This is a genomic window from Maribacter arcticus (assembly GCF_900167935.1).
GTDB lineage: Bacteria > Bacteroidota > Bacteroidia > Flavobacteriales > Flavobacteriaceae > Maribacter > Maribacter arcticus.
Window position 1 is genome coordinate 115,344 of the sequence record NZ_FUYL01000006.1, and the last position, 115,343, is coordinate 230,686.

99 protein-coding genes, 2 tRNA genes, 1 other RNA gene and 1 pseudogene (2 of these 103 cut by a window edge) are annotated in these 115,343 nt (G+C 34.2%); 66 read left to right on the forward strand and 37 right to left on the reverse strand.

The features are described from left to right. A protein-coding gene (locus tag B5X55_RS10705) for an RNA polymerase sigma factor (protein WP_079512623.1) crosses the window boundary here: on the reverse strand, positions 1-141 show its beginning. Its footprint begins 414 nt before the window's first position; 141 of the gene's 555 nt are visible here — the first part of the coding sequence; it begins with the start codon at positions 139-141; its stop codon lies beyond the left edge, outside the window. A gap of 264 nt (positions 142-405) precedes the next feature. Between B5X55_RS10705 and lon the strand changes: the two genes are divergently transcribed. Both lon and cmk read left to right on the forward strand, forming a co-directional pair. Then, positions 406-2,856, forward strand: a complete 2,451-nt coding sequence (gene lon / locus B5X55_RS10710; protein ID WP_079512780.1) for an endopeptidase La — start codon at positions 406-408, stop codon at positions 2,854-2,856. A gap of 28 nt (positions 2,857-2,884) precedes the next feature. Then, entirely contained in the window at positions 2,885-3,574 is a 690-nt protein-coding gene (cmk, locus tag B5X55_RS10715; RefSeq protein WP_079512624.1) for a (d)CMP kinase, read from the forward strand. A 51-nt stretch (positions 3,575-3,625) separates the two neighbouring features. On the opposite strand, the gene B5X55_RS10720 is transcribed toward cmk, so the two are convergent. After that, complete coding sequence (locus B5X55_RS10720) at positions 3,626-4,006, reverse strand: LysM peptidoglycan-binding domain-containing protein (protein ID WP_079512625.1); 381 nt, start codon at positions 4,004-4,006, stop codon at positions 3,626-3,628. A gap of 261 nt (positions 4,007-4,267) precedes the next feature. On the opposite strand from B5X55_RS10720, the gene rpsA reads away from it, so the two are divergent. Then, positions 4,268-6,112: a 30S ribosomal protein S1 gene (gene rpsA / locus B5X55_RS10725; RefSeq protein WP_079512626.1), complete on the forward strand. Its 1,845-nt coding sequence runs from the start codon at positions 4,268-4,270 to the stop codon at positions 6,110-6,112. 166 nt (positions 6,113-6,278) lie between these two features. Here the strand turns inward: rpsA and B5X55_RS10730 are convergent, their stop codons facing one another. Continuing rightward, positions 6,279-7,532 (reverse strand): BamG family beta-barrel-assembly machinery protein, encoded by a 1,254-nt coding sequence (locus tag B5X55_RS10730; protein ID WP_234999715.1) that lies wholly within the window; start codon positions 7,530-7,532, stop codon positions 6,279-6,281. Beyond that, a complete protein-coding gene (locus B5X55_RS10735) occupies positions 7,522-8,862 on the reverse strand; it encodes a DUF4270 family protein (RefSeq protein WP_234999716.1) in 1,341 nt (446 codons plus the stop codon). Before B5X55_RS10735 ends, B5X55_RS10730 begins: the two co-directional genes overlap by 11 nt. 239 nt (positions 8,863-9,101) lie before the next feature. Between B5X55_RS10735 and B5X55_RS10740 the strand changes: the two genes are divergently transcribed. The 11 genes from B5X55_RS10740 (at position 9,102) to ppk1 (ending at position 18,520) form a co-directional block, all read left to right on the forward strand. Continuing rightward, on the forward strand, positions 9,102-10,094 hold the full coding sequence (locus tag B5X55_RS10740) for a Kelch repeat-containing protein (protein ID WP_079512627.1): 993 nt from the start codon (positions 9,102-9,104) through the stop codon (positions 10,092-10,094). 74 nt (positions 10,095-10,168) lie between these two features. Next, a complete protein-coding gene (locus B5X55_RS10745) occupies positions 10,169-10,510 on the forward strand; it encodes a DUF4907 domain-containing protein (protein ID WP_079512628.1) in 342 nt (113 codons plus the stop codon). Positions 10,511-10,517: 7 nt separating this feature from the next. After that, the gene (locus B5X55_RS10750; RefSeq protein WP_143814463.1) at positions 10,518-11,552 is read left to right on the forward strand and encodes a sensor histidine kinase; all 1,035 of its coding nucleotides are present in this window, start codon (positions 10,518-10,520) and stop codon (positions 11,550-11,552) included. Next, positions 11,549-12,277, forward strand: a complete 729-nt coding sequence (locus tag B5X55_RS10755; RefSeq protein ID WP_079512629.1) for a LytR/AlgR family response regulator transcription factor — start codon at positions 11,549-11,551, stop codon at positions 12,275-12,277. Before B5X55_RS10750 ends, B5X55_RS10755 begins: the two co-directional genes overlap by 4 nt. Before the next feature lie 113 nt (positions 12,278-12,390). Continuing rightward, complete coding sequence (gene pyrR / locus B5X55_RS10760) at positions 12,391-12,930, forward strand: bifunctional pyr operon transcriptional regulator/uracil phosphoribosyltransferase PyrR (RefSeq protein ID WP_079512630.1); 540 nt, start codon at positions 12,391-12,393, stop codon at positions 12,928-12,930. A gap of 6 nt (positions 12,931-12,936) precedes the next feature. After that, positions 12,937-13,863 (forward strand): aspartate carbamoyltransferase catalytic subunit, encoded by a 927-nt coding sequence (locus B5X55_RS10765; RefSeq protein WP_079512631.1) that lies wholly within the window; start codon positions 12,937-12,939, stop codon positions 13,861-13,863. Between the two features lies 1 nt (position 13,864). Continuing rightward, complete coding sequence (locus B5X55_RS10770) at positions 13,865-14,197, forward strand: ribonuclease Z (RefSeq protein ID WP_079512632.1); 333 nt, start codon at positions 13,865-13,867, stop codon at positions 14,195-14,197. Between the two features lie 120 nt (positions 14,198-14,317). After that, entirely contained in the window at positions 14,318-15,223 is a 906-nt protein-coding gene (locus B5X55_RS10775; RefSeq protein WP_079512633.1) for a ribonuclease Z, read from the forward strand. Positions 15,224-15,302: 79 nt separating this feature from the next. Continuing rightward, positions 15,303-15,950 carry a pyridoxamine 5'-phosphate oxidase gene (pdxH, locus tag B5X55_RS10780; protein WP_079512784.1) on the forward strand — a complete coding sequence of 216 codons (648 nt, stop codon included), beginning with the start codon at positions 15,303-15,305 and terminating at the stop codon, positions 15,948-15,950. A 15-nt stretch (positions 15,951-15,965) separates the two neighbouring features. Beyond that, positions 15,966-16,457 (forward strand): SixA phosphatase family protein, encoded by a 492-nt coding sequence (locus B5X55_RS10785; protein WP_079512634.1) that lies wholly within the window; start codon positions 15,966-15,968, stop codon positions 16,455-16,457. Next, positions 16,451-18,520 (forward strand): polyphosphate kinase 1, encoded by a 2,070-nt coding sequence (gene ppk1, locus B5X55_RS10790; RefSeq protein ID WP_079512635.1) that lies wholly within the window; start codon positions 16,451-16,453, stop codon positions 18,518-18,520. Before B5X55_RS10785 ends, ppk1 begins: the two co-directional genes overlap by 7 nt. 8 nt (positions 18,521-18,528) lie before the next feature. On the opposite strand, the gene miaE is transcribed toward ppk1, so the two are convergent. Then, positions 18,529-19,110 carry a MiaE family protein gene (gene miaE / locus B5X55_RS10795; protein WP_079512636.1) on the reverse strand — a complete coding sequence of 194 codons (582 nt, stop codon included), beginning with the start codon at positions 19,108-19,110 and terminating at the stop codon, positions 18,529-18,531. A 123-nt stretch (positions 19,111-19,233) separates the two neighbouring features. Between miaE and B5X55_RS10800 the strand changes: the two genes are divergently transcribed. From B5X55_RS10800 to B5X55_RS10830, 7 genes are read left to right on the forward strand one after another with little or no spacing between them, the layout of a single operon-like run. Beyond that, positions 19,234-20,082, forward strand: a complete 849-nt coding sequence (locus B5X55_RS10800; protein ID WP_143814464.1) for an EboA domain-containing protein — start codon at positions 19,234-19,236, stop codon at positions 20,080-20,082. Positions 20,083-20,086: 4 nt separating this feature from the next. Next, positions 20,087-20,995 carry a TatD family hydrolase gene (locus B5X55_RS10805; RefSeq protein ID WP_079512638.1) on the forward strand — a complete coding sequence of 303 codons (909 nt, stop codon included), beginning with the start codon at positions 20,087-20,089 and terminating at the stop codon, positions 20,993-20,995. Between the two features lies 1 nt (position 20,996). Continuing rightward, entirely contained in the window at positions 20,997-21,896 is a 900-nt protein-coding gene (gene eboC / locus B5X55_RS10810) for a UbiA-like protein EboC (RefSeq protein WP_079512639.1), read from the forward strand. A 7-nt stretch (positions 21,897-21,903) separates the two neighbouring features. Next, complete coding sequence (locus B5X55_RS10815; protein WP_079512640.1) at positions 21,904-23,064, forward strand: 3-dehydroquinate synthase; 1,161 nt, start codon at positions 21,904-21,906, stop codon at positions 23,062-23,064. A gap of 5 nt (positions 23,065-23,069) precedes the next feature. After that, positions 23,070-24,263: a metabolite traffic protein EboE gene (gene eboE / locus B5X55_RS10820; protein WP_079512641.1), complete on the forward strand. Its 1,194-nt coding sequence runs from the start codon at positions 23,070-23,072 to the stop codon at positions 24,261-24,263. 1 nt (position 24,264) lies between these two features. Then, the gene (locus tag B5X55_RS10825) at positions 24,265-25,638 is read left to right on the forward strand and encodes an alkaline phosphatase family protein (RefSeq protein WP_079512642.1); all 1,374 of its coding nucleotides are present in this window, start codon (positions 24,265-24,267) and stop codon (positions 25,636-25,638) included. Between the two features lie 6 nt (positions 25,639-25,644). Then, a complete protein-coding gene (locus B5X55_RS10830) occupies positions 25,645-25,992 on the forward strand; it encodes a transmembrane 220 family protein (protein WP_079512643.1) in 348 nt (115 codons plus the stop codon). Here the strand turns inward: B5X55_RS10830 and B5X55_RS10835 are convergent. Then, a complete protein-coding gene (locus B5X55_RS10835; RefSeq protein WP_079512644.1) occupies positions 25,987-27,807 on the reverse strand; it encodes a DNA polymerase III subunit gamma/tau in 1,821 nt (606 codons plus the stop codon). The genes B5X55_RS10830 and B5X55_RS10835 overlap by 6 nt on opposite strands. Positions 27,808-27,916: 109 nt before the next feature. On the opposite strand from B5X55_RS10835, the gene rnpB reads away from it, so the two are divergent. Further along, positions 27,917-28,238: RNase P RNA component class A (gene rnpB, locus B5X55_RS10840), an RNA gene on the forward strand. A gap of 23 nt (positions 28,239-28,261) precedes the next feature. Here the strand turns inward: rnpB and B5X55_RS10845 are convergent. The 3 genes from B5X55_RS10845 to B5X55_RS10855 are packed head-to-tail and all read right to left on the reverse strand — an operon-like array spanning position 28,262 to position 30,263. Beyond that, complete coding sequence (locus B5X55_RS10845; RefSeq protein ID WP_079512645.1) at positions 28,262-28,798, reverse strand: RsmD family RNA methyltransferase; 537 nt, start codon at positions 28,796-28,798, stop codon at positions 28,262-28,264. Continuing rightward, on the reverse strand, positions 28,799-29,635 hold the full coding sequence (locus B5X55_RS10850) for a DUF3822 family protein (protein ID WP_079512646.1): 837 nt from the start codon (positions 29,633-29,635) through the stop codon (positions 28,799-28,801). Further along, on the reverse strand, positions 29,613-30,263 hold the full coding sequence (locus B5X55_RS10855) for a hypothetical protein (protein WP_079512647.1): 651 nt from the start codon (positions 30,261-30,263) through the stop codon (positions 29,613-29,615). Before B5X55_RS10855 ends, B5X55_RS10850 begins: the two co-directional genes overlap by 23 nt. A 101-nt stretch (positions 30,264-30,364) precedes the next feature. Between B5X55_RS10855 and B5X55_RS10860 the strand changes: the two genes are divergently transcribed. The 7 genes from B5X55_RS10860 to B5X55_RS18675 all read left to right on the forward strand — a co-directional run bounded on the left by B5X55_RS10860 (position 30,365) and on the right by B5X55_RS18675 (position 36,058). Then, on the forward strand, positions 30,365-31,798 hold the full coding sequence (locus B5X55_RS10860) for an ATP-dependent DNA helicase (protein ID WP_079512648.1): 1,434 nt from the start codon (positions 30,365-30,367) through the stop codon (positions 31,796-31,798). Positions 31,799-31,859: 61 nt separating this feature from the next. Next, entirely contained in the window at positions 31,860-32,429 is a 570-nt protein-coding gene (locus B5X55_RS10865; protein ID WP_079512649.1) for a DUF4126 domain-containing protein, read from the forward strand. A 26-nt stretch (positions 32,430-32,455) separates the two neighbouring features. Further along, a complete protein-coding gene (kdsB, locus tag B5X55_RS10870) occupies positions 32,456-33,169 on the forward strand; it encodes a 3-deoxy-manno-octulosonate cytidylyltransferase (protein ID WP_200811609.1) in 714 nt (237 codons plus the stop codon). Further along, a complete protein-coding gene (locus B5X55_RS10875) occupies positions 33,160-33,858 on the forward strand; it encodes an HAD family hydrolase (protein ID WP_079512651.1) in 699 nt (232 codons plus the stop codon). The genes kdsB and B5X55_RS10875 overlap by 10 nt, the downstream gene beginning before the upstream one ends. A gap of 5 nt (positions 33,859-33,863) precedes the next feature. Next, positions 33,864-34,991, forward strand: a complete 1,128-nt coding sequence (locus tag B5X55_RS10880; RefSeq protein WP_079512652.1) for an iron-containing alcohol dehydrogenase family protein — start codon at positions 33,864-33,866, stop codon at positions 34,989-34,991. A gap of 68 nt (positions 34,992-35,059) precedes the next feature. After that, complete coding sequence (locus B5X55_RS10885; protein ID WP_079512653.1) at positions 35,060-35,590, forward strand: 1-acyl-sn-glycerol-3-phosphate acyltransferase; 531 nt, start codon at positions 35,060-35,062, stop codon at positions 35,588-35,590. Between the two features lie 300 nt (positions 35,591-35,890). Then, positions 35,891-36,058 carry a T9SS type A sorting domain-containing protein gene (locus B5X55_RS18675; RefSeq protein ID WP_143814465.1) on the forward strand — a complete coding sequence of 56 codons (168 nt, stop codon included), beginning with the start codon at positions 35,891-35,893 and terminating at the stop codon, positions 36,056-36,058. A gap of 162 nt (positions 36,059-36,220) precedes the next feature. Here B5X55_RS18675 and B5X55_RS10890 read toward each other — a convergent pair whose 3' ends face one another. From B5X55_RS10890 to thrA, 8 genes are all read right to left on the reverse strand, one after another. Further along, positions 36,221-36,931 carry a YebC/PmpR family DNA-binding transcriptional regulator gene (locus B5X55_RS10890; RefSeq protein ID WP_079512654.1) on the reverse strand — a complete coding sequence of 237 codons (711 nt, stop codon included), beginning with the start codon at positions 36,929-36,931 and terminating at the stop codon, positions 36,221-36,223. Positions 36,932-37,032: 101 nt separating this feature from the next. Beyond that, positions 37,033-37,329, reverse strand: coding sequence for a 4a-hydroxytetrahydrobiopterin dehydratase (locus B5X55_RS10895; protein ID WP_143814466.1), 297 nt, complete (start codon positions 37,327-37,329; stop codon positions 37,033-37,035). A gap of 7 nt (positions 37,330-37,336) precedes the next feature. Beyond that, on the reverse strand, positions 37,337-38,158 hold the full coding sequence (locus tag B5X55_RS10900) for a sugar nucleotide-binding protein (protein ID WP_079512655.1): 822 nt from the start codon (positions 38,156-38,158) through the stop codon (positions 37,337-37,339). 2 nt (positions 38,159-38,160) lie between these two features. Next, positions 38,161-39,075, reverse strand: coding sequence for a glutaminase (locus B5X55_RS10905; RefSeq protein ID WP_079512656.1), 915 nt, complete (start codon positions 39,073-39,075; stop codon positions 38,161-38,163). Next, positions 39,075-40,160 carry a glycine cleavage system aminomethyltransferase GcvT gene (gene gcvT / locus B5X55_RS10910; RefSeq protein ID WP_079512657.1) on the reverse strand — a complete coding sequence of 362 codons (1,086 nt, stop codon included), beginning with the start codon at positions 40,158-40,160 and terminating at the stop codon, positions 39,075-39,077. The genes B5X55_RS10905 and gcvT overlap by 1 nt, the downstream gene beginning before the upstream one ends. A gap of 98 nt (positions 40,161-40,258) precedes the next feature. After that, positions 40,259-41,554, reverse strand: a complete 1,296-nt coding sequence (gene thrC, locus B5X55_RS10915; protein ID WP_079512658.1) for a threonine synthase — start codon at positions 41,552-41,554, stop codon at positions 40,259-40,261. Positions 41,555-41,595: 41 nt separating this feature from the next. Next, the gene (locus B5X55_RS10920) at positions 41,596-42,522 is read right to left on the reverse strand and encodes a homoserine kinase (protein ID WP_079512659.1); all 927 of its coding nucleotides are present in this window, start codon (positions 42,520-42,522) and stop codon (positions 41,596-41,598) included. A 20-nt stretch (positions 42,523-42,542) separates the two neighbouring features. Then, positions 42,543-44,984 carry a bifunctional aspartate kinase/homoserine dehydrogenase I gene (thrA, locus tag B5X55_RS10925; protein WP_079512660.1) on the reverse strand — a complete coding sequence of 814 codons (2,442 nt, stop codon included), beginning with the start codon at positions 44,982-44,984 and terminating at the stop codon, positions 42,543-42,545. Positions 44,985-45,251: 267 nt separating this feature from the next. On the opposite strand from thrA, the gene B5X55_RS10930 reads away from it, so the two are divergent. Continuing rightward, complete coding sequence (locus B5X55_RS10930; RefSeq protein ID WP_079512661.1) at positions 45,252-46,793, forward strand: NAD(P)H-hydrate dehydratase; 1,542 nt, start codon at positions 45,252-45,254, stop codon at positions 46,791-46,793. A 35-nt stretch (positions 46,794-46,828) separates the two neighbouring features. Here the strand turns inward: B5X55_RS10930 and B5X55_RS10935 are convergent, their stop codons facing one another. Both B5X55_RS10935 and B5X55_RS10940 read right to left on the reverse strand, forming a co-directional pair. After that, positions 46,829-47,230: an STAS/SEC14 domain-containing protein gene (locus tag B5X55_RS10935; protein WP_079512662.1), complete on the reverse strand. Its 402-nt coding sequence runs from the start codon at positions 47,228-47,230 to the stop codon at positions 46,829-46,831. Between the two features lie 210 nt (positions 47,231-47,440). Then, complete coding sequence (locus tag B5X55_RS10940; protein WP_079512663.1) at positions 47,441-49,993, reverse strand: ATP-dependent Clp protease ATP-binding subunit; 2,553 nt, start codon at positions 49,991-49,993, stop codon at positions 47,441-47,443. A 259-nt stretch (positions 49,994-50,252) separates the two neighbouring features. Between B5X55_RS10940 and gyrA the strand changes: the two genes are divergently transcribed. Next, on the forward strand, positions 50,253-52,787 hold the full coding sequence (gene gyrA, locus B5X55_RS10945; RefSeq protein WP_079512664.1) for a DNA gyrase subunit A: 2,535 nt from the start codon (positions 50,253-50,255) through the stop codon (positions 52,785-52,787). Positions 52,788-52,826: 39 nt separating this feature from the next. Continuing rightward, positions 52,827-54,089 (forward strand): tetratricopeptide repeat protein, encoded by a 1,263-nt coding sequence (locus tag B5X55_RS10950; RefSeq protein WP_079512665.1) that lies wholly within the window; start codon positions 52,827-52,829, stop codon positions 54,087-54,089. Between the two features lie 46 nt (positions 54,090-54,135). Here B5X55_RS10950 and B5X55_RS10955 read toward each other — a convergent pair whose 3' ends face one another. Together B5X55_RS10955 and B5X55_RS10960 are read right to left on the reverse strand one after the other, a co-directional pair. Then, a complete protein-coding gene (locus B5X55_RS10955) occupies positions 54,136-54,888 on the reverse strand; it encodes a C40 family peptidase (protein ID WP_079512666.1) in 753 nt (250 codons plus the stop codon). Positions 54,889-54,905: 17 nt separating this feature from the next. Beyond that, positions 54,906-56,081, reverse strand: coding sequence for an acetyl-CoA C-acyltransferase (locus B5X55_RS10960; protein ID WP_079512667.1), 1,176 nt, complete (start codon positions 56,079-56,081; stop codon positions 54,906-54,908). A 121-nt stretch (positions 56,082-56,202) separates the two neighbouring features. Here B5X55_RS10960 and B5X55_RS10965 point away from each other — a divergent pair, with 121 nt between their 5' ends. From B5X55_RS10965 to B5X55_RS11010, 10 genes are all read left to right on the forward strand, one after another. Then, entirely contained in the window at positions 56,203-58,239 is a 2,037-nt protein-coding gene (locus tag B5X55_RS10965) for an HD family phosphohydrolase (RefSeq protein ID WP_079512668.1), read from the forward strand. Between the two features lie 110 nt (positions 58,240-58,349). Beyond that, positions 58,350-58,438 (forward strand) — tRNA-Ser (locus B5X55_RS10970). A 38-nt stretch (positions 58,439-58,476) separates the two neighbouring features. Beyond that, positions 58,477-58,554: transfer RNA gene (locus tag B5X55_RS10975), tRNA-Pro, on the forward strand. Between the two features lie 342 nt (positions 58,555-58,896). Then, positions 58,897-61,191: a PAS domain-containing hybrid sensor histidine kinase/response regulator gene (locus B5X55_RS10980; protein WP_079512669.1), complete on the forward strand. Its 2,295-nt coding sequence runs from the start codon at positions 58,897-58,899 to the stop codon at positions 61,189-61,191. Between the two features lie 3 nt (positions 61,192-61,194). Then, positions 61,195-64,278 carry a PAS domain S-box protein gene (locus B5X55_RS10985; protein ID WP_079512670.1) on the forward strand — a complete coding sequence of 1,028 codons (3,084 nt, stop codon included), beginning with the start codon at positions 61,195-61,197 and terminating at the stop codon, positions 64,276-64,278. A 78-nt stretch (positions 64,279-64,356) separates the two neighbouring features. Continuing rightward, a complete protein-coding gene (locus B5X55_RS10990) occupies positions 64,357-64,728 on the forward strand; it encodes a response regulator (protein ID WP_079512671.1) in 372 nt (123 codons plus the stop codon). Between the two features lie 3 nt (positions 64,729-64,731). After that, positions 64,732-68,082 carry a sigma 54-interacting transcriptional regulator gene (locus B5X55_RS10995; protein WP_079512672.1) on the forward strand — a complete coding sequence of 1,117 codons (3,351 nt, stop codon included), beginning with the start codon at positions 64,732-64,734 and terminating at the stop codon, positions 68,080-68,082. A gap of 187 nt (positions 68,083-68,269) precedes the next feature. Then, positions 68,270-68,668: a DUF7793 family protein gene (locus tag B5X55_RS11000; protein ID WP_143814467.1), complete on the forward strand. Its 399-nt coding sequence runs from the start codon at positions 68,270-68,272 to the stop codon at positions 68,666-68,668. Between the two features lie 3 nt (positions 68,669-68,671). Continuing rightward, on the forward strand, positions 68,672-70,159 hold the full coding sequence (locus tag B5X55_RS11005; RefSeq protein WP_079512674.1) for a PAS domain-containing sensor histidine kinase: 1,488 nt from the start codon (positions 68,672-68,674) through the stop codon (positions 70,157-70,159). Positions 70,160-70,174: 15 nt separating this feature from the next. Then, positions 70,175-70,588, forward strand: coding sequence for a response regulator (locus B5X55_RS11010; protein WP_079512675.1), 414 nt, complete (start codon positions 70,175-70,177; stop codon positions 70,586-70,588). A 434-nt stretch (positions 70,589-71,022) separates the two neighbouring features. Here B5X55_RS11010 and B5X55_RS11015 read toward each other — a convergent pair whose 3' ends face one another. From B5X55_RS11015 to B5X55_RS11025, 3 genes are read right to left on the reverse strand one after another with little or no spacing between them, the layout of a single operon-like run. After that, positions 71,023-71,322 (reverse strand): HPF/RaiA family ribosome-associated protein, encoded by a 300-nt coding sequence (locus tag B5X55_RS11015; RefSeq protein ID WP_079512676.1) that lies wholly within the window; start codon positions 71,320-71,322, stop codon positions 71,023-71,025. Between the two features lie 38 nt (positions 71,323-71,360). Continuing rightward, on the reverse strand, positions 71,361-71,762 hold the full coding sequence (locus B5X55_RS11020) for a DUF302 domain-containing protein (protein WP_079512677.1): 402 nt from the start codon (positions 71,760-71,762) through the stop codon (positions 71,361-71,363). Positions 71,763-71,780: 18 nt separating this feature from the next. Then, a complete protein-coding gene (locus B5X55_RS11025; protein ID WP_079512678.1) occupies positions 71,781-72,749 on the reverse strand; it encodes a 1-phosphofructokinase family hexose kinase in 969 nt (322 codons plus the stop codon). 114 nt (positions 72,750-72,863) lie between these two features. Here B5X55_RS11025 and B5X55_RS11030 point away from each other — a divergent pair, with 114 nt between their 5' ends. Further along, the gene (locus B5X55_RS11030; protein WP_079512786.1) at positions 72,864-73,949 is read left to right on the forward strand and encodes a site-2 protease family protein; all 1,086 of its coding nucleotides are present in this window, start codon (positions 72,864-72,866) and stop codon (positions 73,947-73,949) included. Between the two features lie 72 nt (positions 73,950-74,021). Here B5X55_RS11030 and B5X55_RS11035 read toward each other — a convergent pair whose 3' ends face one another. From B5X55_RS11035 to B5X55_RS11075, 8 genes are all read right to left on the reverse strand, one after another. Then, positions 74,022-74,840: a patatin-like phospholipase family protein gene (locus tag B5X55_RS11035; RefSeq protein ID WP_079512679.1), complete on the reverse strand. Its 819-nt coding sequence runs from the start codon at positions 74,838-74,840 to the stop codon at positions 74,022-74,024. Positions 74,841-74,961: 121 nt separating this feature from the next. Continuing rightward, entirely contained in the window at positions 74,962-75,219 is a 258-nt protein-coding gene (locus tag B5X55_RS19010) for a DUF6327 family protein (RefSeq protein WP_079512680.1), read from the reverse strand. Positions 75,220-75,571: 352 nt separating this feature from the next. Next, positions 75,572-75,901: a YtxH domain-containing protein gene (locus B5X55_RS11050; protein WP_079512682.1), complete on the reverse strand. Its 330-nt coding sequence runs from the start codon at positions 75,899-75,901 to the stop codon at positions 75,572-75,574. Positions 75,902-76,074: 173 nt separating this feature from the next. After that, positions 76,075-77,256, reverse strand: coding sequence for an acetate/propionate family kinase (locus tag B5X55_RS11055; RefSeq protein ID WP_079512683.1), 1,182 nt, complete (start codon positions 77,254-77,256; stop codon positions 76,075-76,077). 12 nt (positions 77,257-77,268) lie between these two features. Then, positions 77,269-79,362 (reverse strand): phosphate acetyltransferase, encoded by a 2,094-nt coding sequence (gene pta / locus B5X55_RS11060; protein WP_079512684.1) that lies wholly within the window; start codon positions 79,360-79,362, stop codon positions 77,269-77,271. A gap of 216 nt (positions 79,363-79,578) precedes the next feature. After that, positions 79,579-80,556, reverse strand: coding sequence for an MlaD family protein (locus tag B5X55_RS11065; RefSeq protein WP_079512685.1), 978 nt, complete (start codon positions 80,554-80,556; stop codon positions 79,579-79,581). A 4-nt stretch (positions 80,557-80,560) separates the two neighbouring features. Further along, a complete protein-coding gene (locus tag B5X55_RS11070) occupies positions 80,561-81,355 on the reverse strand; it encodes an ABC transporter ATP-binding protein (protein ID WP_079512686.1) in 795 nt (264 codons plus the stop codon). Between the two features lie 4 nt (positions 81,356-81,359). Continuing rightward, the gene (locus B5X55_RS11075) at positions 81,360-82,163 is read right to left on the reverse strand and encodes an MlaE family ABC transporter permease (protein ID WP_079512687.1); all 804 of its coding nucleotides are present in this window, start codon (positions 82,161-82,163) and stop codon (positions 81,360-81,362) included. 126 nt (positions 82,164-82,289) lie between these two features. Between B5X55_RS11075 and B5X55_RS11080 the strand changes: the two genes are divergently transcribed. The 11 genes and pseudogenes from B5X55_RS11080 (at position 82,290) to B5X55_RS11125 (ending at position 94,113) form a co-directional block, all read left to right on the forward strand. After that, positions 82,290-83,048: an LOG family protein gene (locus tag B5X55_RS11080; RefSeq protein WP_079512688.1), complete on the forward strand. Its 759-nt coding sequence runs from the start codon at positions 82,290-82,292 to the stop codon at positions 83,046-83,048. Between the two features lie 166 nt (positions 83,049-83,214). Next, positions 83,215-84,036 carry a L,D-transpeptidase gene (locus B5X55_RS11085; RefSeq protein WP_234999717.1) on the forward strand — a complete coding sequence of 274 codons (822 nt, stop codon included), beginning with the start codon at positions 83,215-83,217 and terminating at the stop codon, positions 84,034-84,036. Positions 84,037-84,146: 110 nt separating this feature from the next. Continuing rightward, on the forward strand, positions 84,147-84,506 hold the full coding sequence (locus B5X55_RS11090; protein WP_234999718.1) for a hypothetical protein: 360 nt from the start codon (positions 84,147-84,149) through the stop codon (positions 84,504-84,506). A gap of 77 nt (positions 84,507-84,583) precedes the next feature. Further along, complete coding sequence (locus B5X55_RS11095; RefSeq protein WP_079512691.1) at positions 84,584-88,921, forward strand: CusA/CzcA family heavy metal efflux RND transporter; 4,338 nt, start codon at positions 84,584-84,586, stop codon at positions 88,919-88,921. Between the two features lie 10 nt (positions 88,922-88,931). Then, a complete protein-coding gene (locus tag B5X55_RS11100) occupies positions 88,932-90,074 on the forward strand; it encodes an efflux RND transporter periplasmic adaptor subunit (RefSeq protein ID WP_079512692.1) in 1,143 nt (380 codons plus the stop codon). Between the two features lie 100 nt (positions 90,075-90,174). Beyond that, positions 90,175-90,615, forward strand: a complete 441-nt coding sequence (locus B5X55_RS11105) for a thioredoxin family protein (RefSeq protein WP_079512693.1) — start codon at positions 90,175-90,177, stop codon at positions 90,613-90,615. Position 90,616: 1 nt separating this feature from the next. Further along, positions 90,617-91,597 (forward strand): FAD:protein FMN transferase, encoded by a 981-nt coding sequence (locus B5X55_RS11110; RefSeq protein WP_079512694.1) that lies wholly within the window; start codon positions 90,617-90,619, stop codon positions 91,595-91,597. Further along, positions 91,594-91,806 (forward strand): DUF4266 domain-containing protein, encoded by a 213-nt coding sequence (locus B5X55_RS11115; RefSeq protein WP_079512695.1) that lies wholly within the window; start codon positions 91,594-91,596, stop codon positions 91,804-91,806. Before B5X55_RS11110 ends, B5X55_RS11115 begins: the two co-directional genes overlap by 4 nt. A 22-nt stretch (positions 91,807-91,828) precedes the next feature. Beyond that, on the forward strand, positions 91,829-93,154 hold the full coding sequence (locus tag B5X55_RS11120) for a DUF3570 domain-containing protein (RefSeq protein WP_079512696.1): 1,326 nt from the start codon (positions 91,829-91,831) through the stop codon (positions 93,152-93,154). A 144-nt stretch (positions 93,155-93,298) separates the two neighbouring features. Then, entirely contained in the window at positions 93,299-93,436 is a 138-nt protein-coding gene (locus B5X55_RS19140; RefSeq protein ID WP_262494157.1) for a malate:quinone oxidoreductase, read from the forward strand. Positions 93,437-93,522: 86 nt separating this feature from the next. Next, positions 93,523-94,113: pseudogene (locus tag B5X55_RS11125) on the forward strand (malate:quinone oxidoreductase). Between the two features lie 84 nt (positions 94,114-94,197). Here the strand turns inward: B5X55_RS11125 and B5X55_RS11130 are convergent. The 3 genes from B5X55_RS11130 to B5X55_RS11140 form a co-directional block, all read right to left on the reverse strand. After that, the gene (locus B5X55_RS11130; protein WP_079512697.1) at positions 94,198-96,402 is read right to left on the reverse strand and encodes a xanthine dehydrogenase family protein molybdopterin-binding subunit; all 2,205 of its coding nucleotides are present in this window, start codon (positions 96,400-96,402) and stop codon (positions 94,198-94,200) included. A 52-nt stretch (positions 96,403-96,454) separates the two neighbouring features. Next, the gene (locus B5X55_RS11135; RefSeq protein WP_079512698.1) at positions 96,455-96,919 is read right to left on the reverse strand and encodes a (2Fe-2S)-binding protein; all 465 of its coding nucleotides are present in this window, start codon (positions 96,917-96,919) and stop codon (positions 96,455-96,457) included. Positions 96,920-97,058: 139 nt separating this feature from the next. Further along, positions 97,059-97,511 carry a ferritin-like domain-containing protein gene (locus tag B5X55_RS11140; protein WP_079512699.1) on the reverse strand — a complete coding sequence of 151 codons (453 nt, stop codon included), beginning with the start codon at positions 97,509-97,511 and terminating at the stop codon, positions 97,059-97,061. Between the two features lie 241 nt (positions 97,512-97,752). On the opposite strand from B5X55_RS11140, the gene B5X55_RS18785 reads away from it, so the two are divergent. The 7 genes from B5X55_RS18785 (at position 97,753) to B5X55_RS11170 (ending at position 106,586) form a co-directional block, all read left to right on the forward strand. Then, positions 97,753-97,896, forward strand: a complete 144-nt coding sequence (locus B5X55_RS18785; protein ID WP_159447534.1) for a hypothetical protein — start codon at positions 97,753-97,755, stop codon at positions 97,894-97,896. 154 nt (positions 97,897-98,050) lie between these two features. Continuing rightward, entirely contained in the window at positions 98,051-99,277 is a 1,227-nt protein-coding gene (locus tag B5X55_RS11145) for a TolB family protein (RefSeq protein WP_079512700.1), read from the forward strand. Positions 99,278-99,344: 67 nt separating this feature from the next. Next, positions 99,345-101,042 (forward strand): PorP/SprF family type IX secretion system membrane protein, encoded by a 1,698-nt coding sequence (locus tag B5X55_RS11150; protein ID WP_079512701.1) that lies wholly within the window; start codon positions 99,345-99,347, stop codon positions 101,040-101,042. A gap of 673 nt (positions 101,043-101,715) precedes the next feature. Then, positions 101,716-102,357 carry a response regulator transcription factor gene (locus tag B5X55_RS11155; protein ID WP_079512702.1) on the forward strand — a complete coding sequence of 214 codons (642 nt, stop codon included), beginning with the start codon at positions 101,716-101,718 and terminating at the stop codon, positions 102,355-102,357. A gap of 238 nt (positions 102,358-102,595) precedes the next feature. Continuing rightward, positions 102,596-104,080: a xylulokinase gene (locus tag B5X55_RS11160; RefSeq protein ID WP_079512703.1), complete on the forward strand. Its 1,485-nt coding sequence runs from the start codon at positions 102,596-102,598 to the stop codon at positions 104,078-104,080. 13 nt (positions 104,081-104,093) lie between these two features. Continuing rightward, entirely contained in the window at positions 104,094-105,410 is a 1,317-nt protein-coding gene (xylA, locus tag B5X55_RS11165) for a xylose isomerase (RefSeq protein WP_079512704.1), read from the forward strand. A gap of 159 nt (positions 105,411-105,569) precedes the next feature. Continuing rightward, positions 105,570-106,586, forward strand: coding sequence for a LacI family DNA-binding transcriptional regulator (locus tag B5X55_RS11170; protein ID WP_079512705.1), 1,017 nt, complete (start codon positions 105,570-105,572; stop codon positions 106,584-106,586). Position 106,587: 1 nt separating this feature from the next. Here B5X55_RS11170 and B5X55_RS11175 read toward each other — a convergent pair whose 3' ends face one another. Next, the gene (locus tag B5X55_RS11175; protein WP_079512787.1) at positions 106,588-107,961 is read right to left on the reverse strand and encodes a Gfo/Idh/MocA family protein; all 1,374 of its coding nucleotides are present in this window, start codon (positions 107,959-107,961) and stop codon (positions 106,588-106,590) included. A 142-nt stretch (positions 107,962-108,103) separates the two neighbouring features. Here B5X55_RS11175 and B5X55_RS11180 point away from each other — a divergent pair, with 142 nt between their 5' ends. The 5 genes from B5X55_RS11180 to B5X55_RS11200 all read left to right on the forward strand — a co-directional run bounded on the left by B5X55_RS11180 (position 108,104) and on the right by B5X55_RS11200 (position 114,609). Next, a complete protein-coding gene (locus B5X55_RS11180) occupies positions 108,104-109,483 on the forward strand; it encodes a sialate O-acetylesterase (protein ID WP_079512706.1) in 1,380 nt (459 codons plus the stop codon). A 131-nt stretch (positions 109,484-109,614) separates the two neighbouring features. After that, positions 109,615-111,336 carry a GMC family oxidoreductase gene (locus B5X55_RS11185; protein WP_079512707.1) on the forward strand — a complete coding sequence of 574 codons (1,722 nt, stop codon included), beginning with the start codon at positions 109,615-109,617 and terminating at the stop codon, positions 111,334-111,336. Between the two features lie 3 nt (positions 111,337-111,339). Continuing rightward, positions 111,340-112,062 carry a gluconate 2-dehydrogenase subunit 3 family protein gene (locus B5X55_RS11190; RefSeq protein ID WP_079512708.1) on the forward strand — a complete coding sequence of 241 codons (723 nt, stop codon included), beginning with the start codon at positions 111,340-111,342 and terminating at the stop codon, positions 112,060-112,062. Between the two features lie 14 nt (positions 112,063-112,076). After that, positions 112,077-112,898, forward strand: coding sequence for a sugar phosphate isomerase/epimerase family protein (locus B5X55_RS11195; RefSeq protein WP_079512709.1), 822 nt, complete (start codon positions 112,077-112,079; stop codon positions 112,896-112,898). Positions 112,899-112,992: 94 nt separating this feature from the next. After that, the gene (locus B5X55_RS11200) at positions 112,993-114,609 is read left to right on the forward strand and encodes a sulfatase family protein (RefSeq protein WP_079512710.1); all 1,617 of its coding nucleotides are present in this window, start codon (positions 112,993-112,995) and stop codon (positions 114,607-114,609) included. A gap of 7 nt (positions 114,610-114,616) precedes the next feature. Here the strand turns inward: B5X55_RS11200 and B5X55_RS11205 are convergent, their stop codons facing one another. Continuing rightward, a protein-coding gene (locus B5X55_RS11205; RefSeq protein WP_079512711.1) for an arylsulfatase crosses the window boundary here: on the reverse strand, positions 114,617-115,343 show its 3' portion. It continues 1,061 nt past the right edge of the window; only the last 727 of its 1,788 coding nucleotides appear in the window; the start codon falls outside the window, past its right edge; its stop codon occupies positions 114,617-114,619.

Sequence of the window (115,343 nt, forward strand, 5' to 3'; positions counted from 1 at the left end):
TTGGGCAGTGTCTTTTACGATTCTTAATGCTGTATTGAACATGGCTTTGTAATACCTATTGTACACTTCTAGCTGTGCACTTTGTTTACCGGCCATGCAACATTGCAAAAGCTCATCAATATGTTCTCTTTTTTGGCTCAAAAAGTGATTGGTTTATGTAATGATGATTCAATTTACGGTTTGTTACAGTTTAGTTTAATTATTATATTAATATTCTTTTTTATAGAAAACTTCTTAATAATCAGAACTTAATATTTCAGTTGGCACAAGAATTGAAATAGTAATGTTTCAAAGAAAGCTTTAATTGCTGTATTTACTTTGTTCTCATTGCCTTTACAGCATTTATGTATAATTTATAAAAATAAAATTCTGTTAGCATGGTGACAGAATGACCGATATATGAGTATGAAAGATTCTAAATTTTCAAATTTTGACAATATGTCTTTACAGGGAATCGATCAGGATTCTGAGTTAATACCGTTATTGACCCCTGAAGATGAAGAGCAAATGAATAGTGAAACGTTGCCAGAAACGTTACCTATTTTGCCTCTAAGAAATACAGTGCTTTTTCCCGGTGTAGTAATACCTATAACCGCTGGGAGAGATAAGAGCATCCGATTAATTAAAGATGCAAATAATGGATCTAAGGTAATTGGTGTGGTTTCTCAGAAAGATGAAGAAACCGAAAATCCTGATGTTAAGGATATTAATACTTTAGGAACAGTAGCTAGAATATTGCGAGTACTTCAAATGCCAGACGGTAATACGACAGTTATAATACAAGGTAAAAAACGATTCGAAATTGCTGAAGTTTTAACTAAAAAGCCATATATAACTGCTACAGTTAGGGAGACTAAAGAAGTAAGACCAAAAAAGAATGATAAAGAATTTTCGGCTATCATAGAGTCTATAAAAGAATTGGCGCTTAAGATTATAAGGGATAACCCGAATATTCCTAGTGAAGCCTCTTTTGCTATAAAAAATATTCAAAGCGATTCATTTCTTATAAATTTTGTATCCTCTAATCTAAATTTAGATGTAAAGGCTAAACAAGAATTATTAGAAATAAGTAGTTTACAAGAAAGAGCATTAGCAACATTGAAATATATGAATGTTGAGATGCAGAAATTGGAGCTAAAGAATGACATCCAATCCAAAGTTAGAAATGATTTAGATCAGCAACAACGCGAATATTTTCTACACCAGCAGATGAAAACCATACAAGAAGAGTTGGGTGGTGTTTCTTATGATGAGGAGTTTGAGGAGATGAAAATCAGAGGCAAAAAGAAAAAATGGGGTAAAAAGGTTAAAGAGCATTTTACAAAAGAGCTGTCTAAGATGCAGCGAATGAATCCGCAAGTAGCTGAGTATTCTATTCAAAGGAATTATTTGGATTTGATGCTTGATTTGCCTTGGAAAGAATTTTCAAAAGATAAGTTTGATTTAAAACGTGCCCAACGAATTTTAGACCGTGACCATTATGGTCTTGAAGATGTTAAACGTAGAATTATCGAATATTTGGCCGTTTTGAAATTGAGAAATGATATGAAGTCACCGATTTTATGTCTTTATGGCCCACCGGGTGTAGGTAAAACATCCTTAGGTAAATCAGTTGCAGAGGCATTGGGTAGGGAGTATGTAAGAATATCATTGGGTGGTTTGCGTGATGAGGCTGAAATTAGAGGTCATAGAAAAACCTACATTGGGGCTATGCCAGGAAGGATAATTCAAAGCCTAAAAAAAGCAGGAACATCTAACCCTGTATTTATCCTTGATGAGATTGATAAATTATCGAACAGTAATCAAGGTGATCCTTCATCTGCGATGTTGGAAGTTTTAGATCCGGAGCAGAATAGTGATTTTCACGATAACTTTTTAGAGCTAGGTTATGACCTATCAAAAGTAATGTTTGTAGCCACGGCTAATAATTTAGGTAGTATACAACCTGCGCTTAGAGACCGTATGGAAATTATTCATGTAAGTGGATATACGATTGAAGAGAAAGTAGAAATTGCTAAGAAACATTTGCTGCCAAAACAATTGACTGAACATGGTTTGAATACAAGCCATTTGAAAATTGGTAAACCCCAATTAGAGAAAATAGTTGAAGGGTATACCCGCGAATCTGGGGTGCGTTCATTAGAGAAGCAAATAGCAAAAATGGTGCGTTACGCTGCTAAGTCAATTGCTACAGAAGAAGAATACGAGATTAAAGTTAACAATGATATTATTATCGAAGTATTGGGAGCTCCCAAAATGGAGCGTGATAAGTATGAGAATAATGAAGTTGCAGGTGTTGTTACTGGTTTAGCATGGACAAGTGTAGGGGGTGATATACTATTTATAGAATCTATCCTTTCAAAAGGTAAAGGTGCCATGACCATTACCGGTAACCTTGGTAAAGTCATGAAAGAGTCTGCTACTATTGCGATGGAGTATATAAAATCAAATGCAGAACGTTTTGGTATTGAGCCAGAAATATTTGAAAAGTATAATGTGCATATTCATGTTCCTGAAGGTGCAACGCCTAAGGATGGCCCAAGTGCAGGTATAACAATGTTGACATCTTTGGTTTCTTTATTCACTCAAAAGCGAATCAAAAAGAGTTTGGCAATGACAGGTGAAATTACGTTACGTGGAAAAGTATTGCCTGTAGGTGGAATTAAAGAAAAAATTCTTGCAGCCAAAAGGGCTCGAATTAAAGAAATCATTCTTTGTGCAGATAATGAACGTGATATTAAGGAAATAAAAGAATCCTATTTAAAAGGATTGACATTTCATTATGTAAAGGAAATGTCTGAGGTCATTGATATTGCTATAACCGACGATAACGTTAAAAACGCAAAAGAGCTATAACTGTTCTTTTATTTATACTTTTGGAATAATGAAAAAAATTACCATAGCTATTGATGGATTTTCTTCCACAGGTAAAAGTACTTTGGCTAAACAATTGGCAAAGAAGTTACATTACATCTATGTAGATACTGGTGCGATGTATCGTGCAGTGACATTATTTGCAATGAGGGCTGGTTTTGTTGAGAATAGTAAAATTGATAAGATTCCTTTAATTGATTCTTTGGATGCTATTGATTTGAAATTTGTTTTTAATGCCGATTTAGGCTTTGCCGAAATGTTTTTGAATGGTAAAAATGTAGAGAAGGAAATTCGAACAATGCCCGTTTCAAAGAATGTAAGTCAGGTTGCAGAGCTAGAACTAGTACGAAAAAAGCTTGTGGGCATGCAACAGATTATGGGAGCCGATAAAGGTATGGTTATGGATGGTAGAGATATTGGTACCGTTGTATTTCCTGATGCTGAACTTAAAATTTTCATGACAGCTTCACCAGAGAAAAGAGCGGTTAGGCGTTATAAAGAATTGTTGGATAGGGGAGAAGATGTAAAATATGCCGATATTTTGGAGAATGTTCAAAAGCGAGATTATATTGATAGTAATCGAGCAATTTCACCTTTGAAAAAGGCAGATGATGCTATCGAATTCGATAATAGCGATTTAGGATTAGAAGATCAGTTTCAAAGAATTTATGAGCATGCGCTTCGAATTATAAATAAGTAAGCATAAAAAAGGGGTTAGCATTGCTAACCCCTTTTTTTATTAATGTAATTTCTATTTGTTCGGTATAACCAAAACTTGATCAGGATGAATAACATCAGGATTTTTCAAAATGCTTGTATTGGCTTCGAAAATTGCTTTGTATTTCATAGCGTCACCATAATAATGTTTTGCTATTTTACTTAAAGACTCACCACCTTTAACAACGTGTCTGTGATAAACAGAATCGTCTTCAACTGTAATGTTAGCTTTTATGTCAGAAGGACTTTCACCGCCTAATTGCTTGATTTTGTCCCACATTAGGTCTTTTTCGTAAGGAGTTTTTGCTTCTCCTTTAACTTTAAGAATATCACCTTCAACGGTTACTTTTCCATCCTTTATTCCTAATTGCTCACCTAGGTCTAAAACACCTTGGTATTTTGCTTTAACACTCATAATAATACTTTTTTTAATGGTTAATATAATGCTTCTAATATACGCATATTTATAATATTTTATTCTAAAATCGTGCCATAATCAATAAATGAATGAAACATAGTAGGTTGAGTTGTCTGTTTTAAATAAAATGATTATTTTTGCACACCTTTTTTGCAAGGAAGTCAAGAGAAAAAGGATAAAAAAAAATCAATATAACTACTTTCATAGTCGTTGCCTAAGTCTTGATAAGGTTATGAAATACAAATTAATAATCAGCAAATGGCTGAAGAAAAAACAAACGCAGAGGTAGCTGAAACTACTGAAGCAACACAACAAACTGCTGTAAAGACTCCACAGCAAGATCCACAAGAATTTTTAGAGAATTTCAATTGGGAAAAATACGAACAAGGAATTGAGCGTGTTGATGATTCAAAATTGAAAGAATTTGAAAAATTAGTGGCTGAAAATTTCGTTGACACTGCAGATGCAGAAGTTGTTGAGGGAAAAGTGGTTTATATTACTGATAGAGAAGCTATTATTGATATCAACGCAAAATCTGAAGGTGTAATTTCGTTAAACGAATTTCGTTACAACCCAGGTTTAAAAGTTGGTGACAAGGTAGAGGTCTTGATTGATATCCGTGAGGATAAAAGTGGTCAATTAGTATTGTCTCACAGAAAAGCAAGAACTATCATGGCTTGGGATCGTGTTAACGCTGCTCATGACAAAGAAGAAATCGTTAGTGGTTTTGTTAAATGCAGAACTAAAGGTGGTATGATCGTTGATGTTTTTGGAATTGAGGCATTCTTGCCAGGTTCACAAATCGATGTGAAGCCTATTCGTGATTACGATCAGTATGTAAACAAAACAATGGAATTCAAAGTTGTGAAAATCAACCACGAATTTAAAAACGTTGTTGTTTCTCATAAAGCGCTTATTGAAGCTGATATTGAAGAACAGAAGAAAGAAATCATTAGCCAACTTGAAAAAGGGCAAGTATTAGAAGGTGTTGTTAAAAACATTACTTCTTACGGTGTCTTTATTGATCTTGGTGGTGTTGATGGTTTAGTTCACATTACTGACCTTTCTTGGAGTAGAATTAATCACCCGAACGAGGTTGTTGAATTAGATCAAAAATTAAATGTTGTAATTCTTGATTTTGATGAAAACAAATCTAGAATTCAATTAGGTCTTAAGCAATTAGAGAAGCATCCTTGGGAAGCTTTAAGTGATGAGATTAAAATTGGAGACAAAGTTAAAGGTAAAGTAGTCGTTATAGCTGATTACGGTGCATTTATCGAGGTTGTTGAAGGTGTTGAAGGTCTTATTCACGTATCTGAAATGTCATGGTCTACACATTTACGTTCCGCTCAGGATTTCGTAAAAGTAGGTGATGAGGTTGAAGCTATTGTATTGACATTGGATCGTGAAGATCGTAAAATGTCTCTTGGTATCAAGCAATTGACTCCAGATCCTTGGACTGATATTACAACTAAATATCCTGTAGGTTCTAAACATAAAGGTATCGTAAGAAACTTTACAAACTTTGGTGTTTTCGTTGAACTAGAAGAAGGTATTGACGGTTTAATTTATATCTCTGATCTTTCTTGGACTAAGAAAATTAAGCATCCATCTGAATTCACTAATGTAGGTGATACTTTAGAGGTTGAGGTGTTAGAATTAGATGTTGATGGTCGTAAGTTAAGCTTAGGTCATAAGCAAACTACTGAAAACCCTTGGGATAAATACGAAACTGAGTTTGCGTTAGGTACTGTTCATAAAGCAACAATATCTGATGTAGTTGATAAAGGTGCAACAATTGAATTTAACGAGGATATTACTGCATTTATACCACAACGTCACTTAGAAAAAGAAGATGGTAAAAAACTAGGTAAAGGCGATGAAGCAGAATTCAAGATTATTGAGTTCAATAAAGACTTCAAACGTGTAGTAGCTAGTCATACTGCTATTTTCCGTGAAGAAGAGCAACGTAATGTAAAAGCAGCTGTAAAAAGGCAAACTGCTAGTACAGAGGAAGCTAAAACCACTTTAGGGGATGCTAACGACGCGTTACAAGCATTGAAGGAGAAAATGGAAGCAGCTGATTCTAAAAAGAAGAAGTAATTTCATAATACAATCCTTAACAGGATTATAAGTAAAAGCCCGGATATATATCCGGGCTTTTTTAATTTTCATTTAATCAGTTCCTATTAGGGTTCTAACAAAATGAATTACTAGGGGAGATTTTAATATGAATAAAGTTTATATAGCTTCTGTTCATTACTTTATACTAATTGATTTTTCTCTTCACAAACCATAAGTCTTCTAAACTTAGATTCAAAGTAATAAGATGATAGTTTTCTTTGATCAAAACGTTTTGTAATATACCTTTAGATCCATAACTATATGAAAGGTTAATCATAGAATGTGTGCCTCTACTAGTTGGTATACCAACCCCTGCAGTAAAATTGTAACCTTCTACTTTGTTGTCACCTATGGCCAAATATCCATTATCATAATTATAACCCAATCTGTAGCTTATTCTTTGACCGTATTTATAACTAGTGGGGTCATGAATATATTCTAAGCCAAAAGCATAAATATTTTGGTCTTGATAACCGCCAATATTTTTGGATTGGTTGGTATCTGTCCAAAAGTTTTTCTTGTAATCTGCACTCAAGGTTATCTCATCTATAGGTTTTATGCTCATACCAAATCCAAGTTCTAACGGTAGCTTAAAATCTGAAACATAATCGGAGCTTTCATCTTCAACAGAAATTTCAATTCCCGATAGAGTTTTGGTTACGGACCTTTTAAGGTTACCGTTTAAATTTGTGGGTAATTGCACTGTGCTACCAATAGTAATTTTGTCATTGATATCATATTGAATTCCAAAGCCTAGTCTTGCACCACTATAATTAGTTTTTACTATAGATTCAAATGAGGTAGAACTATAAATAAAGGATTCAGTTTCTTCAATATTTCCAAATAAAAACGATGTACTTAAACCAAGTCTCAATTTAGGTGTAAGTGCATAACCTACATTAAGTTTAAGATCGTTTAGACCTCCCAAACCGGTAATGTTGCTCACAAAACTTTCTGTTGAACCTTCAATATTGCTACTGACACCTAGAATGGAATAACCAACGTCACTATAAGGTGTCATGGTAATACCTGCGCCTAAATTTTCCATTATTCTAAATCCGAAAGCTAAGTTGGAAAAATTTACATTTGATTTACCTTCAGTTGTTGAATGATTACTGTAATTATTAAACTCTCCAGTAACCCCAATATCATATAAAAAGGAGTTTTGGGGTGTTAACGCATAGGTAGACGGATTGAGATTATTAAGTTCGTAAATTGATTTAACGCCAATGCCACTATAACCCAAACTGTTGAATTTTCCTATACTTGTTTGATTGATAACACCTAAACCGTAAAGGGAATAAGGGGAACTGGTTAAAGCTTCCGACTGTGCCGAAAGTTGATGCATTACTAATAATAGAAATCCTAAAGCATTAAATATTAATTTATTAATCTTCATCGTAAATAGCGTATGTTAATTCTAGAATAGTTTGGTTTTCGCCATTTCCATTGGCATTCATAATAAATCGATCTACCGTAGAATTGTAGTTTAGAGGTAGTAGAATCAAAGCATCATCTATATCTCTAGTTTTGAGCTGTAATTCTTCTAAGTAAGTAGCGATAGGAATTTCGTAATAGATATCATTAAATTCTTCATTGTCCCTATTAAGAATTGCGTATGACGTTGTAGATAATAATCCACTTAGTGCATTATTTTGATCTACTACATAAACAGCGAGAGTGTCTCTTAATTTTAAATGATTATCATATGATTGAGGAGTGGGCGTAATTTTTAAAATACCATCTAAGATTGTTCCATTGCCTGGTATGTCATATAGAGAAGTAATTGAAGGGAATTGAATTCTCATAGCTACACCAACACCTGATTGAATATAACTTTGGCTGTTAGATGCCGAACTTGCTAGGTTTATTGTGCTATTGGTTAAAGTTTGAAGCGGCTCAATTGAATTTTCAGCGGTTATGCTATTAAAAAATGGTATTGGGCTGGTTAATGTATTTATTTGTATATCTATATATTCTTGAATAGATTCATCTGAAGTTGCTGTACGGAAATACATACGCATATAGGTTTTTTCTGAAGATTTAGAAAAACCTATTATAGATCCATCATCAGTTTCATCGGAGAGTATACCTAAACCTTTAAAGTAGTCGCTAAATTCATCAGTGTTAACAATCGATTTATCTTGTAGTTGAGTAAATAGTTCAGTACCTAAATCATCTAAGAGTTTAATGGTAATAGAATCTCCAGATAATGGTCTAGGATAGTATTCTAGCGAACTAAGTTCAGTTTCATCATAAGATATAGAACTGGTGTTATAGAAATAATCGTCATTCTTTGGTTTTAAATTTTCACTAATTCTTTTTATATGTAAGGTATTTCTCTGTAGTGTATCATTATAATAATAATTGTCATACCCTAATACCAAAACTATACTGTCGTATTCAGCTGAGGTATCTATAGTATATGAACTTGGTAAAAACTGCATATTACTTGAGGCTTTCACATTTCCGAAAACTGTATCGTTATACCGACCTACTAAAATTCTAGTAGATTCAGATGTAGGTATACTGTCGAATTTGATGGTCGATGTATTAACTGCTAATGTGTCTATTGAAAAAAGGCGAATATTACTTTCGGTAAATGTTTCGCCGGCGACAAATTCAGAATCGTTATAGTTTTCTTCACTACAAGATATTATGAGGGTAGATAATATAATAGCGAACAATACCATATAGGTTGGTCGTATTTTGGTTGAGAACACTTTCATTGAGAGTTTAATTTTTCTCAAATCTAAATGTCAAGTATGGTTGTAAAAATCGGAATAGACAAAACCGGAATGTTTTAAGATGAACGCTAACATTTAAACTACTAATGAAATGATTGTGTTGGTAGATTAAAATGCAGGTTTCGTATGTTAAAAACAAACCTTTATCTATTGTGTTTTTTGTACGCTAAGGTCTCTAGTAGATTTGAATTCGATAATAAAGAAACTTTAAACAAAAAATAATGAATAAAAGAAAATCGTATGTATACAAGATTACCGGAATGGCATTAATGGCCATGGTAATCTCTAGTTGTTCAAGTGATGATGATAATGACGATTTAGGTAACTGGATAGATAAATCTGTTTTCGACGGTAGTGCTCGTAGTAGTATTTCAGGTTTTACTATTGATAACATTGGGTACATGGGTGTTGGTTATGATGGTGATGATTACCTAAAATCTTTTTGGGCCTATGACATAGAGGGCGATTATTGGTCTCAAAAAGCTGATTTTCCTGGGGTGGCTCGTAATGCTGCTGTAGGTTTCGAAATCGACGGTATGGGTTATATAGGTTCGGGTTATGATGGCGTTGATGAATTGAACGATTTTTACACGTATAATACAGCGACGAATACATGGGCAGAAATTGCTTCTTTTCCAACTACAAGAAGAAATGCAGTGGCATTTGGTATTAATGGTTCTGGTTATGTAGGTACGGGGTATGATGGTGAAAATGACCGTAAAGATTTTTGGAAATACGATCCAGGAACAGATACTTGGCTAGAATTAGTAGGCTTTGGCGGTAACAAGCGAAGAGCAGCGACTACTTTTACGATTAACGGAATCGTGTATTTAGGTACTGGCGTTTCTAATGGTGTTTATTTAGATGATTTTTGGGCTTTTAATCCAACTACTGAAGTTTGGACCAAAAAACTAGATTTAGATGAGGAAGATGAATATGTGATAACTCGTAGTAATGCTGTTGGTTTTACCTTAAATGGATATGGTTATATAGCTTGTGGAGAATATGGAGGTACTACGAGTACGGTTTGGGAATATGATTCGTCTACAGATGAATGGGAACAGAAAACTAATTTTGAAGGTACTTCGCGACAAGATGCTATTGCTTTCTCAACCGGTACACGTGCTTTCATTGGTATGGGTAGAACGGGCAGTCTTTATTTAGATGATTTAGATGAGTTTTTTCCTCTTGATGAGTATGAAGAGGAAGATTAAGTTTTCATAATGAGTGGAGTTGTTAATTTTTTGGGTCAATCTAAGTGGATTGGCCCATTTTTAAACATTTATTTATGAGTTCTAGAGCAAAATTTAACATGGTGATAGCCCTATTTTTGGCGGTATGCTTTGTCTGTTTGTTTTTTTATCAAAAAGTAGTTTTAAATGACCTAGCAATACATTGCGAGGTTGTCAATTTGAAAGTTGGTTATGGGTACCAAATTTTGAGGGGAGAAAAAATATTGATTTTACAAGAATTTATTCCTGGTTTACCTGGTAAGCAGGTTTTTAAAACAAAGGACGAAGCACTTTCTGTGGCTAATTTGGTACTAGGTAAGATAGATAATGGAGAATCCCCAATTTTAATGCTATCGGATATCTCAAAATTAGATATTTCTACAATTAGCAATAACTGATTTGACTATGGATTTGATTATTAAAAATAGGATTCAGATTGTGGTTCATATTAGTATTTGGATATTATTATATGGACTTTCTTTTTATCCGATTTTGAATGATGCAAGACCAATTCCGTCTGACGTTTTTCCAAAGTTGATTGTAATTATAGTTTTATTTTATTTCAATTATTTTTATTTGGTACCAGCGTATTTGTTGCGTAAAAATGTGCTCATCTATCTTTTGGTTTCATTGGTTTTGTTAGTCGTTTCTGTACTGGTCCTAAATCATTTTTATCAACCGAAATTTCCTACTAATGATTTTATACACATGCAGCCTCCAACAGATTTTGGATATATGTGGGTATATAGGTCTTTTATTAGCCTTGGTATCCCATATGTAATAAGTGCAATTTTACGAATGTATGTAGAGTGGAAACACAATGAAAATCTACGACAATCTGTAGAAAAGGAGAATATAAAGTCAGAACTCCAATTCTTAAAAGCCCAACTGAACCCACATTTTTTATTTAATACTCTTAATACCATATATGCACTTTCTGTAAAAAAGTCTCCAGATACTTCTGAGGCTATAGTTGACCTTTCTGAGTTAATGAGGTATATGTTGTATGAGGCAGACAAAGATTTAGTGCCCTTGAATAAGGAGATAGATTATATTAAGAGTTACATACAATTACAGCGATTGCGATTAGCTGATAGTGAAAATGTTTCTTTGAAAATAACGGGCGAAGATAGGGGTAGAGCAGTACCTCCATTATTGTTTATTTCTTTTATTGAAAATGCATTTAAGTATGGTACAGATTACAAGGGTAAAACTTTTGTCAAGATCAATTTAGATGTTACTGATGAATCTGTCTTCTTAAACGTCAAAAATAAAATCGGGATTTTTAAAGAGCCAACTAGCAATTCTGGTATCGGTCTAGAAAACATCAGAAATCAATTAGAATTAATATATCCTGCGTTGCATAAACTTGAGGTTAAGAACGATGGTGAAAATTATGAAGTATCCTTAACTATTTATCAAAAAAAGCAGTCCCTATGAAATGTATTATTATAGATGATGAGCCCCTAGCTATCGAGATTTTATCTGGTTACTGCGAGAAATTGGATTTCTTAGAATTGGTGAATACCTATACTAATCCCTTAGATGCAATTACAGAGATTAAGGACAAGAAAATAGATTTGATATTCTGTGATATAGAAATGCCCCAGATTAACGGTATCGATTTTATGGGCACTTTAGATAATAGGCCATTGTTCATTTTTACAACAGCCTATTCGCAATATGCAGTCGACGGATTTGAATTGAACGCTGTTGACTATTTGGTAAAACCAATACCTTATCATCGTTTTATAAAGTCAGTGTCAAGAGTTCAAGATATAATTTCAAAAAAAGAAAAACCAACTATGATAGCAAATGTTTTTCCATCGAACGGAGATAATTCTATAGATAAAAAGTTCATTTTCGTAAAAGCGGAATATGAAAGTATAAAGATAGATTTAGACCAGATAGAATATGTTCAGGGCTTAAAAGATTACCTGAAAATTCATATTTGTAATACTAATAAGACCATTTTAACTTTAATGAGTTTTAAAGAGATTATGAACAAATTACCATCTAATCAATTTCTTAGGGTTCATAAATCATATATTGTTAATGTCAATTATATTAAAACCGTTCAACGAAACAGGATTGTTATAAGCGATATGCGTATACCAATAGGTGAAAGTCATAAAGAAGCTTTTTACTCCATATTAGGACTGTAATTTCTTCTGCTAGAATTTGATATTATTATTTTTGATTTTACTAACCACTATAAGCTACCAAAGTTTAGATAGAATTATCTATTTTTGTTTAGCTAAATGCATGGGTGTCTATTATGAGTCAAAAAGTTTTACTCTCTTCCAAAGAAATAAATATCATCCTGCATCGATTGGCTTGTCAGCTTCTTGAAAACCATTTAACTTTTGAAAACACAGTACTTATAGGCATTCAACCTAGAGGTAAATTTTTGGCAGAGCGGTTAACCAAGATTTTAAAGGAAGAGTATAAGGTGAAGCATATCGACTTAGGTTTTTTAGATATTACCTTTTATCGTGATGATTTTAGAAGAGGGGATAAAACTCTTGAAGCGACCAAAACCCATATAGATTTTTTAGTTGAGGATAAAAATGTAGTACTTATTGATGATGTGCTTTATACAGGTAGAAGTATTAATGCTGCTTTAACGGCTTTACAATCATTTGGGAGGCCTAAAGATGTTGAATTACTATGCTTAATTGACCGAAGATTTAGCAGGCATTTACCTATTCAGCCTAACTATAGAGGTCGTCAGGTAGATGCTATTAACGACGAAAAAGTAAAGGTGATGTGGGAAGAAAATGATGGAGAGGATATCATATATTTAGTAAATAGATAAAAAAAAATGAGCGAACTGAGTGTTAAACACTTACTGGGAATCAAATATCTTAAGGAAACTGATATTCAACTTATTTTTGAAACAGCCGATCATTTTAAAGAAGTAATTAATCGGTCAATTAAAAAGGTTCCTTCACTTCGTGATATTACCATAGCTAATATTTTTTTTGAGAATAGTACTAGAACTAAGTTATCTTTTGAACTAGCTGAAAAAAGACTGTCAGCGGATGTTCTTAATTTTTCTGCAAGTCAATCATCGGTTACGAAAGGGGAAACCCTCATAGACACTGTGAACAATATTTTATCTATGAAAGTAGATATGGTAGTGATGCGGCATCCTAATCCTGGGGCAGGCATATTTCTTTCGAAACATGTAAAAGCTTCTATAATTAATGCTGGTGATGGTGCACATGAGCATCCAACACAGGCGCTATTGGATTCATATTCAATACGTGAAAAATTAGGAGATGTAGCTGGTAAAAATGTGGTAATTGTTGGTGATATTCTTCATTCTAGAGTTGCCCTATCGAATATATTCGCCTTAAAATTACAAGGGGCAAATGTTAAAGTGTGTGGGCCTAAAACACTATTGCCAAAGTATATAGATTCTTTAGGTGTGGGCGTTGAAACTAATTTAAGAAAGGCTTTAGAGTGGTGCGATGTAGCTAATATGCTGCGCATACAGAACGAAAGGCTTGATATTAGTTATTTTCCGACAACAAGAGAATATACGCAGCAGTTTGGGGTCAACAAAAAACTATTAGATAGCTTAGATAAAGAAATTGTAATTATGCATCCAGGCCCTATCAATAGAGGTGTTGAGATTACGAGTGATGTTGCAGATTCAAAGCAGTCGATAATTTTGAATCAAGTTGAAAATGGTGTAGCTATACGTATGGCAGTTATTTATTTATTGGCATCTAAAATAAAGTGATATGGTTTTTAATAATGAAGAATCGTTGATTATTATATCTCAGGAGAAAATCTCCATTGATATCTTTTTTGAAAATTTAGAGAAAGCGTATCCCAAGTTAAAAAATGAGAATCTGGTTATAGATTTATTGGGATTTACCAAGCTTACACCTTATAATGTTCTGGCATTTTTAGAGATTTCTAAAAAGCATCGAAAGAACGGAAAATCATTTGTACTAGTTTCTGAGAAGGTTTCTTACAATGATGTGCCTGAAGAAATTAGTTTAGTGCCTACGCTTCAAGAAGCACGTGATATAGTCGAAATGGAGGAAATAGAGCGTGATTTGGGTATTTAATTACTAAAGTAGCTTTTTTCGACACCTAGTAGCTATCTAGTTCCATTTTATTAAAAAACAGATAGTACTGCAATGAAATAGGTTGTTGAGCGATTTAAAATTTATTAGTATCATATATTTATGCGTCTGACCATACTAGGCTGTTATGCTGCAACTCCCAGGACATTAACCAACCCAACTGCTCAAGTTTTAGAAATAAATGGTCATATTATTCTAATTGATTGTGGAGAAGGTACCCAGGTAGAGTTACGAAGGCGTAAAATAAAGTTTTCAAGAATTAATCATATTTTTATTTCTCACCTTCACGGAGATCATTTTTTCGGACTCCCAGGGTTGATATCAACCATGCGCTTGTTGGGGCGGGAAAAAGAATTACATGTTTATGGTCCAAAAGGCATTAAAGAAGCGATAACCCTTCTTTTGAAATTAGGAGATTCTTGGACCAATTATCCTTTATTATTTCATGAACTAGCAAGTAAAGAACCAGAACTAGTATTTGAGGACAAAAAAATTTCTGTAACGACTATTCCCTTAGATCATCGAATTTATACTAATGGTTTTTTGTTCAAGGAGAAAGAGGGTAAAAGAAAACTGAATATTGATGCTGCTCAGAACTACGGAATTGATAAAGCTTATTATCAAAATATTAAAAATGGAAAGGATATTACTTTAGACAACGGTGAAACGATACTGAACAAAGAATTGACTTTTGATCCTCCTAAACCAAAATCATATGCATTTTGTAGTGATACGGTATATGACACAAATTTATCAGAACAATTAAAAGGAGTAGATGTTCTTTATCATGAATCTACTTTTTTAGAATCAGAGGCAGAATTGGCTACGAAAACAAAGCATTCTACTGCATTACAAGCTGCTAAAATAGCTAAAGCTGCAAATGTAAAAACCTTAGTATTAGGTCATTACTCTACTCGCTATAAATCTATTGAGCTTTTCAAGGAAGAAGCCACCACTATTTTTTCTAACGTTTTGCTTGCTGACGATGGTCGTGCATTTGATTTTTAGTGCTTTTTAATCTGATTTAATGGCACATATTTTCCTTTCTTTTTAGAACTTTGTTTATCTTGTTTTTAACCTGAAAATGATGCAGAAAGATTTAAGTAATTATAGAAAATCGTACGAGAAAAGTGCTTTGATGGAAGATAGTATTTCTGACAATCCTCTACAGCTCTTTCAAACTTGGTTTTATGAAGTTGAAAAGTCAGATAGTGTTGATGAACCTAACGCTATGACAGTTTCAACAGTGGGTCTAGATGGTTTTCCTAAAAGTAGAGTAGTACTACTTAAAAAGTATACCTATGAAGGTTTTATCTTTTATACTAATTATAATAGTGAGAAGGGTTTGGCGATTGCAGAAAATCCAAAAATATGTATTTCCTTTTTTTGGCCATATTTAGAGCGACAGATTATTATTAAAGGAACAGCAGAGAAATTAGCGAAAAATCTTTCTGACGGCTATTTCGAATCACGGCCAGATGGTAGTAAATTAGGTGCTTTGGTGTCTGACCAAAGTACTGTAATTGAAAGTAGAACGGTATTGGACGCTAGACTAACTCAGCTAGAGAAAGAATATAGTGGCAAGGAAATAGAGCGACCAGAGCATTGGGGTGGTTACCTTGTTAGACCGGTGTCAATGGAGTTTTGGCAAGGAAGATCAAATAGGTTGCATGATCGTATTCGGTATACGTTAACAGATGATTTTGATTGGAAAATGGAGCGATTGGCACCTTAATTATACAAAGACTAAATGAAGAATTTGTTTTTAATGCGCCATGGTAAATCTTCTTGGGAACTAAATGTTAGTGATCAAGATAGGGCTTTGTTGCAGAAAGGTATTACAGATGCCCAATTAGTAGCTACAGAATTTGCAAGTAAAAATTTGAAAATAGACTATGTTTATTCTAGTCCTGCAAATAGGGCATTACATACAAGTATGATTTTTTTAAGAACATTAAATTATCCATTAAAACACTTTTCTGTTGTTTCAGATTTATATGATTTTTCAGGCGATAAGGTTATCGATTTTATAAAGAGCTTAGATGATTCATTAGATAATGTCCTCATTTTTGGGCATAATCACGCATTCACATATATTGTAAATGCATTTGGAAACAAGCATATTGACAATGTGCCTACTAGTGGGTTCGTTCAGTTACAGTTTAAAGAAAATTCATGGTCCAGTATTACACAGGGCTCAACAATAATAACCATTTTTCCAAAGCAATTAAAAGCATGGTAAAAAATAATAACCAGTACGTAAATAGAGAAATTAGTTGGCTTTGGTTCAACGAACGCGTATTGCAAGAAAGTGCTGATAAGAACGTGCCATTAATTGAAAGACTTCGATTTTTAGGAATTTTCTCCAATAATTTAGATGAATTCTTTAAAGTTCGATATGCCACTGTAAAACGTATTGTTGAAGCCGGAAGAAATGGTAAGAGTGCTTTAGGTGGAGAGAAAGCTAAAGATTTACTAGAGGAAATCACAAATATTGTAATTGATCAACAAACAAAGAGTTTAGTGATTCTTAAAAAAATAGAGCATGAACTAGAGGGTAAGAACATTTTTATTTTAAAGGAAACTGAATTAAACGAAAGTCAGAGAGAATTTGCGAAAGACTATTTCTTAAAAGAGGTAAGTCCGCAATTAATGACAATCATTTTAAATGAGCTAACGAGGTTTCCAACACTTAAAGATACTGCTGCCTACCTGGCAATTAAAATGGTTATAAAAAGTGACCATAGTAAAAAGGAAAAACGGTATGCATTAATTGAGATTCCTAAAGGTATTGACCGTTTTGTGGTACTACCAGATGAAGACGATAAAAGCTTTATCATTATTCTAGATGATTTAATTAGATATTGTTTAGATAACATTTTTACCATGTTCGAGTACGAATCGATTTCGGCTCATATGATTAAGATTACAAGAGATGCAGAACTTGACATGGATAATGATTTAAGTAAGAGTTTTATCGAGAAGATATCTTCTAGTGTAGAGGATAGAAAAATTGGTGATCCGGTTCGTTTTGTATATGATAAAAGTATAGGTGGAGATACTTTGACTTTTCTTAAGGAAAAAATGAACATCGAAGATACCGATAGTGTTATTCCAGGCGGTAGATATCATAATCGTAGAGATTACATGGGCTTTCCTAGTTTGGGTAGAAAAGATTTGTTGTATGAAAAAATCACTCCATTACCTGTAAAAGGGTTGAGTATTGAAGGTAGTATTTTAGAGAGTATCGCTAAAAAAGATTACTTGCAATACACACCGTACCATACATTCACGTATATCTTGAAATTTTTACGTGAGGCAGCGTTAGACCCAAAGGTTCGTTCGATTAAGATTACGGTTTATAGATTGGCAAGTAATTCTCAAGTAGCGGCCTCACTAATAAATGCGGTTAAAAACGGAAAACAAGTTACAGTGCAAATTGAGCTTCAAGCACGTTTCGATGAAGAGGCTAATATTGAATATGCCGAACAGCTTCAGGCCGAGGGGGTTAAGTTGATTTTTGGAGTTCCGGGTTTAAAAGTGCATAGTAAGATTTGCTTAATAGAACGAGAAGAAGGAGATGTAATAAAACGCTACGGATTCATAAGTACAGGTAATTTCAATGAATCAACAGCAAGAATTTATACTGATTATACCTTATTTACAGCCCATGATCCAATCTTAAAAGAGTTGAACAAGGTATTCGACTTTTTTGAAACCACTTATAAGATTAATAAATATAAACACCTTATCGTTTCACCGCATTACACTAAAAATGCATTTATGAAATTGATAGATGTAGAGATAGCAAATGCCATTTTAGGTAAAGAAGCTTATATTAAAATAAAGATGAACAGTTTTACGTCGTATAAGATGGTTGATAAACTGTATGAAGCGAGTAGAGCGGGGGTAAAAATCCAGTTAATTATAAGGGGTATATGTTGTTTAGTTCCAGGTATTAAGGGTATGAGCGAAAACATTGAGGCGATTAGTATTGTCGATAAGTTTTTGGAACACACTAGGATTTTTGCTTTTGCGAATGGAGGTAATTCTAAAGTTTATATATCTTCTGCCGATTGGATGACAAGAAATTTAGATTACAGAGTTGAAGTTGGATGTCCTATCTATGATGAGGATATCAAAAAAGAAGTGATGGATACTTTTGAGATATGTTGGAGTGATAATATGAAAGCTCGAGTGTTTACCGAAAAACAGGATAATGCCTACCGAAAAACGACACGGCCAAAGGTAAGGTCACAATTTGTAACCTATGATTATTACGCAAAGAATTTGAAAAAAGGCTGATTTAAAGGTTAACCGTGTATAGATTCTTTAGTGCCTAAATCTTTCATAATTTTTGCTTCGTATTCTAAGAGGTTATTCCATTTTTGGTTGACTTCTTCCAATTCTCCATATTTTCGAGCAAATTTTAAAAACATAGTATAATGGCCGGCTTCACTTATCATTAATTTATGATAAAAGTCGGCTAATTTTCTGTCTTCCAATTCTTCAGAGAGCAGTCTAAAACGTTCGCAGCTGCGCGCTTCAATTAGTCCGGCATATAATAATCTATGAACCAGCTGAGTGGTTCGACTACCACCTTTTGGGAAGAACTTAAGCAATTCGATTACGTAATCATCCTTACGATCTCTTCCTAAGGTATTTCCACGTTTTAGAATAAGGTCGTGTACCATTTTAAAATGACCCATTTCTTCCCGAGACAAAGCGACCATTTCCTCTACTAATTCAGTATATTCAGGAAAAGATACAATTAAAGATATAGCAGTACTTGCAGCTTTTTGCTCGCAATAGGCATGATCAGTTAATATCTCATCAATATTTTTTTGTACAATATTTACCCATCTTGGGTCAGTAGGAAGTTTTAAGCCTAGCATAGTATTCTTTTATTCAAAATTAGAAAGATTTTATAGACTTCACCAATTATAATCAACCTGCTTTGACAACTAACTAATTAATAATAATTATTTTTGAAGTAAAGTCAATCTTAGATAATAAAAATGCACAATCAAGAACAAATTCAAAATATCTTAATCAAATATGGAGCGCCAGAAAGTTTGGCTTGGTTAAAGGAGAAAATCAGTAAGATGGCAGAAAGTAAATCTTCTAAAGATTTATTTATGACCTATAGCCTCTTAAATGTGAAATTTGATTCTTTGAAGCCTATTTCTTTTGAAAATGTAGTTGATGATTGTTCCGTCTATTTCAAGGCACACAGTGCAAATTTGCTTCAAGTAGCTAGAATATATCTTTTGTCTGCAGTTATTGGTCAAGATGAGGAATTTTATTCACCTAAAGTTGCAAATATTATTCAAGTGGCCGATACAGGTGAGCTAGAAACTTTTTTAAAATACTTAGTTCTATTGCCCAACCCTGCGGCGTATAAGCAAACTGCTGTTGAAGCGCTACGAACTAATATTGCAATTATTTTTGATGCAATATCATTAAACAATCCGTATCCTGCAAAATACTTTAATGATCAGCAATGGAATCAAATGTATTTAAAGGCGGCATTTATGGAACGTGATCTTTTACTAATAGAGTCTGTAGATGAACGAGCCAACGCAGACCTCACAAGAATTATTTCAGATTATGCTCATGAACGTTGGGCGGCATCAAGAAAAATAGACCCTATTTTTTGGAGGCCCGTATCAAAATTTCTAAATAAAGAACTTTTGAAAGATATGAATAGGCTACTAAGTAGTGAAGATTCGATTGAAAATAAAGCAGGTGCGTTGTGTTGTTATCACTCAGGTAATGAAAAAGCAAATGCCCTTTTAAATAGTTTCCCAGAATTACGACATAGGGTTACTAATGGACAAATAAATTGGAATACGCTTAAACAATAATAGTATGGATGAAAAAATGATGATTATTGACCCGCATGTACACATGTCGTCAAGAACAACAGATGATTATGAAGCAATGGCTGCTGCGGGAGTGGTGGCAATTATAGAGCCTTCTTTTTGGTTAGGTCAACCTAGAACCCAAGTAGGTTCTTTTCAAGATTATTATAGCAGCCTTGTTGGTTGGGAGCCATTTAGAGCTAGCCAATTCGGCATTAAACATTATTGTACAATAGGTCTTAATTCAAAAGAGGCAAATAATGAAGCACTTGCAGAACAAGTAATTGAATTATTGCCATTGTATGTTCATAAGGAGAATGTAGTTGCTATAGGAGAGATAGGATATGACGATCAAACGCCAGCCGAAGACAAGTTCTTTAGAATGCAACTAGAAATGGCTAAAGAATTAGATATGACCGTTCAAGTTCATACACCGCACCGCGATAAAAGAGCAGGTACGATTAAGAGTATGGAGGTTTGTTTGGAACATGGCTTGGATCCAGCAAATGTAATTATTGATCATAACAATGAAGAAACGGTAAAGGATGTTCTTGATCGTGGTTTCATTGCCGCATTTACTATTTACCCTAAAACAAAAATGGGTAATGAACGAATGGTTGAGGTTGTTAGAAAATATGGTAGCTCAAATATCATTGTTGATAGTTCTGCAGACTGGGGTGTAAGTGATCCATTAGCAGTGCCTAAAACTGCTTCCTTAATGTTGAAAAGAGGTATTTCTATTGAAGATGTAAGAAAGACTTGCTACCAAAACGCTTTAGATGCCTTCAGTAAAAATGGTAAAATGAAAGAGGCACATTGGTTACAGCCAGATAGTATAAATCAATCGCAGCTATTTAATGACAATAGTGTTTTAAGAGGGCAAACTCCAAGAATCGACGAGGACCAAATTACTTAAAATGAAAGAAAAGTTAATGGGTTTTGCTCGTTTGGCAAGACCCGCAAATTTGCCAACTGCTGCTGCAGATATATTGGCTGGTGTTGCAATTACTCTTTTTCTTGAGCATATTGAGGTTCTTAGTTTTTTAAAGGGAAATTCAATTAGTGTTATAGTATTGGTTTTTTCATCAATAGCCTTATATGCTGGGGGGGTTGTTTTTAATGATGTTTTTGATGCAGAGTTAGATGCTATTGAACGTCCAGAGAGGGCAATACCAAGTGGTTTGATTCCTAAACGTGAAGCGGTATATTTTGGAATCATACTGATGGCGTTAGGAATTGGTTTGGCATTTTTTTGCAATATGTTAGCAGGTGTTATTTCTGTTTTACTAACTATTGCTATTTTGACTTATGATGCCTATTTTAAACAATTCGGGTTTTCGGGCCCCTTGAATATGGGTATCTGCAGAGGATTGAATCTGCTTTTGGGGATGTCGATAGTTTCAGAAATCTCAAATTGGTATATAGCGCTTGTACCAGTAATTTACATTTTTGCCATTACATTAATTAGCAGAGGGGAAGTACATGGTAACAATAAGAAACACATTGTTTGGGCTGGTGTTTTGTATGCAATAGTTATTGTAACATTAACGTTTATTGTAATACAACAGACAGATGAAGTTTTAGTGTTAACTCCATTTTTACTTTTGTTCAGCTTTTTAATTTTTTCACCCTTATTTAAAGCGTACAAAGAAAATTCGCCGAAAAATATTAAAAAAGCTGTTATTTCTGGCGTATTATCACTTGTGGTTATGAACGCTTGTTGGGTCGCCGGTTTTTCTAGTTGGTACCTAGCATTGGCAGTTCTTTTATTGTTACCAATATCTATGCTGTTGTCTAAATTATTTGCCGTAACCTAAATTTAATATGCAATTACAACCTATAAAACAGTCATTTAAAGTTCAATATGATTATCAATTGTATTTCACTTCAGGGCTTTTTGCTTTAGAGAATCCGCTATTCAAAAAATTAATTTCTGACTACAAAGAATTCGAAGCAGTGAAACTTCTGTTCGTTTTAGATGAAGGTGTAAAAAATCATCATCCGAAATTAATTCAACAAATAAAATCGTACTGTGAAAGTAATGAGGATAATTTAAAGTATACAGATACCATAGTTCTTCAGGGCGGTGAGCAAGTTAAAAATAGTGATTCGGCTATTGATTCGGTTTTAAAAGCTGTGAATGAGAATAAAATATGTAGACATTCATTTGTAGTTGTTATAGGTGGTGGCGCAGTAATAGATATGGTTGGCTATGCTGCCGCTATTGCACATAGAGGTGTTAAGCTAATACGAATTCCAACCACGGTTTTGTCGCAAAATGATTCGGCTGTTGGAGTCAAGAATAGTGTGAATGCGTTTAAGAAAAAGAATTTTTTAGGAACATTCGCTCCGCCATATGCTATAATTAATGATAGTGATTTTTTAGAAACCTTAGAGCAACGCGATTGGATTTCTGGTATTTCAGAAGCCATTAAAGTAGCCTTAATAAAGGATGAAGAGTTTTTTCAATATATCGCTGATCATTCCATTGCTTTAAAACAAAGGGAAATGAAGCCAATGCAGTATGTAATTTACAAATGTGCGGCAATGCATATGCATCATATTGCCCAAGGTGGTGACCCTTTCGAGTCAGGTTCATCTAGACCTTTAGACTTTGGTCATTGGGCGGCCCATAAAATGGAGTTCATAACTAACTATGAATTAAGACATGGTGAAGCGGTAGCGAAAGGTATTGCTCTTGATGTTACCTATGCTCAATTAATTGGTTTAATTACTGAAAGTGATTTGCAACATATCTTGGATGTAATGGTTGCAATTGGTTTTGATCTCTCACTACCAGTGAGTACAACTAATGAAATCGAATCATTGTTAAATGGAATAGAGGAGTTTAGAGAGCATTTGGGTGGCCAATTGACAATTACCCTTATTTCGGGTCTAGGAATCAAACATGACGTACATACAATTGATATAAAGGTTATGAAAGATGCCATTGCAAAGTTGAATCATCAATTCGCATTAAATTAAAACCAATGCAGCTTCAAGAAAAACTACACTTAACTTATTGCACCAATATTCATCCTGGTCAAGATTGGAAAAGTACATTTGAAAGTATTCAAAAACACGTTCCGGGTATAAAAAAAGAGGTTTCATCGAACCAGGCTTTTGGTCTAGGTCTTCGTTTGTCAAATAAGGCAAGCGAAGAATTAGAACATGGCTCGAACATGTCCGATTTTAAAAATTGGTTGGCAGATAATAATCTTTATGTGTTTACCATGAACGGATTTCCTTATGGAAATTTTCATAATGAACGAGTTAAGGATATGGTGCATGCGCCAGATTGGACTACTAATGATAGGCTTTCATATACCAAACGCTTATTTCGACAACTTTCAGAATTATTGCCAAAAGGATTAAATGGCGGTATTTCAACATCTCCTATTACGTATAAATATTGGCATAAAAGTAAAGAGGAAACTGAAAAAGCATTTGAAGTAGGTGCAAAGCATATGCTTCAAGTTGCTTATCAATTGTTCGAATTAGAAAATACTACCGGAAAATATATGCATTTGGATATTGAACCGGAACCAGATGGACTATTAGAGAATAGTGATGAGGTTTTATATTTTTATTCAAAATACTTAGTGCCGTTAGGGGTTAAATTTTTTGAGAATAAGTTGGGTTTAGGGGCATTAGAGGCTGAAGCGCTTGTTAAGAAATATATAACTGTTTGTTATGATATTTGCCACTTTTCACTGGCCTTTGAAGAACCTGTAGAGACGTTTGCAAAGTTTGAAGAGCAAAATATTCGAGTAGGAAAAATTCAAGTTAGTGCTGCATTAAAAATTGTATTCAATGGTACAAATGATGAACTAATATGGGGGGAGCTATCTCAATTTAATGAACCCACCTATCTGCATCAGGTTACCGAAAAGATTGACGGTGTGGTTAAAACGTTTAGTGATCTTCCTTTGGTTTTAAAAAACAAGGGGTCTCATCAAGAACTTCGTGCTCATTATCATGTACCCATTTTTTTAGAAAAGTATGGGGCTTTATTTTCCACCCAAGACCATATTTTAAAAACGATTGAGTATATAAAATCAAATCCTGTTTCTGAACATTTAGAAATTGAAACATATACGTGGGATGTGCTTCCGACAGATTTAAAACAAGATTTGTCTGTATCTATTATCCGCGAAATTGAATGGTTAAAATCACACTTGTAAAATGAGAAAGACAGTTGTTATTAATGTAGTAGGGTTGACCAAACGATTAATAGGAGAACATACTCCATTCATTAAGTCTTTTTTAGAGAAAGGTAGAACATCATATATAGAACCTATTTTACCTGCAGTTACATGCGCTGTCCAGTCTACTTATGTAACTGGTAAATGGCCTGCAGAACATGGTATTGTAGGTAATGGTTGGTATTTTAAAGATGAATGCGAAGTTAAATTTTGGCGGCAGTCTAACAAATTGGTGCAACAGCCAAAACTTTGGGATGATTTAAAAGAGAGATACCCGAATTTTACTTGTGCAAATCATTTTTGGTGGTATAATATGTATTCTAATGTTGATTACAGCATTACCCCAAGACCGAATTATTTGGCTGATGGGAGAAAAATTCCAGATGTTTATTCGTATCCGGCCAAGTTACGAGATGAAATGCAAGATGCTTTAGGTACTTTTCCATTGTTTGAATTTTGGGGACCTAAAACAACTATAAATTCTTCAAAATGGATTGCTGATGCAGCACTTTTGACTGATAAGAAACATAATCCTGATCTTACACTTATTTACTTACCACATTTAGATTATAATCTACAGCGTTATGGTCTTGACTTTAGTATTATTTCTAAAGACCTATCGGAAATAGATGAAGTTGTAAAAGATTTGGTGAACCATTATGAAGCTTTAGATGCTCGGATAATACTGCTTTCTGAATACGGAATTACAAATGTAAATAGGCCTATTCATTTGAACAGAATATTACGAAGAGAAGGTTATATCGCCATAAGGGAAGAACGTGGTCTAGAACTTTTAGATGCTGGAGAAAGTGATGCTTTTGCTGTAGCAGACCATCAAATCGCTCATATATATTGTAAAAATTCTAGTACTATAGGAAAACTTGTAAAGTTGCTTCAGTCGGTTGAAGGTGTAGAAAAAGTGCTATTTGGTGAAGACTTGAAAAAGTATCATATTAATCATGAGCGATGTGGTGATATTGTGGTAGTAGCTGATAAAGATTCGTGGTTCACGTATTACTTTTGGTTAGACGATGCCAAAGCGCCAGATTATGCTAGAATGGTTGATATTCATAAGAAACCAGGTTATGATCCTGTTGAAATGTTGACCGACCCAAAAGATAAATTGGTAATGGCTAAAGTCGTCGGTAAGTTATTGAAGAAGAAACTTGGCTTTAGAACGGTGATGAATATTATTCCGATTGATGCAACTTTAATTAAAGGTTCTCATGGCCGTTTGACAGAAGATAAAGAAGATTATCCTATTTTCATAAGTAACCGAGTTAGTAGTGAAAATGAAAATGTAATTAATGCAATACAAGTACGTGATCTTATAGAAGATCACCTGTTAAACTAATTCCTTATGAATCTATTATTTAAGACGCTAGGTTACCTATTTACGCTTTTATTTATTACGGGCGCAATCTTACAATATAATGACCCAGATGCTTTAGTGTGGGTTATTATTTATGCCATAGCGGCATTGGTTTCATTGGGTTTTGCTTTAAATAAAATTAGATTTGTAATACCGCTAGTTATAGGATTACTCGCGTTTGCTGGTTTTTTATATCAATATCCTTCCGATTTTCAAGGATTTGATTTAAATGATGGTGATATTACTACTGTAGAATTGGGTAGAGAGGCATTCGGTCTATTAATAATTTCAATAGTGATGCTCGTATTTAGTTTTCGTGTAAAAAGAAAGTTATAAGTCTAAATCGAATTCTGTTCTTAGCAAATCGATTACTGGATTTTTCTCCCTAAGTTTTTCGTATTTTTCTTCTGGGGTAAAAGCGAATTTTTTAGCTGTTGCTTCATTCACACTAATGATCAATTGAATGAAATGATTATTCAATTTAGCTCGTAAATACTCCATAAGCTCGAACTGTTCACGCTCAATTTCCTTTTTCATAGTTCCGTTAGGAAGCTCAATATGAATATTAAAATCTTCTTTTAATTTAGGAATGTCAGTATTTAAATTCGAAGCAAGAATTTTTTGACCTTTTTGGTCTATGCTTTCAACAAATTCGGCCCAATGTTTACGCAATTCTTCTTCAGTGAAAGAATTTTTTGGTAAGTTGTCTTCGTCAATAACAACTTCGATTTTATTTAACTCATGCTGTTTTTTCGCATTAAGACTAGAAATAGATAGTCCAGAAACACGTTTATGGGGTAAATTGATTTTAATTTTATTCTGAGCAAGTTCTTCAGTGATTTTTTTTGGTTTTTCTGCAGTCAGAGGTGTTTCTTCAGACTTAGCCTTATCTAAGGAAGGCTCTATGGTTGTAGTTGAGACAGGTTTAGAAATTTCTGCACTCTTTTTCTCAATAGGGGTAGGGGTCTGATTAGTAGTTTCGGCTACCAGATTTTTTTGTGGAGGCTTCGGTAATTGCTTGTAAAAAGCAGAGGGGGCAATAAAATCTATTGTTTTATTATGAAGAGCTACTGATTCAGGATTTTTTTTTTCTCCATCAAAATCGATAGAGGCAAGTTTCATAAGCGTTAGTTCAACTAACAGGCGTTGATTTTTACTTGTTTTGTATTTTAAATCACAATCATTGGCAATATCTAGACCGCTTAATAAGAAAGAGGTTGAGGTTTTTTTGCTTTGATCTCTGTATAACTGTTGGGCCGCTTCACCTACTTCTAATAAAGTTATCGTGTCAGGATGCTGGCATACCATTAAATCCCTAAAATGAGATGCTAGTCCAGATATGAAATGGTGTCCGTCAAACCCCAGCGCTAAAGTTTTATTAAAAAGCAAAAGTAAATTTGGAATGTTATGTTCCAGTATTAAATCTGTAGCTTCAAAATATGTATCATAGTCTAAAACATTAAGATTTTCGGTGACTGCTTTTCGTGTAAGTTCAGCCCCAGAAAAACTAACCACTCTATCGAAAATAGATAAGGCATCTCGCATTGCCCCATCAGCCTTTTGGGCTATAATGTGTAGAGCATCTTCTTCTGCATTAATACCTTGGTTTTCTGCAATATATTTTAAATATTCTGCAGCATCTTTAACTGTAATTCTCTTGAAATCAAATATTTGACATCTAGAAAGTATAGTGGGTATTATCTTATGCTTTTCTGTCGTGGCAAGTATAAAAATAGCGTGTTTAGGAGGTTCTTCTAATGTTTTAAGAAAAGCATTAAAAGCAGATTGAGATAACATATGCACCTCATCTATAATATAAACTTTGTATTTGCCTACTTGTGGTGGTATCCGTACTTGATCTATAAGATTTCGTATGTCGTCAACAGAGTTATTAGATGCGGCATCAAGTTCAAAAATGTTGAATGCAAAATCTTCGTCTTTCTGTTCGGTACCATCAGAATTTATCTGTTTTGCCAAAATACGGGCACAAGTAGTTTTACCTACACCTCTTGGGCCGCAGAAAAGTAGTGCTTGTGCTAAATGATTTTGGTCAATTGCATTTTGTAGTGTATTGGTAATAGCTTGTTGTCCCACAACATCCTTAAAGGTCTGTGGTCTATACTTACGTGCCGATACGATAAATGGTTCCAAAATACTACTACGTTTTATGCTTTTACAAATATAAATATAGCGGTGAATACTAAAGTGAATTAAGAATAGAGATCATCCTTAGTTATCAACAATTACAGTACATTTGCGCAAAGCAGGCCACCTTATCGCGGATTCTCCCGAAGCTTCGGGTAGAATACGAGGAAAGTCCGGACACCATAGTGCAGTATAGCGGGTAACGCCCGTCCGCTGAAAAGTGAGGACAAGTGCAACAGAAAGCAAGTACAGTTCGGCTGTAGTGAAACCAGGTAAACTCTATACGGTGAAACGTCATGTAAATCGGTGTTTAAGGGCTGCACGCTCAAGCCGAAGGGTAGGCGGTTAGAGCCTTGGGGTAACCCTTGGCCTAGATAAATGATAAGGAATTCTGAATTTTTCAGTATACAGAATCCGGCTTATGGCCTGCTTTTTTTAATTATCTGAGAGTTTTTGAAATTTATCTTTCAAAAAAGCTAAATACACTACCACCGTATTTTCGAGAGTTTTTGTAATGAGGTAAATCAGCTAAGCTGGTGCGATTAGAATGCTCAATAATTAGAACTCCGCCTTCTAATAAGAGTTCATTTTCAAAAACTAATTGCGGTAATTTTTCAAAATCGGAAAGTTCCATATCATAGAAAGGGTCAGCAAATATAATATCGAATTGTTCTTTATTACGTTGTAAAAAAGTAAAAACATCGCCTTTTAAAGTACGAATGTTCATATCTAAAAGCGACACTGTTTTATCGATGAATTCTATACAGCCTGAGTGAGCATCAATAGCAAGAACATTATTTACCCCTCTTGATGAGAATTCATAACTGATATTACCCGTACCTGCAAAAAGGTCTAAAACCTTTAAATCTGGAAAATAATAACTGTTATTCAATATGTTGAATAAGCTTTCTTTGGCCATATCTTTCGTGGGCCTAACAGGTAGTTTCTTTGGGGCCTGTAAATTTCGTCCTTTATGTTTTCCTGAAATGATGCGCATTTAAATGGTATTGATTAGAGTAAAGTCAACCGATGTAGTTTCAGGCTCACCTAATTTTATTAATTGGGGTGAAGACGGGGCAAATATGCTTATATTCTGAATATAGGAAAAGCATAACTGAAATATAGGGTCATCTTCCTCAATGGATCCAAAAAGTTTTACACTTGCAGTTTTAGGGTCTAATTCAAGCTGTTCCAAAACAAATAGCAGGTAATAAGCAAAGTCTTCCTTTGTTGAATAAAGAAAGCTATTGTAGAGTAGTAATTTACGTTGGTCAAGAACAGTTATGTCTAACTGACTCTTGCTAACATGAACATAGCATATAGTTTCTTGATTTTGCGTCTGGTTATTCATTAATGACTGCAAAAGAACTGTTCCGTTGTGCATATAAGTGAACTCCCCAAAAAGCTCATAAATGTAATTGTTGATATTCATGTATGGTACATACACATTAACCAATTCATGGTTTTCGACTATATCGTACGAAAGTACATCTGTACCTAAAACCTTGGTATTGAATTTAAGATATTCAAAAAGATGATCTGCGTTGAATAATGATTTTGGGACTAGACCAAATAAGGTATTTTGATGAACAACTACTACTTCATCAAATTCCATGTTATTAAGCTGATGCACTTGAAAAAGTTTTTTCAATTCATCTAAAACCAGCATAGGATTTTTTTCTTCCACAAAATCGACACTATCGGAAAGGAGTAATTTTTGTACAACAGTATCTGCTACACAAAAAGAAAGTCCATTCAAGCTAACCTGAATGGACAATTTCTTAAAATTTTTATCCGCTATATCTAAACGGTTATTGATCGTTTTTCTTGTCATAGATAGGAGGCCAGTTACCACTGGTACTTACTTCGTCTAAAGAACCAACTCTAATTGATGGTCCGTTAACTTCTTCAACACTTAAAGCAGAGTTTTCACGTGCCATTAAGTCTTTTGGTTGATCATAAAGAATTACATTTTTATCAACCTTAGCTTCAAATACAGGAGCTCTATATCCACTTTTCTCAACGAAAGCCGATTTCATAACGAACTTTTCGCCATTTGCTGCGGTAGGTACATCCATTAAAGTCTTGTATCTTGAATCTTTTTTGAAAAGAGAATCTTTTACAGAAACGAAACCTAATGTATCAATGATTTTTACTTCTTTTAATAAATCGATACCATATGCTTTATCGAACTCCATAAAAGATGAATCTCTTTGTTGAGTAATTACATATTTACCAGTATCTATAAAACTAATAAGACTATTAAAGTCATTCGCGTATTTTCCATTTACAGTTTTGTAGGCATCCTGAGAATTTCGAATGTCCTTTAATTTAGCTATAACTTGAGCATAACGCTCTTGTTTAACTTCTTTAAAATTAATTGGTCCAGTGATGGAGTTATAAATTAGGTATCCTAAAGCGATACACCCAACCCAAAGTACAATTTGTATAATGGTCTTCATTTTGTATGTGTTATTTTAATTTAGTGGTCTTCACAAATCTACAATTTTTTTTTAATCGTAAAAGTTTTTGGACTAAAAATCATCTTTATCTTTGAGGGCTCATGAAATCAATAACTCCCGCATCATTTTATAGTCTACTGGAAACTAAATTTCCACATACACCAACTGCCACACAATCAGTCGCTTTGCAAAAATTAGCAGCGTTTACATTGTCTTCAATAAAAGATGAAGTTTTTTTGTTAAAAGGTTATGCTGGTACAGGAAAAACTACTTTAATAGGCACTTTAGTGAACAGTCTTTGGAAAGTTCAGAAGAAAGCTGTGCTTATGGCGCCAACTGGTAGGGCTGCAAAAGTAATGTCGAATTACTCAAATACCCAGGCATTCACCATCCACCGAAAAATATATTTCCCAAAAAAACAAAGTGGGGGCGGAGTACAATTCGTATTAGCACCGAACAAGCATAGAGATACATTGTTTATAGTAGATGAGGCATCAATGATACCAGATACAGCAGCAGATTCTAAACTGTTTGAAAATGGTTCGTTATTAGATGACTTAATGATGTTCGTTTATTCTGGCCATAAGTGTAAGTTACTATTGATAGGAGATACAGCACAATTGCCTCCGGTACATTTAGTATTGAGTCCGGCGCTAGATGCTGATAAACTTTCATTGAATTATAACAAGGAAGTAATACAGTTAGAATTAGATGAAGTAGTAAGACAAGCTGGTGATTCGGGTATTTTAGCCAATGCAACCTTATTAAGGGAACAATTGCAAGGTAATTTCTTCGATGATTTTAAATTTGATGTAAACCCTTTTACAGATATAGTTAGATTAATTGATGGTAATGAAATACAAGAAGCCATCGATAGTTCTTATTCAGAGAACGGGAAAGAAGAAACAGCTTTTATAGTAAGGTCAAATAAAAGAGCGAATCTATACAATCAAAACATACGAGAAAGAATATTGTTCTTAGAAAATGATATAGCTGTTGGCGATTTCATGATGGTTGTCAAGAATAATTATTATTGGCTTAAACCAAGTTCTGAAGCTGGTTTTATTGCCAATGGGGATATCATTGAAATTTTAGAAATTTTTGATATTAAGGAAATCTACACCTTTAAATTCGCAGAGGTAAAAGTGAAAATGGTAGATTACCCAAATATGGCTCCTTTCGAAACAGTATTATTATTAGATACTATTGCGGCAGAGTCACCTTCATTATCGTATGAAGATGGTAATAGACTTTACCAAGAAGTTATGAAAGATTTTACTCATGAAACTTCTAAGTATAAAAAATTTTTAGGAGTAAAGAACAATAAATATTTTAACGGACTTCAAGTTAAATTTTCTTATGCTATAACCTGTCATAAATCGCAAGGGGGGCAATGGAATACGGTTTTCGTCGAGCAGCCCTACCTGCCAAATGGTATTGATAAAGAATATTTGCGATGGTTATATACAGCTGTAACAAGGGCAAAAAACAAATTGTACCTTATCGGCTTTAAAGACGATTTTTTTCTTGAATAAGAAAAGATTATTTTAGTGATTATGGATATGGGAAATTACTATATCCAATATAGAGGTAAGCATGACAACCGAAACAATTTTAAGTATATTTTTAGGAATAGGATTAGCCGCTTCAGTAGGTTTTAGGGTATTTTTACCCTTATTTGCATTGAGCTTAGCATCATATTTTGGAGTTTGGGACTTAAACGAAAACTGGCAGTGGATTGGTAGTTTGGTGGCAGTTCTTACTTTAGGCGTAGCCACGTTATTAGAAATATTCGCTTATTTTATTCCTTGGTTCGACAATTTGTTAGACAGTATTGCTGTACCCTTAGCGGCTATAGCAGGTACTGCAGTAATGGTCTCTACAGTTGCCGATTTAGATCCCGTAATAATATGGTCATTAGCAATAATTGCTGGTGGTGGAACAGCAACAGCAATTAAAGGAGCTGGAGCAACTGGTAGATTGGCATCAACTGCAACAACTGGTGGTTTGGCAAATCCTGTCTATGCATCAATCGAAACAGGAACTGCAGTGGTAGTAACAGCAGCATCTATTTTTGCGCCGATTTTAGCAGCTTTTCTCGTAATAATAATATTGGTAATAATTTTTAGGATTTATAGAAGCATACGTCCAAGAACAAAAACATAAAATAAATTTAGTTGAAAATAATAGCAATGATTCCTGCCCGGTATGCGGCATCGAGATTTCCTGCAAAATTAATGCAAGATTTGGCTGGTAAACCGGTCATTTTACGAACCTACCAAGCTGCAATACAAACCAAATTATTCGATGAGGTTTATGTAGTAACCGATAGTGATATTATATATGATACCATAGTTAAAGAAGGTGGTTTGGCTATAATGAGTAAAACAGAGCATGATTGCGGTAGTGATCGAATTGCCGAAGCAGTAATGCAAATGGATGTTGATATTATAGTAAATGTACAGGGTGATGAGCCTTTTACGGATCGTGAAAGTTTAGAAGGAGTATTAAAGGTATTTGAAAGTGATATTAACAAAGAAATCGATTTAGCCTCTCTAATGGTTAAGATAACTGATGAAGAGGAGATTAATAATCCAAATACGGTTAAGGTAATTGTTGATAATAGAAATTTCGCATTATATTTCTCAAGATCACCAATTCCTTATCCTAGAGCCAAAGACGCAAACACAACGTATTTTAAGCATAAGGGAATTTATGCATTTAGAAAAAGTGCTTTGATGGATTTTCAACGGTTACCAATGTTGCAATTAGAAGCAACCGAAAAAATTGAAGCTATACGTTATTTAGAATATGGGAAGAAGATTAAAATGGTAGAAACCCATGTTCAAGGAATTGAAATAGATACACCAGAAGATTTAAAGAAAGCACAGGCCGCATGGAAATAAATTTTGATGGAATTAATGTTATTGGGTTCGATGCCGATGATACGCTTTGGGTTAATGAAACTTATTTTAGGGACACCGAAAATAAGTTTGCAGATTTATTAGAAAAATACGAGACCAAGAATAAAATTGACCAAGAGCTATTTAGGACAGAGATAAAAAATCTCGACTTGTATGGCTATGGCATAAAAGGTTTTATGTTATCTATGATAGAATGCGCCTTAGATTTATCAAATAATGAGGTTTCCTCAAAAACCATAGGTGCCTTGTTAGATTTGGGAAAAGAGATGATTTCACAACCTGTAGAATTATTAAATGGCGTAGAAGAGGTTTTGAGGAGTTTGAAAGATAAGTATCGACTAATAGTTTTAACTAAAGGTGATCTCTTGGATCAAGAACGTAAATTGGAGAGATCCGGACTTTCTGAATATTTTCATCATGTTGAAGTGCTGAGTGATAAAAAGGAAAAAAATTATAGTGATTTGCTTGAGCATTTGCAAATAGCGCCGAGTGAGTTTTTAATGATAGGTAATTCTTTAAAATCTGATGTATTGCCTTTGGTGGAAATTGGAGCACGTGCCATACATGTGCCTTTTCATACTACTTGGGAGCATGAAGAGGTAAAAGATCCAATAGAGAATAACGGGTACATGACAATTTCTACCTTGACCGATATTCTTGAATATGTTTAATAAAAATGGAAGTAAAAAAAGAAATGGCATTGAAGAATATACCAACTAAAGTTTCACAGGAATATCGAAATTTTCCAATGGTACCTAGAGTAGTTTATGGTAAAGGAAGTTTTAATACTCTTGGTGATATTTTAATGCCAAAACGGAAGCATTCAGAAGCTCCAATGATATATTTGGTAGATGATGTTTTTGAAGGTAGTGAGCTTATTAATCGAATTCCAAGTATATTTTGTGATCAAATCATTTTAATTTCAGCGGAAGAAGAGCCCAAAACAAATCAGGTTGATGCTTTGGTTAGCATGATCAGAGAGAAGTTTACTGAATTACCTTCAGGTATTATTGGTATAGGTGGTGGTACTTTATTAGACCTAGCTAAGGCAGTTGCTATAATGCTAACTAATAAGGGAAGTGCTTCAGAATATCAAGGTTGGGACCTGGTACATAAGAAATCAATTTACCATGTCGGCATACCTACTATTAGTGGTACGGGTGCTGAAGTTTCTAGAACAACGGTACTTTTGGGACCAGAAAAAAAATTAGGAATCAATTCAGATTTTACCACATTCGACCAAGTTTTATTAGATCCAGAATTAACAAAGGGAGTGCCAAAAGAACAATGGTTTTATACAGGGATGGATTGTTTTATTCATTGTATAGAATCACTAAATGGAACATTTTTAAATGCCTTCAGTAAAAGTTATGGAGAGAAATCTTTAGAGCTTTGTAAAGAAGTATTTCTTGAGGATATATCAGGGTCTGAAAGTAGAGAAAAGCTTATGATGGCATCTTGGCATGGCGGCATGAGTATAGCCTATTCTCAAGTAGGAGTAGCCCATGCAATGAGTTATGGTTTAGGATATGTTTTAGGAATTAAACACGGTATAGGTAATTGCCTTGTTTTTCAATATCTCGAAGAATTTTACCCGCAGGGTGTAGTGTTATTTAATAAAATGCTTACAAAGCATGAAATTGTATTACCAACAGGTATTTGTTCTAAATTGTCTGAATCTGAAATGGATACAATGATTTGTGTAGCCATGGGTATGGAGCCATTATGGGAAAATGCCTTAGGAGAAAATTGGAGGTCTTTAATAACGGCCAAGAAACTAAAAGCTATTTACCAAAAGATATAATCACGTATAGACGTAGTCTTCAATAACTCTACAAAGGAATTCTAATAGTACATAGGTGCAATAACAATATGCAAAAATTAGCAAAATTTATTTATTTCAAAATTCTAGGATGGAAACTCAATGGAGAATTTCCTTCTCATTTAAATAAATTCGTAGCTATCGTGGTACCACATACAAGTTGGTGGGATTTTGTTTTAGGCCTATTAGTACGCAAAGTTTGGGATGAAGAAATCAATTATATAGGTAAGAAAAGCCTTTTTGATTCACCCTTTGGTTGGTTTTTTAAATGGACAGGTGGTGCCGCTATTGATCGCTCTAAAACTAATGATACGGTGAAAGCTACTGCACAAATTTTTAACGAACGAGAGAAGTTCAGATTGGCTTTATCTCCTGAAGGCACAAGAAAAAAAGTAGATAAATGGAAGACCGGATTTTATTTTATTGCAAAAACGGCAAATGTTCCCATTGTGATGGTGGCCTTTGATTATGGTAAAAAAGAAATTAAAATATCTGAACCGATAATACCTACAGAAAATCAAATAGCAGATTTTGAAAAGTACCATGCTTTTTATGATGGGGTAGAGGGTCTATACCGCTAGAATTCACTAGTTAACTTCAATAATAAATTTTACGATACCTCTAAACGTATATTATATTAAAAATCGATAAATAAGCGTTTTTTTTAACATTCATATTAAAACCAATAGTCAATCTTCTCATAAGTAGGGTAAATTATGGTCGATTAGTTTAGTTGTTGAATGCATTAAAGTTTAAAGAGAAATTTTTAAAAAAAAATAGAATTTTTATAATTGGGAGAAGATCCGATTTTGGGAAGCGGACCTTGATTATTTAAAAATGATTTATTTTACTATTCTTCGATAGAATTAAACCTTAAATAGGTGTCACCAAGAAAAATGAACGGAGAGTTGTCTATATATGACGGCATAGGACAGAAAGTACAGGACTTTGGAATGTTTAATCTTAAAGAAGGGGAAAATGAAATTAAGCTAAATGTAGTTGAATTACCCGTAGGTATGTATTTTATTCAAATAATCAGATTATGGTAACGAAATCTTGAAGGTACTAGGGGAATAAGGACTTATAAATGGTACGAATTGTTTATTTATGGTTTGTAGCGATTAATATGTCACGTAATTACTAACCGAATAATAAAAAAGGAGACCAATTTGGTCTCCTTTTTTTGTTTAAAATAGCTTTTTAAGCTAAGGTTATTCCTCCATAGAATGATACACGTTCTGCACATCGTCATCTTCTTCTAACTTTTCTAAAAGTTTTTCCACATCTGCAGCTTCTTCTTCCGATATGGCTTTAGTTACTTGCGGAATTCGTTCAAAACCTGAGGAAAGTATTTCAAGTCCTCTATTTTCTAATTCTTTTTGTATGGCTCCGAAACTTTCAAATGGGCCGTATATTAAAATACCATCATCATCCACAAAAACTTCTTCTGCACCAAAATCTATAAGTTCTAACTCTAATTCTTCTGGGTCGGTACCTTCTGTCGGGATTCGGAAATTACAGGTGTGGTCGAACATGAATTCTACAGATCCTGAGGTTCCCATATTTCCATTACACTTATTAAAATAACTTCTAACATTCGCAACGGTTCTGGTATTATTGTCCGTAGCGGTTTCAACAAGAATTGCAATGCCATGCGGAGCATATCCTTCAAAAAGGACTTCTTTATAATCTCCTAAGCTTTTGTCACTCGCTCTTTTAATAGCTCTTTCAACATTGTCTTTAGGCATGTTGACTGACTTGGCATTTTGTATAACTGCCCTAAGACGTGAATTGGAATCTGGGTCAGGCCCGCCTTCCTTTACAGCCATTACAATATCTTTGCCTATACGTGTAAAGGCTTTGGACATTGCAGACCATCTTTTCATTTTACGTGCTTTCCTAAATTCAAAAGCTCTTCCCATGGTAAATTATTTTAAACAAATGTACAAAAACAAGAGATGTTCAGAAATCATTGAAATTTCTTTTCTGAACACAATTATCTTATGATTTGACTTGGTTGTTATTATTCGCTTTCTACTATATCTTCAATAATTCGTGCAAGTACAAAATCTTTTTCGGTAACCCCATTTGCGTCATGGGTGCTTAAACGAATATTTACAGTTTTATATACATTGCTCCAATCTGGGTGGTGATTTTGAGCTTCACATTCAAAAGCAATTCGTGTCATAACAGAAAAAGCCTCTTTAAAATCTTTAAACTCGAACGTGGTTTCTATAGCTCCATCCACATATTCCCATCCATCTAATTGACCTAAGTAATCTGCTATTTGTTCATCGGTAAATTTTTCTATTTCTTTCATAATTTCACTAATTTAAAACATGGTGATCAATAATATCTTGAAAAGTAAATTGTAAATTTTTTGGTAATTGATTGGTTTTTGGTAATACTGCCAAATACCTATCCTCATTGGTTGTATAGACTCTTTTTATTATAGGGTTGAAATTACCTACCCGCTCCAAAACTTCTTTAATAAAATCTTCATGATGCGTAAGGTCATTACTTCCTAAATGATAAATTCCTGTTTTATTTCTATTAATAAGGTAATGAATTTGCTGTGTTACCTTGTCATCGTTGGTTACATTTAATATTAAATTTGGAAAAACTTCTATAGGCTCATTTTCAATTATTGCCTTTTTCATATCCCTTATTCTTGGAGAACTATTTCCAAATACCATAGGAATTCTTAAGATTGCCATTTTCTCTTTCGGTAATCTTAAAAGCATATTTTCAATTCTAATTTTCAGTCTACCATAAATACTTTCTGATAGCGTTTTATCCATTTCATAAGATGGATATTTACTATATGCATCAAAAACATTTGCTGATGATATAAAATATAATTGGCAGTTTTCTTTACGAACATATTCTAAAATATGTTCGTGAGCAATGATGAGAGCTGCAAAATTACCTCTTAATGCAGAAATTATAACTTGAGGTTTTACCAATTCCAAAACCTCAACTATATCATCTTCCTCTATATTATAATGCACAAATTGGTTATTCGTAGAATAAGAATTTGCGGCATGGCAATAGGTGCCAAAGGTGTCAAAATATTTACATAGCTCTTTATATATAGCATTGCCAATAAATCCACTACCACCAAGAATCAATATTTTTTTGTTATCCAAACTCAAAAAATAGAAAGTTCTGTTTGTGTCGTCAATCTTTCCAAAGCTAACATTCCCAATTTAGAGTTGCCTTTAGCATTTAGTCCTGGTGACCAAGTTGCCACACAAAATTTATTGGGTAATAACGCAACAATTCCACCTCCTACACCACTTTTACCCGGTAGACCAACTTCAAAAGCAAATTCACCTGCCTCATCATAAAAGCCACAGGTTAACATTAAGGAGTTTATTCGTTTTACCTGTCTGGTAGTAAGAAAAGTGTTGTTTTTTTTGCATTTACCATGGTTAATAAACATAAAAAATGCATTTGCAAGTTGTGCGCAGCTCATTGAAATTGAACATTGATGAAAATAAAAATCTAAAACGGTATCCACATCATTGACCAAATTTTTATAGGATTTTAAAAGATTCGCAGCAGCGTAATTCCTAAATCCTGTCATTTTTTCAGATCGAGCTACTTCTTCATCATAATTTATAGAATCATCATTAGCTAAATTTTTGACATATGCTAGAAAATCCTCTTTCGGATTTTCTAAAAGCGATACTAGGATATCTGCCACAACAATAGCTCCAGGATTAATTAAGGGATTTCTAGGTATGCCATTCTCCATTTCTAATAGAGATAGGTGGTTAAAAGGATCTCCAGAAGGTTCTACGTCTACACGCTGCCAAAGTTTTTCTCCAACTAAACCTAGTGCCATAGAAAGTGTAAAAACTTTTGATATACTCTGAATTGAAAATCGTTCATCTGAATCGCCGGATGAAAAACTTTGTTGCTGAATGTTGATTAAATGAATACCGAACTTAGCCAAATCTACTTTTGCCAATTCTGGAATATAAGTGGCACATAGCCCTCTATTATCTGTCTTGGCAGCAGTAGCATTAATCCCATTAATAATACCTTGAAAGTCTACCATTAAGCTTTGTAAAATGGTAATTTGACTACGGTAGCAGATACTGCATTCTTTCGAATTTGAATTTGAATTTTACTTCCTAGTTCTGAAAAAACAATAGGTACATACCCCAAGCCAATTCCAGTGCCCATTGAAGGTGACATAGTACCCGAAGTAACGACCCCTATGGTTTTTCCATTTCCATCAACTATATCATAACCATGTCTGGGAATGCCTCGGTCATCTAATTCGAAGGCAACCAATTTTCGTTCCAAGCCATGTTTTTTTTCCTTTTCAAGTGCTTCAGAATTAACGAAATCTTTGGTAAATTTTGTAATCCAACCTAATCCTGCTTCAAAAGGAGAGGTTGTATCATCTATATCATTTCCATAAAGGCAATATCCCATTTCTAGTCGTAAAGTATCCCTTGCTGCCAATCCGATTGGTTTTATTCCAAAATCTGCTCCGGCTTCAAATACCTTGTCCCAAATTTGTTTTACATCTTCATTCTTGCAATAAATTTCAAATCCGCCAGAACCCGTATATCCTGTTGCAGAAATAATAACATGTTCAATGCCGGCAAAATCTGCTACTTCGAAATGATAGAATTTTATAGCTGATAAATCTACTGAGGTCAACGACTGCATAGCTTCAACTGCTTTAGGGCCTTGAATGGCTAATAGGGAATAGCCTTCGGATATATTTTTCATATCCGCTTTAAACTTATTATTATAGCTTGAAATATGAGCCCAATCTTTATCAATATTAGAAGCATTCACCACTAATAAATATTGTTCATCTTTAATGCGATATACAATTAAATCGTCAACGATACCACCTGTTTCATTTGGTAAGCAGCTATATTGAGCTCTACCAATGGTCAATTTAGATGCATCGTTTGAAGTTACTTTTTGAATCAAGCCTAATGCATTTGGACCAGAAATTAAAAATTCTCCCATGTGAGACACATCAAAAACACCAACACCTGTACGTACAATTTCATGTTCAGCATTGACGCCTTCATAGGATACAGGCATATTATATCCAGCAAATGGAACCATTTTGGCGCCAAGTGCTTCATGTGTTGTGGTAAGCGCAGTATTTTTCATCTTCTTTAATTTATTGACGATGCAAATTTATCGAAAATAAATAGAAGCAATATTGGGATATAGGGTATTTGGGAAAATATTCTGACCTATTCTGGCAGCTAAGATTTTAAAAGAAAGTTTTTAAGGCCTTCGTAATTTGAAATTTGGATTGATTTCTTGGTTTTACCCATCACTTTTTTAATCTGTGCAGGAATTTCTAATTTCTCGGATAGGGTTTCTTCGACAATATCTAAGAATTTAACCGGGTGGGCGGTTTCTAAGAAAATACCGTATGTATTTGGATACTGTGTTTGATATTTTTTCAATCCAAGATAGCCCACTGCACCATGCGGATCTGCGATATATCCGTTTAAACTATAAATCTCTTTTAGCGCTTCTTTTGTTTGATTATCATCAAAAGAATAGGAGGATAAATTCTTTTCTAATTCCTCGAAATTATCTTTAAATAAATGTCTAATTCTTATGAAATTACTTGGGTCACCAACATCCATAGCATTAGAAATAGTAGCCTTAGATGGTTTTGGGCTATATTCTTTTGTCGACATAAATTGTGGTACCGTATCGTTAACATTAGTTGCCGCGATAAAATGGTTCACCGGCATTCCCAAACGTTGCGCAACGAGACCAGCACAGATATTCCCAAAATTACCAGAAGGCACTGAAAAAATAATTTCCTTTCCTTTTGATTTCGCTTGTTTATAGGCGAAAAGAAAGTAAAAAAGTTGAGGCAACCATCTTGCTACATTAATTGAGTTGGCAGATGTTAGTTTCATGTGTGCTAACAAATCTTTATCCAAGAAGGCATTTTTGACCATGGCCTGACAATCATCAAATGTGCCCTCTACTTCCAATGCTTTAATATTTTGACCTAATGTGGTCAATTGTCGTTCTTGTATATCGCTAACTTTACCGCTTGGGTAGAGAATAACCACGTTAACACCTTTAACGCCAAGAAACCCGTTAGCTACTGCGCCACCAGTATCGCCTGATGTTGCAACTAAAACCGTTATTTTATTTTTTGAAGACCTAGAAAAATACCCTAAACATTGAGCCATAAATCGAGCCCCAACATCTTTAAAAGCCATTGTAGGGCCGTGAAAAAGCTCTAGAGTGCCAATATTTGGTGTAATTTCAACGATAGGAAATTCAAAATCTAATACCTCTTTCAGTATATCTTTCAGCACATTATCAGGAACTAGACCAGATACAAATTGTTGAATAGCTGTAAATGCAATTTCTTCGTTAGATAGGGATTCTATTTTTTCGAAAAAAGAACTGGGTAATGGCTTAATTTCTTCAGGGAAGTACAATCCTTTATCTGGGGCAATTCCGTTAACTACGGCTATATCAAAAGAAACTTCGGGTGCTGTATTGTTTAAACTATAGAATTTCAAGTCGAATGTATTTATCAGTTGTTAATGTAATATTTCTAAAGTTATAAAAGTTTTACGCCTTCCGTATTAACTTTAGAAACATGTATTTCGTAGGCAATGCCAATTTTATCGTAAATCGATTTCATCACATTACCGACCTTTAAAGCAGTTTCTTTTCCTTTGCTAAAAGCAAAAATGGAAGGTCCTGATCCTGAGATACCTGAACCTAAAGCACCTGCTTCTAAGGATACTTTTTTAACTTCATCAAAACCTGGTATTAAGATGGAGCGAATAGGTTCTACAATATGGTCTTCTAATGAACGGCCAATTAATGCGTAATCTTCTTTAAACAAACCTGCTACAAGTCCGCCAACATTTCCCCATTGTTTTATTCCTATTTCCATTGAAATGGTGGTCTTCAATATTTTTCTAGAATCGGAAGTTTTTATTTCAATCTGCGGATGTATAATAGTAACATACAATTCAGATGGCGCCGGTATGGTTACAATATCCAATGGATTATAACTACGTACAAGAGTGAAGCCGCCAAATAGGGCAGGAGCTACATTGTCGGCATGGGCTACATCACTGGCCAGTCGTTCCCCTTCCATGGCAAATTTCACTAATTCGGTCTTATTGAATGGATTACCTAAAAGATGATTCATAGCCCAAACAGCACCAGCAGAGCTAGCTGCACTGCTACCAATACCGCTACCAGGCTTTATTTTTTTATTGATTTCAATTTCAAATCCACCATCATAATCAGAAGCCAATAGAAAAGCATTACCAGCAACACCAGCGACATTGTTCAATGTTTCTTTCGGTAAATCTTGTCCCGAAATTTTGGTGATTTGAATTCCTTTTTTTGAAACTTTCCGAACAATCATTTCATCACCGACCGAATCTAAGGCAACCCCAAGAACATCAAAGCCACATGAAATATTTGCTACTGTTGCAGGGCAAAAAACTTTTATTTCGTTTTGATTCATGTTATAAAGTGTTTTTTGTCTTAAAAGTTTCCTATTCTAATAATATCAGCAAATATTCCCGAAGCTGTTACAGCTGCCCCAGCACCAGCTCCTTTAATAATTAAGGGTTGGTTTGGGTATCGCTCTGTATAAAAAAGTACGATGTTATCACTACCTGCTAAATTATAGAAATCATGCCCTTTTGGTATTTCTTGCAAACCAACACTTGCTTCACCTTCATCGAACTGTGCAACGTATTTCAACCTGCTATTGGCATTTTTAGCACTTGAAAATAAAGATTGAAAATGTGATTCATGTTTTACCAAAGAGGCAAAAAAATCGTTGTTATTGTTGGTGTTTAAACTTTCATCTGGTAAGAATGATTCGTTTTTAATATCGCTAATCTCCAATATGTTGCCGCTTTCCCTTGCTAAAATCAAGATTTTTCGCATAACATCAACACCACTCAAATCTATTTTTGGGTCAGGTTCAGTATAGCCTTCTTCTTGGGCCTGTTTTACAACATCATGAAAGGTGTTCTTTTCGTTGAAGTTATTAAATACAAAATTTAAGCTTCCTGATAAAACGGCTTGAATCTTTAGAATTTTATCCCCGGATGCAATTAAATGTTTAAGAGTGTCAATAATTGGCAATCCAGCACCAACATTGGTTTCAAATAAGAAAGGAGCGTTATAGGTTCTAGCTAAAGATTTTAAATGTGAATAGTTTTCATAGGCAGAGGAACAGGCAATTTTATTACAAGTTACAACAGATATGCTGTTACTTAAATATTCACGGTACGAGCTTGAGACATCCTCACTGGCGGTATTGTCGACAAAAATACTGTTCCTTAAATTTAAGGAATTGACCAATTTTAAAAATTCTGCTTTATCTGCTTTTTGTCCTTGGGATAATTTCTCTTGCCAATCATTTAAATCTATTCCTTTTTCATCAAAATGCATGGTTCTTGAATTGGATATTCCTATTACTCGGATATTCAATTTTAAGTTCTCCTTTAAGAATTTTCGTTGAGACCTAATTTGTTCCAAAAATTTAGCGCCCACATTTCCTACACCCATCACAAATAGGTTTAGTTGCTTAATGTTCTCTTCAAAAAACTCTTCATGTAAAGCGTTTAATGCCTTTTTTACATCTTTTTCATCGATGATACAAGAAATATTTCTTTCTGAAGCTCCCTGTGCAATTACTCGAATATTCACATTGTTTTTTCCAAGAGTACTGAACATTTTACCACTTAATCCTTGGTGACTTTTCATATTGTCACCAACTAAGGCTACAATAGCCAAATCCTTTTCAGGAATAACTTGTTTTATACGACCCCTTTCAATTTCATATTCAAAAGCTTCGTTAACAATACTTACCGCTTTTTCAACATCATCTGCAGAGATACCTACACAAATAGAATGTTCAGAGGAAGCTTGAGTAATAAGTACAACACTAATATCTGCTTGTGATAATACTTCGAAAAAACGTTTAGATATACCTGGTATGCCAACCATGCCAGGTCCTTCTAGAGATAACAAGGCAATATTTCCTATATGGCTTATACCTCTTACGGTTTTACCTTTTTCGTTTTTAGATTTTGTGATTAATGTCCCAGCTTCATCAGGACTAAACGTATTCTTTATTACTATCGAAATTCCTTTTGATAATACTGGTTGAATGGTGGGTGGATAAAGCACTTTTGCTCCAAAATGAGACAATTCCATAGCTTCTTCATAAGATATATGAGGTATTGCTTTGGCTTGTTTTACCATTTTCGGATTGGCAGTATACATGCCGCTCACATCGGTCCAAATTTCTAAAATTTCAGCATCAATGGCAGCTGCGTAAATTGCTGCAGTATAATCTGAACCTCCTCTGCCTAAAGTAGTAGAAACACCTTCTTCTGATGTAGCTATAAAACCAGGGCAAACGATAATCTTCTTGTGTGATGAATTAAAATAGGTTACACAATTGGCATTGGTTTTGGTGAAATTCACCACATTCTTGCCGTTTAATTTGTGCGTGATAATAAGGTCTCTACTATCTTTAAATTTAGCATCTAAATTTTCAGTAATTAGGTATTCACTGATAATATAAGATGAAAGTAATTCTCCATAACTTACAATTTTATCAGAAAGTTTAGGTGTTATTTCACCAATGAAGTATGCGCCTTCTAATAATGTTTCTAAAACATTGAACTCACTTTTCACTTTGCTAAGCACCTTGCTTTGTGCTGTAACAGGTAGTAATTCTTTAACTGTTGCAAGATGCCTTTCCTCAATAGAGGTAAGTACATTTTTATAAGATTGATCTTGTGAAGAAGCCATTGTGCCGGCTTTCAATAATAAATCAGTTACTCCACCAAGAGCAGAGACCACCAATACTATTTGGTCTTGATAGGAAGAAATTATATTTTTAATCTTAACTATATTTTCAGGTTTGGCTACAGATGAACCACCAAATTTTAGAACTTTCATGCTATTGAAATATTGACTTTTAATTTAAGAAATGGTGTAATTAAACACAGAGACGGAGAAATATCGTTATGACCCCCAAGGGGTGAACCATGTGAATGTAGTACCATTAAATTTGGTAAGTGATGTAACATCGAAATTTATGCCTGTCTTATCGCAGTCCATAATACTAATGGTTGAGCGCCAAAAGTAGTACATTTGATATCCCTATCAAATGATTCCACAATTTTTTGTGGAATCGTTACTTTTTAGTAGTAAAATAAATTAAGAATGAAATTATATAGTACAAAACAGATTTATAAAGCAGATCAGATTTCTATTAAAAAAGAAAAAATAGTTAGTGATGAATTAATGGAACGTGCTGCCTTACAGTTGTTTAATTGGATTCATTTACGTATGCAAGGTGCTCCGGTAAAAATTCATTTATTCTGTGGTATAGGAAACAATGGGGGTGATGGAATAGCACTTGCTCGCCATCTATTTGATCATGGTTATAATATTTCAGTTTATGTTATTAATTATAATGAAAAACGTTCCAAAGATTTTTTAATTAATCTCGAAAGATTAAAAACAAGAAAATGTTGGCCAAGTTTCATGAGTTCAGAAGATGAGCTTCCTGAAATAGGGAAGGATGACATTATAGTTGATGGTATTTTTGGGATAGGATTGAATAGAACGCCAGATGTTTGGGTTGCTAAAATTATTCAACATTTAAATAAGTCTGAGGCTTTTATTTTATCTATTGATATTCCGTCAGGTTTATTTACCGACCAAGGTCCAGAAAATCTGGAGGCTATTATAAAATCCAATTTTGTGCTTAGTTTTCAAACCCCTAAATTGGTTTTCTTTCTACCTCAAACGGGTCCGTTTATAGAACAATGGGAGGTGCTGGACATCGGTTTGGATCCTGAATACTTAATGGCTACTGAAACTGACTATGAGTTAATCGGAAAAAATGAAGCCTTAAGTGTTTATAAACCACGTGAAAAGTATACACACAAAGGTACTTATGGGCATGCTCTAATAATTGGAGGCAGTTATGGTAAAATGGGTGCTGTTTGTTTAACAACAAATGCAGCACTTCATGCGGGTAGTGGTTTGGTGACCGCTTATGTGCCGAAAATAGGGTATTCTATTCTTCAGACTTCTCTTCCAGAAGTAATGGTGATAACAGATTCTAACGAGGATATGCTAGAAAGCATGGAGTTTGATTTGGAGCCTACTGTTGTCGGAATCGGAGTTGGAATGGGTACAAATGATAAAACCGTTGCGGGTTTTACTGATTTTTTGAATAAGAATAATTTGCCATTGGTTCTAGACGCGGATGCTCTTAATGTTCTTTCGAAAAACAAAACGCTGTTAAAAAAGATTCCTGAAAATACCATTTTAACTCCTCACCCCAAAGAGTTGGAAAGATTGATAGGAACTTGGAAGGATGATTTTGAAAAGTTAGGAAAGGTTAAGAAATTCACTAAGAAATATAAATGTATCGTAGTAATAAAAGGGGCGCATACAATAGTTGTGCAAAATGATAAAGGCTACCTGAATACCACAGGTAATCCTGGTATGGCAACTGCTGGTTCTGGTGATGTATTGACAGGAATTATAACTGGACTGCTAGCTCAAGGTTATTCAGCATTGAATGCTGCTATATTTGGTGTTTACCTACATGGTAAAGCGGGTGATATAGCCGTAGAAAGTACTGGTTACCAATCTTTAGTTGCGTCTAGCCTTATAAAAAGTATAGGAAGTGCTTATCTCGATCTATTTAAAATACCTGAACAACCTGTAGCAGAAGAACCGAAAGAATAATAATATTTTTCAATTCTAAGTAATTAATAAAGGGATTAAGAATTAACTCTTCTTTTGACCCACTTTAGAGCATTTTCATATTCTATAAAAAACTTCATTGGCTTTTTATAAAACAATTTTTCAATCTTAAAGTTATGCATGTCTATTTCTTTAACCGAAACGATAGCAAATGCTTTAAGGTTGTCTAGTTGTTTTAAGTAGTTATAGATGGTTGGGTCAATTGCGAATGAATTTTTACGAAGACTAATAAATCCGAAATTTTTATCCCTGAAATGAATTTCTGATATACCAATTATTTGATATGCCCTTTCAAGTGTTAGGGTAGCTCCTTCATCAAAGATGGATACCATGTAATTTTCAAATACTTGAATTTTACCAACTTCTAACTCGTACTCCCGTACGATTACCTTCTTCTTTTTGGAGGATTCAATTTTCATTCTGCTCGTATTAATATAGTGTGTCTGAAGCGAAAGTAAATTGAACTTTAATTTTTTGGATAAATTATTAGTTTAAACGCGTAAATATCGTTCGTACTGCGTATGGCGGGTATTGCCTGTATTTGATTTCTTACAATTAGAAATTCATTGTAAGAAAAAGGAGCCCGACTTGGGGGCTCCTTTTCAATATAACTTATATTCTGAATAACACTATGTCTTAGGCGTTTCTTCTTCAGCTTTTTCAATTTTAATAGTCAACTCTTCACTCTTTTCGTCAAGATCGATAAATATAGTATCTCCCTCTTTAAGTTTAGAATTCACAATTTCTTCTGCTAAAGCATCTTCGATATATTTCTGTATAGCTCTTTTAAGTGGCCTAGCACCGTATTGCTTATCGAAACCTTTCTCTGCGATATAATCTTTTGCTTTGTCTGAAAGATTTAAATGATAACCTATATCTTCTATTCTTCTAAACAATTTTGCAAGTTCAATATCAATAATTTGGTGAATATGTTCTCTTTCTAGAGCATTGAAAACAATTACGTCATCAATTCTATTCAAAAATTCAGGAGCAAATGCTTTTTTAAGTGCATTTTCAATAACTCCTTTTTGATGCGAATCTTCTTGAGATTTTTTGGCTGCTGTTCCAAAACCAACACCTTGGCCAAAGTCTTTCAATTGTCTAGCGCCAATATTCGATGTCATAATAATAATCGTATTTCTAAAATCGATTTTACGACCAAGACTATCTGTTAAATAACCATCGTCCAATACTTGTAAAAGCATATTGAACACATCTGGATGCGCTTTTTCAACTTCATCTAATAAGATTACTGAATATGGCTTTCTTCTAACCTTTTCAGTCAATTGACCACCTTCTTCGTAACCTACGTACCCCGGAGGTGCCCCAACCAATCTAGAAATGGCAAATTTCTCCATGTACTCACTCATATCTATACGAATAAGAGCATCTTCTGAATCAAAAAGTTCTTTAGCTAAAACTTTAGCCAACTGAGTTTTACCAACTCCTGTTTGTCCTAAAAATATAAATGAACCAATGGGCTTGTTTGGGTCTTTTAGTCCAGCTCTATTTCGTTGTATAGCTTTAGAAACTTTTGCAACGGCTTCGTCTTGACCTATAACGTTAGACTTAATAAGATCAGGTAAGCCAGCTAATTTGTTACTCTCAGTTTGAGCAATTCTGTTAACAGGTATGCCGCTCATCATAGAAACAACATCGGCGACATTATCCTCACTAACTGTTTCTTTATTCAGTTTGCTGTCATCTTCCCAACGCTCCTGAGCAATGGCCAGTTCTTTCTCTAAACTTTTTTCATCGTCGCGTAATTTTGCGGCCTCTTCATACTTTTGCTTTTTGACTACGCTATTTTTTAGCTCACGAACATCTTCCAATTTCTTTTCTAATTCAAGAATTTGTTTCGGAACGTCCATATTTACAATGTGTACACGAGATCCTGATTCATCTAAAGCATCAATGGCCTTGTCAGGTAAAAAACGATCTGTCATATACCTGCTAGTCAATTTCACGCAGGCTACAATTGCCTCGTCAGTATAAGTTACATTATGATGGTCTTCATATTTACCTTTTATATTATGTAAAATTTCAATAGTCTCATCAATAGTTGTCGGTTCAACGATTACTTTTTGAAAACGTCGTTCTAATGCACCATCTTTTTCGATATACTGTCTATACTCATCTAAGGTAGTTGCACCAATACATTGAATTTCACCTCTTGCCAATGCTGGTTTAAACATGTTTGAAGCATCTAAGCTTCCAGTTGCACCACCTGCACCAACTATAGTATGAATTTCATCGATGAACAAAATAACATCGTCATTTTTTTCAAGTTCATTCATAACCGCTTTCATGCGTTCTTCAAATTGGCCACGATATTTAGTGCCCGCAACTAAGGAAGCCAAATCAAGGGTTACAACACGTTTGTTATAAAGAATTCTTGAAACTTTTTTATTGATTATGCGTAGTGCAAGCCCTTCAGCTATGGCACTTTTGCCAACTCCGGGTTCACCTATCAATAACGGGTTGTTCTTTTTTCTTCGACTTAAAATCTGAGAAACTCGCTCAATTTCTTTCTCACGACCAACAACGGGATCTAATTTATTTTCTTCTGCCATTTGGGTAAGATCTCTTCCGAAATTATCCAGCACGGGAGTTTTAGATTTCTTAGTTCCTTTTTGGCCTGAAGTAGCGCCAAAGGTACTTTCCTTTCCTTCAGATGTATCATCAGAATCACTTGGAAAAGATTCGGCAGTTGGGCCATCTACCATATCGTCGTCACTTGTTATCATAAATTTGAACTGTTCTTTTACGCCGTCATAATCTACTTTCAACTTATGTAAAAGTTTTGTAGTAGGGTCGTTTTCGTTTCTTAGAATACAAAGTAAAAGGTGAGCTGTATTTATCGAAGAACTCTGAAAAAGTTTAGCTTCTAAAAAGGTTGTTTTTAGTGCACGTTCAGCTTGTCTTGTTAAATGTAAGTTCTTTTTGTCCTTTTGAACACCGTTAGCGTTTGGATTCGAAGGGCTGAGTATTTCAACCTTTCTTCGTAAGTGCTCAAGATCTACTTCTAAAGCATCTAAAATGCTAATAGCCTTCCCGTTTCCATCTCTAAGGAGCCCTAACATTAGGTGCTCAGTACCGATAAAATCGTGACCAAGTCGCAATGCTTCCTCCTTGCTATATGCAATTACATCCTTTACTCTTGGGGAAAAATTATCATCCATATACTGTTATTATCTACTATAAAATTACTAAATCTCATCCAATCAATGGCAAATACCATACCTATAATCGTTAAAGTTATTGTAAAACCTACAAAATTTGAGTCTCATCACATGAAAATGAGCATATATCTTTAAAATTAACATTTCAAAGTCAACTGTTAATAAAAATTCATATTATTAAATCCACTTATACTATAAACGCCTAGGATTTAAGTATATTGGCATGCTTTTTTACTAATTAAAAAACAGAAGATTTTAAATGGCTGACGGTGAAAAATTAATACCTATTAATATTGAAGATGAAATGAAATCTGCCTACATCGATTATTCGATGTCGGTCATTGTGTCACGAGCTCTGCCAGATGTCAGAGATGGTTTAAAACCAGTGCACAGAAGGGTTCTTTTTGGAATGCATGAATTAGGGGTTAGAAGTAATAGCTCACATAAAAAATCTGCCCGTATTGTCGGGGAGGTACTTGGTAAGTATCACCCACATGGTGATACCTCTGTTTATGATGCAATGGTACGTATGGCTCAAGAATGGAGTCTTCGTTATATGCTTGTAGACGGTCAAGGTAACTTTGGGTCTATAGATGGTGATAGTCCTGCAGCTATGCGTTATACGGAGGCCCGTATGCGTAAGATTGCAGATGATATGCTTATCGATATAGAGAAGGAGACGGTAGATTATCAATTGAATTTTGATGATTCGTTGAAAGAGCCTACCGTACTTCCTACAAGGGTACCAAATCTATTGGTAAATGGAGCTTCTGGAATTGCTGTAGGTATGGCGACCAACATGCCTCCCCATAATTTAGCAGAAGTTATTGATGGTACAGTTGCTTATATCGATAATAATGACATTACGATTGATGAGCTAATAACGCATATAAAAGCTCCTGATTTTCCAACGGGTGGTATTATTTATGGTTATGATGGTGTAAAGGAGGCCTTTCATACAGGTAGAGGACGTGTAATGATGCGCGCTAAAGCAACTTTTGAAGAGGTGCAGGGTAGAGAGTGCATTATAGTTCATGAGATTCCTTATCAAGTGAATAAGGCGGACATGATTAAGAAAACCGCCGACCTTGTCAATGATAAGAAAATTGAAGGTATTTCTAATATTAGGGACGAGTCTGACCGTAATGGTATGCGAATCGTTTACATCTTAAAAAGAGATGCAATACCTAACATTGTACTAAATATGCTGTATAAATATACGGCATTACAAACATCTTTTAGTGTCAATAATATAGCCCTGGTAAACGGAAGGCCACGATTGTTGAACGTAAAGGAAATGATTCATTATTTTGTTGAGCATCGCCATGAGGTTGTCGTTAGGCGTACTGAATTTGAATTGAAAAAGGCTGAAGATCGTGCTCATATTTTAGAGGGATTGATTATTGCTTCAGACAATATTGATGAGGTTATAGCAATTATTAGAGCTTCAAATAATGCAGATGAAGCTCGAGCAAACTTAATTGAACGCTTTAAACTAAGCGAAATTCAAGCCAAGGCAATTGTAGAGATGCGATTACGTCAACTTACTGGTCTTGAGCAAGATAAGCTTAGAACGGAATATGATGAGATAATGCTTCTGATTACCGACTTAAAAGATATTCTTGATAAAAAGGAACGCAGAATGCAGATCATTAAAGATGAGTTGCAAGAGATAAAGGATAAGTATGGTGATGAGAGAAGGTCTGAGATAAATCTTGCTGGCGGAGACCTTAGCATGGAAGATATGATACCTGATGAGCAAGTGGTTATTACTATTTCTCACGCGGGTTATATTAAAAGAACTCCATTATCAGAATATAAAACTCAACATAGAGGAGGAGTAGGTCAAAAAGCATCTTCAACAAGAAATGAAGATTTCTTAGAGCATCTTTTTGTAGGTACTAACCACCAATATATGTTGTTCTTTACGCAAAAAGGAAAATGTTTCTGGATGCGGGTTTTCGAAATACCAGAGGGTAGTAGAACTTCAAAAGGAAGAGCTATTCAAAACCTTATAAATATTGAACAAGATGATAGTGTGAAAGCTTTTATCTGTACTCAAGATTTAAAAGATGAGGAATATGTAAACGGTCACTTTGTTATCATGGCGACTAAAAAAGGTGTGGTCAAGAAAACATCTTTAGAGCAATATTCCAGACCGCGTCAAAATGGTATTAATGCAATTACTGTTCGTGATGGTGATGAGTTATTAGAAGCTAAATTGACAACAGGAACAAGTGAGATATTTTTAGGTCTTAAATCAGGTAAGGCAATACGCTTTGAAGAAAGTAAGACCAGGCCTATGGGTCGTAATGCATCTGGTGTACGTGGTATTACCTTAGCTAATGATGAAGATGAAGTAATCGGTATGGTTTCTGTTCATAATTTTGAAGATGAAATTTTAGTGGTTTCTGAAAAAGGATATGGTAAACGTTCAAGTATTGAAGATTATAGGGTAACTAATAGAGGAGGCAAGGGTGTTAAGACAATAAGCGTAACAGATAAAACTGGTGGTCTTGTTGCTATTAAAAACGTTACCGATTCAGATGACTTGATGATCATTAATAAATCTGGAATTGCAATTCGTATGAGCGTAGAAGATTTACGTGTAATGGGTAGAGCAACACAAGGTGTTAGATTGATAAACATTAAAGGAAATGATTCAATAGCCGCTGTTGCCAAGGTAATGAAAGATGAAGATGATTTGGAGGAACCTGAAATACTTGATATTGAGGTAGATACTGAAAACGGCACGGAGATTGATACTAATGAGCCAGATGATTCAGAAGAATAAACATCTAAATTTTAAACACTAATAATTAATATATTAAAAATGAAAAATAGGTTATTACTTGTAGCTGCATTGACATTTACAATGGTCGGTTTTGCACAAAAGAATGAAATAAAAGATGCTGAAAAAGCATTGAAAGATGGCGATACAGCAGCAGCTCAAACAGCTATAGAGGCAGCTTCTGGTACTATTGGTGCTGCAGACGAAAAAATACAGACGCAGTATTATTTTACTAAAGGTAAAATTTACAGTGATTTGGCTAAAAAAGGAAATAATGATGCATTTGAGAAATCTGCAACATCCTTTAAGAAAGTTATTGAGATTGAAGAAAAATCTGGTAAGCAAAAATATACTGGTGAAACTAAACAGTACATGGCTTCTTTAACTGCGGATCTAGTAAACTCTGCGGTTAGCGATAATGGAAATAATAAATTTAAGGAAGCAGCTGAGAAGTTGTACATGAGCTATACGCTTAGTCCTAGAGATACTTCTTATTTGTATTATGCAGCGGGTAGCGCTGTTAATGGCGGTCATTATGAAATGGCATTAGATTACTATAACGAACTACAAGAAGTTGGATATGATGGTGGAGGTGTTGTGTATAAGGCTACCAATGCAGCTACAGGTGAAGTAGAGGAGATGGATAAGTTTCAACGTGATCTTATGATTAAATCTGGAGGCTATACAGATCCTATAGATGAGAAGACTCCATCTAAAACAGCAGAAATTGTTAAAAATACAGCCTTAATTTATACTCAATTAGGCCAGGACGAGAAAGCTTTAGAAGCATACCAAGCAGCTAGAAAAAATGATCCTGAAGATGTAAATCTTATCCTAAATGAGGCAAATCTATACTTCAATCAAGGAAATAAAGATAAGTTTAAGGAATTAATGGCTGAAGCTATCGCATTGGCTCCTGATAATGCTGACCTTCATTACAATGTAGGGGTAATAAGTATGGAGCAAAATAATTATGAAGATGCTAGAAAATCATATAAGAAGGCCATCGAAATTGATCCAAAGTATACAAATGCTTATTTAAACCTTTCAACTACCTATGTAAACGAAGGTAATGAATTGATTGATGATATGAATTCTTTAGGTAACTCAAGAGCTGATATTGCTAAGTATGACGAATTAAAAAAGAAAAAGGATGATTTCTTTAGGCAAGGTGCAGATGTTTTGGAAGAAGCTTTAAAAAATAATCCTAAAAGTGAAAATATTATGATCCAGCTTAAGAATATTTACGGAGCTATGGGCGATAATGAAAACTTTTTAAAAATGAAGAAGATGTTAGGTGAATAATCTAATCTCTTTATTTAATTTAAAAGGCCCTTTTCAGGGCCTTTTTTTATATGATTTTTTTAATGACCCTAAGTTGATGGGTATATGTTCTAAGGTCGTTATTAAATATGCCTGCATGGTCTAATCGGTCAACCCTAACTTTACCATTTACATGAATAACGTAGTTGTTGCCCATTATTATTCCTACATGGTCTATTTCACCGCTAGCGTTGTCAAAAAACGCTAAATCACCTGCTTCACTTTCTTCTACAAAACTTAGTGCTACGCCTTGGGTAGATTGTTTGTCAGCAGTGCGTAATAAATTATAGCCATTTATTTTATAAACCATTTGAGTAAAGCCGGCACTGTCAATTCCAAAAGGAGATCTTCCTCCTTTTATTTCTGGAGAATTAAGGTAAAGTAATGAAGTCTCAACGAGTTTAACTTTCGGTTGTAATCCTTTAATCACATTTCCATCAAAACTGGCATGAAGTGATGGGGTTTCTGGTATGCTTGATCCAAGAAGTATTGGTGTTAAACTTTGATTTCTATCTTCTACGAAAGTAATAAGGTCAGCAACAAATTTAGAATCCTTGTTTTGTTGTAAGGCTATAAACTCCTCTTCTGGTATAAATGCCAATTGGCTGTTCATAATCCAACCTTCACATTTATCAAATATTGTTTTTATTCGAGACCAGTTTTTTCGCGACTCTAAAATTTTAAAATGTTCACCGAACAAAAGTTGGGTAATCATTTCCGAAACTTCATCGGGATTGCTCCTTACTGGAATTATACTTAAGTGACAAATACCGTATTGCATGTAGGTTTTCTATGCTCTTAGACTCTTTCAATAATTATTGCTGAAGCGCCACCGCCACCATTGCAAATTGCAGCAGCACCTAATCTAGCATTATTTTGTTCCAAAACGTTCATTAAAGTTATAAGTATTCGAGCACCTGAACATCCTAATGGATGACCTAAAGAAACCGCACCGCCGTTAACATTAACATTGCTATCATTTAAACCTAATAATTTCATATTAGCAAGACCAACAACAGAAAATGCTTCATTAAATTCAAAGAATTCAATCTCTTCAATTGATATATTAGATTTGGCTAAAGCCTTTGGAAGGGCTTTTGCTGGGGCAGTAGTAAACCATTCTGGTTCATGAGCTGCATCTGCATAACCTTTAATGACAGCTAATGGTTTTAAATTTAGTTCGTTGGCTTTTTCTCTACTCATTAAAACCAATGCAGCAGCTCCATCATTAATAGTTGAGGCATTTGCAGCCGTAACAGTACCATCTTTTGAAAACGCTGGTCTTAAATTCGGAATTTTATCAATGAATACATTGGTGAACTCCTCATCTTTAGCTATTATTTTAGGCTCTCCACGTCTTTGTGGTACGGCAACTGGAATTACCTCATTGTCGAATTTTCCAGCTTCCCATGCTTTAGATGATCTTGTGTAAGATTGAACCGCATATGCATCTTGATCTTCTCTACTAAAATCATATTTAGCAGCACAAGCATCAGCACAAACACCCATAGCATTCTCATCATATGCGTCTACCAAACCATCTTTCTGCATGCCATCGATTAAAGTTGATGGCCCAAATTTGGTGCCTGTTCTCATTTGAACATAATGAGGTATAAGGCTCATGTTTTCCATGCCGCCAGCGACTACAATATCTGCATCGCCTAACGCTATTGCTTGGGCGCCTTGCATTACTGCTTTCATACCAGATGCACATACCTTATTAATTGTTGTGCAGGGCACTGTATTTGGAATACCAGCGAATATGGCAGCTTGTCTTGCAGGAGCTTGACCTGTGCCTGCTTGAACAACATTGCCCATTAGAACTTCATTTACTAAGGCGGGGTCTAAATTTATTCTCTTTAATGCGCCTTCAATAGCGATAGCGCCCAATTTGGGAGCAGGCATTGTAGACAAACCGCCCATAAAGCTTCCGATAGGTGTTCTTACAGCTGAAACAATTACAACCTCTTTCATGTTTTAATTATTTTGATTTGACGAAATTACTAAATTCTATAGCAACCAAAGGGATATCATTTCATTTACTAGTTATCAGTTTATTATTTTCTATTTTTGATGAACATAATAATTTTTTCTTTTGGATAATCTCTATAAAAAGCAATCGCTAATTTTTAAGTATATACTATATATAGCGGCCGTTGCTTTTATAGTTTTTTTCTTGCCTAAGGGAGGTAAATTTAAATATGAATTTCAAAAAGGGAAGCCTTGGCAGTTTGAAAATCTATATGCGCCCTTCGATTTCTCGATTAAAAAGACTGATTCTGAAATAACAAAAGAAAAGCAGTCTATTGAAAGTGCCCAGCTTCCTTATTATAATTACGACGAAAAGATAGTTCAAGGTATTCGTGAGAAATTAGAAAAAGAATTTGATGATAAATGGAATAATACTGGATTAAGAAATAATCAAAAAAATCGGCTAGAGAACTCTTCAAAGGCAATTTTAGATTCAATCTACAGTAAAGGAATATTACAAAATAACGGAAAACAAGTACAGCGAAATTTTATCTACCTCGTTAAGGATAATGAAGCAAGGAAAGTTAGGGTTTCGGAGTTTTATAGAGTCAATGAGATTAATGACTTGGTGGCTCGAGTTTTAGAAGATAATAATCTATCAACCTTTACAAATGAAACGCAATCGCTCTTTTTTGATTTGATTGCTCCGAATGTAAGCTTCGATAATAATTTGACTCAAAAAGCAAGAGACGAAGCTTTGTCAAAATTATCATACACTAGAGGCACTGTTGATCAAGGCAGATTAATTATAGCAAAAGGTGAAGTTGTTGAGGCAGAAAATTTAAAGGTTTTAGAATCATTAAAGGCTGAATATGAGTCAGAATTATGGACCGCAAATAATTACTACTACATTTTAATTGGGTATACAGTATTGGTTGCACTCGTACTAATAATGCTTTTCTTATTTCTTAAAAAATATAGAAAAACGGTTTACGACAATAATGTAAAAGTGACCTTCATATTTTTCAATATACTATTGATGGTGTTTATAACCACAATGGTTATTAAGTATAATGATCAATTGGTCTTCGTAGTGCCATTGTGTATTCTACCATTAATCTTAAAAACTTTTTTTGATGCTAGATTAGGTCTTTTTGTGCACGTACTAGCGGTTTTGATTTTAGGTTTTGTCGTTCCTAATAGTTTTGAATATATTTTTCTTCAGATTATTACGGGTATAGTTACTATTCTAACAGTATCTGAACTTTATAAGAGAGCTAATTTATTTGTTAGTGTAGGTCAGATAACGTTGATTTATATTATTGGTTATTTGGCTTTCCATACTATTCATGAAGGTGACTTAAGTGATATTGAGTGGTACACTTTAGGTCTTTTTCTATTAAATGGTATGATAACGCTGTTCGTACAGCCATTAATCTATATTTATGAAAAGGTATTCGGACTTGTTTCTGATGTATCCTTGTTAGAGCTTTCAGATACTAATTCTAAGCTGTTGAAAGAACTTTCGAATAAAGCTCCAGGTACATTTCATCATTCTTTACAAGTGGCAAATTTAGCCGAAGCTGCAGCAAACGAGATTGGAGCAAATGCTATGTTGGTTAGGGTAGGGGCTTTGTATCATGATATTGGTAAAATGAACGATCCTACCTTCTTTACCGAGAATCAGATAACGAATGTGAATCCGCATGATGAATTAAGCCCTAGAGATAGTGCTAGAATTATAATTGACCATGTAATCAAAGGAATAGAAATCGCTAGAAAAAACAATATTCCTGATAGAATTATTGATTTCATTCGTTCGCATCATGGTACAACATTAGTTTATTACTTCTATAAAAAGCAAAAAGATTTAGAGGGTGAGTTGAACGAAGAAGATTTTAGATACCCAGGGCCATTACCATTTTCCAGAGAAACTGCAATTTTGATGATGGCAGATTCGGTAGAAGCAGCATCTAAAAGTTTAAAAGACCCAACATTTTTGATAATTGATGAATTCGTTGATAAGATAATTTCAGGTCAAATGAAAGCAAATCAATTTTTGAATGCAGATATAACTTTTAAGGAAATAGAAACAATCAAGAAAATATTCAAACAAAAGCTAATAAACATTTATCATTTGCGTGTGGAATATCCTGAGTAACAGTGGTCTAAATTTTTATTTAAAAAAAGATAAAAAATAGTTGTGTAAAACGAGTTATACTTATACATTTGCATCCGCTATTGAGAGCGAAAGTTCATTGAAGAATTACTGGAGAGGTGCCTGAGTGGCCGAAAGGAGCGGTTTGCTAAATCGTCGTACCCTAACAAGGGTACCCAGGGTTCGAATCCCTGTCTCTCCGCAACGATATGTTGAGAGACATAATTTAGATAACCATCTCGGGGTGTAGCGTAGCCCGGTTATCGCGCCGCGTTTGGGACGCGGAGGTCGCAGGTTCGAATCCTGCCACCCCGACCAATAAAAATCCAATCACGAAAGTGGTTGGATTTTTTGTTTTTAATACTTTTTCTGAATTGAACTAGGTTTTACTTTTAATACTTGCTACCTAATTCAAAAGGGTATAAAAACTTGAAATATAGATTGGTCATAGCCACTAAAAAATTCCCATATATATAAACCTTTGTGAAAATATTTCTAACTCCAAGTTGTTAAAAATCTGGTTTACTATTTTGTATTACTCTCGTGCATAGAATATTACATATATCATTGGTTTCTATTTTGTAATTGGTTCCAATTAATATATTTAGCTTATTATTAAGTTGTATTTAATTTTACAATAAAATAGTAACTTTAAAGTATATGAACTTATATACTACCATACTATTAGAGTTTTTACTTATATCTTCAAGTATACTTTTCTTGTTTAAGTATAGAACTAAACTTGGTTTAGCTCCACTTTACATTCTTTTGGGTTCTGTACAATATTTACAAGCCCTTTCAGGTTCCATGGTTAGTTTTAAAATATTTGAAGAATATCCTATCTACCCTGGTTCTGTAATTATCTTTAGCGCTGTATTATTTGCTATATTATTAATATATATAAAAGAAGGTGTTGCTAGTGCTAGAACGCTTATTATTGGCATTATTATTTCAAATGCTATTTTATCGGCGTTGTTTGGTATTACTTATGTTCAAGAGCATGCTACTCAAATCATTAGTCTTGAAGATCCATCGTCTATTTTTCAAATAAATTATAAATACTTTATTACAGGTACTATAATATTATTTATAGATTTTTTTTTACTGGTAATTATATATCAGTTTTTAATTTCAAAACTTAATAAATTATATTTTTTTTTAATTCTATTTATTTCATTATGTTTTGTATTACTTTTTGATTCACTTGCCTTTAATATACTTCTCAAGTACGGTACACCAATTTTCACAACTTCATTAATTGGTCATATAATAGGTAAATCGTTTTCAGCTGTTATATTTTCTTTGATACTTTATATTTATTTAAAGTTTATAGATAAAGAGGAAGATAATGCTGGTTTTATTGCTGCTCAAAACAGAGAGATTTTTTCAATACTCACCTACAGAAAAAAGTACTTTAATCTTAAGGAAGAGAAACAAAAAGTAGAGAAAAAATTTATTTCACAAATTGAATCTACGTTAAATCAAATTTCTGATGGTTTTGTGTCATTAGATAATGATTGGTGCTATACCTATGTAAATAAGAAAGCAGGTGAGTTTTTAGGTCGGTCTCCTGAAAGTTTAATTGGTAAGTATATTTGGACTGAATTCCCAAAAGGTGTTGATTTACCTTTTTATCATGCCTACCATAAGGCCGTTAAAACTCAACAGACGCAATACTTAACAGAGTATTATGAGGCTTTTGATAAATGGATTGAAAATAGAATTTATCCTACCCCTGATGGCTTATCTATTTATTTTACAGATTTTACTGAACGCAAAACAGCGGAAATCGCTTTAAAAGAAAGCGAAAAGTATCTTGATAACATTATAGATAATATTGGTGATCCCGTATTTGTAAAAGATAGCGAAAGTCAATTATTACTAGTAAATGATGCTTTTTGCAAAATTTTTAATGTTACAAGAAAAGATGTAATCGGTAAAACGTTAGCAGAAAACGTACCACCTGAAGAAAGAGAGAGTTTTCTACGAATAGATAAACAAGTTATTTTAACAGGCGTTGAAAACGTGAATGAAGAAACTTTAAGCCTAATTGGAAAAGAAACGCAAATAATTTCAACAAAAAAAACACGATTTGTAGATAGCAATGGCACTAAATTTTTAATTGGAGTTATAAGAGATATTACAGAACGTAAAAAAGCAGAGATTGAATTAGAAAAACATAGAAATAACTTAGAAGGGTTAGTTGAGCTCAGAACTAATGAATTAGAAAAAGAAAAAATAAAAGCGCAATCTGCCGATTTAATGAAGTCTGCGTTTTTAGCAACCATGTCACATGAATTAAGAACACCTATGAATTCTATTATTGGTTTTACAGGTATTCTACTAAATGAATTAGCTGGTCCTATAAATGATGAGCAAAAAAGGCAATTAGGTATGGTTAAAAACAGTGGGCAACATTTATTGGGCTTAATTAATGATGTTTTAGATATTTCTAAAATTGAAGCTGGCAAATTAAAAGTATCACTAGACCATTTTAATTATCTAACAACGTTAGAGAAAACAATCGATTTTTTATTGCCACAAGCATCTAAAAAAGAACTTCAAATACTTTTAGAAATTTCTGTACTGAATATAACTTTAAATAGTGATGAGCGAAGAGTAGAACAGGTTTTACTCAATTTGCTTTCAAATGCTATTAAGTTTTCTAACCAAGGTGCAATTACAGTTAAAGTAGATATTGTTGATGGGTTAGTTGTAACACAAGTAATTGACCAAGGCATTGGCATAAGTAAAAAAGACCTACATAAGTTATTTGAACCATTTATTCAATTAGAACATGGATTGAATAGAAGTCATGAAGGTACAGGGCTAGGGTTGGCAATTTGTAAAAGTTTAATAGAAAAATTAGGAGGTACCATAAACGTACAGAGTAAAAAAGGAGTGGGAAGTAATTTTACATTTACATTGCCTTTAGATAGTGCTATTAAGAATTAATAAATGAGAATTCGAACAAAACTTCAAATTGCCTTTATTACTACAGCTAGTATCGTTGCAGTAAGTATATTGAGTGTCTCTTACTTTTCTATGCTAACACATTTTGAGCAACAAGAAGGAAAACGACTCAAATTGAATGTGGTTCAAACGGCAAAAGCTATTGATTATTTTATGTTTAATAGAGTAGCAGACTTTAATGTTTTAAGCAATAACCCCTTATTTAGTACAAGTTCTAATGATATTATTTCTGATTATTTATTAAGAGTTGTAAATCAATATCCATTTTATGAAGACCTCTTTTTTGTAAATAAAAATGGAATCATCCTTTCTTCATCAAACAAGGAATTAATTGGAGCAAATATGTTACAATTAGAGCCAGATATAGAAGATGAATTCAATAAAACAATAAGCGGAGGACCTAACGATGTGTTTATTTCAGATGTATCTAATATTTCGCAAAAAGAAATTGAGGAAAACGCTGTTTTAGATCTCGAATTATTGAGTGATGTAATAGACTTAAATGAAAATGTAGTTGGCGTATTAGTAGGTTCCATCAATATTCAAATCCTAAGTGAATTGATTTTTGAAATTGATGACAAAATATTTGATAATGAAAATACATATTTAGTAAACGACAAGGGTATTGTACTAATATCTGGAAATAAGGAGGTCGAAATTTTACAGCAACATCCTGATTTATTTCTAAAAGAGTTACAACAGAAAATTGAAAACGGCGAAAACGGCTTTTACATATATAAAAATACAATAGACATAAAAATTATCTCAGGCTATGCAGATCTTTCAGAATATGGCGCTGAACGGGTTGGTAATTGGTCCTTGCTGTCAACAACGCCATATAATAAGGTAATGCAGCCAATTTATAACATGATTTATAAGGCCTTCTTTATTTTTCTATTTATAATTTTAGCCCTATTCGTATTACTAATTATTTTTTCTGGCACATTCTCGAAACCAATAGTTGAGCTAGAGAAAGCGGTATCTGATTTTGGTATTAGTGGCAAACCATTAAATTTAAAGAGTACTAATAAAGACGAAATAGGAAGCCTATACGAGTCATTTAATATAATGACAGAAAACTTGTATGAGTTATCAAAGAAAAGAGACAGCGCTGAACATAAATTAATTTTAGCCAAAGTAAAAGCAGAAGAGAGTGAAAATCATTTAAGAACAATTTTAGAAACTGAACCAGAATGTATAAAACAACTGGATGCAAAGGGGGAATTGATTTACATGAATCCTGCGGGTTTAGCAATGATAGAAGCCGATAATCTAGATATGGTAAAAGGCCAATCTATGATAGGCCTTATAACCCGTAACCACCAACGAGCTTTTAAGAAGCTTACAAATGAAGTTTTTAATGGTAATTCTGGACAACTTAAATTTGAAATAAAAGGACTTAAGGGCACCACCAGATGGCTTGAAACACTTGCTGTGCCATTTAAAGATGCAGAAGGAAACATTATTTCATTACTCGGGGTTACAAGAGATATAACAGAACATAAAAAAGCGGAAGAAACTATTAAGGAAAGCGAAGAAAGATTTGCTGCCATATTTAAAGCAGCACCTGGGTCAATTATATTAACGTCCTTATCAGATGAGAAAATCGTTGAGGTTAATGATAATTTTTCAATAATAACAGGTTATAGTCGCGAAGAAGCAATAGGAGAGACAATAAAAGATTTAAATATGTGGACAAACCCTGCATCAAGGGTGCGTTTTTTAGAATCGATAGAGAAAAATGGATTTGTACATGATTTAGAAGCAGATGTAAATCACAAATCTGGCATTATCTTAAATGGGTTAGTCTCAGCTCAAGTAATCACTATATCAGAAAAAAAATACCTGCTTGGTGTTTTCAATGATATAACTGAGCGAAAGAAAATAGAGGAAGAAATTAGGTCGGCACATCAACGACTAACTACGCATTTAAACAATTCTCCACTAGCCATAATTGAATGGGATAAAAATTTCATCATCCGCAATTGGTCGGTTCAAGCAAAAAATATATTCGGTTGGGAAGCATCTGAAGCGGTAGGAAAACATTTTAATGACCTGAATTTGATTTATGAAGAAGATGGTGCGATAACTGCAATTATTGCTGAAGATTTAATGCTTGGTAAGGTAAAAAGTAATAGAAATATTAACCGCAATTACACCAAAAGTAAAAAAGTGATTTATTGTGAATGGTATAATTCTGTTTTACAATCGGCAGATGCTGAAATAGAAACAATTTTTTCATTAGTACAAGATGTAACGGATCGTAAAAACGCAGAGATTGAATTAGCAAAACATAGAAATAACTTAGAAAGGTTGGTTGAGCTCAGAACAAATCAATTCGAAAAAGAAAAAATAAAAGCACAATCTGCCGATTTAATGAAGTCTGCATTTTTAGCAACCATGTCACATGAATTAAGAACACCTATGAACTCTATTATTGGTTTTACAGGTATTCTATTAAAAGAATTAGCTGGGCCTTTAAATAATGAGCAAAGAAGGCAATTAGGCATGGTTAAAAACAGTGGACAACATTTATTGGGCTTAATTAATGATGTTTTAGATATTTCTAAAATTGAAGCTGGCAAATTAAAAGTTTCTATTTATTATTTTAATTATTTAACAACGTTAGAAAAAACAATTGATTTCTTATTACCGCAAGCAGCTAAAAAAGAACTTCAAATACGTTCAGAAATTTCTGAACTTAATATAATTTTAAATAGTGATGAGCGAAGAGTAGAACAAGTATTACTCAATTTGCTCTCAAATGCTATTAAGTTTTCTAACCATGGTACAATTACAATAAAAGTAGATATTGTTGATGGGTTAGTCGTAACACAAGTAATCGACCAAGGCATTGGTATGAGTAAAAAGGATCTTAATAAATTATTTATGCCATTTATTCAACTCGATGGAGGGTTAAGTAGAACTCATGAAGGTACAGGGCTAGGTTTAGCAATTTGTAAAAGTTTAATAGAAAAATTAGGAGGTACAATACAAGTACAAAGTAAAGTAGGTAAAGGAAGCAATTTCACTTTTACATTACCACTAGAATATGTTAATCAAGTGTAATACATTAAAGGTGTAATGCAAAATTGTTTAGCCAAGTTTAGTATATTTAAGAAATAACATTCTGACAGTAAAATATTTATGAAAAAAACTATATTAATTATTGAAGATAACGAACAAAATATGTACATGTTATCTTATCTGTTAGAGCAAAGTAATTATACTATTATTAAGGCATATAATGGATTAGATGGCTTGAAGTTGGCACATGAAAACCATCCAGAAATTATTTTAATAGATATTCAATTGCCAGATATGGATGGTTATGAAATATGCAATAAATTAAGTCATAATGGGCTGCCTAAAAGTACCGTAATTATTGCGGTAACTTCTTACGCTATGGGTGGTGATAAAGAAAAAGCAATAGAAGCAGGTGCAGATGGCTATTTAGAGAAACCAATAAACCCAGACACTTTTGTAAAGCAAATGGAAAGTATTGTAAATGGAAAATAAGGCATGAATAGGAAGACTATTTTAATAGTAGACGATACTTATGAAAACCTTTACTTGTTAAGAGTTATTCTTGAAGAAGTTGGTTTTGAGGTTATTGAAGCCAAGGATGGAAGTGAAGGGCTTAAAAAACTATATGAAAATAGCGCTGTAGACCTTATTATTTCTGATATATTAATGCCTATAATGGATGGGTATTTATTTTGTCAAGCCTGCAAAAAAGAAAAATTATTTCAAAATATCCCATTCGTTTTTTATACATCGACCTACACTGAAAAATTAGATGAAGATTTTGCTTTAACACTGGGTGCAGCAAAATTTTTAAGAAAACCTATAGATCATGATGAAGTACTTTTTACGGTAAACGAAATTATTGGTTCCGTAAAATCTCAAGGAAAATCTCAAGCAGAAAACACTAAAAGTAAACCTATTTCTGATGGAGAGGTTTTAAGACTTTATAGCGAACGACTTATTCATAAATTAGAGCAAAAGAGCTTAGATCTAGGCATTGAAGTTATAGAACGTAAAAAGGCGGAGAAATTATTAATTCATAAAAATGAAATTTTAGATTTAATTGCAGTAAACACTCCATTAAACAAGATTTTCGACCAATTACTTTTAAATTATGAAGCTATACATCCAAGGTGTTTTGGCGCCATAAGTGTACTTAATGAAGATGGTATACACCTAAATTTAGCGGCTGCACCATCATTGCCAAAACCATATAATTTAGCGATGAAAGAAATTGCTATTGGTAAAAGTGTTGGCTCTTGTGGTACTGCAGCATATACAAAAAAACCCATTATTGTTTCAGATATTGAAAACGATAAGCGATGGGTGAATTGGAAAGATATTGCATTACAGCACAATTTAATGTCGTGTTGGTCCTTACCTATTCTATCAAAGGATAATGTTGTTTTAGGCACCTTTGCAATATATAGCGAAACAATAAATACACCTTCTTTAGAAGAAATTCGTGAGCTTAATTTTACAGTGAGTTTAGCAACTATCGCATTAGAAAAAACAAAAATAGTTGCCGAAATTAAAAAGAAAGATGAATCTTATAAAGCATTAGTCGACCAGGCAAGTGATGCTATTATGACGTATTCTTTAGATGGCACAATACATAATTATAATAAGGCCTCTTATACCAATTTAGGATATACCAAAAAAGAGTTTTCAAAATTCAAAATACAAGATTTTCTAGTTGGTGAAATAGTTATTAATCCAGACAATCTTAAAAAATTACTTAAAGGTCATGCTATAGTTTTTTTAAGAAAATTTGAATGCAAAGACAATTCTTTAATTGATGTAGAAATCTCTGCCAAACTTCAAAAAGATAATAAAATTTTAGGGATAGCACGCGATGTTACAGAACGTAATAAAGCAGAAATAGAGTTGAAACTTGCACAAGAATTTACAGACAAGCTTATTATGTCGATGCAAGAAGGATTATTGATTATCAATCTAGAAGGTAAAATTAGAATGGTTAATGATTCTACCTGTAGCATGCTTGGCTATTCTAAAGAAGAGCTTATAGGACTTAATCTTCCTTATCCATTTGCTAAAAAGGAAGATTTTGAGGAAATGTCAAAGACTAAAGATAGACTTGCAAGGGGAGAAGCACCATTTTTTAAATTTGAGTTTATTAGAAAAAGTGGTGAAAAGTTCTGGGCTTCATTTTTAGCAGGGAATATTAAAAATGATAAAGGAGAGGTTATTGCGATGTTTGGGACTATTAAAGATATTTCTGAAGAAGAAAAAGCGAAAAATTTACTAATAGAAAACGCAGCTAAATCTAATCAAAAGAAAAATGTAATATTAGAATTATCTGCTCTTGTTGGTAGTGATTATAAAGCTGCTTTAAGAAAAATAACCATGCTCTCAGCGAAGACATTAAATGTTGCGCGCGTTGGGGTGTGGGTATTCAACCAAAATAAAAATGAAATTGAATGTGAAAAATTATTTGATGTAAAAACTCAAAATTTTGAAAGTGGAGCAATACTTAGTGAAATTCAAAATCCAAAATATTTTGAGGCAATATTTAAAAACAAAATAATAAGCATTAATGATGCTTTAACAGATTCAGTCACAGAAAGCTTTACCGAAAAATATCTTTTGCCTATTGGCATTTCTTCTATGATGGACGTCATTATTCAAGTGTCAAATGATTTATATGGTGTTTTGTGTTTTGAACATGTTGGGCCCAAACGAATTTGGAATAGAGATGAAGAAGAGTTCGCAACCTCTATTGCTAATTTAGTGTCTTTAATGGTAGAGAGTACAGAACGTAAAGTGGCAGAGTCAGAAGCTTTTATGGCCAATGAGCAACTTACTATAGCGAATAAAGAACTTAATGTATTAAGAAAGCAATTAGAACAAGAAAATGTATACCTGCGTAACGAGTTAGATTTAGTTTTTAATTACGAAGAAATGGTGTACGGTAGCGCGGTGTTTAGCGATGTATTGACTGAGGTTGAAAAAGTTGCGCCAACTACAGCTACGGTATTATTATTAGGCGAATCAGGTACAGGTAAAGAACTATTAGCTAGAGCTGTTCATAATACGAGTTTGCGAAATAATAAACCATTAATTAAGGTGAATTGTTCGGCGATTCCACGAGAGCTTATAGAAAGTGAATTGTTTGGACATAAAAAAGGATCATTTACAGGGGCATTTAATGACAAAATAGGAAAATTTGAATTAGCGGATGGTGGCACCCTGTTTTTAGATGAAATAGGAGAGTTACCTTTAGATATGCAACCTAAACTATTACGTTTTTTACAAGAAGGAGAAATTGAAGTGGTTGGAGGTACAGAAATAAAAAAATTAGATGTAAGAGTAATAGCTGCAACAAACAAGAATCTTAAAAAAGAAATTGAAAAGAAGCAATTTAGAGAAGACTTATATTTTCGTCTTAATGTTTTTCCAATAGAGGTACCGCCCTTAAGAAAGCGAATAGATGATATTCCTTTATTGGTAGAGCATTTCGTAGATAAGTTTAATAAAGCCTATGGCAAAAGCATAAAATTCATAACCGATGAGGCGATGAGTAAATTGAAAGGCTATAATTGGCCAGGTAATATTAGAGAACTTGAGAATTTAATAGAACGAGCTGCAATTTTAGCTAATAATGATACATTAGTAATTCCGGGTTTTGAATCTACAAATCAAAACACAAAATCAATTAACCATAAAAATTTATCATTAAATGCTATTCAACGTGATCATATTATTCAAGTCTTAGAGAAATGTGATTGGAAAATTAGCGGGGTTAATGGAGCTTCTTCTATGCTTGAATTAAAACCTAGTACACTACGCGACAAAATGGCCAAATTAGGTATTAAAAAATTATAGCACATGCACGGTATACCGTGCATGTGAGAATTTACATCACAAAAATAACGGTATACCGTTATTTTTGTGATGTATGAAATTTCGTTTTAAATCTGTAAACGTCACATATACAGGTACTTGTAATTTTTAATTATGCCGTAATTTAATCTGGCATAGCTATTGGCTTATGTTTTTCAAAGGAAGTATAATGGAAAACATAATTACATATGAACATGCAACTTTATGGACGGATACTAATGGAATCCTTTTTTGTAAGATAAATAATTTAGATGCTCACAATAAATTAGATTTTAAAAGTGCACAACTTTACTTAGAGGCAATCATAAAATTAACGAACGGAGTGCCAATGCCTTTTCTTATAGATTTAAGAGATACTAAAGGTACCTTCTCAATTGCTGCTGCACAGTTATTATCAAAAAAATTTAATACCCTGCCACTTGTAGTTTCCACAGCATATGTAGTGAATTCTCTCTCTATAAATTTGTTGATTCAATCATATAAAAGAATATATGATACCAAGATACCTTTTGAAATATTTAAGGATATGACATCGGCTAAAAATTATTGTCTAAAATATATGAATTAATGTATGAAAGCATTAAAGCACTTTTGGTTGGATAAAACTAATGAGATAGTAGAGAGTAGTAAGAGTATTCTTAATACAAATTCTATATATACGATTACAGATTCAAAAGGTATCATCGAATATGCCAATGATAATTTTTGTAAAATTTTAGATTGTAATGTTAATACCATAATTGGTGAGAGACATGAATTAATGAATTCAGAATTTCAATCAATAGAGGAAAATGAAAATTTATGGAGTACCCTTAAAGAGGGAGAAGAATGGCGTGGAGTTTTAACGGATAAATTAAAAAACGGAGAATCGATTAGTTTAAAAACCACAATTTTTCCAATAAAATATGGGAATCAAAATAAATTCAAATTTCTAAGTATTTATGAAGACATATCTAAATGTATGACATTAAATCAAAAAATTGATAAGGATGAAGCCCTGTACAAATTTATTTATAAGTCCATTAAAATAGGAATCATTATAGTTACCGACGATAATGGATCTATTATAAAATGGAACGAAGGGGCTGAAAAAGCTTTTGGTTATTCTGAATTTGAAATTCTTGGTCAACATTTTTCAGTTTTAATGATTGAAAAACATAAAAACTCAAAAATTTCAGATCTTTTAGGATTATTGAAACGATATAAAACAGTTAAAAAAAGTGAGGTTCTTGAATTAAAATGTTTAAATAAACAAGGAGAGGAGTTTTCAGTTGAATTAATCGTTAATAAATGGGATATAGAAGGTAAGAGGTATACTATCTTAAAGATGTTAGATATAACCAAACGTGTTACATTTCAAAATAAATTAAAACAGAAAACCAAAGAATTAGAATTGTTTTTCTATCGTTCTGCACATGATCTAAATGCTCCATTCTCTTCAGCGCAAGGTTTAATTAATCTTATAAAAGAGGAGGAGTCTATTGAAAAAATACAGATTTTAATAGAAATGCTCGAGAAAACTATAAACCATGCAAAAGTATTTTCAGATGGTCTTTCAAATGCTTCTCTAATTTCTAAGTTATCTAATGAGCTTAAAATTATAGACTTTCCTACACTAGTTGATGACGTTTTGAAAATGCTTAAAAGGGAAAGCAAATTTGAAAACATAAAGTTCAATGTTGATATTGAAAACTGCCATAGTTTTAAGTCTAACCCTGATTTACTTTTAGTAGTATTTAAAAATTTAATACAAAATGCGATAAAATATTCCTATGTACAATCAGAATGTCATGCCCCATTTATAGATATAAAAGTAACATCATCAGATAATGAGGTAGTGATACTTATTGGTGATAATGGAAAAGGTATTGCTAAAAAAGAGCTAAATAAAATATTCAAATTATACTATAGAACTGAGGCGGAACATTGCCTAGGAACAAACGGGTTAGGGTTGTATATAGTTAAAAACATAGTAGAAAGTTTAAATGGAAAAATTAAAGTTGAAAGTGAAATTAATAAAGGAGCTTGTTTTGTAATTAAAATTCCTAGAACTATTTAAAAAAAAATATTACTGATGAAAATAAATTATATGTTAATCGATGACAGAGAAATTGATCTGTTTATCAATCAAAAAATCATAGAGAAATTCTCAACAGAGTCTAATTTTAAAACATTCACTAAGGCAAAATTAGCGCTTGAATATTTAGACTCTTTAGATAATCAAGCGAGTTTAGAATCAATGTTTTTTCCTGATATAATTTTGTTAGATATTAATATGCCTGAAATGAATGGGTTTCAATTTCTAAATAAATTTAGCGAACTAAATAGTGAGAAATTGAATACAATAAAAATCTACATGTTATCATCTACAACTAATTTAAAAGATATAATTGATGCTGAACAACATAGTGCATGCTCTGGTTTTATAGATAAGCCACTATCAGTTCGTAGAATTCAGCAAATAACACAAGAATTTGTGTTAGACTAATAATCTTTTTATAACCAAACACGATTCTATTCTAGATATTATTCCCCCACTCTAGGGTAGAGTCGTGTTTGTTATTTCCTTTTATAATCTACCTGAAAATAAAAAACAGAAACAAAAATGGTATATATATGATTACCAAAATTTACCATTAAAGAATATTGCGATTGAGAAATAGCCGAGATTCCCCCGATTTATTTTTAAAAACTGCTAATCATTTGATTAGCAGTTTTTTTTGATATTAAAACAACTTGTTTTTAGATTAAAATCATTTACACAAGAAACAAATCTTTGAACTAAGTGCTCAATAAATAACTTCTGAAATTATTATATCTTTTCGGTATTGACACCTAAAAAATAATGGAATCTAGTGAAGTACTGAATCCAGCCATTAAGAAGAGAAATAATTCATAATTTTCTTTTATTACAATTCGGTATCAATGATTTTCAAATTTCTCTTTTCTTTTTCTTAGCTGTCTCTCTAAATCATTTATAGTTTCTGCCGCAGACTTTTCAAAATTGTCAGTATTAGATTTAGCAAATATTCTTGGGCCTGGGGCACTTAGTTCTATTTCACAGATTTTATCGTTACCGTCGTGGGCGTTTCCTAATTTAATAGAGACATCACCCCTAATTATAAATGGGTATTTGTTTGCTAATTTCTTAAGGTTTTGAGTTATTATTTCACTCAACCATTCACTCGTTTGCATATGTAGATATTGAATATGTACAGTCATAGTTTCTTAAGTTTTAATTAATGTTCAATGCTATTACCTTAATCATTGTCTTGTATTTTTTGAATTACTTTTTTTAATTTTTCACTAACTGTGTAGGCTACGGAAATCAGTTTTTCATTGTCAACAGCTTGCATAGAAGCAGCAGGGTCTACTGCCGTAACTTCTATAATACCTTTTTCTTTTTCTTGAACAATTACATTACAAGGTAGCATTGTACCAATTTTATCCTCCTCTTGTAAAGCATTATAGGCTAATGAAGGATTACAAGCGCCTAAGATTTTGTAGTTATAAAAGTCAACATTAAGCTTATTTTTAAGTGTCGCTTTCATATCAATATCGGTCAGAACTCCAAACCCTTCAGATTTTAAAGCCTCTGTGGTTCTTACTATCGCATCTTTAAAAGTTAGATTCTTAAGTTTCGTTGAAAAATAGTAAGCCATAATATGTCCTATTTAAGATTAATATTTGTTTATCTTGAATTTCCTTGATGTTTCAGAGTTTTCTATGATCCATTTATTCAATTTGTCTACATCTTTCTTTTTACATAATTGTGTACCTTCTGTCATAGTTGCTGCTGTACCACAAGCAACGCCATATGAAGCCATATCACTTATAGATTTTTCTTGTGCTAGAGCTAGAACCATACCAGCCACCATACTATCGCCTGCACCGATAGTGCTTTTTTGAAATACAATAGGTGCCTTTATATAATTAACTTCATTATTTGAAACAATCATTGCGCCTTGTGGGCCCATCGAAATTACCAGTATCTCACAGGGGTTATTCTTTAGAAAATTTTTGGCGACAGATTCAAGTTCAACATATGATATTTCATTAATTCCGCAGAGTGTAGCTAACTCACCTAGATTAGGTTTTAATAAGTAGACTCCTTCATTAGCTCCCTTTATCAAGGCTTCACCTGAGGTATCCAAAATATATTTTGCTTTGTTTTTTTTAGCAATTTTAGAGACTTTCGCAAAAAAATCGACAGGCATTCCTGGGCATAGGCTTCCACTAACCACTAAGAAATCATTTTCAGATAGAACAGTATCCAATTGCATTAAAGCACTTTTCCATTCACTTTCCTCAACTATAGGCCCTGGCATTCCAAAACGATATTGCTCGTTGTTTTTAGTATCGGTTACCGCAAGATTCTCACGTACCCACCCTGAAATAGGGATGACCTGTTGCACAATATTTAATGCTGTTAATTGGTTTTGAAGATGAGTTCCTGTCGGCCCTCCCGCCATATACATACAAAGAGAAGTGCCGCCTAATTCTTGAATTACCCGCGAAACATTAATTCCGCCACCACCAGGTTCATATACTGGTATATTACACCTTAATTTACTGTTTGGTCGTATACCATCAACCGAGGTGCTTTTATCAATAGCTGGGTTTACAGTAAGTGTTATAATTTTGTTCATGGTGTTATAATTCATGATTTATATCAAATATAATTTGATGAATTAATAGTTGCTATGACCAATGTCATTGGTGTTAATCATGTTCTCAAATACCTTAGTTTAAAATTAATCTATATGAAAGGTGTATTGAAAATAGGAAGGGTTTCAGGGATAAAAATTGAAGTTCACTGGACATTTACATTACTACTCATTTGGGTTGCCTTTTTAGAAATACAGAAGGGTAGTGACCTTAATCGAATTCTTCTTAATGAAGCGCTTATTTTAGTCTTGTTCGTTTGTGTAATTCTTCATGAATTAGGGCATGCCCTGACTGCTAAAAAGTTTGGTGTAAAGACGAAGAATATTTTGTTATTACCGATTGGGGGAGTAGCGACTTTAGAAAAAATGCCAGAAAAACCGGCACAAGAATTATGGATAGCATTAGCAGGTCCGGCAGTGAATGTAGTTATAGCCATTCTACTTCTTTTGGTTGTGCCTGTACGAAGTTATTTTAATTTCGATTCCATAGTCTTAGAGGAAATGCTTTATGAGCCAACACTTCAAAACTTTTTGTTTTATCTTTTTATTGCAAATGTGATGTTAGTGGTTTTCAATTTAATACCCGCTTTTCCAATGGATGGAGGCCGCGTACTTCGTGCGCTTTTGTCTTTTAAACTTGGTCGTGTTTCTGCTACTAATATTGCAGCAAGTATTGGTCAAGGCTTAGCCATTATATTTTTTGTTCTCGGACTATTTTTTAATCCTTTTTTAATTTTAATTGCTCTTTTTATATTTCTTGGAGCCTATGGTGAGAATCAAATGGTGAAGCAAGGAGATTTACTAGAAGGTCATGTAGTGAAAGAGGCTACACTTACCAATATTACCAGATTGCGACCTAGCAATAACCTACAGGAGGTTATAGATATTCTGCTAGCAGGAACTGAGAAAGATTTTGTTGTTATCGAAAACGAGAAAATTTTAGGTATTCTAACGCAAAAAGATATTATAAAACATGCAAAGACGCCTTCTGTATTGGTTGGTGATATTATGCAGAGAAAATTTAAGACCGTTGATGTGACGACGGAAATCATGAAAGTATTACAGAGTATAAGAAAAGAAGAGAGTGATTTTTATCCAGTTGTTGAAAACGGACAGCTTGTGGGTGCTATTGATACAACAAATATCAGCGAATTTATTCTTTTAAAAACTGCTAGTAAATAATATGTCAAACGTTGTGTAATCAGAATCTTAGTTTAAAAAAGGAACTTGATGAATTGGAAGTGGATTTATATCTTAACTGTAATCTACTGAAAAACCGTTCATCAGCTCAAATTCTGCAGGAGACATAGATTTTTTTAAGGAATGGTTGGTTTCCAATGCCTCAATTGTAGATTCATAGCCTAATTGAAATATTGCATCTATGTTTTTCACTGAAAACAAACCAAAATTCTCTAATCCTTTAGGGCTTATGAGCAGATTACAATCCATAAATTTGGATAGCGATTCATTAGCAATTTTAATATGATAAGCTCGCTCTAGAATAGTATATGCATGTTTAAGGTCCTCTATTTTAACTTTCTCGAAAGGGTTTACATAAACGCCAACAATTTGGTCGCAATACATTTTAATTAAGTCTACGGGGAAAGTGTTTAATGTGCCACCATCTATATAATAACCATCTTTTATTTGAACAGGCGCAAAAAATCCAGGAACTGCTGCAGAAGCCAGCACTGGTTTAATCAGTTGTCCTTCATAAAATATTTTTAGGGTACCATCTAGTAGGTTGGTAGCTGTTATATAAAGTGGTGTCTTAAGCGCCGCAAAATTATCTTCTGGCAAGTACTCTTTCAGAAGGTCATAAAACTTAGAGGTATCTATAATGCCTGGTTTATTTCTAGCGTATTTATTTACAGAAAACAAGTCTACCGTTTTGAAGAAGTCTAGCATCTTTTCACACGTGCATCCTCCGGCATATAATGCACCCACAACAGCACCCGCGCTAGTTCCTGCTATATACGATGGGTAAATCTGATATTCTTCAAGGGCCTTGATAGCACCTATATGGGCCACACCACGCATTCCGCCACCAGAAAGAACTAATCCTGTTTTCATTTAAATCGCTTTTCTGCCTTAATTTGAAAGTGGTTAAAATCGTTTATTTCAAAATTTATTAGAGTAATTCTAATGTATAATTACACTCTTATATTAGAGGAAATTAAAGATTAAATTGCTGCTAATCTCGATTTCTCGACCTACGTTTACTGCGAATAAAATTTAATATTTTGGTTGAAATGAAAGTAATGAACAAGCTTTTTAAGGTATCGTTTTGAGTGAAATTTGTTCCTATGCTATTACGAAATAACCGGGGAACCAAATCTACCCTTGCGTTTTGAATATTAAGCTTTAGACTTTCTTGATTAATCTCACGTTGAAGCTCTAATATTTTCAAGCGTTTATCTATTTCTTCAAAAGATGTGTAACTTTTTACCATAATCAGACGAAATAATATTTAGATAATTTTTTAAGTACTGGTACGTTCAATTTTTCTCTAAAAAGATAGAGTAGTATTGTAACCAATAAATAAAAGCTAGCAACAACTATAAAACCGATAAAATAGCTGTTGAATACGTCAGATATGCCTAGGCAGGCTGCAAATGATAAGAATAGTAAAGCGAAAATTGAGCTTGTGCCTATCACTATAAACTTTAAAATGCCTGTAGCATGTTTCGATAAAATCTTAAAGATTTTAAGCCTATAGTATTCGTCGCTATGTTCTATATATGACCTCATTTCGGTTTTCAGCCCTATGAGGTCATTTTTTAATTCTTCAAAAGCCATACTGACTATTTTTGTAGTTGTGCGTTTTTCGCTTTAAGGTCTTCTAATTTTCGCTCTAATTTATCAATGATATCATCTGCCTTGTAGCTCATAGTAGAAATTGCCTCATCTAATTTTCTGTCAAATGCATCTTTCTTTTCGTTTGCTGTTTTGGTAAGCTCATCTTTTGCATGTGATACACGTTCCGCTAAATCGTGACTAGTATCTTCTACTTTTCTTTTGATTTTATGACGGGTTTCAATCCCTTTGTCCGGCGCATAGAGTATTCCTATTCCAGCTCCTATTGCAGCCCCTGTTAAAAGCGCTAATAATACATTTCCGCTATCGTTTTGCATAATATTGATTTTTAAGTTATTATGAAATTTATATTTGAACCTAAATTTAAATGCTTTTAAAGGTTTTGGAAATGACTTTCATCATACACTATAACTTATATTATTTGTAATTTTTTATATTAATAGGAAATTATGTGAAAAAGTTAGGGGAAATAAGACTTATGAAGGTGCATTTAAGATAGTAAGTCGAACACTTGTTTCGCAATCTCCAATTCCTCATTAGTTGGAATCACCAAAATTTTAATCTTAGAATCTATAGAGTTCACTTCTCGAAAAGTCGATGATCTTAAATCATTTTTAGCATCATCTAAATGAATATTAAAATAGTCCATATCCTTGCAAACTAGTTGGCGCATAAGACTTGAGTTTTCACCGATACCCGCTGTGAAAATGATTGCATCTACTCCGTTCATAGCTGCGATATACGCACCAATATATTTTTTAATACGGTAAGCGTTCATTTCCAAAGCTAAAATACAGCTGGCATTCCCTTTACTAGCTTCGCTTTCAATATCACGTAAATCATTAAAACCGGTAAGAGCAAGCATGCCACTCTCTTTGTTCAAGAGTTCATTTACTTCGCCTAAACTATAGCCTAACGTATTCACCATATAAAAAATAATAGCGTGGTCAATATCACCACTTCGTGTACCCATTACAAGTCCGTTTGATGGAGCAAAACCCATGCTGTGGTCTATGCTTTTTCCATCTTTAATTGCAGTTATGCTGCATCCATTTCCTAAATGAATAGAGATGAGCTTGGTGTTTTTTTTGTCTAAAAACGCATTAGCTTTTTCAGATACATATTTGTGACTGGTACCATGAAATCCATACGCCTGAATTCCCTTATTATATAATTCATTAGGTATGGCATATTTTTTAGCTTTAACAGGTATCGTGCCATGAAAGGCGGTGTCAAAAACAACAAATTGCTTTGCCGTATCAAAGATTTCTTCGGCCATAAGTATTCCTTCCAAATTGGCAGGGTTATGCAACGGTGCTAGAGGTGAAAGCGTTTTAATTTTGTTTTTAACCTCTTCATTTATTAAAGTGGTCTTTGTATAAGTACTACCACCATGTACCACTCGATGCCCAATAGCCTCAATATCATCTGTACTTTTAAGAACTCCCTTTTCATTATCGAGTAAAAGATCTGTAATTCTTTCTAGACCAGTTTTGTGATTATGGATTTCGCAGATTCTTTCAATTTTGTAGTCTTGAGATTTAAATGTTAAAATAGCCTCTTTACTACCAATACGTTCTATCATGCCAAGACAAATAACTTGAGTCGAAGGCATTTCTAAAAGTTGATATTTTATGGAAGAACTACCAGAATTGATAATTAATATATTCATGAAAGAGTAATTTTAAAAACCTTGTGCTTGAATTGCGGTTATAATTACGGTGTTGAAAATATCATCAACGGTACAGCCACGACTTAAGTCATTTACTGGTTTGTTAAGGCCTTGTAACATTGGTCCGATTGCCAAAGCTCCTGTTTCTCTTTGAACAGCTTTATAGGTATTATTTCCTGTATTTAAATCTGGAAATATAAAAACACTTGCTTGCCCTGCTACTTCAGAATCGGGCAATTTACTTAGCCCCACTTTAGCATCAACCGCAGCATCGTATTGAATAGGCCCTTCAACTTTAAGGTCAGGTCTTTTCTCCTTTATGATTTCGGTAGCCTTTCGTACTCTGTCTACATCTTCACCCACACCAGAGGCACCAGAGGAATAAGAAAGCATGGCTATTTTTGGTTCAATGCCAAAAGCAGCACTTGTAGCAGCCGAAGAAATAGCTATTTCAGATAATTGTTCTGCTGTTGGGTTAGGATTGATTGCACAATCTCCAAAAACGGTAACCCTGTTTGGTAAACACATAAAGAAAATAGAAGAAACAATAGAAACATCTGGCCTAGTTTTTATGAATTGTAACGCAGGACGAATAGTATGTTGTGTAGTATGTACGGCTCCTGAAACCATTCCATCGGCATGGCCTTTATACACCATCATAGTGCCATAATAAGATACATCTTCCATTAAATCTTTGGCCATAGCCAAATTCACATTCTTATGCTTTCGTAATTCATACAACGTAGTAGCATATTCAACAAAATGGGCGGATGTTGTAGGGTCAATGATATTGATTCTATTGAGGTCTAAATCGATATCTAATTCTGCGATTTTAGCTTTAATCTGTTCTCTATTTCCTAGTAGGGTTATGGATACAGCATCAGCATCGATAAGCTTTTTAGTGGCTAAAAGAATTCGCTCATCCAACCCTTCAGGTAATACAATATGTTTCTTAGTAGATTTAGCTTTTTGAAGTAAATTATATTGAAACATTCTTGGGGTAATTCCTTTTGCTTTAAATGTGATTAACCGTTCAGCCAATTCTTTTGTTGGAATATATTTTTCAAATTCCTGAATTGAGATAATTATTTTCTCAGTGTTATCTGCATAAATACGTGGTCTAATCGTACCAATTTTATTGGTCACCGAATAAGTTCCTCCAACTACCGTAAGAATTGGAATAATATCTGAAAGACCTTCTATTAATTTAATAATAGACTCTTCTGGAATAAGACCACCAGTTAGAACAATACCAGAAAGACTGGGGTAATTGGTAGAAATGTTGGCTTGTAAGGCGCCTAAAATTATATCTGCCCGATCACCTGGTGTAATCACTAAACTATCTTTTTTTAAGTGGGTTAGGTAATTACGTAACTGCATAGCACCGACACTAAAGCCCCCCACTTGATTATTTATATAGTTTTCACCAAACAGAATTTTAGCATCTAACTCTTGGGCAATTTCCTTTACTGTTGGGCTACCTAATATGTTGTTGATAGGAATGGTGCCGACCAACACATTGTTAGGTAGTTTTTCCTTGAGTCCATTTGTTACAACGTCTAAATTTTCTGGCTGTACCTTATTTGCTATAATTAGTAAAACTTCAACGCCCTTCTCCATAAATGAATCATAGGCCATGTAAAGGTTGCCTAAAAGTTCTTCTAAGGTCTTGTTTTTTCCGCTTGCCAGAATAATTGCAGGTATACCTAAATTTTTAGCTATAAGTACGTTAATGTCCCACTCTATGATTGCACCTTCTCCAGAGAAATCTGTGCCTTCTACTAGTACAAAATCGAAACGATTTTCAATGGTTTTATATTTATGAATGATATGGCCAACGATTTCATCGTCTTTGTCCTTGTTTTTCAATTGTACCACTTGACTACGCGTATAAGCATAGGCTTCATCAGGTTTCATGTCTACATTGAAGTAGCTCAAAATCGTATCAATATGATTATCTGTTTTCCCGTTAGAAACGTCATCTATAATAGGTCTAAAATAACCTACTTTGGCTGTTTTGCCTAGTAGAAGTTGCATGAGGCCCAAGGAAACAATTGATTTTCCACTATTGGGCTCAGTGGTGACAATATAAATAGCTTTACTCACGTGTTTAAAGTTATTGGTGTTTGATGAATAAATAGGATTTATTAGTGTTAAGACTTAATGTAGTCTTATTCAATCACGAAGATTTAAAGTTCGCGAAAATTTGGAAGTAACAGGAATTTAAACATATAATAATAAAAATTGGGGATGTTGTAATGGAGCTTAAGCCATTGTATAATATATAGTTGGTTTATTTATTTGGGTCAATTTGTATTTAATTTAATTCACATTTTTCTTCCCCTTTTTCTCTAACTTTCTAAAATATCCTCTTGTCAGAAAATTGTGTTTTAAAGCTTCCATGTTCTCATTGAAACGAGCCGTTCCTTCTTCTATATTTTGCATTGTCCGCTCTAATTGCAAGACCAAAGCGGTATCCTTAGAGACGTATTTGACGAAACCATCCTCATTATTTAAGCCATGTATTACGCTATTCAACTCCTTAGACATTTGTTCAAGTTCAATGCTGGTTTTTTCTAAATTACCAATGGTATGTCTCATTTGTTTTGCAGATACGGTATCTGTCAATAATACGCCTGCTGTGCTTTCATCCAAATTTATACTTGAAATCATTGTATTTAATTCGGCTATTGTAGTATTCGCAGTATGGCTGGTATATTTAAGATTGGTAATGGTTTGTTTTAAGTCTGCTGCCATTATGGTATCATTCAATAACTTTCCTAATGTGCCTTTTCCTTTAGTTAATGATTGAGTGACTTTTAATAAGTCTGCAGTCAGCAATGCGGCATTTTCATTGGTGACATTAAGGGTGCTTATCATGTCTTGGGTTGCTATTTTACTCACTGACTGTAGTTCGTCTCCTTCTTGAATTAAAGGAGAAGCCCCAGCACCAGGTACAATATTAATAAGCATACTACCTACAAGGCCATCTGATCCAATCATTGCGACAGCATCTTTTTTAATATGCTTTTGCATATCTTCATTAATATTCATGTAAACCCAAATGGTGGTATCGTTAATCATTTCGATTTTATTGACAGTACCTACATTAATACCTGAAAAACGTACATTATTTCCGTTTTGTAGTCCGTTTGCATTTTTAAAAACTGCAGTGATACCAAATGTACCGCCGAACATATTTTGCCTATTACCAATGAGGTAGGCGGCAAATAAAAGTAAGGCAGTGCCTAGTATAACGAATATTCCTAATTTCAAATTTTCTATTGACGTCTTTGCCATGGTGTTATTTTTTAAAAAATGCTTCTACTTTAGGATCTATCGATGCCGATAGTTGTGCATAAGAACCTTCAGCATAATTGATACCGTCTACCAACAATATCATACGTTCAGAAATTACTCTTGCGCAGTCTACATCATGTGTTATTATTATAGAAGAAGTACCATATTTTTTTTGGATACTTCTCATTAATTCTATTATTTCCTTAGCGGTAATAGGGTCTAATCCGCTAGTGGGTTCATCGTATAATATAATCTTAGGTTTTAGTATTAATGTTCTTGCTAAAGCAACTCTTCTTTTCATTCCTCCCGATAATTCGGTTGGCATCAAATCCATCGTGTGGCCAAGTCCTACATTTTCTAAAGCTTCTAATACTAAGGTGCTTGTATCTGATAAATTTCCTAGTTTCTTTTGGTGTCTTCGCAAAGGAAACTCTAAATTCTCTCTCACAGTCATGGAATCATAGAGTGCACTACCCTGAAAAAGAAACCCAATGTCAGAACGTAATTCATCAAGTGTTTGACGGTCTAAGGTTGAAATTTCTTTGCCCATTACTTCTATATAACCACTATCTGGCCATACAAGGCCAACCAAGCACTTTATCATTACAGATTTTCCAGAGCCAGATTTACCCATGACAACTACATTTTCACCTTCATAAAGATCCATGTTAAAACCGTTCAGTACATGGTTGTTCCCAAAGCTTTTACAAACATTTTTAATTCGTATTACTGCTTTTCTGTTCCTTTCGCTTTCCACGTTCTGAATGTTATTAGTTGCTATTGAATTCGTTTTATCCATTTATTTATAGTTCATAAAAAATATCTGTAACAAAAACAGCTATAAAATCAACGATAAATAGAAAGAGCGATGCCATTACTACAGCCGTATTCGCTGCAATACCTACACCTGCTGTACCTTTTGTACTATTGTATCCTTTATAGCAACCCACCAAACCGATTACAAAACCAAAAAAGAATGACTTTATAGTTGCGGGTATTAGATCTCCCCAATTTAAAGCATCGAAAACGGTATTAAAATATAACTGAAATGATACGTCACCTTTTATATTTTCAACTAAGGCTGATCCATATAGGGCAATCAAATCTCCAAAAACAACAAGTAATGGTAACATTAAGGTTGTTGCCAAAATTCGTGTAACGACTAAGTATTTAAACGGATTGGTTCCTGATACTTCCATGGCATCAATTTGTTCGGTAACACGCATAGAACCTAATTCGGCACCAATGCCAGAAGCGATGCGACCAGCACAGATAAGAGCTGTTATAACAGGGCCAATTTCTCTTACAATAGAGATTCCTACCATATTTGGCATCCACGATACAGCACCGAACTCGATTAAAGTAGGTCTTGATTGCAAAGTTAAAACTAAACCAATAATGAATCCTGTCAAGCCTACAAGAAAAAGAGACCGCACTCCCATTTGGTAGCACTGTCGCAAAAGCTCCCGAAACTCAAAAGGAAGGGAGAATACTTCTTTGAAAAAGCGGCCTGCAAAATAAGATAAATCCCCAATTTGAATAAAGAATTGCTTTATGCTTTTGGTCATTTTTGATTTTACCAGGGTGATTTGAGACGTATCTGACATAATCAAATATAGATAGGGTAGAACTAGTTAAAAATGACATTGCTCATATATATAGTATGAGCAATGTCATTTTTAACATAAATAGTTTAATCTACTTTCGATTAAGATTTTAATGAAGATTATCATATGCAAGAAAAGCTTAATAAGGATGCCAACCCTATGTTTCTAAGGGAAGAACGTGCTTTTCTTGATGGTCCAAGAAGTAGATTTGAAGAGCTGTGGTTTACGATTAAGGTTCAGTATCAGTTTATTAGAGCATTTAGAAAGCTACACTTTATAGGACCGTGCGTCACTGTTTTTGGATCGGCAAGGTTTAATAGTGACAATGTATATTATAAACAGGCAGAAGAAGTTGGTAAAGCATTATCTGAAATGGGATTTGCCGTTATGACCGGGGGTGGTCCTGGTATTATGGAAGCAGCCAACAAAGGAGCTTATCTTAACAATGGATACTCTATTGGTTGTAATATTATTCTTCCACACGAACAAGAACCAAATCCGTACTTACATAAATGGATTAATATTCCATACTTCTTTGTACGCAAATTTCTGTTATTGAAGTATTCTTTTGCTTTTGTTGTCTTGCCTGGGGGAATAGGAACGTTAGATGAGCTTTTTGAGGCTGTAACTTTAATTCAGACCAAAATGATTCACAATTTTCCTGTAGTTATTTTTGGTAAAGAATTTCATAAAGAATTATATCATCATATTAAAATAATGGCGGATAATGAAAGCATTTCAAAAGAAGATATGGATTTAATGTTTTTAACTGACTCTGTAGAAGAAATGAAAGCGCATCTTAAAGAACATGCAGTCAAAAGATTCGGACTCATTAAAAAACCTATGAGGACAAGATGGTGGTTTGGAGAAACCCAACCTAAATAGAAAATAATATATTGGTTTTGCCTAAAAATAATAAGTTATCATAATGAGATTCAGATATATAAATTTATTATACCTAATTTTTTCTTTGATTTTTTTCATCTCTTGTCTTTCTAAAAAGCAACCGAATTTAGAATCGGTGCAAATAGATAGTTCCGAAATTTCAAAGGTGTACAAGAAGAAAATAAAGGAACCAAGTCGTGTACAGGTTTTACAGAATATTAGAGTAGGAAAATATTTTGAATTTATGGATTCTTTAGTGAGCAAGTACGATTCGCTTGTGCCGTACTCTTTATCTGAGCACCTATTGGTTCGAAATAACCCGTGGATTATAGATACATTGGCAAGTACTGATTATTACAGAATGATGGCCCGTGACTCATTTGTTTATGATCAAAAGCAAATGATTGTTCTTCCAAAAGGAAGCCAATTAAATATTCCAGATTCTCTTAGTGCTTGTAAGTTACTAGACAACTTTTTTAACACCGAAATTGATATTAATATTCCAGAATATAAATTAAGGGTTTTTCAAGATTCAATATTGTTATATACTTTTCCGGTTAGAGTAGGGCAGTATAGGGAGCGCTATTTAAAATTTGGAGATCGAGTAACTGATTTAAGAACAAAAACAGGAAAAGGTAGTATAGTAAAACATGTAAAGCATCCAGATTTTTATAATCCTGTGGATGGAAAACGATTTTATGTAACTCGAAGAGATGATGGTAAAACAACTATGATGCCCCAAATTCCTTGGATAGAAACTGAAATTAATAATATCAGAAATGGTCAAATGATACACCCTACAACAAACCCCAAAACTCTAGGGAAGGCTTATTCTAATGGTTGTGTCGGAGTAGGTGAAGCTGATGCCTGGATAATTTATTACTATGCACCATTAGGTACTAAGCTTAAAATAAGATATGATTTAGAGACTTATGATGAGGGTATGGTAATTTCCGTACTTAGAGATGTTTATAATTTAATCGATTAGAATGAATATGAATTGTGTTTAAGATAGTGGTTTAAATAAGTCGTAATGATAATTTTATTAATTTTACTGAAGTGAACAAGTTGTTTTCCATATTATTATCTACGTTGATCATGCTACAGAGTTTTGGCGTGCACTATGATGATATTGTTCAATTAGATGACTTAATTGAACATGCAGAGTTTCACAAAGCTCAATATGGCGATAATATGATTGTTTTTCTTTCCAAGCATTACGGTGAGTTAAAGGCGCAACACCAGAGAGATCATCAAGAAGAAAAGAATGATCACGAAAAATTACCTTTTAATCATAGTAGCTCAATTTCTTCAGTTGCAGATATGGTTATAAATCCTTTTGGAACGGAATTAAATCAATTTGAAATAATTGATTTTAAAGTTTTAAATTTTCATTATCAGGCACCTACCTCTTCTTTGCATACAGAGGGTATTTTACAACCACCACGCATTTCATAATACAATCGATTTTTAAATTTTTTAGTTCAAATTCATCTTTATGATTTTGAGCGTCTAACATTGATTTATATGAAAAAATGCTTTCACATATTATTAATTTCAGTTTAAAGAATAAACTTATTATTCTATTATTTACCGTATTCATAATTGGCTACGGTCTATATGCACTTTCACAAATTCCCATTGGGGCAGTACCAGATGTGACGAATAACCAAGTTCAGGTAATTACCACGTCACGTAATCTATCTACTCAAGATATGGAGCAATTTATCACCTATCCTGTAGAGTTAGAAATGGCAAACTTGCCAGGGGTTAAGGAAATTCGTTCAGTATCAAAGTTTGGCCTATCGGTAGTAACCATAGTATTTGACGATGATTTAGGAACGTATTTGCCAAGACAACTCATAACGGAGAAAATTGCGTCAGCTTCCGAGAAAATACCTAAAGGATTCGGTACACCTCAAATGGGTCCAATTACGACCGGTTTAGGAGAAATCTACCAATATGTTCTGGAGGTTGAACCAGAATATAAAGATGAATACACCGTAACAGATTTAAGAACCATACAAGATTGGATCGTTAAACGGCAATTGTCTGGTATACCCGGTGTTGTAGAGGTGAATACGTGGGGTGGATTTTTAAAGCAATATGAGGTAGCCATAAATACTCAGAAGCTAAATGCCATGAATATTACTGCAAGCGATGTGTTTAAGGCATTGGAAAGCAATAATAGTGTTTCTGGCGGCGGCTATATAGAAAAGGTGAATCAAGCTTACTTTATTCGTGGAGAAGGATTGGTTTCATCGTTAGAAGACATACGAAATATCGTCATCGTGAATAAAGATGGTGTCCCTGTTTATATTAAGGATATAGCCAATGTTGATTTTGGCAGTGCTATACGTTTTGGCGCAATAACCGGTAATGGAGAGGGAGAAAAAGTATTGGGGCAAGTAATGATGCTTAAAGATGCGAACTCTAAAAAGGTTATAGAAGCTGTTAAAGAACGTGTTGCCAAAATCTCCAAGACCTTACCAAAAGGGGTGTACATTAATCCGTTTTTAGAGCGAAGTGAACTAATAGCTAAAACTACTTTTACCGTAACCGAAAACTTAATTTTAGGATGCTTGATTGTCATCTTCGTGGTCGTATTGCTATTGGGGAACTTCAGGTCTGGTTTAGTAGTAGCATCGGTAATTCCGTTGTGTTTGTTGTTCGCATTATCACTCATGTATATATTCGGAGTCGATGCCAATTTAATGAGTTTAGGAGCTATAGATTTCGGTATCATAATAGATGGTGCGGTAATTATTGTAGAGTTTATAGCCTTCGAAATAACCAGAAAACAGCAAGAGATAAATAGTCTGCAAAAATTGGAGAAGCAGCATCTAAAAGATGAAATTACTTTTAAAGGTGCTTCAAAAATGATGAATTCTGCCATTTTTGGGCAGCTGATTATTTTAATCGTATTTATACCTATTCTGTCATTAAGTGGTGTGGAAGGCAAAATGTTCAAGCCTATGGCATTGACATTTAGTTTTGCTTTAATTGGGGCAATGATTTTGTGTTTTACCTATGTACCAGTTGCAGCATCAATTTTCTTAAAACCATCGAAAGAGTCTGATAAAAATATTTCGGTTCGTTTAATGAAATGGTTGAACAATAAATATGAACCAATTATTCATTGGGCATTACAAAGTAAAAAACTGGTTCTGGGAATTGCGTCAATTTTACTTTTATGTTCTGTTTACCTATACACAACGATGGGCGGGGAGTTCGTACCCACATTGGATGAGGGAGATTTTGTGATACAGCCAGTTTTAAAAACAGGAACATCGTTGAGTAAAACGGTAGAAATAACAACCGAGATTGAAAAAATACTACTGAATAATTTTCCAGAAGTACAGCAGGTAGTTACCAGAATTGGTGCTGCAGAGGTGCCAACTGACCCTATGTCTATGGAAGAAAGTGATGTCATTATTAAACTGGCTCCGAAAGGGGAGTGGACAAGTGCTTCTAGCAAAGATGAGTTGGCAGATAAGTTCAAAGAGGCATTGTCGGTAATACCAGGTATGGAGGTGGAGTTTACGCAACCTATAGAAATGCGTTTTAATGAATTAATTACCGGTGTTCGTGCAGATATCGCCATTAAGATTTTTGGTCCTGATTTAGATGTTCTTGCCAAAAAAGGTAACGAAATTGGAGCGCTGATAAAGAATGTGGAAGGAGCTGCAGATATCAGTGTGGAGAAAATTGCGGGTTTACCTGAAATGAGCGTTAATTATGACCGTGCTAAAATTGCCAGATTCGGCTTGAATATTCAAGAATTGAACGATATGGTATCCATGAGTTTTGCCGGAAAAACAGCTGGTAGTGTTTTTGAGGGGGAAAAGCGTTTTGACCTCGTAGTTCGCTTAGATAAGGCTAAGCGACAAGATATCGATGACCTCAAAAATTTATATGTAGACCTGCCAACTAGTGGTAAGGTACCATTAAGTGAAGTGGCAGATATCACTTTTAAAAAAGGTGCTGCAAAAATATCTAGAGATGATACTAAAAGGCGAACAGTAGTGGGAGTAAATGTGCGTAATCGAGATTTACAATCAGTAGTAGATGATGTTCAAAAACTGATTAATGAAAATGTAAAGTTACCCACCGGATATACCATTACCTATGGCGGTCAATTTGAAAATCTACAAAGTGCTAGAGACAGACTTTTAATAGCCGTGCCTATTGCATTAGTACTCATTTTTATACTGTTATATTTTGCTTTCAAATCTGTAAAAGAGGCGCTTATGATCTATTCTGCTATTCCATTGGCAGCAGTTGGCGGTGTACTCTTATTATGGATGAGAGGATTACCATTTAGTATATCTGCCGGAGTCGGATTTATTGCCCTTTTCGGTATAGCGGTACTAAATGGCATTGTTTTGATAGAACATTTTAAGGAGCTTAAAAACCATTCATTCAATAGCATTGAAGATTTGATAAAACAAGGAACTAAAGACAGATTAAGAGCGGTATTGCTAACTGCTTCTGCAGCGGCACTTGGGTTTTTACCAATGGCCATTTCTACAAATGCAGGGGCAGAAGTTCAACGACCGTTGGCAACAGTGGTAATAGGAGGTCTATTTACCGCGACTATATTGACCTTGGTAGTTTTGCCCGTGCTGTATTCCATCTTTGAAAAACATGATAATTTTAAAAGCATTTCGTCTAAAACACCAATTAAAAAAGGTATTGCGTTTATAGCACTTCTTATCTCTGTGGGAGTTTCGGCACAAGAATCTAATAGTCAAAATCTTGACGAATTAATTCCTTTGGCCATTGAAAATAACTTGGGCTTAAAAGCAGGTAGGTTAAAAGTTGACGAATCTAAATCAATGATTAATAGTGCCTTTAATTTTAATAAAACCCATGTGTATTATGAATACGATGAAAATAATCTTGCCATAAACAATGTGCCATTAAAAGTATTTGGTGTGCAGCAAGATTTTCGTTTTCCAACAGCATATTTTTCTGAAAAGAGAGTGAATAAGGTTAAGAATAATTTGGCGCAGAGTGAGTATGATATTCAGAGCAAAGCGATAATAAAAGATGTTACTTCAGGGTATTATGAGTATCAAATTGCACGTGAAAAAGTTAGGGTGTATAAAAGGTTAGATAGTTTGTACGCTAATTTTTCATCTGTAGCAGCAAGAAAATTCGAATTGGGCGAAACCAATTATCTTGAGAAAATTACGGCAGCGTCAAAACAGCGAAAAATCAATTTAGATTATAAACAAGCCATTCAACATGTATCAATGTCATATGCTAATTTAATACGAATAATACAGGTAGAAGATAGTTTGGTTCTATCCGAAGAAATGAATCTTAAAATTAGTTTAAAGGATATAAATGTTGATGCTACTCCTGAGATTGAATATTATGAAAATAACATGCAATTAATGGCGGCAGCAAGTAATTTAGAAAAACAACAATTACTTCCAGATATCAGCTTAGCGTATTTTCAAGGTACAAATTCAGAATTGAACGATAATCTTTTAGGATATCAATTAGGTTTAAAAATTCCTTTACTGTTCAGCGGACAAGCCTCTAGAATTAAAGCATCGAAAATTGCTAAAGAAAGAGCCGTTACCGAGTCCATAGCATTTAAAGTTCAAATAAAGTCCAAACAAGAAATCTTACTACAACAGATAGCACAGATTCAAAATTCTTTGAATTATTATGAGAACGAAGGGGCTAAGCTATCCGATGAAATATTGAAAACGGCACAAATTAGTTTTAAAAATGGTGAAATTGATTTCTACCAATACATACAAAGTCTAGAGAGTGCCTATGACATTAAATTAGGATACTTAGACAAATTGAAAGAGTACAATGAAACCGCAACGGACATTAATTTCTTAACCTTATAAATACTGCATCATGCAAAAAAACATATATAGAATAGTAATCCTTTTCATCTTCGCCATAGTTTTAAGTTGTGGGGATAAAGAAAAGCAAGCAATAGAGAGTGGAGCGTCTGAAGCTAATACTGATAATCGTATTCAAGTTACTCAAGAACAATTTGAACAAAACAACATGAGTTTAGGGCAAATTAAAGAAAGTGAATTCCCTATAATGGTGACTACATCTGGTATGATAGATGTACCGCCAGAGAATAGGGCGGTCGTTAGTGCCACCATGGGTGGTTATATTAAAACCACACCTTTGTTAATAGGCGATAAAGTTCGGAAAGGTCAATTACTAGTTACTATAGAAAATCCGGAGTTCGTGGCTTTACAGCAAGAATATATGGAGGTCAATGGACAGTTAAGTTATTTGAAGGCAGAGTATGAACGCCAACAAACCATGGTTGCCGAGAATATTTCTTCTCAGAAAAGTTTTTTAAAAGCTGAGAGCGATTACAAAACGGGAGTGGCAAAGTACAACGGACTCAAAAAGCAATTGGGCATGTTGAATATTTCGGTAGAACAAGTTGAAAAAGGAATAATAAGTTCGGTGGCATCAATTTATGCGCCCATTGCTGGGAGTATAACCAGTGTAAATGTTTCAAAAGGGACTTTCGTTTCCCCAGCAACTTCTATCATGGAGATAATTAATAATGACCATATTCATTTAGAATTATCGGTTTTTGAAAAGGATATTATGAAAATAAAAAAAGGGCAGCTGGTAGAATTCCGTATTCCAGAAGCTTCTTCAGATATTTACAAGGCAGAAGTTCATTTGGTAGGTACCTCAATTGACGATAATAGAACAATTAAGGTTCATGCCCATTTAGAGGATGAAAAAGTAACTAATTTTCTCACAGGAATGTTTGTAGAGGCTAGTATAATAACAGATTCTTCAACTCAAATGTCACTGCCTACAGATGCAATCGGAGTTATAGATGACCAATCATATGTACTTCTTTTAGATGAAACAAAAGAGGGTAATTATTATTTTGCACAGGTGCCGGTAAAAACCCAAGGTAGTTATCAGAATATGACCGCATTAGATAAAACGACAATTTTTAAGCAAGGAGCACAATTTTTAACAAAAGGCGCGTTTAGCCTGATAGGAGAGTAGGTTAAAAAATGACTTTTTAATTTTAAGAAAATAATGTGATTTTCTTAGAAAGGTACTGGTATAATTATTGACTTAATCTAAGTCTATTTAATAAAAAGATATGAAAAAGTACATATTGTTAGTGTTGTTTATAGCTGCAGGAATGGGTTCATCGTTTGCACAAGAATGGCAAACCGATTTAAGTACAGCAAAAGAAATAGCGAAATCAAAAGACTTACCAATTGTTTTAGTATTTCAAGGTTCAGATTGGTGTGCACCTTGTATTAAATTAGATAGGGAAGTTTGGTCTACAGATGAATTTAAAACGTATGCTAAAAATCATTATGTAATGTTGCAGGCAGATTTTCCTAGAAGAAAAAATAATGCATTATCTCCAGAACAAAAAGATAAGAACAAAGCTTTAGCGGAAAAATATAACAAAAACGGTATTTTTCCTTTCGTGGTGGTCATGAACGGTGATGGTGAGGTTTTTGGGGAAACTAGTTATAAAAAACTATCTCCAAAAGAATACATAAATGAAATGAATTCATTCATAAAATAGGGTGAAGAACATAGTCCTCATATTAACGTTGTTTTCTGTAGGGTTACTCAGTGCTCAAGAGTCATATAAACGTACCTTAAAATTAATGGGGAGCCGTTTTGACATTACAGTGGTAGCTAAAAATCCCGTTGAAGCGAATGAATATATCGATTTGGCTGTCAATGAAATAACAAGAATTGAGAAGTTAATATCTTCTTGGGATTCAAACTCTCAAACATCAGAAATTAATAAAAATGCAGGTTTGAAACCAATAAAGGTCGATGTCGAATTATTCGATTTGATTCAAAGGTCAATCGGTATTTCTAAACTAACCGATGGTGCTTTTGATATTAGCTATGCTTCGATGGATAAAATTTGGAAGTTCGATGGTAGTATGAAAGAGATGCCTTCTGCAGATTCAATCAAAGCATCCGTTGAAAAAGTTGGTTTTCAAAATATAATGTTAGACAAAGAAAACAATACTGTTTTTTTGAAGCTAAAAGGTATGAAGATTGGTTTTGGTGCTATTGGTAAAGGCTATGCAGCAGATAAAGCAAAGGACTTATTAATATCAAAAGGTGTTGTTTCAGGAATCATTAATGCATCCGGTGACATGAATACTTGGGGTAAGCAACCAGATGGGAGCGAATGGAAAGTTGCCATTACGAATCCTATGGATAAGAATAAGGTTTTTGCCTTGTTGCCTATATCCAATGGGGCAGTAGTGACTTCAGGTAATTACGAGAAGTATGTGACCTTTAATAATATTCGATACACCCATATTATTGACCCGCGAAGTGGATATCCCGCAACGGGTATTATCAGTGTCACCGTTTTCGCCCCAAAAGCTGAATTGGCAGATGCTTTGGCAACATCGGTATTTGTGATGGGAAAAGAAGTCGGATTAAATCGTATCGAGCAGTTACCAAAAGTAGAATGTATAATAATTGATGATAAAGGAAATATTATCACATCGAAGAATATAGAAATAGAAAAATCATGATAAAGAATTTTTTAATTTTTGTCTTAATAGCGGGTTCCTTTAGTAGCTGCACAGTGTTAAAGGAGTATGAAAAGATTAATATAAATGATCCTGATATGGTTTTACAGGATAAGAAAGTTGATCGTAATGTAACTACCATGCACTCTTATAGAGAGGCTGCTGCTGGAGCAAATGGCGGAAAAACGGGTGGTGGCTGCGGCTGTAATTAATTAAAATAGAACTTCACAAAAAATGAAAATATTTAAAACTATAGGTTTTACAGTAACACTACTCTTGTTTGTGACATGTTATGCGCAACAGGAACAAGATTCAATTAAAACTTATAAGAAGCGTGTTCTAGAAACTACCGAAGTAGATTTTCTCACTAGTTATTACGGTCAAAGTGGTGACAATGCAGCAGTGAGTGGTGGTATAGGAACGGAAGAATTAACAGATGTCACAGGAACTTTTGTAGTTTCAATTCCGTTGAGCGATGATGATGTGCTAACAATTGATGCGGGTGTATCCGCTTATACTTCTGCATCATCTAGTAACGTTGACCCATTTGATGGCGGACAGCCAGCTGATCCTTTTGTAGCTAGTTCTGGTGCGTCTAGTTCAGATACTTGGGTAAATTTATCGGGCTCATATAGTCATAGTTCAGATGATAGAAATACCATTGTATCGGGTAAACTATCGGTGTCTTCAGAATATGATTATTTCTCTTTAGGTTTTGGCGGAGGTTTAACCAAATTATTCAATGAGAAAAATACAGAAGTTAGTGTAAATGCCAATGTGTATTTAGATAAGTGGAATTCTATATATCCGTCAGAGCTTAGACCTTTTGCCAGTGGAGCTAATGGTTTGGCTAATGGCTTCTTCTCAAATAAAACGATTACGGGTGATACTAACTACAGCCCCATTTTTGATAAATTTTCAGACGAAACAAGAAATTCCTATTCTGTAGGATTTGGTTTTTCGCAAATTCTAAGTAAAAATCTTCAGGGCTCATTGGCGTTAGATTTTGTACAGCAACAAGGGTTATTATCGACTCCGTTTCAACGTGTCTATTTTGCTGATGTAGCAGATTCTTTTATAGAGAACTTTCAACTGGCCGATGCCATTGAACAATTGCCTGATAGTCGGTTTAAAGTAGCCGTAGGGGGCCGTTTAAACTGGTATGTAAATGAGACCGTGGTGGTGCGAAGTTTTTATCGATATTATTATGATGATTGGGGTATTAGCTCGCACACGGCAAGTGTAGAAGTACCGATTAAGATTTCAGATAAGTTTACAATATATCCTTCCTATAGATATTATCAGCAGACAGCGGCAGATTACTTTTACGGATATGAAGAAGCCTTATCTACCGATACATATTATACTTCCGATTATGATTTATCGGAATATTCGGCAAATCAATTCGGAATGGGAGTTTCGTATACAGATATATTTACAAAAGCACATATTTGGAAACTTGGGCTTAAAAGTATTGATTTGAAGTTTTATAAATATGACAGAGATACCACTTTTAGTTCTAGTATAATAACAGCAGGATTTAAGTTTGTAATGGACTAAATCTCTAAATGAAATAAAACAAAAAAACAGGTCGCTAGACCTGTTTTTTTGTTTGTATCTAAATTGAGTTTAGGTTTATTCTGTAATAAAGGTTGAATGTTTTAAATTATATTTCAAATATCTTTAACAAGATTAAAATTGAAAATGATGGAATTGAGAAAGGAATATGACCTTATTTGTGTTGGTACAGGTATCATGAGTGCAACGTTAGCATTATTAGTAAAGCAGTTAAAGCCAGATCTTAATGTACTAATCGTTGAACGATTAAATCAGGTAGAGTAAGAAAGTTCTGCTGCTTGGAACAATGCAGGTTAGGGGGCACTCGGCCCTATGTGAACTTATATATACCAGAAGGTGAAGAGGGTCATGTGAACATAAAAAAGGCAATTGACATTTGTACGCAATTTAAAACCTCAAATCAGTTTTGGTCCTTTTTGGTAAATGAAGGCTTCATTAAAGACTCTAAATATTTCATTACTCTAGACCCACATCGTAGCTGGGTACAAGGTGAAGAAAATGTAGGCTATCTAGAAAAGCAGTACAAGGCCTTTAAAGAGCATTTTATGTTCGATAGTATAGAGTTTTCTAGGGAGGTAGGGAAAATGAAAGAATAGTTTCCGCTAATGATTCATGGGCGTACAGAAGATGAAATTATGGCCGCGTCAAGAATAGATAGGGGTACAGAAATGAATTATGGCTCATTAACAGAACAGTTGTATGATATTTTAGCTACGGAATATGATACCGAAGTATTGTTCAATACAGAAGTACTAGACATAGATTCTGACAAGAATGAAGATTGGTTTTTAAAGATGGAGAAAGCTTTTCCTAAAATGATTACATCTGAAGTTGGAAAACTGAAACTAAATAAAAAGGTACCCTTCTATAAAAAAGAAGTGACTCAAGACTTATTTGAAGAAGAACTTAAAAAATCTAGAATTGCTTTAAAATTAGCTTAGAAAATTGCTATTTAAAATGTTATATAAAATTAAAAACGCCGGAAGATATCTTCCGGCGTTTTCGTTTGCAATAGCATAAGGGCATTATCCAATTAATGGTTTTTCAGTAATAAACGGCTGATTATAATGTCTTTGCCCTGTTGCCCTGTATAATGCATTTGATAATGCACCTATAACTGGAGGAAGAGAAGGTTCTCCCAATCCTGTAGGATCAATGCCATTATCTACAAAATAGCTTTCAATTTCTTTCGGTGCCTCCTTATGGCGAATTAGTCGATAGGTATCAAAGTTAGATTGCTGAGGTTTACCATCCTCAAATGTCATTTGGCTATAAGTAGCATGACCAATTCCATCGATTATACCTCCTTCAATTTGATTTTTTGCTGCCATTGGGTTAATTATAATTCCGCAATCAACGGCACACCATACTTTATCTACTTTTGGTGGATTAGTATCTTTTGCAAGATCTAATACCTGAGCCACATATGAATTATGGCAGTAGTAAGCTGATACACCTCTAGCGGCTCCATTCTTTTGATTACCGTCCCAACCAGATTTTTCTTTTACTAATTTAAGAACACCAGCATAACGTTTTGGGTCATAATCATTATTTTCTGGATCACCCACTGGGCTTTTAATCACTCTGTCAAATAATTCAAGTCTAAATTCTATAGGGTCTTTACCGGCTGCTTCAGCAACTTCATCTATAAATGCTTGTTCGGCACCTGCAACAAAATTTGACCGTGGTGCGCGCCATGCTCCTGTAGTAACATTGGTATCTAATATGAATTTTTCAGCCAAATAATTATCAACTGCTCCTGCAGGGAATCTGTTTTCAAAAATTAAATCGTCATTTGATCCGGCACCTTTAACGTGCCAAGCGATTAAATTACCGTCTTTGTCTAAACCGGCCTTATATTTCACTTTATAGGTAGGTCGATACGTACCTTGGGTCATATCATCTTCACGTGAATAAACCAATTTTATCGGCGCCTGCATTTTTTGAGATATTACAGCCGCTTCAACCCCAAATGTTCCGTATAATCGCCTTCCAAAACCACCCCCCATACGGGTCATTTTTATATCTATTTTTTCAACGGGCATATCTAGTCTAGATGCCAAAGATTTTTCTAAAAATTCAGGAGTTTGAATTGGGCCGTTCAAAATTGCTCTTTCGGCAGTAACGTCCGCATAAAAGTTCATAGGCTCCATAGTATTGTGTGCTAAAAATGGAGCACTAAAAGTGCGTTCAATAATCTGTGATGCTGATTTGAATGCCTTTGCAACATCACCATCTTTACGTGCAGCTTCCTTTGCAGACGTATTTAATAATTTAGTTAAAGCCTCATCATGACCTGAAGTACTCTCTAAAGTAGAAGTTTTTTCCCATTCAACGTTCAAGGCTTTTTTGGCCATCATACATTGCCAGGTACTTTCACCAACAATAGCAACCATTTTTGCAATGCTACCTCCATCAGACCATTGTTTTTCCATTCCCTCTGGGTATACATCGATAGGAAATACATCTTTAATACCGGCCATTGATTTTACAGATTCGGTATCCATGGATTTATAACTAAATCCGAAAGCAGGTGGATGTACAATCATAGCAATCAACATGCCTTCTTCTTGAATATCGATTCCGAATAAAGATTTGCCGGTTACTATATTTGGTCCGTCAACGTTTCTTCTATCCGTTCCTATAATCACAAAATCTTTAATATCTTTTAGGGTAACTTCTTCAGGTACTGCCATGGTAGCTGCGGAAGATGCCATTTCTCCATAACCTGCAGATTTATTTGAAGCCTTATGGCTTATGATACCTGCAGCCGTTGTTATTTCTGATGCAGGAACTTGCCAAGCCTCTGCAGCAGCGGCAATTAGCATATGCCGAGCAGTGGCCCCAGCCATACGTAAACCTTGCCAACCGGCACGAATAGATTGGCTACCACCAGCGAGTTGTCTTTGAAATATATCGGTATTTAATGGAGCTTGCTCTACTATTACATTATCCCAATCTGTATCTAATTCCTCTGCAACGATCATTGGCATAGATGTTTTAACATTCTGGCCAATTTCAGGATTTGGTGACATGATAGTTACCATGCCATTATCACCAATTTTAAGGAAACCATTTATATCAAACCATTCTTTAGGCATATTATTTACTTGTTCCGGGGTTGGATTACAAGAAGCTAGCCAACTAAAACCTATTACCATGCCACCACCTGCAAGGGCAGAGCTTTTTATAAAGGAACGTCTATTATATGTTGTTTTTATGAGTGTCATCTGTTTGTTTTTTAATGAAGTTTAAAATCCCAAAATTGTGGGCCACTTGTTATTACGCATTTGAAGTATTAGCAGCGTTCTTAATCGCTTTCTTAATTCGCGTATATGTGCCACAACGACAGATATTACCGTTCATAGCATCCTCAATCTCTACATCTGATGGATTAGGATTTCTCTTTAAAAACGCACTTGCATTCATTATTTGCCCTGCTTGGCAATAACCACATTGGTATACATCTTCTTCTATCCAAGCTTTTTGTACCGGATGGTCGCCATTTTCAGAAAGACCTTCAATGGTAGTAATGGTTTGTTCCCCTACTGCTGATACAGGAAGTTGACAAGACCGTACTGCATTATCGCCAAGATGCACGGTACAAGCACCGCATTGAGCGATGCCACAACCAAATTTTGTTCCTACTAATTTTAAATGGTCTCTTAGTACCCAAAGCATTGGTGTAGCTGGATCTACATCTATCTGCTCTGTTTTTCCATTAACTTTTAAACTGAAATTCGCCATTAGTTTTTGATATTTAATTGAGTCCCTTGAAATTAGGTAAAATTTTATACTTATTAAGTATGTTTTTTATAAATTTTTATAAACTAAGCGAAGAAAAAAGCCCTTGCACTGCAAGGGCTTTTAAATTAATGTGGTTACACTATCTGTAATCTTCTAAGATTTCAGTTGTTTGTATATCATTGTGTAGTTTCTCACGCTGTGTTCTAATAATTTCTTTCAATCTTGGCGGCATCATCGTTTCTGTTAAGGCTTTGTCATAATCTTCAATGGCAGATTTATCTCCTCTTACAGCTTCCTCTAACATTGCCTCGTCATTATCTCCAGCAAAAAAAGCTTTTACATCCATCCATGTTCTATGCAAGGCACCAACAGCACTTCCATCTATAGCAACACTACCTAAATCTAAATCGGGTACAGCAGCTCTGATTTCTCTTAAAAACTGCATTCTTTCAATCACTTTCTTTTCAAAATAAGTCTTAATACCTACTTGTTCAGAATTTTTTGATGCTTTTTCAAAACCTTTTATAGCATCCTCATTTTTACTTACTAAATCTTTTAGTCTGTGTTCTATTTTCTCAATATCCTTGTTCATAATATTATATTTTATGTAGCTGCATATGTCTATCGTTAAAAATAATGATAGCTCTAAGTTAAGTTTATTTCATAACTATGGTTGACTATAATGAGTAGGATTTTTGCTGTATTGATGTTATTTTGATGTCAGTAATTACACCATGCTATTAGCTGGTTTTCTGTTTATATTTTCATCAGATTGAGTCAAGGTTACCAATGGTTAAATAGTATTTTCATGTAAATTTTAAAATTAAAATATTATGGGATTATCACCACTATTTGGGATAGCGAAGATATTGGTGCGAAGGCGAAAATTGAAAATGGCTACGGTTGGTTTGCAGCTTGCATATTTAGGGTATTCTTATATTTCTGATAAAAGAAAAAATAAACAGGTAGCTAAATAAGTCATATATTTTTGTTAAGTGCTGGTTTTTAGATATTTATATATCATTTTCGATATGTTAGTTTACACATTGCTGTAAAACCTATGAATTTTTATTAATAACAGAACGAATCGGTTATTAGAACTTTGTGGTATTAACCCCAAAATCTAGTAACATGAACAATTCATTAAAATGCACCCTTTTGTTTGCCTGTATGGCGACCATGGGCTTTGGCCAAGATTTGGCCTTCAATCATTCCTCTACTAATTTTCAAGAGAGGAAAATTACCGAAGTATCAAAACGAGCAGACAATTACGAGAAGTTAAAATCTCTTGGTTATGCCGATAAAGAGATTTTCGAAGACTTAGGCAATGCTAACTTTTTAACTAAGAAGTATGAAAACGCATTGTACTGGTATGGTAAATTAATAGAAATTTCAGAAGATGGATCTTTGTCAAAGAGTTATCAAAAGAGATTTGACCATGCAGTAACCAAATTAGGCAAGCAAGTTCAAAACGAAATTGCCGATGAAAACTGGACCGAGTTGGTGAAGGACGACTATAAAATGACGCAAACGGTTATACCTACTCGTATTACGTCTAACAATAGAAGTAAATTTTTACCTTGGGACAATGAAGAAGCTAGTGAAGAATTAGCCTCGAATCTTAAAAGTCCATCCAATACAATGGGAGGATATTCTCAACCAGTAGCACTTACAAACAACGGTAACACTGCATATTTCAGTAAAACTACCTACCGAAAACCTGTAACAGGTATTTTTTCGAAAAGAAAAGAAGTACATAAAATTTATAAGGCCGATAAAATAGCCGGAGAATGGAAGAAAATTACTGAGGTACCTATTTGCCCTGGCGATTACTCAGCAAAACACCCAGCAGTTTCACCAGATGGTAGCCGATTATTCTTTGCTTCAAACATGCCTGGTACTTTCGGCGAATACGATATTTATGTCGCCACAATTCAAAAAAACGGAGCATTGGGTACGGCTAAGAATCTTGGTGAAAAAGTAAACTCAGCCAAGAATGATTTACACCCAAACCCTGTAGCTAATGGTACGCTTGTTTTTGCTTCAGAGGGCAGAGAAGGTTTTGGTGGCCTAGACGTATTTATGGTAGAAGTAGGGCAGAGAAAAGTTGGCCTTGCAGTAAATATGGGAAATACAATTAATAGTTCTTTCGATGAATATTCAGTAAACCTTCTACAAGGTAATGGATTTGGCTATGTAGTATCGAATAGAATGGCCAAGGGTAAGAGTGCCCAAAATGTTGCATTTAATTTAAATGATAAGCCTATTAATGAGAAAGATAGGGATGACCGCTTTTTAGAAGCATTCAATAGTGAAAGACAGACGCAGTATTCTAGTTCTGTTTTTGAAGATGAATAACCACCCATTATTCATTTACCCCAATAAGTAAAAGACAATCGTTCACGAATCATAAAATTCAATCGTTATGGAAAGTCCGTTAAAAATCAATAGTTTAATTATTGCATTACTTTTATTGGCCCTTGTCCAAACAGTTAATGGTCAAGAAACCAATACAAATTTAGGTTCTAGTAGTACCTACCACAATCAATTATTCTTCAATCGTTTTTTCATCAATCCTACTTTTTCATTGGTGCGCGAAAACAAATCTTATTTGAACATATTACATAGAAATCAATATGCCACGTTCGATGACAATAGTCAAAACTACTTTTTAGGTTTTAGCAATAAATTAAATGATCATACAGCTGTCGGTATAGGAGTTTACAGTCAATGGTCTGGTGTTGTACAAGAATTTGGATTTAATGCCAATTATGCTTCTTCGGTACGTTTAGGTGAAAAATCTGTTTTAACCTTTGGTACGAACATTACATATTTCAATCAAGGATTAGATAAAAATAGAATTGTAACGAGTGTAGATGACCCAGAAATTGCAGATGCTAGAAAGGAAAGTAAAATTGCAGTTCAACCAGGTATTAATCTTTCATTAGGGAAATTTGATTTTGGGTTTTACGCTGAAGACCTTTTAAAGTATAACCAAACGACAAATGAATTTTTAACCGATTTATCTACAAAAAGTGTTAAAGCATCAGTACAGTATACACATTCGTTCGAAAATTCTAGGGGTCTTTTTGAAAATGCCCGATTAATGCCAATGGCGCAAGTTGGTCAAAACTTAGATGGTAGCTTGTACTATTTTGGGTCTTTATTATTAGACTTGCCAAACTACGGATGGCTACAGACTACAGTAGATGAACAGTACGGTGTAGCTGCTGGTGTAGGTTTTAATTTAAGCGAGAAAATGTCATTGGGTTATTTAATGGAAAAAGATTTGTCTAGTAGTGAAGCCAACTTAGGATGGAACCATGAAATAACTTTGGCATATAAATTTAAAGATGATGATTTGAATATAACAGTAGCAGACAATTCATCAGATAATCAAATAGACAATATTGTAAGAAATTATGAAGAGCAGATTGCTCATTTGATAGAGGAACGTGATAATGCGAGAAAATCAAATCAGAAAAGAAAACATACCGATATAGCTGAAAATGATTTGGCTTACGAGAACAAAATTATACTAGACGAATTAATTCTTCGTCAAGATTCCATAGAAAATGAAAGAATTGCGGCTTTTGAAGAGCGTTTTGAGCTAATCGTTAGAATGTTACGTAATGATATTGATACCACAATTAAAAGTTCATTACAAGACTTTAGTGTAGAAGAAAACACGTCGTATGTATCTAATGATATGGATTTTGTAACAGAACCTGCAGATGCGTTCGCAACAGCAAAAGTAGCATCTACATCATCAAGAAGAGCAAATTTTAAAGAGTTACCGGTTAAAATGCTAGTAGATTCTGATGTGATTGATATGAATTCTGGTTACTATGTAATTGCAAATGTATACAGTAAAACAAAATACATGAATGCTTTCATGACCGAGCTTAGAGAAAAAGGATTAGATCCAAAACAGTTCTACAATAAAGAAAACGGGCTGTACTATGTGTACTTAGCAGACTACGATTATAAGAATGATGCACAAATGGCTGCAAGTACAGATTTAGACGGAAAATACAATCAAGAAAAGTGGATTATGCAAGTAAATGAAACTACAGCTACTGCATCAAATACTTTTGAGGATGATGATATAAGTAGAGAATAGGGTAAAGATTGAACCATTATTTTCTACGATTTTATGGTTGATTTGAATTGTCAATAAAGGAGGGGCGTTATCCGGGGGGATGACTGGGTTCCCTCCTTTTTTTTATTTTTTTTAGAAGGTAGTTCTCGATTTAACATTAGGTTAACAATCGATGAACTACCTTTTTCTTTGGCAAAAAACTGCATTTTAACGAAAAATCTCATGTTTTTGACGGGTATGTGGCATTAATATATATATTTCTCGAACCAAATTTATTGTAAAACAATGTTTAACCCCAAATCCCCCCATTATTATGACAAAATTTTACCTACTAAATTTTTGTATCAATTTACATCTCACTTCTAAGGAGATTTCTGTTTTTTTAACAAAACGAAATTTCATAATTCCAAAGTTTAGCGATCGTTTCGGTATACTAAATTTAAATCATTAGCGAATAAGCCTTTTTGATTTAAAAATTATAACTGAACTAGGACAAAGAATAATCTAAATACATTGATTAATCTTCGAAGTACCCCCATTTGGTATGCTTTAATGAACCGATAGTTTAATCTATAGGCTCATAAATACTGTCCTATTGTTTAGTTATTCAAGGGCCAATAGGTTTTTGAAAATACTCAAACTAACATTTGATATTCTTCCGTTTTGGGAAGAGTATCGCTAAACTTTGGAAATTATGAAAAATTCTATTACTCGAATTATCGTATTGGAAAGTGATAAATCATTACATACGGTTTATAAGAATCACTTTGACGAAATAGCAGATTATGAATTAGTTGGCAGTTATACTTCTGCTAAAGAGGCACTAAAAGATTTTAGTTTTACAAAACCACACATTGTATTGTCTGAAATAGAATTAAATGGAACTAATGGTATTGATGCTATTAAACTATTCAGGAAAAAGGAGTGGGGTATTAAAATTATAATGTTCAGTGAAATAAATGATTTCGATGTCATTAAAAATGCTTTTAAAAAAGGTGCAAATGGCTATTTGACTAAGCCGTTAACATTAGATAAACTAGAGCATGCATTACGTAGTATGGAAAAAGAAGGTGCTGCAATGAGTAATGATATTGTAAAGAAAATCATTCATAATTTTCACAAGAAAACCTTTGCATTTTTCTCTGAAAGAGAGAATCAGATTGTAGATTTTTTATGCCAAGGAGCTACCTATAAGATGATTGCTCAAAAGCTTTTTGTAACCCCAAGTGCAGTAAATTTTCATATTCAAAATATCTATTTAAAGCTAGATGTAAACTCGAAATCTGAAGCACTTTCTAAACTTGAACAGTTACAAAATCAACTCGAAGAATATTAAACTTGTCATTTTTAAATATGGAAATAAATGGTATTACGAAAACCTTTTCGAAAATTATAGGTAATATATTATTTACGTAAATAATTCATTTACAGGTATTTAATCTAAAGATTATTTGCTCTTAATTTTCAATCATATAAAGGTTACTATAAATTTTCGTTGAGGAAATAAAGAAAAGGGCACATTGTAGTTATTTTTGGTTTAACTTATTACAGCTATAAATCAATTCACACTATTTATGTACCATTTAGGATTAGACATAGGAAGCTCATCTATAAAAATTGCCCTGGTAAATGCTTCGACAGGAAAAAGTATAGGAGTAGTAACAGAGCCAGAGACAGAAATGTCTATGGAGGCTGTGAAAAATGGCTGGGCAGAGCAAAGTCCTGAAGATTGGTGGCGTTATGTTTGTAGCGGTATCGAAAAGTTAATTTTAGAGTATAAAATAAAAACTACCGATATTATAGGTATTGGTATTTCATATCAGATGCACGGTTTAGTGTTGATTGATAAAGAGGGTAACGCATTAAGAAAGTCTATTATATGGTGCGATAGTAGGGCAGTTACTATCGGTCAAAATGCTTACGACGAAATAGGTGCAGAACGCTGTAATACTCATTTGTTGAACTCACCAGCAAATTTCACTGCCTCAAAATTAAAATGGGTAAAAGAGAACGAACCCGAAATCTACGCGCAGATATATAAAATGATGCTGCCTGGTGATTATATCGCATATAAATTATCAGGAGTTGTGAATACAACGGTATCCGGACTTTCAGAAGGTATTTTCTGGGATTTTAAGAAGGATGAAATCGCAGATATTTTAATAGAACATTACGGCTTGGAAAAAGATATGATCCCAGATATAGTCGATACATTCTCAATACAATCCAACGTAAATAAAAAAGGCGCATTGGATAGCGGGCTTAATGTTGGAACACCTATTCTGTATAGAGCTGGGGATCAACCCAATAATGCCTTAACCTTAAACGTGTTTAATCCAGGTGAAGTTGCTGCGACAGGGGGTACTTCAGGCGTGGTATATGCTGTAACTGATAATTTGTCGGTAAAAGAAAGCTCTCGCGTTAACAACTTTGCACATGTAAATTATACTCCTGGTAAACCTACAAGAATCGGTAAATTGTTATGTATAAATGGGGCAGGTATTCAATATAGATGGTTGTTAAATAATCTTGATGTTGACTCGTACGATGAAATGAACACCTTGGCAAATAAAGTGCCCATTGGTTCAGATGGTATTGCACTTATTCCTTTTGGTAATGGTGCAGAACGAATGCTTAAAAACAAGGAAGTTGGTACGCGTATAGTTAACCTTAATTTGAACAATCATGGTAAGGGACATTTATGTAGGGCAGCATTAGAAGGTATCGCATTCTCCTTTGTATATGGCATGGAAATAATGGAATCTGATGGAATAAAAGTCAATGTAATGAGAGCAGGTAACGATAATCTTTTTCGTTCTGAAATTTTCTCAACGACTGTTGCTACGTTAATAGGCTACGATATAGAAATCTACAATACCACAGGTGCAATTGGTGCAGCCAGAGCAGCGAATTTGCATAAAGGTGATTTTGAGGCATTCGGTAAAACAATCTTAGATAATGATTATGTAATGACGTTTAGTCCGAAAGCAGATAAGACAGCATACCAAGAAGCTTATACCACTTGGAAAAATGAATTGGAATTAATTTTGAACAAATAATAAAATCAACAAAATGGCAAACAAGGTGTATTTTAAAGGGATAGATAAAATTAAATTTGAGGGAAAGGAATCTGATAATCCTATGGCCTTTAAATATTATAATCCTGATCAGGTTGTGGCGGGTAAGACCATGAGAGATCATTTTAAATTTTCAACAGCATATTGGCATACCTTCTGTGGGCAAGGTTCTGATCCGTTCGGTCCTGGCACACAAAATTTTGAGTGGGATAAATCTTCAGATGCTGTACAAGCAGCTAAAGATAAAGCAGATGCGGCTTTTGAATTTTTTGATAAAATAGGATTTGATTATTTCTGTTTTCATGATTTTGATTTAATTCAAGAGGGGTCAACTTTTGCAGAATCTGAAAAAAGACTATCTACAATTACCGATTATATAAAGGAGAAGCAAAAGGAAACAGGAAAGAAATTACTTTGGGGTACAGCCAACTGTTTTTCTAATCCAAGGTACATGAATGGCGCGGCTACCAATCCTGATTTTAATGTATTGGCAAGAGCAGGTGGTCAAATTAAATTGGCTTTAGATGCGACTATCGCTTTAGGTGGTGAAAATTATGTGTTCTGGGGTGGTAGAGAAGGTTATATGTCTCTTTTAAATACTGACTTAGGTCGCGAATTAGACCACATGGGTCAATTTTTGACAATGGCAAGAGATTATGCTCGTAGCCAAGGTTTTAAAGGTAATTTCTTTATTGAGCCAAAACCTATGGAGCCAATGAAGCACCAGTACGATTTCGATTGTGCAACCGCAATTGGTTTCCTAAAAGAATACGGTTTAGAGAATGATTTTAAAATGAATATCGAGGTGAATCACGCTACTTTGGCACAGCACACTTTTCAACATGAAATAGCTGTTGCGGCTAAAGCAGGTATGTTAGGTAGTATGGATGCTAATAGAGGCGATTACCAAAACGGATGGGATACGGATCAGTTCCCGAACAACATTCAAGAAACAACAGAAGCGATGTTGGTATTTTTAGCAGCTGGCGGATTGCAAGGTGGCGGGGTAAATTTTGATGCTAAAATTAGAAGAAACAGTACAGATTTAGATGATGTATTTCATGCACATATTGGTGGGGCAGATACCTTCGCAAGAGCTTTGTTGACAGCAGATAAAATTATTACATCTTCATCGTATAACAAGTTACGTGAAAAAAGGTATAGTTCTTTTGACGCAGGTAAAGGGAAAGATTTTGAAAATGGTAAATTAGACTTGAAAGATCTTTACACTATCGCAAAAGAGAATGGTGAATTAGAATTACAGAGTGGCAAACAAGAGTTGTTTGAGAATATCATCAATCAATACATATAATTGATTAAGCTCTAACTGTATCAGTAAAATACGTTAGTAGTTTTATCATCAAAAATGATAAAGTAATCTGTCCCTTGGTTTTCCATTAGGGACAGTTTGCTTTAGTATGAATACAAGGTAGAAGTAGGCATATACCTATTTCCTTTTAAGAAATGACATATGAAAAAAGTAACCTTAAAAGATATTGCCGGGCATTTTAATGTTTCTATTTCTACGGTATCAAAAGCTGTAAATGACAGTCATGAAATAAGTTCTCAATTAAAATTAAAGATTCAAGAATACGCGAAAGAAAAGCATTATAAGCCTAATAGACTTGCGCTTAATTTATTGAATAGAAGTACTAATACCATTGGTGTGGTTGTACCTAATATTTTAAATTACTTCTTTGTTCAAGTATTGTATGGCATTGAAAAAGTAGCAAATGAGAATGGGTATAATATCATTAGTTGCATTAGTGATGAATCTAGCTCAAAGGAAAGTAAGACCTTAGAATTTTTTGATTCGGGAACTGTAGACGGACTTATTATTTCGTTGGCGGAAGAAACCCAGAATGATAATAAACATGAAGCTTTGAAAGATATCATTAACAATGATATACCAGTAGTGCTTTTTGATAGGGTTACAGATTCCTTAGAATGCGACAAAGTGGTAGTTGATGATTTTGAGGCAGGATATAAAACTACGAAGCACTTAATTAATATTGGCTGTAGTAATATAGCCGTAGTCAACCCTACTGGTAGCTCAAGTGTTGGTAAATTAAGGCTTTTAGGATATAAAAAGGCCCTTGAAGAATTCGAAATACTCTTTGATCCTAAATTGATAATCAACCTTTCACCAAAAGACGATTTAGATATGTTAATGTCATTTTTACTCAATTATAAAGCAATAGGAGGCATAATCGGTTTAGACGAAATTACAGCTGTAAAAGTATTAGAAGTTGTAAAAGCTAGAGGCTATAATGTCCCCAATGATATTTCTATAATAGGCTTCACAAATGGTCAGTTATCTAAATATGTAACACCATCATTAACAATGGTTAGTCAGCATGGGAAATACATAGGTGAGCTCACTGCTACACTATTGATAAATAGAATAAAAAATCCCGGGCAGCCTTATGAAACCAAAACGGTAAAGACTAGCCTATTAGTTAGAGATTCTACAAAAAAGCTTCAGTAAGTTAAACAGTATCTGGTTGTGGATGCTCCCAATCACCCCTATATTCTCTTTGTAATAATGCAGTTGCTTCAGGGTCGTTTAATACTGATCTGCTTTTTGGGTCATATACCAATGGTCTTTTTAAGTCCATAGATAAGTTAGCCAAAATACAGCTAGCTGTTGAAATGTGTCCTTCCTCAATATCAGCAATAGGTTTATTTCCTTTTTCAATAGCGTTCAAAAAATCAATCATATGCCCACGTGTTGCTGGTGCAGCATGTAATTCAATATCTTTTTCAGTTAAATCTTCGGGATATTTCTCACGCTCATATAGTACATCAAAGCGAATTGTTTCACTGCCATCAAGAGGTATAAATTCCGCCTTCATAACATCTCCTTTTAAAACTCCTTTAGTTCCATAAATTTTAAACGACCAAGGGTAATCTGGGTCGTCTGGGTTTCCCCATGTTCTATGTTGCCAATTGCAATTAAGGTCATCATATTCAAATACTGCCGATTGAGTATCTGATATATTTGATTTTCCATCTTTCTGAACAAAAATGCCACCTTCAGAACTTATCCGTTTTGGCCAGCCTAAATCTAGCATCCAACGAACGGTATCTAGCATATGAACACACATATCACCGGTTATTCCGTTTCCATACTCTCTAAAAGTTCGCCACCATCTTCGGTGTGGTATTCCATCATATGGTCTCATTGGGGCTGGACCTGTCCACATTTCATAATCCAAAAAATCAGGAACTTCTTGTAACGGAGGATTTCCATTTGCACGCATATGATAATAGCAAGCCATATCAACATGACCAATAGTACCTAACAACCCAGTATCTATAATTTGTTTTTTCACATCAATTAAATGTGGTGTGCTTTTGCGTTGGGTGCCTACTTGAACCGTTCTATTATATTTGCGGGCTGCAGCGACCATAGCCTCTCCTTCAATGATATCTACACTTATCGGTTTTTGTACATAAACATGTGCTCCAGATTTTAGAGCTGCAATACATGTTAAAGCATGCCAGTGGTCAGGAGTGCCGATTAAAACAATATCTAAATTATCATTTTTCAACATTTCTCTGTAATCAGAAAATAACTTTGGTTTCTTACCATTTTTTTGACGTTGTGAAACTAGAAGAGCCGTTTCATTCAAGAAATTTGAATCTACATCACAAAGAGAAACAACTTCAACATTAGCCACCTGTATCAATCGCATTAAATCACTTGTGCCATACCAGCCAGTACCTATGAGTCCAACTTTTTTAGGTTTTTCATTTTCGAAAAATTCAAAACCATAAGAACTTAACGATGTTAATAATAATGATGCTGATGCAGCTTTAATAAAATTCCGTCTTTTAATAGGCGCAGACAAATTTGACATGGTATTGGTTGTTAATTGATTATGTATTTCATAATTGGAAGAGTTAAGATAGGTAATCATTTAAAATTAACAGTAAATGTTTATGAAATTGTTAAAATGAATCATATTTCGGTATATTTAAATCAATTTTATTGATAATTCTATGAAATTACGTTTAAGCTTATTTTTCTTGTGCCTATTCGCAGTTACTATTGTTAAGGCAGAAATTACATTACCTAATATCTTTTCGAATGAAATGGTCTTGCAAAGGGAATCGGATGTTTCTCTTTACGGATGGGCAGGACCGAGTGAGGAATTTTCAATTTACACAAGTTGGAATGATGCGACGGTACAAGTGAAAACTGGTAATGATGCGAAATGGAATATTCAAGTAGCCACACCAAAAGCAGGCGGGCCTTATACCATCCGATTTATTGGAAAGGAAAATGAAATCGTTTTGAGCGATGTTTTAATTGGTGAGGTATGGCTTTGTTCTGGGCAGAGTAATATGGAATGGAGCGCAAATAGCAAAATTGATAATAAGGATTATGAAATTGAAAATGCAAACTATCCTACTATTCGGTTGTTCACCGTTGAGAAAAGAACAGCAGATTATCCGTTGGATAATGTTATAGGAACTTGGGAAACTTGCTCTACTAAAACTATGCCTAATTTTAGCGCTGTTGCTTATTTTTTTGCCAGAAAAGTTCAGTCAGAATTGAATATACCTATTGGGTTAATCGATTCTTCTTGGGGTGCTTCTTGTGCTGAAGTATGGACACCAGAATCTGTTTTCGAAGCACACCCAGAATTGGTTACTTCGCATGAGCTTATTCAACCCAATCAATGGGTGACGATAGAGAAGTCTACTATATATAATGCCATGATTGCACCATTGACCAATTTTAAAATTGGAGGAGTTTTGTGGTATCAAGGAGAATCGAATACGGCTAACGCAGAATCTTACCAACAGATTTTCACTGAAATGATTACCTCTTGGCGCGCTGATTGGAATAATGATTTTCCATTTTACTACGTGCAAATTGCGCCTTTTAAATATGGTGGAGAGTTCGAAGGTGGTATAGTTCGTGATCAGCAACGCAGAACTTTAGCGTTAAAAAATACAGGAATGGCAATGACCAGTGATATTTGTACGGTTGAAGACATACATCCACAAAACAAACAAGACGTTGGTTTGCGACTGGCAAATATTGCACTGAAACAACATTATAATAACTTACAAGATCAAGAGGTTTATGGTCCGTTGTTTGAAGCTGCCGAAATAATAGGGAATCAAATTCAAATTAAATTTAGTCACGATAAGGGATTAAAAAGTGATAGAAAAAAAATAGAGTTATTTGAGATATCGAATGAAAAAGGGGAGTGGTTTACAGCAAAAGCAAAACTGAAAAATGGTATGGTTATAGTCAGTTCAAAGGAAGTGAAAAGCCCTAAAGCTGTTCGATATGCATGGAAAAGTACTGATATTGGTAATTTATATAATGAGGTAGGTTTGCCTGCATCTACATTTAAAAGTGAGTAAAAAATTGGGGTAAAGTGTACGAATGACTCTTAAAACCTTACGTCCATCCAATGATCAAGGTCATTCAGCTAAAAACAAGTATTATTTTTTGATAAAATATCTAAATTGTATTCAATAACTAATTCAAAATTATGCAGATAAAAGAATCCTCAGAAATATATGATGTCATCATTATTGGTTCTGGCGCTGGTGGTGGTATGGCTACCAAGCAGTTGGCAGATGCCGGTTTAAATGTTGCCGTTGTAGAGGCTGGTCCTTATTTTGATCCAGCTGACCCCAAAACGATGACTCAATTAAAGCAGCCATATGATTCTCCTCGTAGAGGGGCAGGAACGGATCGTGCTTTTGGTGAATGGGATATGTCTTGGGGTGACTGGGAAGTTGAAGGCGAGCCATACACACATGAAGAAGGTACCGAGTTTAAATGGTGGAGAGCAAGAATGTTGGGTGGACGAACCAACCACTGGGGTCGAATTTCTTTACGATTTGGACCGAAAGATTTTAAAGGTAAAACTCGTGATGGTCATGGTGATGATTGGCCTATCGGATACGAGGATGTTAAACCTTACTATGATAAATTAGATAAGCTTATTGGTGTTTTTGGTACCAATGAAGGTCGTGAGAATGATCCTGACGGATTTTTTCTACCTCCCCCGAAACCGAGACTGCATGAATTATTTTATATCAATGGTGCAAAGAAATCTAATATCCCTGTAATACCGGGTAGACTTTCAATGTTGACCAAAAGAATTAATAATGATCGTGGAGTTTGTTTTTACTGTGGACAATGTTCCCGTTCATGCTCTGTGTATGCAGATTTTTCTGCGGGAAGTTGCTTAATATTCCCAGCACAAAAAAGTGGTGGTAAAGTAAAGATATTCGTTAATTCAATGGTTCGTGAAATAACGACTAATGAAGAAGGTAAAGCAACAGGAGTTTCCTACATCAGTAAAGACGATAGAAAAGAATATAAGCTTAAAGCTAAAGTTGTTGTGTTAGCGGCATCCGCTTGTAGTTCAGCACGAATTCTACTAAATTCAAAAAGCAAGCAACATCCAAACGGATTAGGGAATAGTAGTAATATCGTTGGTAAATATCTTCATGATTCTACGGGTGCAAGTGCAGCAGGCATAATTCCCGATTTAATGAATAGAAAGACATCTTATAATGAAGATGGCACAGGTGGTATGCATGTATATTCACCATGGTGGGGAGACAATTCTAAACTCAATTTCCCAAGAGGATATCACATCGAAGTTTGGGGCGGTATGGGTCAACCCAATTATGGTTTCGGCTTTGACCCTAACGGAATGAACAAATACTTCGGTCTTAAATCTGGAGGTTATGGAGAAGGTCTACGTGACGATGTTAAAAAGTACTATGGCTCTGTGATTGGTTTTGGAGGTCGTGGGGAGGCGATTGCCTTTAAAGAAAACTATTGTGAAATTGACCCTACAACAGTTGATCAATTTGGTATTCCTGTTTTAAAATTCAATTATAAGCATTCTGAATTTGAGATAAACCAGGCGAAACATATGCAAGATACTTTTGAAGAACTGATTCATAATATGGGCGGTATACCTTTAAATGAAAAGCCTGGAAAAGATAAAGATTATGGTCTTTTAGCCCCAGGTCAAATTATTCATGAAGTTGGTACTACACGAATGGGTAATGATCCAAAAACGTCTGTGACCAATAAGTTTCAGCAGTTACACGATGTAGATAATGTTTTCATTGTAGATGCAGGTGTTTTTGTTTCTCAGGCAGATAAGAATTGTACATGGACCATTATGGCACTTTCATGGAGAGCATCTGATTATATTATCGAACAACTTAAGGCACAAAATATTTAGAAGATGGATAGAAGAAAGAGTTTACAAACTTTAATACTTGGTGGAGCAGCTGCTGGTACAGGTCTAGTATTCAACTCCTGTAAAACAGAAAATGCTGATACTATTGATGAGGCTATTGCAACAGGTAGTGAGAAATATTTTGGAAGAACGCCAGAAGAATTGGAACGCATAGAAAAGTTAAATGCAGAACAATTATTCAATGAACATGAGATGGAGACTATTGCAGAATTAGCTGTGGTTATTCTTCCAGCTAAAGAACCACATGGTGGACCCATTGAGGCGGGTGTTCCCGACCTTGTCGAGTTCATGGGAAAAGATATTCCAGAAATGGCACCGACGCTTTTAGGTGGCTTAATGTGGTTGGATCATAAAAGTAATACAGAATTCGGTACAGAGTTCAAGTCGGCAACCTTAGAACAGAAAAAACAAATCTGTGATGAAATTTGCTGGCATGACACAGAAGTTCCTTTAGAGAAACAACCATTAGAAATACAGTTTTTCTACATGATGAGAGGGCTAACGGTTACAGGTTATTATACCTCTAAAGTCGGAATAGCAGATTTAGGTTATAAAGGAAATTCACCCAATGTATGGGATGGTGTACCACAAGATGTATTAGACCAGCACGGAGTAGCATATGATCCAGCTTGGATTGCAAAATGTGTAGACCAGAGTCAAAGAAACGTCATAGCAGAATGGGATGAAAACGGTAATTTACTTACATAGATAATAGAAATAAAATGAAAAATATTATCATAACCGCTATTCTTTTCGGAAGTGGTTTTTTATCACAGGCACAAGAAGTTGGCTTGCAGTTATATAGTTTGCGAGATCAATTTAAAGTTGATGTATCAAATACATTAGGTTTAATTGAAGAATGGGGAATTACGAATATAGAAGGTGGTGGCACCTATGATATGCCCATGGAAGATTTTAAAACTTTACTGGCAGAACATAATCTAAACATGGTAAGTGTTGGTGCTCAATTTGGCGATTTAGAGAATGATATTGATAAGGTCGTTAAAAATGCCAAAGCCTTTGGGGCCACATATGTAATGTGCGCCTGGGTACCACATGATGATAATAAATGGGATTTAGAAGAAACCCAACATGCCACCGATGTTTTTAACAAAGCAGGAAAAATTCTTAAAAAGAATGGACTTACGCTAGCTTATCATGCGCATGGGTATGAATTTAGACCTTATAAGAATGCTACTTTGTTCGACTATATGGCTGAACACGCGAAGGATTTCTCTTTTGAATTAGATGTTTTTTGGGCTCAGCACGGCGGTGCGGATCCGCTGGCATTAATGAAAAAATATCCTAAGAAGTTTGTCTTGCTACATTTAAAAGATATGCAAAAGGGTATTGTAGGTAATAACACAGGGCACGAAGAAGATGATACCAATGTTGTATTAGGTACAGGCCAAGTTGATATTTCAGGTATTGTTGCCGAAGCTAAAAAGCTAGGTATAAAATATATGTTCATTGAAGATGAATCTTCTGATGTTGTTTCACAAGTACCTAAAAGCTTAGAATATCTGAGTCAATTAGAAAAATAAAACCAATTACCAACCATTAGCCCCTATTTCATGTTTGAAGTAGGGGCTTTTTTATTATTTGGCTAATCAGATTTTATTCTATAATTTATAGTTTATGAAATTGATTTTACTTTCAATCCTTTTAACACTTTCCTTCTCTTGTAAGGATAAGGCAGAGAATATTAATCAAAACATTCAATCCCTACCGAACATTATTTGGTTGGTGGCCGAGGATCAATCACCAGACTGGTTCCCTATGTATGGCGACTCAATACAGTCTCTTCCTAACTTAGAGTCTCTTTCACATGATGGCGTTGTTTTTACAAACGCTGTTGCTCCTGTACCAGTCTGTGCTCCGGCACGAAGTGCAATTATCACCGGTATGTATCCTACAACATTGGGCACGCATAATATGCGTACATATAACGCGTATGCTAAAGGGCAAAATGAACCATCAATTGGTATTCCTAGTTATTCTCCATTAGTACCAGATGGTGTGAAAATGTTTACCGAGTATTTGCGAATAAATGGATATTATACTTCTAATGGACCAAAGGAGGATTACAACTTTGAAAAATCGGAAGCGGCATGGAGTGATTCAAGTAAAGAGCACCACTGGCGTAATAGAGAATCTGGACAACCATTTTTTAGTGTATTTAATTTTTCGGTTTGTCATGAATCGCAGGTTTGGGCACGAACAAATGATACCCTCTATGTAAATCCGGAAGAAATTAAAGTTCCACCTTATTTTCCGGATACTGATGTAGTACGACATGATATGGCTGTCAATTACAGTAATTTAAAACGGTTGGATAATCAAATCGGAAAAATTTTAAATCAATTGAAATCCGATGGACTTTATGAAAATAGTTATATCTTTTTTTATGGCGATCACGGCGGACCCTTTCCAAGGTATAAAAGAGCATTGTATGATACGGGGTTAAAAGTGCCAATGGTTATTAAGTTTCCTGCAAATAAAGGTGCAGGTACTGTCGATGACCGTATGTTTAGTTTTATTGATTTAGCGCCCACAGTACTTTCATTAGCTGGTATAGAACCTCCTAGAGTTATACAAGGTGTTGCACAATTTGGTGCGTTTGAGACCAAGAACAAACCAAAAGTAACATTTCATTCTTCAGATAGGTTTGATGCGGTATATGACCGATTAAGAGCAGTGCGTTCTTCCCGATTTAAGTATATAAAAAATTTTAATACCAATTTAAGTAGAGCTTTACCTATAGCTTACAGGGAACAAATGGGCATAATGAAAGAATTGAGAAGCTTGGATAGTGCAAATCAATTAAATAAAATTTCATCCACCTGGATGCAACCTGATAAACCAAATGAGGAATTTTATGATTTAGAAAAAGACCCTGAAGAGCTACATAATCTTTCAAAGGTTCCAGAGTATAAGGATTCAATTGATTACTATCGTGATATTCTAAATCAATGGATTCAGGAAACTAAAGATCTCGGAGAAGTAGAAGAAAAAGTACTATTACATAATTGGTTGGTAGATGGTAAACAGCCAAAATTAAATGGATTACAGTTACAGGAAAAAGATAATATTATTAAGCTTTTACATTCAAAAGCAGATGCTACCATAGTTTGGAGAAAATTAAAAGATTCAGTTTGGAATGTTTATTATGAACCTTTGAGCAAAGACATTTCATTTGAGGCCAAGGCAGAACGTATAGGGTATCACGATAGCGATGTTATAATTTGGCAATAACTTCCGATTAATCTAACCTCTTAAACTGTAATAGCCTAAAGTCACCAACTTGTTTTCCTTTCAGTTCTAAAGCTTTTAGAGTGAGTATACCACTTCCTTTGGTAAGGGTAATAACGCCTAAATTAAGTGGTTTAAAATCTTTCACATAAGATTCCATTCTTGGAACTCTATCTTCGTTCTTGCCAATTAATTCAGGGTCATGTGGTACTATTATTTTTTTAGCTATTTTACTATTGTTAAAGCTTAGTTCGACAATTGAGCCTAAGTCTTTTTCTGGGCATGTGTAATATAAATCGACTTCAAAGCGGCCATCTTCGAGCACATCAACATTCCAAGAAATAGAATCTTTGACAGATTTCCAATTTGTAAAAAATGAATCATTAGGCCATTGATTACTTCGTTTAATATTTCCATGGGCTTCACCATCTCTAGCTGGAAGCTGAGTATATAATGCTTTTGAATAACCCAATGTGAAAGCGCGTTCATCGTTTGCTTTGGTTATTTGAATCGTCTCCTTTTTCCAGTTGGTCTTTGCTGTAATTAATGAATCGGTGATTTGCGGATGTTTATTCGAAACATCAAATTTTTGACCACGATCAGTACTAATATCGTAAAGTCTATTTTCTTCATCTAATCTAAATTGCTGACTTCTTACACTTGTTTTACCGTTCCAATGATTATAGATAAAACGGTCTTTAATAGTTACAGCATTTCCTAATAGTAATGCGCTTAAA

Excerpts from the sequence above, each read along its gene's own strand:
- lon (WP_079512780.1), top strand. The coding sequence starts at position 406 with ATGAAAGATTCTAAATTTTCAAATTTTGACAATATGTCTTTACAGGGA.
- cmk (WP_079512624.1), top strand. The coding sequence starts at position 2,885 with ATGAAAAAAATTACCATAGCTATTGATGGATTTTCTTCCACAGGTAAA.
- B5X55_RS10720 (WP_079512625.1), bottom strand. The coding sequence starts at position 4,006 with ATGAGTGTTAAAGCAAAATACCAAGGTGTTTTAGACCTAGGTGAGCAA.
- rpsA (WP_079512626.1), top strand. The coding sequence starts at position 4,268 with ATGGCTGAAGAAAAAACAAACGCAGAGGTAGCTGAAACTACTGAAGCA.
- B5X55_RS10730 (WP_234999715.1), bottom strand. The coding sequence starts at position 7,532 with ATGAAGATTAATAAATTAATATTTAATGCTTTAGGATTTCTATTATTA.
- B5X55_RS10735 (WP_234999716.1), bottom strand. The coding sequence starts at position 8,862 with ATGAAAGTGTTCTCAACCAAAATACGACCAACCTATATGGTATTGTTC.
- B5X55_RS10740 (WP_079512627.1), top strand. The coding sequence starts at position 9,102 with ATGAATAAAAGAAAATCGTATGTATACAAGATTACCGGAATGGCATTA.
- B5X55_RS10745 (WP_079512628.1), top strand. The coding sequence starts at position 10,169 with ATGAGTTCTAGAGCAAAATTTAACATGGTGATAGCCCTATTTTTGGCG.
- B5X55_RS10750 (WP_143814463.1), top strand. The coding sequence starts at position 10,518 with ATGGATTTGATTATTAAAAATAGGATTCAGATTGTGGTTCATATTAGT.
- B5X55_RS10755 (WP_079512629.1), top strand. The coding sequence starts at position 11,549 with ATGAAATGTATTATTATAGATGATGAGCCCCTAGCTATCGAGATTTTA.
- pyrR (WP_079512630.1), top strand. The coding sequence starts at position 12,391 with ATGAGTCAAAAAGTTTTACTCTCTTCCAAAGAAATAAATATCATCCTG.
- B5X55_RS10765 (WP_079512631.1), top strand. The coding sequence starts at position 12,937 with ATGAGCGAACTGAGTGTTAAACACTTACTGGGAATCAAATATCTTAAG.
- B5X55_RS10770 (WP_079512632.1), top strand. The coding sequence starts at position 13,865 with ATGGTTTTTAATAATGAAGAATCGTTGATTATTATATCTCAGGAGAAA.
- B5X55_RS10775 (WP_079512633.1), top strand. The coding sequence starts at position 14,318 with ATGCGTCTGACCATACTAGGCTGTTATGCTGCAACTCCCAGGACATTA.
- pdxH (WP_079512784.1), top strand. The coding sequence starts at position 15,303 with ATGCAGAAAGATTTAAGTAATTATAGAAAATCGTACGAGAAAAGTGCT.
- B5X55_RS10785 (WP_079512634.1), top strand. The coding sequence starts at position 15,966 with ATGAAGAATTTGTTTTTAATGCGCCATGGTAAATCTTCTTGGGAACTA.
- ppk1 (WP_079512635.1), top strand. The coding sequence starts at position 16,451 with ATGGTAAAAAATAATAACCAGTACGTAAATAGAGAAATTAGTTGGCTT.
- miaE (WP_079512636.1), bottom strand. The coding sequence starts at position 19,110 with ATGCTAGGCTTAAAACTTCCTACTGACCCAAGATGGGTAAATATTGTA.
- B5X55_RS10800 (WP_143814464.1), top strand. The coding sequence starts at position 19,234 with ATGCACAATCAAGAACAAATTCAAAATATCTTAATCAAATATGGAGCG.
- B5X55_RS10805 (WP_079512638.1), top strand. The coding sequence starts at position 20,087 with ATGGATGAAAAAATGATGATTATTGACCCGCATGTACACATGTCGTCA.
- eboC (WP_079512639.1), top strand. The coding sequence starts at position 20,997 with ATGAAAGAAAAGTTAATGGGTTTTGCTCGTTTGGCAAGACCCGCAAAT.
- B5X55_RS10815 (WP_079512640.1), top strand. The coding sequence starts at position 21,904 with ATGCAATTACAACCTATAAAACAGTCATTTAAAGTTCAATATGATTAT.
- eboE (WP_079512641.1), top strand. The coding sequence starts at position 23,070 with ATGCAGCTTCAAGAAAAACTACACTTAACTTATTGCACCAATATTCAT.
- B5X55_RS10825 (WP_079512642.1), top strand. The coding sequence starts at position 24,265 with ATGAGAAAGACAGTTGTTATTAATGTAGTAGGGTTGACCAAACGATTA.
- B5X55_RS10830 (WP_079512643.1), top strand. The coding sequence starts at position 25,645 with ATGAATCTATTATTTAAGACGCTAGGTTACCTATTTACGCTTTTATTT.
- B5X55_RS10845 (WP_079512645.1), bottom strand. The coding sequence starts at position 28,798 with ATGCGCATCATTTCAGGAAAACATAAAGGACGAAATTTACAGGCCCCA.
- B5X55_RS10850 (WP_079512646.1), bottom strand. The coding sequence starts at position 29,635 with ATGACAAGAAAAACGATCAATAACCGTTTAGATATAGCGGATAAAAAT.
- B5X55_RS10855 (WP_079512647.1), bottom strand. The coding sequence starts at position 30,263 with ATGAAGACCATTATACAAATTGTACTTTGGGTTGGGTGTATCGCTTTA.
- B5X55_RS10860 (WP_079512648.1), top strand. The coding sequence starts at position 30,365 with ATGAAATCAATAACTCCCGCATCATTTTATAGTCTACTGGAAACTAAA.
- B5X55_RS10865 (WP_079512649.1), top strand. The coding sequence starts at position 31,860 with ATGACAACCGAAACAATTTTAAGTATATTTTTAGGAATAGGATTAGCC.
- kdsB (WP_200811609.1), top strand. The coding sequence starts at position 32,456 with ATGATTCCTGCCCGGTATGCGGCATCGAGATTTCCTGCAAAATTAATG.
- B5X55_RS10875 (WP_079512651.1), top strand. The coding sequence starts at position 33,160 with ATGGAAATAAATTTTGATGGAATTAATGTTATTGGGTTCGATGCCGAT.
- B5X55_RS10880 (WP_079512652.1), top strand. The coding sequence starts at position 33,864 with ATGGAAGTAAAAAAAGAAATGGCATTGAAGAATATACCAACTAAAGTT.
- B5X55_RS10885 (WP_079512653.1), top strand. The coding sequence starts at position 35,060 with ATGCAAAAATTAGCAAAATTTATTTATTTCAAAATTCTAGGATGGAAA.
- B5X55_RS10890 (WP_079512654.1), bottom strand. The coding sequence starts at position 36,931 with ATGGGAAGAGCTTTTGAATTTAGGAAAGCACGTAAAATGAAAAGATGG.
- B5X55_RS10895 (WP_143814466.1), bottom strand. The coding sequence starts at position 37,329 with ATGAAAGAAATAGAAAAATTTACCGATGAACAAATAGCAGATTACTTA.
- B5X55_RS10905 (WP_079512656.1), bottom strand. The coding sequence starts at position 39,075 with ATGGTAGACTTTCAAGGTATTATTAATGGGATTAATGCTACTGCTGCC.
- gcvT (WP_079512657.1), bottom strand. The coding sequence starts at position 40,160 with ATGAAAAATACTGCGCTTACCACAACACATGAAGCACTTGGCGCCAAA.
- B5X55_RS10920 (WP_079512659.1), bottom strand. The coding sequence starts at position 42,522 with ATGAATCAAAACGAAATAAAAGTTTTTTGCCCTGCAACAGTAGCAAAT.
- thrA (WP_079512660.1), bottom strand. The coding sequence starts at position 44,984 with ATGAAAGTTCTAAAATTTGGTGGTTCATCTGTAGCCAAACCTGAAAAT.
- B5X55_RS10930 (WP_079512661.1), top strand. The coding sequence starts at position 45,252 with ATGAAATTATATAGTACAAAACAGATTTATAAAGCAGATCAGATTTCT.
- B5X55_RS10935 (WP_079512662.1), bottom strand. The coding sequence starts at position 47,230 with ATGAAAATTGAATCCTCCAAAAAGAAGAAGGTAATCGTACGGGAGTAC.
- B5X55_RS10940 (WP_079512663.1), bottom strand. The coding sequence starts at position 49,993 with ATGGATGATAATTTTTCCCCAAGAGTAAAGGATGTAATTGCATATAGC.
- gyrA (WP_079512664.1), top strand. The coding sequence starts at position 50,253 with ATGGCTGACGGTGAAAAATTAATACCTATTAATATTGAAGATGAAATG.
- B5X55_RS10950 (WP_079512665.1), top strand. The coding sequence starts at position 52,827 with ATGAAAAATAGGTTATTACTTGTAGCTGCATTGACATTTACAATGGTC.
- B5X55_RS10955 (WP_079512666.1), bottom strand. The coding sequence starts at position 54,888 with ATGCAATACGGTATTTGTCACTTAAGTATAATTCCAGTAAGGAGCAAT.
- B5X55_RS10960 (WP_079512667.1), bottom strand. The coding sequence starts at position 56,081 with ATGAAAGAGGTTGTAATTGTTTCAGCTGTAAGAACACCTATCGGAAGC.
- B5X55_RS10980 (WP_079512669.1), top strand. The coding sequence starts at position 58,897 with ATGAACTTATATACTACCATACTATTAGAGTTTTTACTTATATCTTCA.
- B5X55_RS10985 (WP_079512670.1), top strand. The coding sequence starts at position 61,195 with ATGAGAATTCGAACAAAACTTCAAATTGCCTTTATTACTACAGCTAGT.
- B5X55_RS10990 (WP_079512671.1), top strand. The coding sequence starts at position 64,357 with ATGAAAAAAACTATATTAATTATTGAAGATAACGAACAAAATATGTAC.
- B5X55_RS10995 (WP_079512672.1), top strand. The coding sequence starts at position 64,732 with ATGAATAGGAAGACTATTTTAATAGTAGACGATACTTATGAAAACCTT.
- B5X55_RS11000 (WP_143814467.1), top strand. The coding sequence starts at position 68,270 with ATGGAAAACATAATTACATATGAACATGCAACTTTATGGACGGATACT.
- B5X55_RS11005 (WP_079512674.1), top strand. The coding sequence starts at position 68,672 with ATGAAAGCATTAAAGCACTTTTGGTTGGATAAAACTAATGAGATAGTA.
- B5X55_RS11010 (WP_079512675.1), top strand. The coding sequence starts at position 70,175 with ATGAAAATAAATTATATGTTAATCGATGACAGAGAAATTGATCTGTTT.
- B5X55_RS11015 (WP_079512676.1), bottom strand. The coding sequence starts at position 71,322 with ATGACTGTACATATTCAATATCTACATATGCAAACGAGTGAATGGTTG.
- B5X55_RS11020 (WP_079512677.1), bottom strand. The coding sequence starts at position 71,762 with ATGGCTTACTATTTTTCAACGAAACTTAAGAATCTAACTTTTAAAGAT.
- B5X55_RS11025 (WP_079512678.1), bottom strand. The coding sequence starts at position 72,749 with ATGAACAAAATTATAACACTTACTGTAAACCCAGCTATTGATAAAAGC.
- B5X55_RS11030 (WP_079512786.1), top strand. The coding sequence starts at position 72,864 with ATGAAAGGTGTATTGAAAATAGGAAGGGTTTCAGGGATAAAAATTGAA.
- B5X55_RS11035 (WP_079512679.1), bottom strand. The coding sequence starts at position 74,840 with ATGAAAACAGGATTAGTTCTTTCTGGTGGCGGAATGCGTGGTGTGGCC.
- B5X55_RS19010 (WP_079512680.1), bottom strand. The coding sequence starts at position 75,219 with ATGGTAAAAAGTTACACATCTTTTGAAGAAATAGATAAACGCTTGAAA.
- B5X55_RS11050 (WP_079512682.1), bottom strand. The coding sequence starts at position 75,901 with ATGCAAAACGATAGCGGAAATGTATTATTAGCGCTTTTAACAGGGGCT.
- B5X55_RS11055 (WP_079512683.1), bottom strand. The coding sequence starts at position 77,256 with ATGAATATATTAATTATCAATTCTGGTAGTTCTTCCATAAAATATCAA.
- B5X55_RS11065 (WP_079512685.1), bottom strand. The coding sequence starts at position 80,556 with ATGGCAAAGACGTCAATAGAAAATTTGAAATTAGGAATATTCGTTATA.
- B5X55_RS11070 (WP_079512686.1), bottom strand. The coding sequence starts at position 81,355 with ATGGATAAAACGAATTCAATAGCAACTAATAACATTCAGAACGTGGAA.
- B5X55_RS11075 (WP_079512687.1), bottom strand. The coding sequence starts at position 82,163 with ATGTCAGATACGTCTCAAATCACCCTGGTAAAATCAAAAATGACCAAA.
- B5X55_RS11080 (WP_079512688.1), top strand. The coding sequence starts at position 82,290 with ATGCAAGAAAAGCTTAATAAGGATGCCAACCCTATGTTTCTAAGGGAA.
- B5X55_RS11090 (WP_234999718.1), top strand. The coding sequence starts at position 84,147 with ATGCTACAGAGTTTTGGCGTGCACTATGATGATATTGTTCAATTAGAT.
- B5X55_RS11095 (WP_079512691.1), top strand. The coding sequence starts at position 84,584 with ATGCTTTCACATATTATTAATTTCAGTTTAAAGAATAAACTTATTATT.
- B5X55_RS11100 (WP_079512692.1), top strand. The coding sequence starts at position 88,932 with ATGCAAAAAAACATATATAGAATAGTAATCCTTTTCATCTTCGCCATA.
- B5X55_RS11105 (WP_079512693.1), top strand. The coding sequence starts at position 90,175 with ATGAAAAAGTACATATTGTTAGTGTTGTTTATAGCTGCAGGAATGGGT.
- B5X55_RS11115 (WP_079512695.1), top strand. The coding sequence starts at position 91,594 with ATGATAAAGAATTTTTTAATTTTTGTCTTAATAGCGGGTTCCTTTAGT.
- B5X55_RS11120 (WP_079512696.1), top strand. The coding sequence starts at position 91,829 with ATGAAAATATTTAAAACTATAGGTTTTACAGTAACACTACTCTTGTTT.
- B5X55_RS19140 (WP_262494157.1), top strand. The coding sequence starts at position 93,299 with ATGATGGAATTGAGAAAGGAATATGACCTTATTTGTGTTGGTACAGGT.
- B5X55_RS11130 (WP_079512697.1), bottom strand. The coding sequence starts at position 96,402 with ATGACACTCATAAAAACAACATATAATAGACGTTCCTTTATAAAAAGC.
- B5X55_RS11135 (WP_079512698.1), bottom strand. The coding sequence starts at position 96,919 with ATGGCGAATTTCAGTTTAAAAGTTAATGGAAAAACAGAGCAGATAGAT.
- B5X55_RS11140 (WP_079512699.1), bottom strand. The coding sequence starts at position 97,511 with ATGAACAAGGATATTGAGAAAATAGAACACAGACTAAAAGATTTAGTA.
- B5X55_RS18785 (WP_159447534.1), top strand. The coding sequence starts at position 97,753 with ATGGGATTATCACCACTATTTGGGATAGCGAAGATATTGGTGCGAAGG.
- B5X55_RS11145 (WP_079512700.1), top strand. The coding sequence starts at position 98,051 with ATGAACAATTCATTAAAATGCACCCTTTTGTTTGCCTGTATGGCGACC.
- B5X55_RS11150 (WP_079512701.1), top strand. The coding sequence starts at position 99,345 with ATGGAAAGTCCGTTAAAAATCAATAGTTTAATTATTGCATTACTTTTA.
- B5X55_RS11155 (WP_079512702.1), top strand. The coding sequence starts at position 101,716 with ATGAAAAATTCTATTACTCGAATTATCGTATTGGAAAGTGATAAATCA.
- B5X55_RS11160 (WP_079512703.1), top strand. The coding sequence starts at position 102,596 with ATGTACCATTTAGGATTAGACATAGGAAGCTCATCTATAAAAATTGCC.
- xylA (WP_079512704.1), top strand. The coding sequence starts at position 104,094 with ATGGCAAACAAGGTGTATTTTAAAGGGATAGATAAAATTAAATTTGAG.
- B5X55_RS11170 (WP_079512705.1), top strand. The coding sequence starts at position 105,570 with ATGAAAAAAGTAACCTTAAAAGATATTGCCGGGCATTTTAATGTTTCT.
- B5X55_RS11175 (WP_079512787.1), bottom strand. The coding sequence starts at position 107,961 with ATGTCAAATTTGTCTGCGCCTATTAAAAGACGGAATTTTATTAAAGCT.
- B5X55_RS11180 (WP_079512706.1), top strand. The coding sequence starts at position 108,104 with ATGAAATTACGTTTAAGCTTATTTTTCTTGTGCCTATTCGCAGTTACT.
- B5X55_RS11185 (WP_079512707.1), top strand. The coding sequence starts at position 109,615 with ATGCAGATAAAAGAATCCTCAGAAATATATGATGTCATCATTATTGGT.
- B5X55_RS11190 (WP_079512708.1), top strand. The coding sequence starts at position 111,340 with ATGGATAGAAGAAAGAGTTTACAAACTTTAATACTTGGTGGAGCAGCT.
- B5X55_RS11195 (WP_079512709.1), top strand. The coding sequence starts at position 112,077 with ATGAAAAATATTATCATAACCGCTATTCTTTTCGGAAGTGGTTTTTTA.
- B5X55_RS11200 (WP_079512710.1), top strand. The coding sequence starts at position 112,993 with ATGAAATTGATTTTACTTTCAATCCTTTTAACACTTTCCTTCTCTTGT.